Source organism: Microbulbifer sp. ABF4_143 (assembly GCF_056160225.1).
The window spans coordinates 1-113,460 of record NZ_JBSWWT010000016.1; the positions used below are offsets into that span (position 1 = coordinate 1).

The 113,460-nt window shown below is 62.6% G+C and carries 78 protein-coding genes and 2 tRNA genes; 54 read left to right on the forward strand and 26 right to left on the reverse strand.

The genetic code is table 11. The features are described from left to right. Positions 1-315 precede the first annotated feature (315 nt). Together hemE and ACXAF3_RS13125 are read left to right on the forward strand one after the other, a co-directional pair. On the forward strand, positions 316-1,395 hold the full coding sequence (gene hemE / locus ACXAF3_RS13120) for a uroporphyrinogen decarboxylase (RefSeq protein WP_475112763.1): 1,080 nt from the start codon (positions 316-318) through the stop codon (positions 1,393-1,395). Between the two features lie 184 nt (positions 1,396-1,579). Then, entirely contained in the window at positions 1,580-2,953 is a 1,374-nt protein-coding gene (locus ACXAF3_RS13125; RefSeq protein ID WP_475112764.1) for an HD-GYP domain-containing protein, read from the forward strand. Between the two features lie 141 nt (positions 2,954-3,094). Here ACXAF3_RS13125 and asd read toward each other — a convergent pair whose 3' ends face one another. From asd to rsgA, 3 genes are all read right to left on the reverse strand, one after another. Then, a complete protein-coding gene (gene asd / locus ACXAF3_RS13130; RefSeq protein WP_475112765.1) occupies positions 3,095-3,955 on the reverse strand; it encodes an archaetidylserine decarboxylase in 861 nt (286 codons plus the stop codon). A 237-nt stretch (positions 3,956-4,192) separates the two neighbouring features. Next, positions 4,193-4,987, reverse strand: coding sequence for a sulfurtransferase (locus tag ACXAF3_RS13135; protein ID WP_475112766.1), 795 nt, complete (start codon positions 4,985-4,987; stop codon positions 4,193-4,195). After that, positions 4,984-6,018, reverse strand: coding sequence for a small ribosomal subunit biogenesis GTPase RsgA (gene rsgA, locus ACXAF3_RS13140; RefSeq protein ID WP_475112767.1), 1,035 nt, complete (start codon positions 6,016-6,018; stop codon positions 4,984-4,986). Before rsgA ends, ACXAF3_RS13135 begins: the two co-directional genes overlap by 4 nt. A 91-nt stretch (positions 6,019-6,109) precedes the next feature. On the opposite strand from rsgA, the gene orn reads away from it, so the two are divergent. Next, entirely contained in the window at positions 6,110-6,649 is a 540-nt protein-coding gene (gene orn / locus ACXAF3_RS13145; RefSeq protein WP_475112768.1) for an oligoribonuclease, read from the forward strand. Positions 6,650-6,754: 105 nt separating this feature from the next. On the opposite strand, the gene queG is transcribed toward orn, so the two are convergent. Continuing rightward, the gene (gene queG, locus ACXAF3_RS13150; protein WP_475112769.1) at positions 6,755-7,858 is read right to left on the reverse strand and encodes a tRNA epoxyqueuosine(34) reductase QueG; all 1,104 of its coding nucleotides are present in this window, start codon (positions 7,856-7,858) and stop codon (positions 6,755-6,757) included. A gap of 160 nt (positions 7,859-8,018) precedes the next feature. Here queG and ACXAF3_RS13155 point away from each other — a divergent pair, with 160 nt between their 5' ends. The 13 genes from ACXAF3_RS13155 to ACXAF3_RS13215 all read left to right on the forward strand — a co-directional run bounded on the left by ACXAF3_RS13155 (position 8,019) and on the right by ACXAF3_RS13215 (position 23,411). Next, positions 8,019-9,512 (forward strand): NAD(P)H-hydrate dehydratase, encoded by a 1,494-nt coding sequence (locus ACXAF3_RS13155; protein WP_475112770.1) that lies wholly within the window; start codon positions 8,019-8,021, stop codon positions 9,510-9,512. Continuing rightward, positions 9,512-10,012 (forward strand): tRNA (adenosine(37)-N6)-threonylcarbamoyltransferase complex ATPase subunit type 1 TsaE, encoded by a 501-nt coding sequence (gene tsaE / locus ACXAF3_RS13160; RefSeq protein ID WP_475112771.1) that lies wholly within the window; start codon positions 9,512-9,514, stop codon positions 10,010-10,012. Before ACXAF3_RS13155 ends, tsaE begins: the two co-directional genes overlap by 1 nt. Positions 10,013-10,071: 59 nt before the next feature. After that, positions 10,072-11,382: an N-acetylmuramoyl-L-alanine amidase gene (locus ACXAF3_RS13165; RefSeq protein WP_475112772.1), complete on the forward strand. Its 1,311-nt coding sequence runs from the start codon at positions 10,072-10,074 to the stop codon at positions 11,380-11,382. Positions 11,383-11,534: 152 nt separating this feature from the next. Then, entirely contained in the window at positions 11,535-13,415 is a 1,881-nt protein-coding gene (mutL, locus tag ACXAF3_RS13170; RefSeq protein WP_475112773.1) for a DNA mismatch repair endonuclease MutL, read from the forward strand. A 52-nt stretch (positions 13,416-13,467) separates the two neighbouring features. Next, the gene (gene miaA / locus ACXAF3_RS13175) at positions 13,468-14,391 is read left to right on the forward strand and encodes a tRNA (adenosine(37)-N6)-dimethylallyltransferase MiaA (protein ID WP_475112838.1); all 924 of its coding nucleotides are present in this window, start codon (positions 13,468-13,470) and stop codon (positions 14,389-14,391) included. 171 nt (positions 14,392-14,562) lie between these two features. Continuing rightward, positions 14,563-14,847 carry an RNA chaperone Hfq gene (gene hfq / locus ACXAF3_RS13180; RefSeq protein ID WP_475112774.1) on the forward strand — a complete coding sequence of 95 codons (285 nt, stop codon included), beginning with the start codon at positions 14,563-14,565 and terminating at the stop codon, positions 14,845-14,847. Between the two features lie 140 nt (positions 14,848-14,987). After that, a complete protein-coding gene (hflX, locus tag ACXAF3_RS13185; RefSeq protein ID WP_475112775.1) occupies positions 14,988-16,301 on the forward strand; it encodes a ribosome rescue GTPase HflX in 1,314 nt (437 codons plus the stop codon). A gap of 77 nt (positions 16,302-16,378) precedes the next feature. Beyond that, the gene (hflK, locus tag ACXAF3_RS13190; protein WP_475112776.1) at positions 16,379-17,521 is read left to right on the forward strand and encodes an FtsH protease activity modulator HflK; all 1,143 of its coding nucleotides are present in this window, start codon (positions 16,379-16,381) and stop codon (positions 17,519-17,521) included. Between the two features lie 11 nt (positions 17,522-17,532). Further along, complete coding sequence (gene hflC, locus ACXAF3_RS13195) at positions 17,533-18,405, forward strand: protease modulator HflC (RefSeq protein ID WP_475112777.1); 873 nt, start codon at positions 17,533-17,535, stop codon at positions 18,403-18,405. A gap of 159 nt (positions 18,406-18,564) precedes the next feature. Beyond that, positions 18,565-19,758 carry an ATP phosphoribosyltransferase regulatory subunit gene (locus ACXAF3_RS13200; protein WP_475112778.1) on the forward strand — a complete coding sequence of 398 codons (1,194 nt, stop codon included), beginning with the start codon at positions 18,565-18,567 and terminating at the stop codon, positions 19,756-19,758. Positions 19,759-19,960: 202 nt separating this feature from the next. Further along, positions 19,961-21,283, forward strand: a complete 1,323-nt coding sequence (locus tag ACXAF3_RS13205) for an adenylosuccinate synthase (RefSeq protein WP_475112779.1) — start codon at positions 19,961-19,963, stop codon at positions 21,281-21,283. A 154-nt stretch (positions 21,284-21,437) separates the two neighbouring features. Further along, a complete protein-coding gene (trhA, locus tag ACXAF3_RS13210; protein WP_475112780.1) occupies positions 21,438-22,085 on the forward strand; it encodes a PAQR family membrane homeostasis protein TrhA in 648 nt (215 codons plus the stop codon). A gap of 102 nt (positions 22,086-22,187) precedes the next feature. Beyond that, positions 22,188-23,411, forward strand: coding sequence for a lytic murein transglycosylase (locus tag ACXAF3_RS13215; protein ID WP_475112781.1), 1,224 nt, complete (start codon positions 22,188-22,190; stop codon positions 23,409-23,411). Positions 23,412-23,438: 27 nt separating this feature from the next. Here ACXAF3_RS13215 and ACXAF3_RS13220 read toward each other — a convergent pair whose 3' ends face one another. From ACXAF3_RS13220 to ACXAF3_RS13230, 3 genes are all read right to left on the reverse strand, one after another. Continuing rightward, positions 23,439-24,458, reverse strand: a complete 1,020-nt coding sequence (locus ACXAF3_RS13220; protein ID WP_475112782.1) for a succinylglutamate desuccinylase/aspartoacylase family protein — start codon at positions 24,456-24,458, stop codon at positions 23,439-23,441. 63 nt (positions 24,459-24,521) lie between these two features. After that, entirely contained in the window at positions 24,522-27,581 is a 3,060-nt protein-coding gene (locus ACXAF3_RS13225; RefSeq protein WP_475112783.1) for a DUF6531 domain-containing protein, read from the reverse strand. Positions 27,582-27,602: 21 nt separating this feature from the next. Next, complete coding sequence (locus ACXAF3_RS13230) at positions 27,603-28,466, reverse strand: Stp1/IreP family PP2C-type Ser/Thr phosphatase (protein ID WP_475112784.1); 864 nt, start codon at positions 28,464-28,466, stop codon at positions 27,603-27,605. 211 nt (positions 28,467-28,677) lie between these two features. Here ACXAF3_RS13230 and ACXAF3_RS13235 point away from each other — a divergent pair, with 211 nt between their 5' ends. The 18 genes from ACXAF3_RS13235 to tssH all read left to right on the forward strand — a co-directional run bounded on the left by ACXAF3_RS13235 (position 28,678) and on the right by tssH (position 52,924). Further along, on the forward strand, positions 28,678-29,502 hold the full coding sequence (locus ACXAF3_RS13235) for a transposase (RefSeq protein WP_475112785.1): 825 nt from the start codon (positions 28,678-28,680) through the stop codon (positions 29,500-29,502). 110 nt (positions 29,503-29,612) lie between these two features. Further along, entirely contained in the window at positions 29,613-31,025 is a 1,413-nt protein-coding gene (locus ACXAF3_RS13240; protein ID WP_475112786.1) for a type VI secretion system contractile sheath domain-containing protein, read from the forward strand. 67 nt (positions 31,026-31,092) lie between these two features. After that, positions 31,093-32,742, forward strand: a complete 1,650-nt coding sequence (gene tagH / locus ACXAF3_RS13245; protein WP_475112787.1) for a type VI secretion system-associated FHA domain protein TagH — start codon at positions 31,093-31,095, stop codon at positions 32,740-32,742. Between the two features lie 97 nt (positions 32,743-32,839). Next, positions 32,840-33,448 carry a type VI secretion system lipoprotein TssJ gene (gene tssJ, locus ACXAF3_RS13250; RefSeq protein ID WP_475112788.1) on the forward strand — a complete coding sequence of 203 codons (609 nt, stop codon included), beginning with the start codon at positions 32,840-32,842 and terminating at the stop codon, positions 33,446-33,448. A gap of 89 nt (positions 33,449-33,537) precedes the next feature. Beyond that, positions 33,538-34,875 carry a type VI secretion system baseplate subunit TssK gene (gene tssK, locus ACXAF3_RS13255; protein ID WP_475112789.1) on the forward strand — a complete coding sequence of 446 codons (1,338 nt, stop codon included), beginning with the start codon at positions 33,538-33,540 and terminating at the stop codon, positions 34,873-34,875. A 2-nt stretch (positions 34,876-34,877) separates the two neighbouring features. Continuing rightward, entirely contained in the window at positions 34,878-35,744 is an 867-nt protein-coding gene (icmH, locus tag ACXAF3_RS13260; RefSeq protein ID WP_475112790.1) for a type IVB secretion system protein IcmH/DotU, read from the forward strand. 52 nt (positions 35,745-35,796) lie between these two features. Next, entirely contained in the window at positions 35,797-39,339 is a 3,543-nt protein-coding gene (tssM, locus tag ACXAF3_RS13265; protein ID WP_475112791.1) for a type VI secretion system membrane subunit TssM, read from the forward strand. A 12-nt stretch (positions 39,340-39,351) separates the two neighbouring features. Then, the gene (gene tagF, locus ACXAF3_RS13270; protein ID WP_475112792.1) at positions 39,352-40,020 is read left to right on the forward strand and encodes a type VI secretion system-associated protein TagF; all 669 of its coding nucleotides are present in this window, start codon (positions 39,352-39,354) and stop codon (positions 40,018-40,020) included. Positions 40,021-40,042: 22 nt separating this feature from the next. Next, positions 40,043-40,786 carry a SapC family protein gene (locus tag ACXAF3_RS13275; RefSeq protein ID WP_475112793.1) on the forward strand — a complete coding sequence of 248 codons (744 nt, stop codon included), beginning with the start codon at positions 40,043-40,045 and terminating at the stop codon, positions 40,784-40,786. A 168-nt stretch (positions 40,787-40,954) separates the two neighbouring features. After that, positions 40,955-41,749 carry a hypothetical protein gene (locus tag ACXAF3_RS13280; RefSeq protein ID WP_475112794.1) on the forward strand — a complete coding sequence of 265 codons (795 nt, stop codon included), beginning with the start codon at positions 40,955-40,957 and terminating at the stop codon, positions 41,747-41,749. Between the two features lie 144 nt (positions 41,750-41,893). Beyond that, complete coding sequence (gene tssA / locus ACXAF3_RS13285) at positions 41,894-43,183, forward strand: type VI secretion system protein TssA (protein WP_475112795.1); 1,290 nt, start codon at positions 41,894-41,896, stop codon at positions 43,181-43,183. 46 nt (positions 43,184-43,229) lie between these two features. Further along, positions 43,230-43,751 carry a type VI secretion system contractile sheath small subunit gene (tssB, locus tag ACXAF3_RS13290; RefSeq protein ID WP_475112796.1) on the forward strand — a complete coding sequence of 174 codons (522 nt, stop codon included), beginning with the start codon at positions 43,230-43,232 and terminating at the stop codon, positions 43,749-43,751. Then, positions 43,748-45,235, forward strand: coding sequence for a type VI secretion system contractile sheath large subunit (gene tssC, locus ACXAF3_RS13295; protein ID WP_475112797.1), 1,488 nt, complete (start codon positions 43,748-43,750; stop codon positions 45,233-45,235). The genes tssB and tssC (ACXAF3_RS13295) overlap by 4 nt, the downstream gene beginning before the upstream one ends. 151 nt (positions 45,236-45,386) lie before the next feature. Continuing rightward, positions 45,387-46,841, forward strand: coding sequence for a type VI secretion system contractile sheath large subunit (gene tssC, locus ACXAF3_RS13300; protein WP_475112798.1), 1,455 nt, complete (start codon positions 45,387-45,389; stop codon positions 46,839-46,841). A 9-nt stretch (positions 46,842-46,850) separates the two neighbouring features. Beyond that, positions 46,851-47,324, forward strand: coding sequence for a type VI secretion system baseplate subunit TssE (tssE, locus tag ACXAF3_RS13305; RefSeq protein ID WP_475112799.1), 474 nt, complete (start codon positions 46,851-46,853; stop codon positions 47,322-47,324). Beyond that, positions 47,324-49,153, forward strand: a complete 1,830-nt coding sequence (tssF, locus tag ACXAF3_RS13310; RefSeq protein ID WP_475112800.1) for a type VI secretion system baseplate subunit TssF — start codon at positions 47,324-47,326, stop codon at positions 49,151-49,153. Before tssE ends, tssF begins: the two co-directional genes overlap by 1 nt. Beyond that, positions 49,117-50,238: a type VI secretion system baseplate subunit TssG gene (gene tssG, locus ACXAF3_RS13315; RefSeq protein ID WP_475112801.1), complete on the forward strand. Its 1,122-nt coding sequence runs from the start codon at positions 49,117-49,119 to the stop codon at positions 50,236-50,238. Before tssF ends, tssG begins: the two co-directional genes overlap by 37 nt. 28 nt (positions 50,239-50,266) lie before the next feature. Continuing rightward, positions 50,267-52,924, forward strand: a complete 2,658-nt coding sequence (gene tssH / locus ACXAF3_RS13320) for a type VI secretion system ATPase TssH (RefSeq protein ID WP_475112802.1) — start codon at positions 50,267-50,269, stop codon at positions 52,922-52,924. A gap of 71 nt (positions 52,925-52,995) precedes the next feature. Here tssH and ACXAF3_RS13325 read toward each other — a convergent pair whose 3' ends face one another. The 9 genes from ACXAF3_RS13325 to ACXAF3_RS13365 form a co-directional block, all read right to left on the reverse strand. After that, positions 52,996-53,712 carry a hypothetical protein gene (locus ACXAF3_RS13325; RefSeq protein ID WP_475112803.1) on the reverse strand — a complete coding sequence of 239 codons (717 nt, stop codon included), beginning with the start codon at positions 53,710-53,712 and terminating at the stop codon, positions 52,996-52,998. A gap of 59 nt (positions 53,713-53,771) precedes the next feature. Further along, on the reverse strand, positions 53,772-54,938 hold the full coding sequence (locus ACXAF3_RS13330; protein WP_475112804.1) for a lipase family protein: 1,167 nt from the start codon (positions 54,936-54,938) through the stop codon (positions 53,772-53,774). Further along, the gene (locus ACXAF3_RS13335; protein ID WP_475112805.1) at positions 54,935-55,477 is read right to left on the reverse strand and encodes a DUF6795 domain-containing protein; all 543 of its coding nucleotides are present in this window, start codon (positions 55,475-55,477) and stop codon (positions 54,935-54,937) included. The genes ACXAF3_RS13330 and ACXAF3_RS13335 overlap by 4 nt, the downstream gene beginning before the upstream one ends. Before the next feature lie 94 nt (positions 55,478-55,571). Beyond that, entirely contained in the window at positions 55,572-55,865 is a 294-nt protein-coding gene (locus ACXAF3_RS13340; protein ID WP_475112806.1) for a PAAR domain-containing protein, read from the reverse strand. Between the two features lie 2 nt (positions 55,866-55,867). Then, the gene (locus ACXAF3_RS13345; RefSeq protein ID WP_475112807.1) at positions 55,868-56,446 is read right to left on the reverse strand and encodes a DUF6931 family protein; all 579 of its coding nucleotides are present in this window, start codon (positions 56,444-56,446) and stop codon (positions 55,868-55,870) included. 16 nt (positions 56,447-56,462) lie between these two features. Then, complete coding sequence (locus ACXAF3_RS13350; RefSeq protein ID WP_475112808.1) at positions 56,463-58,316, reverse strand: type VI secretion system Vgr family protein; 1,854 nt, start codon at positions 58,314-58,316, stop codon at positions 56,463-56,465. A 709-nt stretch (positions 58,317-59,025) separates the two neighbouring features. Next, on the reverse strand, positions 59,026-59,325 hold the full coding sequence (locus ACXAF3_RS13355; protein WP_475112809.1) for a hypothetical protein: 300 nt from the start codon (positions 59,323-59,325) through the stop codon (positions 59,026-59,028). Between the two features lie 12 nt (positions 59,326-59,337). Continuing rightward, positions 59,338-64,035 (reverse strand): RHS repeat-associated core domain-containing protein, encoded by a 4,698-nt coding sequence (locus tag ACXAF3_RS13360; RefSeq protein ID WP_475112810.1) that lies wholly within the window; start codon positions 64,033-64,035, stop codon positions 59,338-59,340. 290 nt (positions 64,036-64,325) lie between these two features. Further along, positions 64,326-64,814: an Hcp family type VI secretion system effector gene (locus ACXAF3_RS13365; protein WP_475112811.1), complete on the reverse strand. Its 489-nt coding sequence runs from the start codon at positions 64,812-64,814 to the stop codon at positions 64,326-64,328. Between the two features lie 705 nt (positions 64,815-65,519). Between ACXAF3_RS13365 and ACXAF3_RS13370 the strand changes: the two genes are divergently transcribed. The 3 genes from ACXAF3_RS13370 to ACXAF3_RS13380 all read left to right on the forward strand — a co-directional run bounded on the left by ACXAF3_RS13370 (position 65,520) and on the right by ACXAF3_RS13380 (position 83,780). After that, positions 65,520-67,973, forward strand: a complete 2,454-nt coding sequence (locus ACXAF3_RS13370) for a bifunctional serine/threonine-protein kinase/formylglycine-generating enzyme family protein (RefSeq protein WP_475112812.1) — start codon at positions 65,520-65,522, stop codon at positions 67,971-67,973. Between the two features lie 157 nt (positions 67,974-68,130). Further along, positions 68,131-70,077, forward strand: a complete 1,947-nt coding sequence (locus tag ACXAF3_RS13375; protein ID WP_475112813.1) for a ShlB/FhaC/HecB family hemolysin secretion/activation protein — start codon at positions 68,131-68,133, stop codon at positions 70,075-70,077. Between the two features lie 56 nt (positions 70,078-70,133). After that, positions 70,134-83,780, forward strand: coding sequence for a filamentous hemagglutinin N-terminal domain-containing protein (locus ACXAF3_RS13380; protein ID WP_475112814.1), 13,647 nt, complete (start codon positions 70,134-70,136; stop codon positions 83,778-83,780). Between the two features lie 142 nt (positions 83,781-83,922). Here ACXAF3_RS13380 and ACXAF3_RS13385 read toward each other — a convergent pair whose 3' ends face one another. Next, a complete protein-coding gene (locus ACXAF3_RS13385) occupies positions 83,923-86,076 on the reverse strand; it encodes an Ig-like domain-containing protein (protein WP_475112815.1) in 2,154 nt (717 codons plus the stop codon). A 736-nt stretch (positions 86,077-86,812) separates the two neighbouring features. On the opposite strand from ACXAF3_RS13385, the gene ppc reads away from it, so the two are divergent. Then, the gene (ppc, locus tag ACXAF3_RS13390) at positions 86,813-89,476 is read left to right on the forward strand and encodes a phosphoenolpyruvate carboxylase (RefSeq protein WP_475112816.1); all 2,664 of its coding nucleotides are present in this window, start codon (positions 86,813-86,815) and stop codon (positions 89,474-89,476) included. Between the two features lie 51 nt (positions 89,477-89,527). On the opposite strand, the gene ACXAF3_RS13395 is transcribed toward ppc, so the two are convergent. The 4 genes from ACXAF3_RS13395 to ACXAF3_RS13410 all read right to left on the reverse strand — a co-directional run bounded on the left by ACXAF3_RS13395 (position 89,528) and on the right by ACXAF3_RS13410 (position 92,182). Then, on the reverse strand, positions 89,528-90,403 hold the full coding sequence (locus ACXAF3_RS13395; protein WP_475112817.1) for a hypothetical protein: 876 nt from the start codon (positions 90,401-90,403) through the stop codon (positions 89,528-89,530). Further along, complete coding sequence (locus ACXAF3_RS13400) at positions 90,403-91,644, reverse strand: hypothetical protein (RefSeq protein ID WP_475112818.1); 1,242 nt, start codon at positions 91,642-91,644, stop codon at positions 90,403-90,405. Before ACXAF3_RS13400 ends, ACXAF3_RS13395 begins: the two co-directional genes overlap by 1 nt. Before the next feature lie 195 nt (positions 91,645-91,839). Beyond that, positions 91,840-91,926: transfer RNA gene (locus ACXAF3_RS13405), tRNA-Leu, on the reverse strand. 169 nt (positions 91,927-92,095) lie between these two features. Further along, positions 92,096-92,182: transfer RNA gene (locus ACXAF3_RS13410), tRNA-Leu, on the reverse strand. Between the two features lie 268 nt (positions 92,183-92,450). Here ACXAF3_RS13410 and rnr point away from each other — a divergent pair. The 4 genes from rnr to ACXAF3_RS13430 all read left to right on the forward strand — a co-directional run bounded on the left by rnr (position 92,451) and on the right by ACXAF3_RS13430 (position 98,299). Further along, a complete protein-coding gene (rnr, locus tag ACXAF3_RS13415) occupies positions 92,451-95,183 on the forward strand; it encodes a ribonuclease R (RefSeq protein WP_475112819.1) in 2,733 nt (910 codons plus the stop codon). 72 nt (positions 95,184-95,255) lie between these two features. Further along, complete coding sequence (gene rlmB, locus ACXAF3_RS13420) at positions 95,256-96,011, forward strand: 23S rRNA (guanosine(2251)-2'-O)-methyltransferase RlmB (protein ID WP_475112820.1); 756 nt, start codon at positions 95,256-95,258, stop codon at positions 96,009-96,011. A gap of 305 nt (positions 96,012-96,316) precedes the next feature. Further along, complete coding sequence (locus ACXAF3_RS13425) at positions 96,317-96,871, forward strand: hypothetical protein (RefSeq protein WP_475112821.1); 555 nt, start codon at positions 96,317-96,319, stop codon at positions 96,869-96,871. A gap of 117 nt (positions 96,872-96,988) precedes the next feature. Further along, positions 96,989-98,299, forward strand: coding sequence for a tetratricopeptide repeat protein (locus tag ACXAF3_RS13430; RefSeq protein WP_475112822.1), 1,311 nt, complete (start codon positions 96,989-96,991; stop codon positions 98,297-98,299). Here ACXAF3_RS13430 and ACXAF3_RS13435 read toward each other — a convergent pair. Continuing rightward, positions 98,287-98,649 (reverse strand): hypothetical protein, encoded by a 363-nt coding sequence (locus ACXAF3_RS13435; RefSeq protein ID WP_475112823.1) that lies wholly within the window; start codon positions 98,647-98,649, stop codon positions 98,287-98,289. The two genes, ACXAF3_RS13430 and ACXAF3_RS13435, sit on opposite strands and share 13 nt — an antisense overlap. 383 nt (positions 98,650-99,032) lie before the next feature. Here ACXAF3_RS13435 and ACXAF3_RS13440 point away from each other — a divergent pair, with 383 nt between their 5' ends. The 10 genes from ACXAF3_RS13440 (at position 99,033) to ACXAF3_RS13485 (ending at position 107,568) form a co-directional block, all read left to right on the forward strand. Continuing rightward, a complete protein-coding gene (locus ACXAF3_RS13440) occupies positions 99,033-99,590 on the forward strand; it encodes an RNA polymerase sigma factor (RefSeq protein ID WP_475112839.1) in 558 nt (185 codons plus the stop codon). A 20-nt stretch (positions 99,591-99,610) separates the two neighbouring features. Further along, positions 99,611-100,243: a hypothetical protein gene (locus tag ACXAF3_RS13445; protein WP_475112824.1), complete on the forward strand. Its 633-nt coding sequence runs from the start codon at positions 99,611-99,613 to the stop codon at positions 100,241-100,243. 19 nt (positions 100,244-100,262) lie between these two features. Next, positions 100,263-100,829, forward strand: coding sequence for a hypothetical protein (locus ACXAF3_RS13450; RefSeq protein WP_475112825.1), 567 nt, complete (start codon positions 100,263-100,265; stop codon positions 100,827-100,829). A 108-nt stretch (positions 100,830-100,937) separates the two neighbouring features. Continuing rightward, a complete protein-coding gene (locus ACXAF3_RS13455) occupies positions 100,938-102,239 on the forward strand; it encodes a hypothetical protein (RefSeq protein WP_475112826.1) in 1,302 nt (433 codons plus the stop codon). Positions 102,240-102,438: 199 nt separating this feature from the next. Then, on the forward strand, positions 102,439-102,882 hold the full coding sequence (gene rpsF, locus ACXAF3_RS13460) for a 30S ribosomal protein S6 (RefSeq protein ID WP_475112827.1): 444 nt from the start codon (positions 102,439-102,441) through the stop codon (positions 102,880-102,882). A gap of 12 nt (positions 102,883-102,894) precedes the next feature. Continuing rightward, entirely contained in the window at positions 102,895-103,125 is a 231-nt protein-coding gene (gene rpsR, locus ACXAF3_RS13465; RefSeq protein ID WP_020411626.1) for a 30S ribosomal protein S18, read from the forward strand. Between the two features lie 55 nt (positions 103,126-103,180). Next, on the forward strand, positions 103,181-104,011 hold the full coding sequence (locus tag ACXAF3_RS13470) for a hypothetical protein (protein ID WP_475112828.1): 831 nt from the start codon (positions 103,181-103,183) through the stop codon (positions 104,009-104,011). 50 nt (positions 104,012-104,061) lie between these two features. Then, positions 104,062-104,508: a 50S ribosomal protein L9 gene (rplI, locus tag ACXAF3_RS13475; protein WP_475112829.1), complete on the forward strand. Its 447-nt coding sequence runs from the start codon at positions 104,062-104,064 to the stop codon at positions 104,506-104,508. Positions 104,509-104,693: 185 nt separating this feature from the next. Beyond that, a complete protein-coding gene (gene dnaB, locus ACXAF3_RS13480) occupies positions 104,694-106,136 on the forward strand; it encodes a replicative DNA helicase (protein WP_475112830.1) in 1,443 nt (480 codons plus the stop codon). Between the two features lie 340 nt (positions 106,137-106,476). Further along, entirely contained in the window at positions 106,477-107,568 is a 1,092-nt protein-coding gene (locus tag ACXAF3_RS13485; protein ID WP_475112831.1) for a winged helix-turn-helix domain-containing protein, read from the forward strand. Here ACXAF3_RS13485 and ACXAF3_RS13490 read toward each other — a convergent pair. Continuing rightward, positions 107,547-108,191 (reverse strand): DUF6515 family protein, encoded by a 645-nt coding sequence (locus ACXAF3_RS13490; RefSeq protein ID WP_475112832.1) that lies wholly within the window; start codon positions 108,189-108,191, stop codon positions 107,547-107,549. The genes ACXAF3_RS13485 and ACXAF3_RS13490 overlap by 22 nt on opposite strands. A 159-nt stretch (positions 108,192-108,350) precedes the next feature. On the opposite strand from ACXAF3_RS13490, the gene ACXAF3_RS13495 reads away from it, so the two are divergent. Together ACXAF3_RS13495 and ACXAF3_RS13500 are read left to right on the forward strand one after the other, a co-directional pair. After that, the gene (locus ACXAF3_RS13495; RefSeq protein WP_475112833.1) at positions 108,351-109,160 is read left to right on the forward strand and encodes a helix-turn-helix domain-containing protein; all 810 of its coding nucleotides are present in this window, start codon (positions 108,351-108,353) and stop codon (positions 109,158-109,160) included. A 98-nt stretch (positions 109,161-109,258) separates the two neighbouring features. Further along, positions 109,259-109,588: a DUF1330 domain-containing protein gene (locus tag ACXAF3_RS13500; RefSeq protein WP_475112834.1), complete on the forward strand. Its 330-nt coding sequence runs from the start codon at positions 109,259-109,261 to the stop codon at positions 109,586-109,588. Positions 109,589-109,642: 54 nt separating this feature from the next. Here the strand turns inward: ACXAF3_RS13500 and speB are convergent, their stop codons facing one another. From speB to ACXAF3_RS13515, 3 genes are all read right to left on the reverse strand, one after another. After that, on the reverse strand, positions 109,643-110,521 hold the full coding sequence (speB, locus tag ACXAF3_RS13505) for an agmatinase (protein ID WP_475112835.1): 879 nt from the start codon (positions 110,519-110,521) through the stop codon (positions 109,643-109,645). Between the two features lie 114 nt (positions 110,522-110,635). Continuing rightward, the gene (gene nspC / locus ACXAF3_RS13510) at positions 110,636-111,886 is read right to left on the reverse strand and encodes a carboxynorspermidine decarboxylase (RefSeq protein WP_475112836.1); all 1,251 of its coding nucleotides are present in this window, start codon (positions 111,884-111,886) and stop codon (positions 110,636-110,638) included. A 191-nt stretch (positions 111,887-112,077) separates the two neighbouring features. Beyond that, entirely contained in the window at positions 112,078-113,286 is a 1,209-nt protein-coding gene (locus ACXAF3_RS13515) for a saccharopine dehydrogenase family protein (protein ID WP_475112837.1), read from the reverse strand. Between the last annotated feature and the right edge of the window lie 174 nt (positions 113,287-113,460).

Consider the following 113,460-nt stretch of genomic DNA (forward strand, 5'->3'; position numbering starts at 1 on the left):
CTGTAAGACGGCAGGCGCCGCGGGGGGAGGCTCGCACACAAACCACCCCCTGGCCCCTTTCTCCCACACCCCCCCCCCCCCCCTTCTTTCTTCGCGCCACCCCCCTCTTTTTTCCCCCCCGCGCCTACTTTTTCCCCTCTCCCCCCCCCCACCCCCCCCCCCCCCCCCCCCCCCCCCTCCCCCCCCCCCCCCCCCCCCCCCCCCCCCCCCCCCCCCCCCAGAGCCGCCGCGAATCTGGAAGGGGCAGCATGCCTGTCTTCCGGTAGCGCCCGCCTGTACAATAGCCGCCTTTTTAGCCAGCCAGTTGTACAGCCCATGTCCGAATCCAAGCCCTCCGAACTGAAAAACGACCGCTTCCTGCGCGCCCTGTTGCGCCAGCCGGTGGACCGCACGCCGGTGTGGATGATGCGCCAGGCGGGCCGCTACCTGCCCGAGTACCGCGCCAGCCGCGCCCAGGCGGGCAGTTTTATGGATCTGTGCCGCAATACCGAACTGGCCTGCGAGGTGACGCTGCAGCCGCTGGAGCGCTACCCGCTGGACGCGGCCATCCTGTTCTCGGATATCCTCACCATCCCCGACGCGATGGGCCTGGGCCTTTATTTCGAGGAGGGCGAGGGGCCCAAATTCCGCAAGCCGCTGCGCTCCGCTGCCGATATCGAGGCACTCGAGGTGGTGAACAGCGAGCGGGATCTGGATTATGTGATGAACGCGGTGGCCATGATACGCCGCGAACTGAACGGCCGCGTGCCGCTGATCGGGTTCTCCGGCAGCCCCTGGACACTGGCCACCTATATGGTCGAGGGCGGCTCCAGCCGCGATTTCGCCCGCTGCAAGGAGATGCTGTACCGCCAGCCTGGGCTGATGCACCAGCTGCTGACGGTGCTGGCGGATTCGGTGACCGACTACCTGAACGCGCAGATCCGCGCCGGCGCCCAGGCGGTGCAGATCTTCGACACCTGGGGCGGAGCGCTGAGCCACTCGGCCTATCGCGAATTCTCGCTGCAGTATATGGCGCGTATCGTCGGCGGCCTGATCAAGGAGGCGGACGGTCGGCCGGTGCCCGCAATCCTGTTCACCAAGGGCGGCGGCCAGTGGCTGGAGGCGATGGCGGACAGCGGCGCCAGCGCGCTGGGACTGGATTGGACCACCGATATCGGCGCCGCGCGCGCGCGGGTCGGCGATCGGGTGGCGCTGCAGGGCAACCTGGACCCGGCGGTACTCTACGCCGACCCCGAGCGCATTCGCGCCGAGGTGGCGGCGATTCTGGAGTCCTACGGCAGCGGCCCCGGCCATGTGTTCAACCTCGGCCACGGCATCACGCCCAGGGTGGACCCGGAGCACGCGCGGGCGATGATCGAGGCGGTGCAGGAGCTGTCGCCCAAATACCATTGTTGAGGGGCGCTGTGCAGCGCAGTTGCACTGGATTTCCCTCTTTCTGTGATGTCTATCACGGGTCTGGCGGGTGCTAAGTGGCCGGCGGCCGTGCTATAAAGGCGCGCTGGCCCCGCCGCCTTGAGAGGCGGTGCAGACAGTAGCGCGGGGTGGCCCAATAACACAAAAAATCGACGGCAACACATCGGTGGCGATCGAGCAGGCAAAAGTCTTCGTTGAGGATCTGCAGCGCGGCATGTTCGTGTCCAGGCTGGACAGGCCCTGGACGCGCACGCCCTTTGCGCTGCAGGGCTTCTATATCCGCGATCTGGAAGAGATACGCCAGCTGCAGAAATACTGCCGCTATGTCTATGTCGATGTGGTCAAGTCCGTCGGCGATGCCGCCGTCAACCTGCGCCGTATCACCCGCGCTGCGGGCAAGAATTCCCCCTCTCCGGCATCCGGCGGCAGGCGCGGCCAGCGCGTGCCGGTGGCCATCCCCTGCAAGCCGGTCCAGGTTTCCCATACCGCCTACCCGCCCCCCGCTCCCGCGCGCTCGGAGGCGGACAGGGCGCGCCGCCTGCACGGGCGCATCGTCGAGGGCATGCACCAGGTCATGGTGCAGTTGCACTGCGACCGCCCGCTGCCGGTGCAGCAGGTCAATCGGGTGGTCGAGGATCTGGTCGAGAGCGTGCTGCGCAGCCCCGATGCCTCCGCCTGGCTGGCGCGGGTGCGGGACAAGGACGAGCACACCTACAGTCACGCCATTCGCGCCAGTATCTGGGCCGTGTTGTTCGGTCGCCATATCGGTCTGCGCCGCCACGAGCTGGTGCAGCTGGGGGTGGCGACACTGCTGAAGGACGTGGGCAAGCTGAGGATCGCCGACGAAGTGCTGCAGATGGCCGCGCGGGATCCGCGCAGCGAGCTGGAGTACCGCAAGTTCGTCCAGCACAGTGTGGAGATGCTGTCGGCGGACCCGCAGGTGTCACCGCAGATAGTCGATATCGTCCGCTGCCACCGCGAGCAGCACGACGGCGGCGGCTATCCCCAGGGCCTGCGCGGGGACAGAATCCCGGTGTTGGCGCGCATGTGCGGCATAGTGACCTTCTACGATGAGGCCACCAATCCCCGCGGCGCCAGCCAGCCGGTGGCGCCCTCGCGGGCGGTGGCGCAGCTGTACGAGCTGCGCGGTGTGGCCTATCAGGAACAGCTGGTGGTGGAGTTTATCCAGGCCATCGGCCTCTATCCCACCGGCACCCAGGTGGAGCTGTCCACCGGCGAGGTGGGCGTCGTCGTGGAGCAGACCTACGGCCGCCGCCTGAAACCCAAGGTGATGCTGGTGCTGGATGGCGCCAAGCGACCGCTGGCGCAACCGCGTCTTCTGGATCTGGCCGCCGACGACGACCGCAAGCAGAAGCTGATCGAGCGCGGCAAGCTGACGCCGCAGGACAAGATCAGTATCGCCAAGGATGTGGCGCCCGGCAGGTATCCGCAGGTGGATGTGGCGGCGGTGCGCGACAGCTACCTGTTCAGCCGGCAGCGGCTGCCGGCCTTTCTCTCCCGCCTGTTGGGGCGCTATTAGTAACCCGGCGGTTAAATAGATCGGTCCAGCCGCTCCCGCGGCGCCTTCGGCCCTGATCTATCTAACCGTCGCCCGCTAAATACTGGCGCAGATGTGTGAATCTGCTGGTATTTAGCCAGCTCGCGCCAGCCTTCGGGCGGCCTATTCGGCCGCGACCAGATCGCCGAAGTGCTCGCCCATCTTCACCGGGGATTCCGCCCCCAGGGATTCCAGCCAGCGCACCCTGTCCGCGCCGAACAGCATGATCACGGTCGAGCCCAGCTTGAAGCGGCCCATCTCCGCGCCCTTCTCCAGGTGGATCGGCGTATTGTCGCCGTAGTCGGTGGTGCGCACGCGGCGTTTGTGCGGTGTCACCAGTCCGGCCCAGACGGTCTCGATACTGGCGACGATCATCGCGCCCACCAGGATCATCGCCATGGGGCCGGCGGCGGTGTCGAAGATGCAGACCACGCGCTCGTTGCGGGAGAACAGCCGCGGTACCGTCTCGGTGGTGACGTTGTTGACCGAGAACAGCTGTCCCGGCACATAGGTCATGCTCTTCAGGGTGCCGGCGATCGGCATATGCACCCGGTGGTAGTCCTTCGGCGACAGGTAGACGGTGGCGAAGTGGCCGCCGGTAAACTGCGCCGCTATCTTGGGATCGCCGCCGACCAGTTCCAGCAGGCTGAAGTCGTGGCCCTTGGCCTGGAAGATCCTGCCGTTGTGAATCTCCCCCAACTGGCTGACGGCGCCGTCCGCCGGGCAGGCGAGGGTGTGCTCGCCGGCAACTATCGGCCGCGCGCCTTCCTTCAGCGCGCGGGTAAAGAAGTCGTTGAAGCTGGCGAAGGCGGTGCAGTCGCTCTGTTCCGCCTCGCTCATATCCACATCGTATTTGTCCACGAACCAGCGCGTGAACGGATCCTTGATCCACGGGATGCGCGTCTCCGCCAGCCAGCCGGCGGCGCGGGACAGGGCCCGTTGCGGGGTCAGGTATTGCAGTGCGGCAAACAGTTTTGGGTGCATAGAGTTACTTCTGGTCCGTGTACGTTCTTGATTTGCCCGCCCCCTCTCGCCAGCAAGAGAGGTTGGCGGCGGCCCTGCTGCCGGGGGAAGTTTGCGGGACGCGCCGTGAATACATCCCTGTAGGCTTGTCGGCGAGATCCCTCTCGCCGACAGTCCCGCAAACTTCCCCCGGCATCAGGGCCTTCGCATCAGGCCCTGGTATTCTTTACCGAGTCTTGAATCCGGGGGGAGTTGCGTTTATTGCTCCACCGGCGTATCCGGCAGATTGCCCCACTCGCTCCAGGAGCCGGGATAGGCGCGGATATCGAAGCCGAGGGATTTGCCCACCAGCCAGGTAAAGCCGGAGCGGTGGTGGCTCTGGCAGTGGGTGACGATTTTCTTTGTGTCGTCGATACCCAGCTTGGCGAGAAATTCGCGCGCGTCCGCGCGAATGCGCAGGTCCCGCTGCGGATCCATCAGTTGAGTCCACTCGCAGTTGATCGCGCCGGGAATATGACCGGCCTTCATCGCCAGCACCCGCTCGCCGCTGTACTCCTGCGGCGAGCGGGCATCCCAGACGAGGAAATCCCTCTCGCCCAGGCGCCGTTGAATTTCATCCGCTTCCATCGCCGGGGCGGTATCTATGGATATATCTATGGTGCTGGGCTTGGCTTCCACCGGTTCGGTGGACAGCGGCAGTCCCGCCCCGCGCCAGGCGTGCATGCCACCGTTCAGGTAGCTGTAATTCCTGTGGCCGATCACTTCCAGGGTCCACAGGAAGCGCCCGGCCCAGCCGCCGCCCTCGTCATCGCAGGCGACGACCTGGTGTTCCGGGCGCAGGCCGAGGGCGCGGAACACCTGCGTCAGCCGCTCGGCACTCGGCAGCTTGCCCGGCGCCGGGGGCGTGCCCGCCATCAGCGCCTGAAACGGCAGGTGCAGGGCGCCGGGGATATGGCCGCTCTGATAATTTTGCTCGGAACTGAGATCGACGATCAGCAGGTCTTCGCGCTCCAGCTGCGCGGCCAGTTGTTGCGGTTCGATAATCAGGTTCAATGTTCAGACTCCAGGCTGTTGCGCAGGTGCAGAAAGCTGTTCATGCGCCGCGCGCTGATATCGCCGCGCGCCAGGGCTTCCTGTATCGCGCAGCCGGGTTCGCCCTGGTGGCGGCAGTCGCGGAAGCGGCAGTGGCCGATAAACGGGCGGAATTCCACGAAGCCCTCCAGCAGCGATTGCTCGTCCATATGCCAGAGGCCGAACTCGCGAATGCCGGGGGAGTCTATCAGATCGCCGCCGCTGGGCAGGTGAAAGAGTTCCGCCGCCGTGGTGGTGTGGGTGCCTTTGCGGGTCGCCTGCGACAGGGCGCCGGTGCGCGCGCCGGCGCCGGGCAGCAGGGCGTTGACCAGGGAAGACTTGCCGACGCCGGACTGGCCGACGAAGACGCTGGTGCCCCGGGCCAGAGTGTCCAATAGCTCCGGCAGTCCGTCTCCGGTCTTGGTGGACAGGCGCAGCACTTCGTAGCCGAGTTCCGGGTAGGGGGCCAGCAGTTCTTCCAGCGCGTCGCGGTTGCTGTCGTCGATCAGATCTGTCTTGTTCAGCAGCAGAATCGGGTGAATGCCGGTGGTTTCGGCGGCCACCAGGTAGCGGTCTATCGCATTGGCGAAGGGTTCGGGGTAGGGGGCTATGACGATCACGATGCGGTCGATATTGGCGGCCACCGTCTTCAGGTCGCCGTAGCGGTCCGGCCGCTGCAATTCCGAGTGGCGCGGCAGGCGCGCACCGACCACGCCGTAGCCGCCGCTGCTCTCGCCGACGGCGGGGCGCCAGGCGACGCGGTCGCCGGTGACCAGGGTGTCGATATTGGCGCGCAGGTGGCAGCGCTGGCGCAGCTCGGGATCCGCCTCGCTCTCCACCAGCACCTGGGTGCCGTAGTTGGCGATCACCAGGCCCGTCTGCTCCGGACCGAGGCTGCCCTCGTCCAGCGCCTGCTCGGCGCTCTCGGCACGCTTGCGCGCGCGCTCCTCGCGCTCCTTCTGGATCTTGGCGATACGCCACTGCTGGCGCCGGCTCAGTTTGCGTTTGCTCATTCTGAGGCTCTTAGGCAATTCGCGGCGGATTATAGCTTGCAACGCCGGTGCAATGCGGTAACTTGCCCTCCAAAGCCTGAGGAGACCCGCAGTGGATCAGAACAATCTGATCTGGATCGATCTGGAGATGACCGGTCTGGATCCGGAAAAAGAGCGCATTATCGAAATCGCGACCATAGTGACCGACTCGAAGCTGAATATCCTCGCCGAGGGGCCGAGTATGGCGGTGCACCAGAGCGACGCATTGCTCGATGCGATGGATGACTGGAACACCGAGCAGCACGGCGGCTCCGGCCTGGTGCAGCGGGTAAGGGAGTCGACTATCTCCGAGCGGGACGCGGAGCGGGAGACGCTGGAGTTCCTGCGCCACTGGGTGCCGGAGGGCGCCTCACCCATGTGCGGCAACTCGATCGGCCAGGACCGCCGTTTCCTGGTCAAATATATGCCGCAGCTGGAGGCCTACTTCCACTACCGCAACCTGGATGTCAGCTCGATCAAGGAGCTGGCGCGGCGCTGGCGCCCGGATATCCTCGCGGGGGTCAAGAAACAGAGCAACCATCTGGCCCTGGACGATATCCGCGATTCCATCGAGGAGCTGAAGCACTACCGGGAGCACTTCTTCCGGCTGTGAGCTATTGCCACTGTCCCCGTTAGCAGGTGCGGTGGCGGCCCTGCTGCCGGAAACGCATCAGGGCTTTAGCATCGGCTCCACAACTTTTCCGGACAAAACAGCGCCCTAAACGACCCGCTTGATCTTGCGCTTTCTCCGCCGCCCGCTGCGCAGGCGCGCCAGCGCCCACTCGATATGCTCCGCCACCAGCGGCGTCGCTTCCCGCAGTGCATTCTCCAGGGCCGCGATGATTTCCGCCGAGGGCTCCGCATTCCCCAGCGCCACGGCCAGGTTGCGTCGCCAGCGCTCATAGCCGATGCGCCGTATCGCCGAGCCCTCGGTCCGGCGCAGAAACTCGGCCTCGCTCCAGCCGAACAGCGCCAGCAGCGCGCCGTCGTCGAGCCCGTGGCGCGGGTGGAAATCCTTTTCGGCGGTGGGCTTGGCGAACTTGTTCCACGGGCAGATGATCTGGCAGTCGTCGCAGCCGAACACCCGGTTGCCCATCGGCTCGCGGAATTCCTCCGGTATCGGCCCCTTGTTCTCGATGGTCAGGTAGGAGATGCAGCGGCGCGCATCCAACTGGTAGGGGCCGACGAAGGCGTCGGTGGGGCAGACCTTCAGGCAGGCAGTGCAGTCGCCGCAGCGGTTGGTTTCTTCGCTCCGATCCACCGGCAGCGCCAGGTTGGTGTAGATCTCGCCGAGGAAGAACCAGGAGCCGGCATTGGAGTTGATCACCATACAGTTCTTGCCGATCCAGCCGAGCCCGGCCTTTTCCGCCAGCGCGCGCTCCATCACCGGCGCGCTGTCGGTGAAAGCGCGCCCCGAGGACTCGATACCGCGTTCGTCGCACCAGGCGTCTACCCTCTGCGCCAGCTGCGCCAGGCGCTTGCGGATCAATTTGTGGTAGTCGCGCCCGGTCGCGTAGCGGGACACATAGGCCTTGGAGGAATCCTTCAGCACCCGCACCGGCTGGGTGTCCGGCGGCAGGTAGTCGAGGCGCGCGCTGATGGCGCGCAGCGTGCCGGGCTGCAGCAGCTCCGGGCGCCAGCGCTTGTCGCCGTGGGCACCCATCCACGCCATATCGCCGTTGTAGCCGGCGTCCAGCCAGGCGCGCAGCCGCTCGCCGTGCGCTTGCAGCTGGCAGTCGGCGATGCCGATCTGTTGGAAGCCCAGCTCGCGGCCCCAGATCTTGATCTGGGCCGCCAGCTCGGCGAGCAGTGTTTCGGTCATTGGGATTGTCGGGCTGCCGGTCCAGTGCCGGGGCGCAAGCCAATCGTGCGCCCGGGGCGGTATACTTTGCTGTCATCGCGGCGGTGACAGCGACTGAATCGCCTATTTTGCCACAGATTAAATTTTGATCACTAATTCTTGATCTTATCGCGGGAGCCGAATGGACACGCCTCAACCCCTGTACAGCGCCGAGTCGGTGCGCGAACTCGACCGCCGCGCCATTGCCGCGCTGAAGATTCCGTCCCTGACCCTGATGAAGCGCGCTGGCCGCGCCGTCTTTGCCCAGCTGCAAAAGCGCTGGCCGGAGGCCAGGCGTATCCAGGTGTTCTGCGGCGGCGGCAACAACGGCGGCGACGGCTATGTGGTCGCGGCGCTGGCGGCGCAGAAGCAGATACCGGTGACCGTCTACGCCTGTGTGGCGCCGGAAAAACTCCAGGGTGATGCCCGCCAGGCCTGCGACTACGCGCGCCGCGAGGGGGTGCCTATCGTCACCTCACTGACCGAGCTGGACGCCGCCGACGGCGATACCGTGATTGTCGACGCGCTGCTCGGCACCGGCTTTACCGGCGCGCTGCGCGAGCCGCTCGCGCACGCGGTGGAGCGTATCAACAAGAGTGCCGGGCCCGTGCTGGCGGTGGATATTCCGTCCGGACTCAGCGCCGATACCGGCCACGCGCCGGCTTCGGCGCAGGGGGCGGTGCGCGCGGATGTGACCGTGACTTTTATCGGCCGCAAGCTGGGGCTCTACTGCGGCCGCGGTGCGGCCCTCTGCGGCGAGGTGGTGTTCGAGCCCCTCGGTGCGCCGGAGCAGATATACGTCGGGGTGGAACCACTGGCGCAACGATTCGACGGTGCCAGCGTCAAACGCCTGCCCCCGCGCGCGGCGGACAGCTACAAGAGCCAGTTTGGCCACGTGCTGGTGGTCGGCGGCGACAGCGGTTTCGGCGGCGCCGCGCTGATGGCCGCGCAGTCGGCGGCGCGCGCCGGGGCGGGCCTGATTTCTCTGGCGACCCGCCCCGAGCACCTGCCGGCGGCGCTGACCCGCTGCCCGGAGGTGATGGCGCACCCGGTGATCTCCGGGCAGGAGCTGGAACCGCTGCTGGACGGTCCCGACGTGATTGCGGTGGGGCCGGGCCTCGGGCGCGCGCCCTGGGGTGAGCAGTTGCTGGCCCGCGCCGGCCGCGCCGGGATGCCGCTGGTACTGGATGCGGACGCGCTGAACATCCTCGCCGGCAGGCGCGTACTGGCCGGCGTCCGCCGCGACGACTGGGTGCTGACCCCCCACGTGGGTGAGGCGGCGCGGCTGCTGGACTGCGACACCGCCGAGGTGCTCGCCGACCCGCGCGCGGCGGCCATTGAGATTCAGAAGCGGTTCAGCGGCGTGGTGATATTAAAGGGGGCGGGCACATTGATCGCACACGAGCGCGGTGTCGACCTGATCAACGCCGGCAATCCGGGCATGGCCTCCGGCGGCATGGGCGATCTGCTCACCGGCATTATCGCCGCCCTGATCGGCCAGCGGATGTCGCCGCTGGACGCGGCGCGCCTGGCGGTTTGGCTGCACGGCGAGGCGGGCGACCGCGCCGCGCAGGACGGCCAGCGGGGCCTGCTGGCCACGGACCTGCTGCCGCATATCCGGAGACTGGTGGACTGATGGTGGCGGAACTGACACTGCAATTGGCGGGCGAAGCGGACACTGTCGCCGCCGGCGAGGCGCTGGGCCGCGCCTGCCTGGCCGCGGGTATGCACAGCGGGTTGACGCTGTATCTGCACGGCCAGCTGGGCGCCGGCAAGACCACCTTCTGCCGGGGAGTACTGCGCGCATTCGGCCATAGCGGCGCGGTCAAGAGCCCCACCTATACGCTGGTGGAGCCCTACGAGTTTCCCCTGGCGGACGGGGGTGCTCGGCGGGTCTACCACTTCGACCTGTACCGCCTCGGGGATGCCGAGGAGCTGGAATTTATGGGGGTGCGGGATTACTTCGCGCCCGGCAGCCTGAGCCTGGTGGAGTGGCCGGAGCGCGGCGCCGGCGTGCTGCCGCAGCCGGATCTGGAGCTCGAGTTGTCCGTGCCGGAAAGCGGCCGCCAGCTGCGGCTGGTCGCGCATTCGGAGGCGGGGGCGGCGGCGTTGACCGCCATGCGAAAGCTGCTATAGGAATACGAACTGGATCGCCGGGCAGTGCGGCAGGGAATAATCGACAGGGCAAAACAAGAATGAAGTCAGTCTGGTGGCGAATATCCGGCCTGTTGGTCTCGGTGGTGCTGGCTCTGCCGGTGCAGGCGGTTGAGGTGGAGGGGGTGCGCCTGTGGCGCGCGCCGGATCACACCCGTCTGGTGTTCGATCTCAGCGGGCCCGCGGAGCACAAGCTGTTCACGCTGAATGAGCCGCACCGGGTGGTGGTGGATGTGGCCGACACCCGCCTGGCGGCGGAGCTGGACGGCCTGGCACTGGAAGGCACGCCGATACAGCGGCTGCGCCACGGCCGCCACAACAAGAAGGACCTGCGCGTGGTGCTGGATTTGAAACAGCAGGTCAAGCCGCGCAGTTTCGCCCTGCGCCGCCACGAGAAATTGCCCGACCGCCTGGTGATCGACCTCTATGACAAGGTGGAGGCCGAGGAGAAGACGCTGCAGCAGGTCAGCCGCGAGCGGGATATCGTCATCGCGATAGACGCCGGACACGGTGGTGAGGATCCGGGCGCACTGGGTCCCGGCGGCCTGCGCGAGAAGGACGTGGTGCTGGCGATCAGTAAAAAGCTGAAAGCGGTCATCGACAGCAAGCGCGGCTTTTCCGCCAAGCTGGTGCGCAGCGGCGACTACTATATCCCGCTGCGCGAGCGGGTGAAAAAGGGCCGCCAGATGCGCGCCGACCTGTTCGTGTCCATCCATGCGGACGCCTTTACGCGCAAGGACGCCCGCGGTGCCGGTGTCTACGCGGTGTCCTCGCGCGGCGCCACCAGTGAGACGGCGCGCTTTCTGGCCCAGCGCGAAAACGAGTCGGATCTGATCGGCGGTGCCGGCAGCCTGAGTCTCGACGACAAGGACGACACCCTGGCCGGCGTACTGCTGGACCTGTCGATGACCGCGACCATGAACGCGAGTCTGGATATCGGTGCCAGTGTGCTGTCGCAGCTGGGTGCCGTCACCCACCTGCACAAGAAGCGGGTGGAGCAGGCCAACTTCGCCGTACTGCGCTCGCCGGACGTGCCCTCTATCCTGGTCGAGACGGGATTTATCACCAACCCCTACGAGGCCCGGCGCCTGCGCGACCCGGCCTTCCAGCGCAAGCTGGCGCAAAAGCTCGGCGACGGTATAGTGGCGCACTTCACCAGCCGCCCGCCGGCGGGCACCTGGCTGGCCGCCAACCGCGACCGGCTCGAGCGCCGCCACACCATCGCCCGCGGCGACACCCTTTCCGGTATCGCCGCGCGTTACAATGTGTCGCTCAACGAGCTGAAAAGAATCAACGGTATCGACAGCTCGGTGATCCGGGTCGGACAGACATTGACCATCCCTTCGGGCTGATCGGCTTCGGCCTGTCGCGTCCGGTGGTAACATCCGAAAGTAAACGCTTGATGTAGGAGCCTGCTTGCAGGCGAACGGTTGCGGAGCTCCGCACTTTTCGCCTGCAAGCAGGCTCCTACAGCGCGATTTTCGCTAACTTTTTTGTAATTTTTATGCCCGACAGAATCCAGCAGTTGTCCCCGCGCCTCGCCAACCAGATCGCCGCCGGAGAGGTCGTCGAGCGGCCGGCCTCGGTGATCAAGGAGCTGCTGGAGAACAGCCTCGACGCCGGCGCCACGCGCCTGGACGTGGAGATAGACAACGGCGGTATCAAGCGCATCAAGGTGCGCGACAACGGCAAGGGCATCGACAAAGACGACCTGCCGCTGGCGCTGGCCCGCCACGCTACCTCCAAGATCCACGCGCTGGAGGATCTGGAGGCGGTGGCCACTCTCGGTTTTCGCGGCGAGGCCCTGGCCAGTATCTCCTCGGTGGCGCGCCTCACGCTGACCAGCAGCCGCGACGACAGCGGCAAGGGCTGGCAGGTGAGTGCAGAGGGCCGGGATATGCAGGCGCAGATAGCGCCGGCGGCGCACCCGCGCGGCACCACCGTGGATGTGCGCGACCTCTTCTTCAACACCCCGGCGCGGCGCAAGTTTCTGCGCACCGAGAAGACCGAATTCAACCGCGTCGATGAGACCATCAAGCGCCTGGCCCTGTCCCGCTTCGACGTCTCCATCAGCCTGCGCCACAACGGCAAGGGCGTGCACAACCTGCGCGGCGGCAGCGGCCGCGCAGAGATGGAGCGGCGCGTGGCCCAGGTGTGCGGCCCGGCCTTTATGCAGAATGCGCTGCATATCGACGTCGAGCGCAGCGGCCTGCGCCTGTGGGGCTGGGTGGCCGAGCCGGCCTTCTCCCGCTCCCAGGCGGACCTGCAGTTTTTCTATGTCAACGGCCGCGCGATTCGCGACAAGGTAGTCAGCCACGCGGTGCGCCGCGCCTTCGCCGACGTCCTCTACCACGGCCGCCACCCGGCCTTCGTGCTCTACCTGGAGCTGGACCCGGCCTCGGTGGACGTGAATGTGCACCCGACCAAGCACGAGGTGCGCTTCCGCGACAGCCGCCTGGTGCACGACTTCCTGTTCGGCTCCCTGCACCGGGCGTTGGCGGATGTCAGGCCCGGGCAGCGGGAGGAAAACAGACAGCCCGAGCCCGAAACCGCCGGCGGTATCCGCGCCGGGGAATTCGGCGGGCAGCAGAAGATGCCACTCGCCTCCAGGCCGTCGCCGGGGGATCTGCGCCAACAGATGGACGCCTACGGAGCGCTGCACCAGCCGTATCAGGCGGATTCCGGAGTGGCCGAGGCCGCGCCGGAACCGGGCAGCAGTCCCTGGAGCGACGACCGGCCCGGCCATCCGTGGCCGGGCGCAGAAGTCCGCGGCGAGCAGCGCTCGCCAGACGCGGACGTCTGCCCACCGCTTGGGTTTGCCCTGGCACAGCTGCACGGTATCTATATCCTGGCGCAGAACGAGCAGGGGCTGATCGTCGTCGATATGCACGCGGCTCACGAGCGCATCGTCTACGAGCAGATGAAGGCCGCCCACGCCGCCGGCGGTATCCAGGCGCAGCCACTGCTGGTGCCGGTCAGCCTGGCGGTCAGCCAGCGCGAGGCGGACTGCTTCGAGGAGCGCAGCGAGGTGTTCACGTCCCTCGGCTTCGTGCTGCAGCGGGCCGGACCCGAGACGCTGCTGGTGCGCCAGGTGCCGGCGCTGCTGCACGGCGCCGAGGTTGAGCAGCTGGTGCGCGACGTGCTGTCGGACCTGCTGGCCGAGGGCGGCAGCGACCGCATCGGCGAGCGCATCAACGAGATACTCTCCACCATGGCCTGCCACGGCTCGGTGCGCGCCAACCGCAAACTGACGCTGCCGGAGATGAACGCCCTGCTGCGGGATATGGAGCGCACCGAGCGCAGCGGCCAGTGCAACCACGGCCGCCCCACCTGGACCCAGGTGAAGCTCGCCGATATGGACAAGTGGTTTCTCCGTGGCCAGTAACGTGAAAGAGCGGGGTTCGGGCAGCGACTCCAAGCCCCGCGCTATCTTCCTGATGGGCCCCACGGCGTCGGGCAAGACGGATCTGGCCATGGCGCTGGCGGAGCGGCTGCCGGTGGAGCTGATCAGCGTCGACTCGGCGCTGGTCTACCGGGGGCTGGATATCGGTTCCGCCAAGCCGTCGGCCTCCGAGCTGGAGCGCTATCCCCACCGCCTGATCGATATCTGCGAGCCCTCCGAGTCCTATTCCGCCGGTCGCTTTCGCGAGGATGCGCTCGCGGCCATGGGTGAAATCGCCGCGGCGGGCAGGGTGCCGCTGCTGGTCGGCGGAACCATGCTGTATTTTCGCGCTCTACTGGAAGGCATGGCGCGGCTGCCGGAGGCGGACCCCGCCATTCGCGCGGAGATAGAGGCGCGTGCCGCCCGCGAGGGCTGGCCGGCGCTGCACGCTGAACTGGCGGCGGTGGACCCGGAACTGGCCGCCGAACTGCACCCGAACCACTCGGTGCGTATCGAGCGCGGCCTGGAGGTCTACCGCCTGACCGGCGTGCCGCTGTCGCGGCTGCGCCGCGAGCAGGCGCGGGACTCGGTGGCGGAGCACTACGAGCTGCGCCAGCTGGCACTGCTGCCGCGGGACAGGGCGCTGCTGCACCAGCGCATAGCGCTGCGCTTCCGCCGTATGCTGGAGGGGGGCTTTGTCGACGAGGTGCGGCGCCTGCGCGAGCGCGGCGACCTGCACGAGGACCTGCCGGCGATCCGCGCGGTGGGCTACCGCCAGGTGTGGCAGTATCTGGACGGCCGGCTCGGCTACGAGGAGATGGTGGAGGCGGGCATTGCCGCCACCCGCCAACTGGCCAAGCGCCAGCTGACCTGGCTGCGGCGCTGGCCGGACTTGGCGCCTATTTACGCACAGGATGTCGATGGCAGAGAACGCAAAAATGACGAAATCTTGGCGGAAGCCTTGAAATTTCTCGCCTGAGCAGCCATAACGTCGGTGGGCAAGCCCGCTCAGTCAGTTTTTTAACAGAGTCCGGCCACTTCCGGCTCTATTTTGTACGCGTCTTCAACCTCAGTCGTTTCTTAGTCCACGGTTTTCGTGGGCGCGATTGCGGCCTGCATTCGCTTCCAGCTTTTGACAAGGAGAAAAAAGATGTCAAAAGGGCACAGCTTACAAGACCCTTACCTCAACGTATTGCGCAAAGAGCGTATCCCGGTTTCTATCTATCTGGTTAACGGCATCAAGCTTCAGGGGCAAATAGAATCCTTCGATCAGTTTGTGGTACTGCTGAAAAATACCGTCAGTCAGATGGTATACAAGCACGCCATTTCCACCGTGGTCCCGTCCCGCGCGGTGCGCGTACCGCTGCTGAATCCGGCGGCACAGCAGGGTGGAGAGGGTGCCGGTGAGGGTGGTGAGCGCGACACCTTCGGTTAACGTCGACCCCCCTTCGAGCTTTGATCTGCGCCCCGGCCCGCCGGGGCGCGCGCAGTTTGACACCCTGAAAGTTGACGCCGCCACGGCGGCCTCGAATGGGTCCCCGGGCCGCGTCGCGGCCCCGCAACAGAGATTTCCCATTGTTTTTCGAACGACCGGAATCCGGTGAGCTGGCGGTGCTGGTGCACCTGGAACTGTCCGCCATCGACAGCCCCGACGACCCGCGTGAATTTGAAGAGCTGGCCCTGTCCGCCGGCGCAGATCCGGTGACCTTTATCTTCGGCCAGCGCGCCACACCGGATCCTAAGACCTTTGTCGGCCGCGGCAAGCTGGAGGAGATCCGCCAGGCGGTGGTGGACCACGGCGCCGAGCTGGTGATCTTCGACCACAGCCTGTCACCGAGCCAGGAACGCAATCTCGAGCGCGAGCTCAAGTGCCGGGTGCTGGACCGCACCGGCCTGATCCTGGATATCTTCGCCCAGCGCGCGCGCACCCACGAGGGCAAGCTGCAGGTGGAGCTGGCGCAGCTGCGCCATATGGCCACGCGCCTGGTGCGCGGCTGGACCCACCTGGAGCGGCAGAAGGGCGGTATCGGCCTGCGCGGCCCCGGCGAGACGCAGCTGGAGACCGACCGCCGCCTGCTGCGCGCGCGTATCGACTCCATCGAGAAGAGGCTGGAAAAGGTGCGCCGCCAGCGCCAGCAGGGCCGCCGCGCGCGCTCCCGCGCCGAGGTGGCCACGGTGTCGCTGGTGGGTTACACCAACGCCGGCAAGTCCACGCTGTTCAACCGCCTCACCGACGCCGATGTCTATGTGCGCGATCAGCTGTTCGCGACTCTGGACCCGACCATGCGCCGCGTCGACCTGCCCAGTGTCGGCGCCATGGTGCTGGCGGATACCGTGGGCTTTGTCTCCCACCTGCCGCACAAGCTGGTCGAGGCCTTTCGCGCCACGCTGGAAGAGGCGGCCAACGCGACGCTGTTGCTGCACGTGGTCGACGCGGCGGCGGAGGACAGGCTGCACCTGATGGAGGAGGTGCAGGCTGTGCTGGAAGAGATAGACGCCGCCGAGCTGCCGCAGCTGCTCGTGTACAACAAGATCGATCTGCTCGCCGACAGCGAGCCGCGCATCGAGCGCGACGAACAGGGTATACCGCGCGCCGTTTGGCTGTCGGCGGCCACCGGTGCCGGTTGCGATCTGCTGATCGAGGCCATCGCCGAACGCCTCGGTGAGCAGATGGTCAGTGGCCTGCTGGTGACCACGCCGCAGCAGTCGCGCCTGCGCGCGCAGCTCTACGAGATCAACGCGGTGCAGGCGGAGCGCTACCGCGACAACGGCGACTGCGAACTGCAGCTGCTGCTGCCCAGGGGCGACTTTCAGCGCCTGCTGGCGCCCTACAAAGAGGGTGAGGCGGCGCCGGAGTGGCGGCCATCAGGCGAGGCCCGGCAACGATAAGCGGCAATAATTCGCCGGCGAAGAATGCTAGAATCCGCCGGGACAAGAAGTTTAACGATCAGAGTTGGAGTATTTCGATGGCCTGGAACGAACCGGGTGGTAACAACAAGGATCCCTGGGGCGGAGGCGGTGGCAAGCGCAACGACGGCCCACCGGATCTGGACGAAGTGCTGCGCAAGCTGCAGCAGAAGTTGAACGGCCTGTTTGGCGGGGGGGGCTCCCACGGCGCCGGCTCGGGCAGTTTCCCCTGGATGCTGGTGTTTATCGTCGCCGCGGTGCTCTACGGCCTGCTGGGCTTCTACCAGGTCAACGCCAACGAGTCCGCGGTGGTGCTGCGCCTGGGTAAATACCACTCCACCGAGACGGCGGGCCTGCACTGGAATCCGCCGCTGATCGACACAGTCACCAAGGTCAACATGACCGAGGTGCGCACCGAGCGCACCACCGGGCAGATGCTCACCGAAGACGCGAGCATCGTCGACGTGGTGCTGCAGGTACAGTGGCATATCGACAACGCGGAATCCTTCGTGCTGCGCGTGCGCGACCCGCTGAAGAGCCTGCAGCAGGCCACCGACAGCGCCCTGCGCCACGTGGTGGGTTCCACCAGCCTCAACGGCGTCATCTCCCAGAACCGTACCCAGGTCTCCGCGGACACCCAGGAGCGGCTGCAGGAATACCTGGATCTGTACCAGACCGGCATTCGCGTCGACGTGGTCAACCTGACTGACGCCAAGGCGCCGCGGGAAGTGCAGGATGCCTTCGACGACGTGGTGCGCGCGCGCGAGGACGAGGTGCGCCTGCAGAATGAGGCTCAGGCCTACGCCAACCAGGTGATTCCGGTGGCGCGGGGCCAGGCCCAGCGCATTATCGAGGAGGCGGAGGCCTACAAGTCCCGCGTCGTCGAGAGCGCCCGCGGTGAGGCGGTGCGCTTCGAGAAGCTGCTGGCCGAATACGAGCGCGCCCCCGAGGTGACCCGCGAGCGCCTCTACCTGGACGCGGTGGAGGAGGTGATGGCCAACGCCTCCAAGGTGATGGTGGACGTCGAGGGCGGCAACAACATGATGTACCTGCCGCTGGACAAGCTGGCGCAGCAGAGCGGCGCCCAGACGGTACAGCGCCAGGGCGTGTCGCCGGCGGTCGTCGATGAGGTCTACCAGCGCATCGTCGAGCGGCTGCGCACCGAGGCCGCCAACAGCCGCCGCAGCCAGAATGTCCGTTGAGGGGTGACGCAATGAACAACAGAACACTGGTAATCATCGCCGCTCTGCTGCTCGCGGTACTGGCCATCTCCTCCAGCGCCTTCGTGGTCAAGGAGACGGAAAAGGCCGTGCTGCTGCGCTTCGGCGAGCTGATCCGCACCGACTACGAGCCGGGCCTGTATTTCAAGATTCCGCTGGTGCACGAGCTGCGCAAGTTCGACGCGCGCATCCAGACCGTGGACTCCAGCCCGGTGCGCATGCTGAATGCGGAAAACAAATTCATGATGGTGGACTCCTACGCCAAGTACCGCATCTCCGACGTGGGCCGTTTCTACGTCGCCACCCGCGGCGACGAGCGCAACGCGGTGCGCCTGCTGGCGGAGCGCATCAACGACCGCCTGCGCAACCAGTTCGGTGTGCGCGACCTGCACGAAGTGGTCAGCGGTCAGCGCGACGAACTGATGGCGGAGATCACCAAGAACCTCAACGCGGTAGCCCAGGGGGAACTGGGTGTCGAGGTCATCGACGTGCGCGTGAAGCGTATCGATCTGCCGCCCGAGGTGTCCGAGTCGGTCTTCCAGCGCATGCGCGCCGGCCGCGAACTCGAGGCCCGCGACCACCGCGCCAAGGGTCAGGAGGCCAGCGAGCGCATCCGCGCCAACGCCGACCGCCAGAAGGTGGTGATCGAGGCCGAGGCCTACCGCCAGGCGGAGGAGCTGCGCGGTGCCGGCGACGCCGAGGCCGCGGCCATCTACGCCGCCGCCTACAGCAAGAACCCGGAGTTCTACCGCTTCACCCGCAGCCTGCAGGCCTACAAGGAGACCTTCCAGAGCAAGGCCGACATGCTGCTGGTGGATCCGGACAGCGAGTTCTTCCGCTACCTGAAGGATCCGGAGGGCAAGTAACGCGGAGCCGTAGGGGCTGGCTTTTTGCCGAATTGCACCGCCCAATACCCCTACCTTCCCGCCGAGACTTGGTGGTAAAATCACGCAAACCGGGCCGAGCCCGGTTTTTTTGTGAGGGCGCCCCCGCCCCGCTATACCGTTGACGACACCTTTTTCACCATGACCCAAGCCGATCGCTGGATGCTGCCGGATGGCATCGCGGAAATCCTGCCCGCGGACGCCGTGCAGATAGAAACCCTGCGCCGCCGCCTGCTGGACCTTTACCACAGCTGGGGCTACGAGCTGGTGATACCGCCGATGCTGGAATTCACCGAATCCCTGCTGATCGGCATGGGGCGCGATCTGGAGCTCAGCACCTTCAAGGTCACCGACCAGCTCTCCGGGCGCACCCTTGGCATCCGCGCCGATATCACCCCCCAGGCCGCGCGCATCGACGCGCACAGCTTCCCCCGCGCCGGCGCCAACCGCCTCTGCTACGCCGGCCATGTGCTGCACACCCGCCCGCGCACCGCCATGGGCTCGCGCGCGCCGATTCAGATAGGCGCCGAACTGTACGGTGTGGACAGTCTGCAGGCGGATATCGAAGTCATCTCGCTGATGCTAGAGAGCCTGCAGATCGCCGGCGTCGAGCAGATTCACCTGGATCTGGGTCACGTGGCCATCTACCGCGGCCTCGCCGATGCGGCGGGGCTGGACGGCGAGCAGCGCCGCGAACTCTTCGCGCTGCTGCAGAGCAAGGCCAGCGCCGACGTGCAGAGCTGGGTCGAGAGCAATGTCACTGACCCCCGCGCGGCCGCCTGGCTGCGCGCGCTGCCCGGTCTCGCCGGCGGCAGCGACTGCCTCGCGCGCGCCCGCGACCTCTTCGCCAGCGCGCCGGCGGAACTGGGCGCGGCGCTGGCGGATTTACAGGCACTGGCCGACGCCCTCGAGCGGCGCTATCCATCGGTGGAGCTCTTCTTCGACCTGTCCGAGGTGCGCGGCTATGACTATGAGACCGGTCTTGTGTTCGCCGCCTACACGCCGGGCCACGGCCAGGCGCTGGCCAATGGCGGCCGCTACAACGGTATCGGCAGGGTGTTCGGCCGCGACAGGCCCGCCACCGGTTTCAGCAGCGACCTGGTGTCCCTGAACACCCTCGGCCGCGCGCCGGCGCCGCTCGACGGCGCGATACTGGCGCCGCCGGCGGAGGGGGCCGAGGGCGAGAGCCTGTGGCGCGCGGTGGAGAAGCTGCGCCGCCAGGGCGAGGTGGTTATCTACGCGCTGCCGGACGGCGCCGAGGGCGAGGTGCAGTCCCGCTGTGACCGCGAACTGGTGTTGGACGGTGGCGACTGGGTGGTGAAGCCGCGCGGCTGAGCCCGACTAAGATTATTTAGCCCGCTACCCGGGCAGATTCGTAGGATGGGCAAAGCGCAGGCAGAAAAACTGCTCCTGCGTTTTCTTCTGCATCCCCGCCATCCATGGCGGGGTCGTGCCCATCTGGGCCGGTTGATGGGCACGGCCGCTACGCTTCCTTTGCCCATCCTACAGATGAATTGACGACTTGAGATTTACGCAAATGGGCAAGAATGTAGTAGTGCTGGGCACCCAGTGGGGCGATGAGGGCAAGGGCAAGATCGTCGACCTGCTGACGGAAAAGGTATCGCTGGTGGTGCGCTTCCAGGGCGGCCACAACGCCGGCCACACGCTGGTGATCGACGGTGAGAAGACGGTGCTGCACCTGATCCCGTCCGGCATACTGCGCGACGGCGTCACCTGCCTGATCGGCAACGGCGTGGTGCTGTCGCCGGAGGCGCTGCTGACGGAAATGGGCGAGTTGGAGGCGAAAAACGTGCCGGTGCGCGAGCGCCTGCGCCTGTCCCCGGCCTGCCCGCTGATACTGCCGGTGCATGTGGCCCTGGACCAGGCGCGGGAGAAGGCCCGCGGCGACAAGGCCATAGGCACCACCGGCCGCGGCATAGGCCCGGCCTATGAGGACAAGGTGGCGCGCCGCGGCCTGCGTCTCGGCGACCTGTGCAACTGGGACAGCTTCTGCGCGCAATTAAAAGAGCTGCTGGAGTACCACAACTTCGCCCTGACCCAGTACTACAAGGTGGAGCCGGTCAGCTACGAGGCCATGGTCGAGCAGGCCAAAGTCTGGCGCGACCAGCTGGTGCCGATGATCGCGGATGTGGCCGACCAGCTGCACTGCGCCCGCGAGCGCGGCGAGCATATCCTGTTCGAGGGCGCCCAGGGCTCGCTGCTGGATATCGACCACGGCACCTATCCGTTCGTGACCTCGTCCAACACCACCGCCGGTGGCACCGCCACCGGCTCCGGCTTCGGCCCGCTGTACCTGGACTATGTGCTGGGCATCACCAAGGCCTATACCACCCGCGTCGGCGGCGGTCCCTTCCCGACCGAGCTGGGCTGCGATGTCGGTCGCCACCTGGGCGAAAAGGGCCACGAGTTCGGCGCCACCACCGGCCGCCAGCGCCGCACCGGCTGGTTCGACGCTGTGGCCGTGCGCCACGCGATCCGCATCAACAGCATCTCCGGCCTGTGCCTGACCAAGCTGGATGTGCTCGACGGCCTGGAGGAAGTGAAGATCTGCGTCGGCTACCGCAACAGCGCCGGCGAGGCAGTGCCGGTGCCCTTCGACGCCGCCGGCTGGGAGGGTGTCGAGCCCGTCTACGAGACGATGCCCGGCTGGAGCGAGACCACTTTCGGCGTGCGCCGCGAGGCGGAGCTGCCGGACAATGCCCGCGCCTATATCGCCCGCATCGAGGAACTGGTCGGCGCGCCGATCGATATCATCTCCACCGGCCCGGACCGCAACGAGACGATAGTGCGCGAGTCCTCGGCCCTGTGCGAGATGGGTATCCACGGCCCGAGCGTCTGAACCCCGGCCGGACACTGCCCGGCCCCTGTGTGAATCCCCGGTCTCGACTGGGCCTTGCTTTTCGCGGCGGCTCTGTCGATGATTAGACCAAGCTTAAGATTCCAGTCATAAATTTGTGCTTGACTTGAGCTCGACGCATTTGACCGGGGTTTCCATGTCTTCCTCCATTACCAACCGCTACAGCTTCGCCGAAGAGGTCGCCAACAGCATCACCCACGGCGTGGGCGCACTGCTCTCTATCGTCGGTCTCGGTGTGCTCTGCGCTTTCGCCGCGCTGCGCGGCGACGCCTGGCATATCGCCAGCTCCAGCGTCTATGCCGCGACTCTGATCCTGTGTTTCGGCGCCTCGACCCTGTACCACAGCATCAGCCACGCGCGCGCCAAGGAGATACTGCGCACGCTCGATCACTCGGCCATCTTCCTGCTGATAGCGGGCACTTACACACCCTTCACGCTGGTGACCCTGAGGGGGCCCTGGGGCTGGTGGCTGTTCGGTATCATCTGGGGGCTGGCGCTGGCCGGGCTGATCATTCAGTTCACGCCGCTAAAAAAGATCCGCGCCCTGTCGATCACCCTCTCCGCGCTGATGGGCTGGGTCGTGATCGCCGCGGTCGATCCGCTGATGGACAAGCTGGAGACGGGCGGTCTGTGGCTGCTGGTATCGGGCGGTCTCTGCTACACCGGCGGTATCGCCTTCTACCTGTGGCGCAGCCTGCGCTTTCACCACGCCATCTGGCATCTGTTTGTGCTCGCCGGCGGTGTGTTGCATTTTTGCGCCGTGCTCTTCTACGTGATTCCCTGAGCGGATTTGATCGCCGTCACGGGAAGGGATATCCGCCTTTCGAAAGACGTTTTTCCGTTCTACCCTTGAGCGAGCATTATGTTGCGTGCTGAAGGAATCCCTATGTCCATTTTCTCCCGGTATCTGCCCCTGGTCCGATTTTTCACCCTGTGCGCGGCGCTGCTGTGCGCGCTCCCCTCGTTCGCGCGGGAGGCGCCGGATCCCGGCTTCCAGAAATGGGTGAAGGATTTCCGCAAGGTCGCGATCAAGAACGGCATTTCCGGCGAGACCTACGACAGGGCCTTCGCAGGCATAGACGCCCCGGATCCCTGGGTGCTGGAAAAGGCCGCCTATCAGCCCGAGTTCAAGGCGCCGGTGTGGCAGTACTTCGACAACCGGGTGCAGAGGCGTGCGGTGGAGCGCGGCAAAAAGGAGAAGGAAAAGCTGCAGCCGTGGCTGGACAAGATTGAGCGGCGCTTCGGTGTGGATCCGAATATCCTGCTGGCGATCTGGTCGGTGGAGTCCAGCTACGGCGATATACTCGACAACAAAAAGGTGATGCGCAGCGTGATACGCTCGCTGGCGACGCTGGCCTACGCGGACCCGCAGCGCAAGAAATTCGGCCGCCAGCAGTTGCTGGCCGCGCTGAAAATTCTGCAGAGCGGCGATATCGACGAGAGCCACCTGACCGGCTCCTGGGCCGGCGCCATGGGCCACACCCAGTTTATCCCCACCAGCTACCAGGCCTATGCCGTGGATATGGATGGCGACGGCAGGCGCGATATCTGGACCTCGGTGCCGGACGCGCTGGCCACCGCCGCCAGCCTGCTGTCGAACAATGGCTGGCGGCGGGGGGAGACCTGGGGCTACGAGGTCACGATCCCCGAGCGCAAGCTGCCGGCCGGCAAGCTGACCATCGGCGAGTGGGAGAAGCTCGGTGTAAAGCGCGCCAACGGTGAGCCCTTTCCGCGCAGGGACCTCAAGGCCGAACTGAAGCTGCCGGACGGCCGCGGTGGGCCGGCCTTCCTGATGTTGAAAAATTTCTTCGTCATCAAGCGCTACAACAACTCCGACCGCTACGCCACCGCCATCGGCCTGCTCGCCGACCGGATTGGCGGCGCACCCGGACTGGTGCGCGACTGGAAGCGGCCCTTTACCCGTATAGACAGCGCCCAGGTGGAAGAGCTGCAGAAACTGCTGAAGGAAAAAGGCTTCTACCAGGGGGAGATCGACGGCAAGGCCGGCCCCGGCACGCGCAAGGCGATCAAAGCGTTCGAGAAGAGCGTTGGCGTCGAGGTGCAGGGTTACCCGAGCAGGGAAGTGCTGGAACTGCTGCGGTCCCGATAAGCGGGCGGGGCCTGTGTTGGCCCCGCGTCAGAAGTTTTCGCCGGGCAGCAGGCTGTCCTGCAACAGCTCGAGATTTTCCACCACCTCGTGGGGCTCGTGGAAATAGGCGATGTGGTACATGGCCTCGCCCTCCTGCACCAGCGGGATATTCTGCTTGCCGATAATGATTCCGTCCGCATTGCAGATCACCCGGTCCAGCTCGTGGCCGTAGGGATCGGCAATGGTCGCCAGCACTTCACCCTCGAGCACGTGATCGCCGAGGGATTTCTTGTGGTTCACAATGCCGCTGTCGCTGGCGCGCAGCCAGCCGCTGCGCCTGGCCACGAAGGGTTCGATACTGTGCTGCCGGCGACCCTTCGGCAGCATCTGCAGGTGGCGCATCACGTTCAAAATGCCTTTGAGCCCCGCGCGGATACACAGCTCGTCGAAGCGCAGCGCCTCGCCGGCCTCGTACAGCAGGATACGCACGCCCAGGTCCGCCGCCGCCTGGCGCAGGGAGCCGTCGCGCAGGGTCGCGTTCAGCAGCACCGGTACGCCGAAGGCGCTGGCCATGGCCAGGGTCTCCTCGTCGTCCAGATTGGCGCGGATCTGCGGCAGGTTGCTGCGGTGGATGGCGCCGGTGTGCAGGTCTATACCGTAGTCGCACTTGGAGACTATCTCATCGAGAAACACATGCGCCATGCGCGCCGCCAGGGAGCCTTTGGCGGAGCCGGGAAAGGAGCGGTTCAGGTCGCGCCTGTCCGGCAGGTAGCGCGAGTGCTGCAGCACGCCGTAGACATTGACCACCGGCACCGCGATCAGCGTGCCGCGCAGCGACTTGAGCGCGCGGCTGCGGATCAGGCGGCTGATGATTTCGATGCCGTTCAGCTCGTCGCCGTGCAGCGCGGCGCAGACGAAAATGGTCGGGCCGTCTTTTTTGCCGCGCTGCACATAGACCGGGATCGCCATTTCCGTGTCGGTATAGAGGCGCACTACGGGCAGATCGATGCGGCGGGTTTCCCCGCGCGCTATAGGTACGCCGCCAATCGCAAAATCATCCTCGCTCATGGAAACCGGTCTCAGCCAATGGGAGACTGCATTGTAGCCGCAAAGGGTGGCGAAAGATCGCAGTCAGCGGCGGGGGCAGAGCGGGTCCTCCCAGTGCATCCAGCTGTCCAGGTGCGGGTTCCAGTAGCCGCGCCAGCTGTAGTGGAGGCCCGTCTCGCTGTCCTCCTGCTGCCCCCGGCCGCGCCAGCTGACGCCCTGATATTTCGCGTCGCCGGCCGGGTCCGAGTGCCACAGCAGCGCGCCGCCGTGATCGAACAGGGCCAGCGGCGCCGCGTCCGGACCGAGCAGGTAGTGCTCCAGAATCCCCTCGCGCCAGCGACCGAGTAGCGTGTGCCGGTTCGGGTGGTGCAGGTAGTGGACAGCCGGCTGCGCGTCGTCGTTGACAAGGGCGCGCTCGCACCAGAGGCCCACGGCGTACCAGTGGCTGTCGACGCGGCGCCGGCGCGTGGACTTGCGGTGGGTGCTGAGTTTGCTCAGGCGGCGCCCAAAGGGGTCGTAGCGGAAGTAGGTCTTGAAGTCGCCGCACTCGGCGCTGGTCATCAGGCCCCAGCCGTCGTACTGGTACAGGTATTCCCGCCGCCGCGCGCCGGGGCGCGTCTCGCGGACGATATTGCCGCGCTTGTCGCACAGAATCTCGGCGCCCAGCAGGCGTTGGGCCGCGGGGGGCGCGAAGGCGGAAAGGGCGCTTTGCGGTTCGAATTGCCAGCGCAGGTCCCACTGGGTCTCCACCGCGGTGAGCCGCCCGTGGCGCCGGTGCAGCCGGCTCCGGGCGCGCCCCTGTATCCAGGTTTCGCCGTCTGCCTGCGCTTCGCAGCGCAGCGCCGGCTCGCCGTTGGCGTCGAGGCCGTAGAGACCGCCGTCCGGCGCCAGCAGGTAGGTAAGGTCGAGGCTGTCGGAACTGGAGCTTTTCAGCCAGCCGCGGCCGTCGTAACGGTGATTGAGGCTGAGGTTGCCGGTCTCCTTGCAGTCGTGGTGCTCCGCGATCAGCAGGCCGCGCCGGTCGTACTGGAAGCGCACGCTGCTGTACAGGTTGTCGGCCTGTACCAGGCGCCGCTGCCGGTCGTAGTGGAAGTCGCACTGCTGGCCGCTGTTGTTGCGGATCTGCCGCAGCAGACCCGCCTCGCAGTAGTGGAAATACCAGTGGGTGTCGTTGTCGCGGTACTCGCGCACGCGACCGTCGGGGTGGTAGTGCCACTGACGGCTGCGGCCCTGCGGGTCCCCGCTCGACGATATCCGGCCGTAGGCGTCGTAGCGCCAGCAGATGCGCTGCCCGTCGCCGACAAACTCGCTGATCTGGCCGTGGGCGTCGCGGCGGATCTCCCACGCGCGGCCATCGGCGAAGGCGATTTGCGTCACTGCGCCGGCCTCGCCCCGCTGCCACTGTAAAAGCGCTCTGTCGCCCGCGCGCAGCGCACAGGGGTGTCCGTTCGCATCGTAGTCCAGGCGCAGTCGCTCGTCGCCCACGCGGGTCTCGCGCAGTTCGCCGCGCGGGCCGTAGAGCCACTGCCGGTGTGTTTCCCCATCGACGCAACAGGCGGTCGGCTGTTGCCAGTGATTGTATTCGAGCTCGAAGCGGCGGTCGCTCCTCTGCACCGACTGCAGCTGGCACTGGCTGTCCCAGCTGAATTCGACCCTGCCGCCCTCCGGGTCGGTCAGCTGCAGCAGCTGGCCGCGATCGCTGTATTGGCACTGCCACTGTCGGTTTTCCGGATCGGTAATTCGCAGCGGCAGGCCCCGCTCGCAGTAGGAAAACTTCCAGTTCTGGGCGCCCTGTTGCTGGGTGGCGAGCAGCAGGCCGCGTTCATCGTAGAGGTAGCGGTCGCTGATGCCGTTGCGGGTGCGCCGCAGCAGGCGGCCGAACTCGTCGTGGCGGAAAATGGTGCGCCGCCCTTCGGCATCGACCACCTGGCACAGGTTGCCGTACAGATCGTAGAGATAGCGCTGGCTGCGCTCACCCTGCCGTTCGCTCAACAGCTGGCCGAATTCGCTGAATTGCCACTGGATCGGATGGCGCCCTTCGCAGTGCAGCGTGCAATGGCGCTGCGCGCCGCGCCAACTGAGATTGAACAGCAACTGGTTGCGCCGCACCCTGTGACAGCGCCCCTGGCCGTCGTAGGAAAACTCGATGGTGCCGTCGCCGTCGATGCCCGCGAGACCCCGTTCGCAGTAGCGGTAGCTTTCCCGTCCCGGACCGACGGCGGCGCCGGTCAGAAACTGCGCTTCATCGTCGTACAGGTACTCGCACAGTGTCTGGCTGTCGGACGGCGCCTGCCGGTTCAGCAGGCGCAGTAGCCGGTTGCCGCTGTACTCGAATTCCACCACGCGCCCCCAGGAGCTGACGATTTTCTGTGGCCGCCCCTCGCGGTAATCCACGGTCAGCGAGTTGCCGAAACTGTCCCGCAGCTCCGTCAGCGGCAGTGCGCTGCTGGCGCCATCTGCGCGGAATATTTTGTCCGCGCAATCGAAGCCGCTGATCCGGTAGCTGTGCAGGCTCTGCCGGTGCAGCAGCAGCCGCTCAAAGCGGTTGTAACTGCGATGCCCGATGGCGGGCAGGGTGAAGGAGACGATGCGGCCCTCGGCAGTGTGCAGTTCCACTCTGGGGGTGGACTCACCCGCGCCACTGTAGATGTGCAGCGCTTCACTGAGGCTGTGCCGCCAGCCGGGGCCGAGACCGCAGTCGTCCCCGCTGTCGCGCCGATAGAAGCGTTGCCAGCGGAAGGGGAAGGGGCCGGGTATGGCGAAGTCGGTGCGCGCAAAGGCCACTTCGCCATTGCTCGCGATCACATGTCCGGCGACCTTGCGGCAGAGGTCCCCGGCCGGCAGCGGCTGGCCGCTCCGATTGACGCCGGGCTTGTTGCACAGCTGCAATGGGCCTCCGTCGCCGTCGAACAGCTTCTTGTACCCGGGTGCCTGCGCGAGGCTGTAGTGGTTCGCGTGAATTCGCGGCGCCTGCGGCCACAGTGGGCCCAGCGGCGCCGCCGGAGCGGCCGCGCTTTCCGGGCAGGTGTAGCGGTTTATCCAGCGGCACAGCGCGATCGGATCCGCGGGTGAAAAATTTGTCTCCGGCGGAGAGAGTATCCCGATTGCGGAAGGTATCAAGTTGACCAGACGTTCCGGTGTCATGGTGCTTTCCCCGGCGGTGGCTTAGCGCTGCTCTCTGCGCACCGTCACATCGTCCTTGTTCGGGTGCAATGTGATCGCCTCGGTATCGGTGGACACCGGGGCCTCCGGCTGGTTGGAGAACTCAAGAATGCCGGCGCTGATATTGTCTCTGCCGCCGTGCCGGTTGGCCTCGTCGATAAAGCGGTAGACACATTCGAGCGCCGGCCGGTGTGTGGCCAGCACCCGCTCGATACTGTGGTCGTCCAGATATTCGGTGAGTCCATCGCTGCACAGCAGCAGCAGCGCATTTTCGGTCAGCTTCCAGCTGTTGATGGCGGGCTCGACACGCTCGGTCACGCCGAGTGCGCGGGTAATATGGTTGCGGATACTGGACTCCTGCGCCTGCGCCTCCGTGAGCTGGCCGCTGTCTATCATTTCCTGTACCACGCTGTGGTCCCGGGTCAGGCGCTGCAGCCCGTAGTTGTTCCAGAGGTAGGCGCGCGAGTCCCCGAGGTGCGCAACGATCAGGAAGTCGTGCCAGACCGCGGCGACCACCAGCGTGGTTCCCATCTTGGCAAACTGCGGGCGGCTGCTCTTGGTCTGCAGGATTTCCCGGTTGGCACTGTCGATGGCGTCGATCAGGGCGGCGCGCAGTATCAGCTGTTGCTGCTCCGGGGAACAGGACAGGAAGGTGGCGTCGAGCAGTTTGTCCAGCTGTTGCTGGAGCGCATCCGCAGCGATATTGCTCGCCGTCGCCCCGCCGCTGTATCCGCCCATGCCGTCGGCGACAATCACATAGGCGAAGGGGCGCTCGGGATCGCTGTGCCAGCGTATGCTGTCTTCATTCTCCTCGCGGACCTGGCCAATATCAGTCCGCCCGTTGACTGCCAGCCTTATTGGCTCCATGTCAGCCGAAACTCCCTGCTCTCTTAATCGTATTTTTTTAATTAGTGGATTTTTTTTGCAGAGACAGGCGATCGCCTGGCCTCCGAATCCAGTGTAAAGAATTTTTTGTGTGTGTTTATGTTAACTTGGTAACGCGGCGGGTTTGAAATTTTTTTCGCGGGTTTGCGATAATGCCGCTTCATTAAAAAGACGAATGCCAGGTAGTACGCCTGTGCAGGAAAAAGGATTTGTTGGCAAGATGCCTCGTCTTCCCAGACTCAACCTGATAGATATTCCTCAGCACATTGTTCAGGTTGGCCACAATAACCTGCCGTGCTTCTTTGACGAGGAAGATTATCAATTTTATTTGATTAGTCTGCGCAACGCGGCGCGACAGTACCGCGTCGATGTGCACGCCTACGTGCTTTTGCCCAATATGGTGCAGATCGTTGCGACCCCGCGCGTGCCGGACGGCGTTCCGTCGATGATGCAATCGCTGGGGCGCCGCTATGTCCAGTTTGTGAATCACCGCTATAAGCGCTCCGGTACCCTGTGGCGCGGTCGCTACAAATCCAGTTTGATCGACTCCGACGCCTATCTGCTGACCTGCTATCGCTATGTGGAGCTGCGCCCGCTCTACCTCGGTCTGGCGGACTCTCTGGGAGACTATCCGTGGTCCAGCTTCAACCACCACGCCAGCGTTGTAGAGAGCGATGTGATTACCGATCACCGCATCTACCTGGCCCTGGGGGAAACACCCCGGGAGCGGGCGCAGGCGTACCGGAAACTGTTCCGCTACAGCTTCGATCGCCGCCTGCTGGACTATATCGCCGAGACGATAAAGCTGGGGCATGTGCTGGGTGGCGACGCCTTCAAAGACAAGATAGAACAGATCGCGAACCAGCGGGTGCGCCCACTCAAGCGCGGCAGGCCGCGCAAGAAAAAAGAAATCGCCGTTTCCCAACCGGAGCGGCTCTCTTCAAAAAAAATCGATAAAGCAGAGGCGAATAGCGCACGGCGAATCAGCGCCGCCGATATCGCCGCGATGGAGACCTGATTTTGACTCGAGCCACTATCGGCACCGGAGTGCATTTGTCCCCCGACGGGCAGAGTGGGGCTTCGCCCTCGCCGTCCGGTAGCGAGCGCCGCGCAAGCGGGGGTGAGATTTTGAAAGTCGCGATTCTGGGGGACTTCAGCGGTCGCGCCAGCCGCAGAGTGTGCGAGCCGGAAACACTTTCCCGGCGCCCGGCACACCGACTCGGAAAGGACAACTTCAACACCTTGTTCGAGCGCCTGGGCGTGCGCTTGAGTCTGCCGGTGATGGAGGAGCCCCTGTCGCTGCTGGAGTACGACGACCTGCACCCGGACTATCTCTACAGTCGCGTACCGCTGTTCCGCAAATTTATCGTGCTGGAAAAGCGACTGCTCGATCCATCGGAGTTCTCCCGCGCGGCGGAAGAGATACAGCAGTGGCGGCCGGAGCTGCGCTCCGCGGAGCGGTCGGCGGCGGACCTGCAGCAGGGGGAGTCCATGCTGGATGCGATTCTCTCGGGCAGCGCCTACGGCGAGGCCTACCGGTCCGGTACGGCGGGGCAGATCGACAAGCTGATCAAGGACATAGTCGCGCCCTATGTGCAGCAAAAGCCCGATGCCCGCCAGGAGATCTACCTGCAGGCGGTGCGCCAGGCGGCTTCGGAGGCGATGCGCAAAATCATGCATCACAGCGATTTTCGCCAGCTGGAGGCCAGCTGGCGAAGCGTGCACCTGCTGCTGCGCCGCCTGGACGAGCACGCGAACCTGCAGCTGCACCTGATCGATGTCAGCAAAGAGGAGGTGCTGGCGGACTTCGCCCGCGCGGAAAGCGACCTCGAGCAGTCGCAGCTGTTTAAGTGTCTGGTCGAGCGGGAGGCGGTGTGCGGCAGCAGCCCCTACAACCTGATCGTCGGCGACTTTTATATCACCGACGAGGAGCGGGATCTCCATCTGCTGATCGATCTGTCGACCATCGCCGAATCCGCCGGCAGCGCTCTGCTGCTGGGTGCGGACAGCCGGCTGGCCGGTTGCGCGACCCTGGCGGGTTCGCTCGACCCGGACGACTGGCACTATCCGCTCGCCGACTCTTTCGCCGAGGACTGGCGGGCGGTGCGCGAGTACTCCGCCAGTGCGTATGTGGCCCTGGCCGGTCCGAGATTTATGCTGCGTCTGCCTTACGGCGCCGACAGTGCCCGCACCGACTGTTTCGACTTCGAGGAGCTGACGCCGGAGCTCGGCCACCAGTACTACCTGTGGGGCAACGGCGCCTACCTGTTGGCGCTGTCGATCTGCCAGCAGTTCACCGCCAGCGGTCGCCTGGCGCCGGTGGTGTCCGACCGCTACGAGGATCTGCCCCTGCATCTGCGCCAGCTGCCCCAGGGCACCTGGATGACGCCCTGCGCCGAAGCGCTGCTCAGCGACAGGGCCGCGGCCCGCTTCAACGCGGCGGGGATCAGTACGCTGCGCTCGGTACAGGGCAGGGATCAGATATTGCTGCCGCGCCTGCAGTCTCTCGCCGGTGGCGACCTGAGGGGGCCCTGGGGTTGATGCGGCCGCAGTCAAAAGCGCGGCTGCGCCGAGGAGCCGATCATTTTACAGCGCGAGTCAGAGTGCAATGGACTTAGTTCTCTCCGTGTTGGCAGACCCCAAGGGTGCCAACATGCTCAAGCATACAAAGCTGTTTACCACCGCCGGCGGCAGCCTCGGGCGCGCGGACAGTAACGACTGGGTTTTGCCGGACCCGGAGCGGGTGGTGTCCTCGAAACACGCTTTGATCACCTTCAGCGACAACCAGTATTTCCTGGTTGATCAGAGCACCAACGGCACCTACCACAACCAGGGCAGCGAGCCTCTGGGCAAGGGCAACCGCGTGGCGCTGAGCGATGGTGACATTATCGGCGTGGGCGACTACCAGCTGAAGGTGAGTATACGCCGGCCGCAGCAGGACAGCGGTCTGCCGAAGGGGCTCGGAGATGCGGACTTCCTCGATGGCTCCGACCGCACAACCTTCAGCCCCAGCGCCGCCGCCAAGATGCAGAACCGCGCCGAGGCGCAGCAGCTGGACAGCTGGCTGGAGCCGGGCACAAGCGCGGCCGCCGAGACCGGAGAGTGGGGTTATCTGGCTGGCGGTGTTCAGAGCGGCGCCGGCGGGGACAGTCTACTCGGCCAGGAGCAGGCTCCGCTCGATCCGCTGGCCGCGTTCGACGCTCCGGCCGCGAGTGGCGATCCGCTTGCCGCCATCGGCGCCGCGAGCGGTTCCGGCGGCAGCCAGTGGGGGGACGACGAGTGGTGGAAGGAGGGCAGTGAGCAGGATCACGCGCCCGCCGACCGCCACGCGGTACAGTTCGCCGCCGAACCCGCGCCGGCGGCACCGCCACCAGCGCCGCAACCGGTGGCGCCTGCGATGCAGCCGCCCGCTCCGCCGGCGGACAACCCCTTCGCCGACTCCTTCGCCGCCATCCAGGGGCAGCAGGTGCAGGGCGCGCCGGGGTTCGAGAGCGACCCGCTAGCGGGTGCAGCTGCGCCGACCGGCTTTGCCGGCGCGTCGCAGCAGTTTTCTCATTTGCAGCCGCAGCCGCAGCCGCAGCCGCAGCCGCAGCCGCAGCCGAGCGCCGCGCCCGAGGTGGCCGTCCCGCCGCCTCCCGCGCCGCCGCCGTCAGGGCCAGTGCAGCCACCGCTTCAGACACCGCCGGCGGGCGGCGCCCTGGCCGCGGCGCTGGGCCTGAGCCTGGCGCCACAGCAGCAACAGCAATTGGAACAGCAGGCGGCGGCGATAGTGCAGGAAACGGTCGCGCGCCTGATCGATCTGCTGCGCGCGCGCACCAGTATCAAGAACGAGCTGCGCGTGCAGCGCACGATGATCCAGACGGAAGCGAACAACCCGCTGAAGTTCAGTGCCACCGCCAGCGATGCGCTCGCGGCCATGTTTGCCGGCAACGGTGCCTTTATGGCGCCCCAGCAGGCGGTGCGCGACAGCTTCGACGATCTCTCCGATCACCAGGTCGCAGTGCTGGCGGGTATGCGCGCCGGCTACGACGCCATGCTGAAATTTTTCGACCCGGACAACATCGCGCGTCGCGCAGGCGGCCAGGGCGGTGTTTTTGCCAGCAGGAGTGCGAAGAACTGGGAGGGTTTTGTCGAGATGTACCGGGAGCTGGTGCGGGATCCGGAGGCCTGTTACCGCCGCCTGTTTGGCGAGGAGTTTGCCTCCACCTACGAGCACCAGCTGTCGGAACTGAAAAACGCCAGAAGTCTGAAAAATTGAACGGATCCGTCACTGCTCGGGTGATCGCCGGCGGTCACCGGGCAATGTCGGTTGTCGGATTTTTAGCTCTGCCGCAAAGGTATATCGGGAGAATGTCATGTCCATCAGGAACCTAATCAAGCTGCTTTTGATCGGCGCGCTCGCGGTGACTCTCGTCGCCTGCCAGGCCACGCGGCGCACACTGAATTTCGATACCAGTGTCGAGCTGGCGCTCGATGTCGATCGCAATGTGAACCCGGACAACGACGGGCGCCCGTCACCGGTGGTGGTGCGGGTATTTATGCTCGCGGACGACCGCCAGTTTTCCCGCGAGGACTTCCTGAACCTCTACGAAAACGCCGAGTCGCGACTGGGCAAGGATCTGATCGACACTGTGGTGCTGAAGGAGTTCGCCCCCGGCGAGCGGCGCATCGAAGAGCTGCAGCTGACGCCCGAGGTCAAATACATAGGCCTGCTGGCGGAATTCGTGCAGTACCAGCGGGCGGACGCGCTGATGGTTCTGCCGATCACCGAGCACACAGAGAACGAATACGGGATAACGCTGACCGGTATTCAGATGGCCTCGACCGAGGACCTGAACCGGCGCCGCGCGTCCGCGCGCAACCCGCGCCGCAGCAGTGCGAAAAAGGAGGGCACGGTCACCATTTCCAGTGCCGAGTACGAGCGCATGCGCCAGCAGCTGCAGCAGGCTAACGAGAAAAAATAAATCAGTGGCGGACCGGGACGGCCTGTTTAACAGGCTGCTGAAAAAACCATCCATGGTTTTTTCAGCCCGGGTTTCACAAGGAAAAAACTATGTCGGCGAACAGCAAGGTTATCTGGAGCGAGGGCATGTTCCTGCGCCCTCAACACTTCCAGCAGCAGGACCGCTATCTGGAGCAGCTCGTGGAGGCGCGCACCTCGGCGCTCGGCCCCTATACCTGGGGCATTGTGGAGCTGGCCATCGACAGCGAGCCCCTGGCCATGGGCAAGGTGTCGGTATCCCGGGTGAACGCTATCTTCCCCGACGGCACTCCGATGCTGGCACCGGAAAATGAACACCTGCCCGAGGTGTTGGAGGTACCGGTCAACACCCGCGATGAGATCGTCTACCTGTGCATCCCGATGAAACGTCCCGGCAGCCAGGAATCGGTGCGGGATCAGGAGGACTTTCCCCAGGCGCGCTACCAGACCAGCAATTTCGATGCCCGCAACAGCGCCTCCTCCTCGGGTGAATCGGCGCGCATTCAGGTGGGCAAGTTGCGTGCCTGCCTGAAACTGGGCAGCGACGACCTGAGCGGCTACGCGGCCATCGGCATCGCCAGGATCCGCGAGCGCCAGCCGGAGAAGCCGGTGGAGCTGGACCCGGACTACATAGCGCCACTGCTCAATGCCGAGGCGTCGCCGGTGATCAAGGCCTATATCGAGGAGATAAAGGGGCTGCTGGATCACCGCGGCACCGCCCTCGGGCACCGCCTGAGCGACAGCGGGCGCAGCGGTTCCGCAGAAATCGCCGACTACCTGCTGCTGCAGGTCATCAACCGCTTCGAGCCGCTGCTGAAACAACTGACCGCACAGCCGAAGCTGCACCCGCACCAGCTGTTTCTGGAGCTGCTGCAACTGGCCGGGGAGCTGTCCACCTTCACCGCGTCCAGCAAGCGGCCGCCGCAGGTGCCGCACTACGCCCACGAAAATCTACAGCAGAGCTACGCCGGTCTCTTCTCCGCCCTGCGCCAGTGTTTGTCCACCGTGCTGGAGCAGACCGCCATCGCGATGGAGTTGGTGCAGCGCAAGTACGGCATCTATGTGGCGCCCGTGACCGATCCCTCGCTGGTCAAGTCCGCCAGCTTCGTGATGGCCGCCAAGGCGGATATGCCCGGAGACCTGCTGCGCAGCCGTTTCCCGGGGCAGGCCAAGGTGGCTCCGGTGGAGGCGATCCGCGAGCTGATTTCGGCGCAGCTTCCCGGCCTGTCGCTGCGGCCGCTGCCGGTGGCGCCGCGGCAGATTCCCTACCACGCGGGATTCACCTATTTCGAGGTGGAGCGCACCGGCGAACTCTGGCAGGCCATGCAGCGCTCGGGCGGCTTCGCGGTACACCTGGGAGCGGAGTTCCCCGGCCTGGCCATGGAACTCTGGGCCATAAGGAATAATTGATCATGAGCAACGAAAGCTTCGCCCCGCCGCGGGCTCCCACCGCCGGAGACCGCACCGTGCTGGTGCCCACGCCCGGCGCCGCTGCCGGCCGCCCGGCCGCGGATAACCGCGCGGGCGTATTTCCCGGCGCGGATCTGCAGCAGGACATCAGGGTACGCAACAGCCTCAATCCGCTGGTGGCTGCCGCGTCAAAGCTGTTGGGTGTGATTATCAAGCTGCGCACGACGATGAACCACGCCAATGTGCCGGACCTGCACAAGCGCCTGACGAAGGAAATCCAGAATTTCGAGCGCGAGGCCAGGCAGCTGTCGCTGACACCCGAGACGGTGCTGACCGCGCGCTACCTGCTGTGCACGGTGGTCGACGAAGTGGTGCTGACCACCCCCTGGGGCACCGCCAGCGGCTGGAGTCAGCACTCGCTGCTGAGCCTGTTCCACAAGGAGACGTTCGGCGGTGAAAAGTGTTTCCAGATACTGCAGCGCATGCTGGAGACGCCCGGATCCCACCTGGAACTGCTGGAGCTCTTTTACCTGTGCCTGAGTCTCGGCTTTCAGGGCAAATATCGCCGCGTGCAGCGGGGCCACGAGCAGCTGGAGCAGATTCGGGACAATCTATACCGGACCATCGAGAGTCACCGCCCGCCGATGGAGCGGGATCTGTCGCCGCACTGGGCCGGTTGCGTCGAGCGCAAGACACGCCTGATTCACTATATCCCCCTGTGGGTGATCGCCAGTGTCGTATTGGGACTGCTGGCGGTGACCTACAGCGGCTACCGCTGGTGGCTGTACCAGAGCGCCACGCCTGTGGCCGAGCGCATCGCCGCCATGGCCGGCGAGCCGGCAGAAGAAATAAAAACGCCCGAGCGGTAGTTTTCGCAATGTTACTGCCCGGATGGAGAGCGCCGGGCAGATGGAGCAAGTCATGAAACGCCTGCGCAATTTCTTTACCAACAAATGGGTTGTCGGCCTGATCGGTCTGACGGCCCTGTCGCTGCTAATCTGGTTCGGGGCCGACTACATCAAGTTCGGCAGCGAAAACGCCACCCTGTCCCACGGGGTGCGCACCACGATCATCGTTTTTCTGTTCGCGATCTGGCTGGTGTGGAACCTCAGCCAGTGGCTGGTGGAGCGGCGTCAGAATCAGGCGCTGATTCAGGGGATCGAGGAATCCCAGGAGGCGGAAGTCGATCCCGATGAAGAGCGCAGCCGCGAGGAGCTGGGGGCGCTGTCGGCACGCTTCCGCGAAGCCATGGAGGTGCTGCGCAAGGCCCGCTTCAAGTCGGCGCGCGGCAGTGTCTCCCTGTACCAGCTGCCCTGGTACATCATCATCGGCCCGCCCGGTTCCGGCAAAACGACTGCGCTGGTCAACTCCGGGTTGGAATTTCCCCTGGCCCAGACCCATGGCAAGGAGGCGCTCGGCGGTGTCGGCGGTACACGCAATTGCGACTGGTGGTTTACCAACGACGCGGTGCTGATCGACACAGCCGGCCGCTACACGACCCAGGACAGCCACCGCGTCTACGACAACAGTGCCTGGCAGGCGTTTCTCGGCCTGCTGAAACGCTACCGGCGCCGCCGGCCGATCAACGGCGCACTGGTGGCGATCAGCCTGCAGGATCTGATGGTGCAGACCACCGAGCAGCGCCTGCACCAGGCCAAGACCATCCGCCAGCGTATCAGCGAGTTGCAGCAGCAGTTGGGAATCCGCTTCCCGATCTACCTGACGTTCACCAAATGCGACCTGGTGGCGGGTTTCAGCGAATTTTTCGACAACCTGTCCCAGGCCGAGCGCGAGCAGGTATGGGGGATCAGCTTTCCCGCCGAGTCCGGCCCCGCCACTGGCGCGCCGCTGGACAGCTTCGCGCGGGAATTCCAGCTGCTGATAGAGCGCCTCAACCAGCGCGTGCTCTGGCGTGTACACCAGGAACGCGATATCCAGAAGCGCGCGCTGTTGCAGGGCTTCCCCGCGCGCATGGAAAGTCTCGGCGAAATACTGTCGGATTTCGTCAAGCAGACGTTCGGTGCCAACCGCTATGACGTTGTGCCGATGGTGCGCGGTGTCTACTTTACCAGCGGCACCCAGGAGGGCAGCCCGATAGACCGGATGATGGCCTCCGTCAGCGCCGACTTCGGCCTCGAGCGGGATATGGCGCAGAAATTCCAGGGCGTGGGCAAGAGTTACTTCCTCCATCGTCTGCTGAAGGATGTGGTTTTCCCGGAGGCGGAACTGGTCGGGGTAAACCGGAAAATAGAGACGGCCACCCAGTGGCTGCGTCGCGGTGTCTATGCCGCCTCGGCTGCGGTTTTCGTCGGCGCGCTCTTTCTGTGGACCGGCAGCATCGCGCAAAACAAGATCTATATGAACGATGTCAGCGAGCAGGTGGACGAGTTCCGCCACAGGCGCGATGCATTCAAAGACGAAAAATTGACGCCGCTGGACAGCCTGCAGCTGCTGGAGCCACTGCGCGGTGCGGCCTCCGTCTACGACAGGGAACAGCACCCCTGGCTCAACAATCTGGGCCTTTACGACGACCGTGTCGACCGCGCCGCAGACCGCCTGTATCGCGACCAGTTGCTCGATGTTTTCCTGCCCTCGCTGACCCGCGATATCGAGCGGGATCTGAGCCGGATGGGAAGCGAAGATCCGGCGCTGGCGGAGACACTGAGAACCTATCTGATGTTTTTCACTCCGGAGAAGCGGGACGCGGAGGCGCTGCAGAACTATTTCACCGCGCGCTGGGAGCGGCAGTTGCCCGGCGAGGCGCAGCGACAGCAGCAGCTGGTGGGGCATCTGCAGCGGCTGTTCGAGCAGCCGCTGCCGCAAGACCTGCAGGCGAACGATCGCGTGGTCGCGCGGGCGCGGCAACAGCTGCGGCGCATTCCGGTGCCCCAGCGCCTCTACGCGCAGCTGCAGCGCAGCGATCTGGGGATGACGCCGGTGGACCTGTACGGCGAGATCGGCGGAGATACGGAGCAGCTGTTCGGCGTGTCCGCGACCGATGCGCGCTTCTCGATGCCCTATCTCTACACCAAGGCCGGCTACAAGGAGGTGGACTTCGGCGCGGACTCGCCGTTGATGCGCAGGATTTCCGAAGAGCGCTGGATCTACGGCGGAGACATCAGCGGGGAGGACTTCAGCGAGGCGGACAGGGAAAGGCTCGGCGAGGAGGTCAAGCGAATCTACCTGAGCGAGTATCAGCAGCGCTGGCAGAAGTTCCTCGGAGGGTTTTCCATCCGGCGCTTCCGCACCACCAGCCAGGCGCTCGACTCGCTGTCCAAGCTGTCCGATCCGGTGTACTCGCCGCTATTGGCGGTGGCGGAGATCACCGCCGACAACACCCAGCTGACGCCGCGGCCGAAACTGTCTGTCGACGCCTCAGGCGTGGCACTGCCGGTATCTAGCACTGCGCGCAACCTGGGAGGCGCAGCCGCACAGGGCGCCGCGAGCGCGCTGCAGGAGCGCTTCCAGCCTACCATCGTCGACCTGCGCTTCGAGGAGCTGCACCGTGTGACCCAGAGTGAAAAGGGGCGTCCGGCTCGGGTTCAGGAATACCTGTCGGCGATCAACAAACTGCAGGAATATCTGACCGAAATCGACAGTGCACCGGATGCCAATGAAGCCGCGTTCAATAGCGCCAAGGCGCGCTTTAGCGGCAGTGGTGGCGACGCCATCAAACAGCTGCGTATCAAGGCGGCCAATGCGCCGGCGCCGTTCGAGCGCTGGCTGACGGAAATCGCCGACAGCAGCTGGGCACTGGTGATGGCCAAGGCCAAGCTCCACGCCGACCGCGTCTGGCGCGAGCAGGTGTACAGCAGCTACCAGCGCAGCCTGGCGAACCGCTATCCACTGCGCGCCAGCCGGGACCAGGAAGTGCCGGTGATGGCGTTCAACGACTATTTCAAGCCGGGCGGCATAGAGCAGGCGTTTGTCAACGAATACCTCAAGCCGTTCCTGGATACCCGCAGCTGGAAGGAGAAATCCTTCGAGGGCCAGAGTCTCGGGCTGTCCGCCGAAACCCTGGCGCAGCTGCGCCGCGCCCAGCGCATTAGAAACACCTTCTTCAACAGCGGCGAGCAGGCCGGTTATTCGTTCCGCATCGAGCCGACCAAGCTGGATTCCGGCGTGCGCCTGTTCGCGCTGGAAATGGGAGAGCAACGGGTGCCCTATTCGCACGGCCCGCGCACGACGAGCAACCTGACCTGGCGCGGCGGAGAGAGCAACCGCGTGCGGATTATTTTCGAGGACCTGAACGAGACCGTGCACCGCCGACACTTCGAGGGCGACTGGGCCTGGTACCGTCTGCTGGCGAGTTCCGATCTGCAACGGGGCCGCAGCAGCAACGAATACCTGGTGACCTTTGAGGAGGAGGGGCGCCGGGCTCAGTTCAGGCTGCTGACCGCCGGTGTCAACAACCCGTTCGACCGCGGCCTGTTGCGCGGCTACCGGTGTCCGGAAACGCTGTAACAGGAGTCTGACGTGTCTAACCGCAAAGGAATATTTGGCAAGTTGCCCGGTCACGGGGACTTTATCCGCCGCGAACTGCCGGGCAGTTTCGTCGATACCTGGGACGAATGGCTGCAGCGCGCCGTACACGGTTCGCGGGAGCTCGTCGGCGAGCCCTGGCTGGATTACTACCTGACCAGTCCCATCTGGCGCTTCGCGCTGACGCCTGGTGTCGTCGATGAGCAGTCCTGGGCCGGCATACTGGTGCCCAGCGTCGACAGTGTGGGGCGCTACTTTCCGCTGACCATGGCCGTGCCCGTGGACGGCGGAACCAATCCGTTTGCCCTGCAGACCGCGGCGCATGACTGGTACCGGCAGATGTCCGACCTCGCGATAGAGGCGCTGCAAAATGCCCTGCAGGTCGATCATCTGCTGGAGCGTTTTCCGACGTTGAGTCTGCGTGTTCCCGAGGACTCTGTTTCCACCGCGGCGGACACCTGTTTCGTCGCCACAGATGCAGACGGCATCGCCGCCAGCTATCCGGCGCTCCTGAACCGGCTGTACCGGCATCAGCACGCGAGTTGCAGCCTCTGGTGGTGTGCCGGCTCGCAGCAGCTGGCGGCTACCACGATGCTGAGCCCGGGGCTACCGGAGCCGACCCTCTACTGCTCCATGCTGGGCGCGCCGCAACTGAGCTGGTGAGTCAGCGCTTAGGAGGCCAGAGGTGAAGGTGAATAAGAATGGTGCAAGGGTAACCGCGCTGGACAGGCGCAGGCACCGCGACTACCGGGTGATTCGTAACAGCTTTGCGCATACCGCGACGCGGCATAGCTGCCCCGTATTCGTCGGCGAGTTCGCAGAGGTGGCGCGGGAGTGTCCGATCGTGTTCGTACGCCACGAGGAGTCCGGTGCATTGTGCAGTGCGGCGATGCTGGGGGTGGAGCCCGGCAGGAACCTGTTTTGGCAGGACAATCGATGGCGGGGGCACTATGTGCCATCCCTGCTGCGGGCGCAGCCGTTCGCGGTGTCTTCCGCCGAGGATGGCGACCGCATCGCGATCTGCATCGATGAGCATTCACCACTCGTGCTATCCGATGGCAGTGCCGGTGAACGCCTCTTCGATCAAGGCGGTAAAGAAACCCAGTACCTCGCCAGTATGACCCGCTTCTTGCTGTCCATCCAGCGGCAGGCGGTGCAGAGCACTGCCTTCGTCCAGTACCTGGAAAAGCATGCCCTGCTCCAGGAAAAAGTGATTCTGGTGAATCTGGAGGGCGGCGTACATCACCGGTTGACGGGGGTCTACACGGTCGACGAGAGCGCGCTGGGCAGACTGCCCAATCGCGACTTTCTGGCGTTGCGGGACCGCGGCTATCTGCCGGCTATTTACGCACATCTGAATTCATTGCGCCGGGTGGACAATCTCAGCCGGTTGCACGCGAGATCGCTTGCGCAAAAAAAGTGGCACTGATACCCGGAGGAGGCCGCGCGCGGCGGCGCCGGGCAGTGGCGCCGATGTTTATTGCCGGATGAAGCATAGGGGCCGTGTTGCGGGATGCGGCTGCCGCCATGGTGACGAATGAAGAGCGATACCCGGACGTGAAGTCCGGGTAACAACGGATGCAGGCAGGTCAAGGAAATGACATACGAGATAGTCTTTACGGGGGAGCTGCGGCGGGGATTTAGCCGCCGTCAGGGGATTGATACCCTGTGCCAGAAGTTCTCGCTGAATTTTGAGCAGGCAAAATCCCTGCTATCGGGTTCCCGTCGAGTCGTGAAGCGGGTTGCGGATCCGCGGCGGGCAGAGAAGGTGATCAGGGCGCTGTGGCAGGGCGGGTGGCACTCGGAGCTGCGTCTGAACAGCCGCGTTATATTTTCCACGAAAAAGCCGAAGCGGACGCCCGAAAGCCCGGCACAGGACACTGTCCGATACCGCAGTGCCGGTGGAGAGATTTCCGTCCGTTTGCCGAATTCATGGCGGCCCTGTGAAGGCCTGAACCACCAGGCGATTCTGCAGGCCGGCGATGCCGGCAGCCATCACTATATCGCCATCCTGAAACAGCCCCGGCATGAGTTGCCGCCAGAATTGACACTGCTGGAATACGGTGCCGCGCAGCTGCAGCAGTGCCTGGCGAAAGTGGACTCCGGATCTGTGTTGAGCGAGCCCAGAGTCCTGGTGCAGGGGCATAGGACCTGTTGCACTTCCGAGATGTCTGCCGAGCTCGATGGCACTGCCATTCAATACCTGATCGCACAGTTCCATTGTCCTCGCTATTTCTATACGATTTTTCTCTGGTGTGATCGGCGGCAGTACGCAAAGGCAAAGGAAAAGTTCGACCGGATTGTAGCGAGCTTCGCGGTCGAATCAGAGGTGGAAGCCCGGGAAGATGACCGTACGATCGTGCAAAAAAAGATAGCGGAGCCCTGTTGTTAGAATTTATTTGATTAACTCTGTGCGTAATCCACTTTTTCAAAAATAATTCTTTGCGAATGCAGCAATTGTCTTGATTAGATATCCGCAGAGTGTACCCTTCCCAAAAAAATTTCTTACAGGGATTGATGGATAAAGGGATATTTCATGGCCTTCCCGTACTTGATAGACATTGATGCGCTGGCGGCGCCGGTTTCCGAAGACCAGCCTGCCGGCAGCGATATCCGCGAGGACCGCTCTCCCACCTCTGATTACTATACGATCAAGGATGCGCGCAACAGTGCCCGCGCGGCCGAGCGTTCGGCCCTGTTCGGAGACAGCGATGCCGACCTGCTCGCTCCGTGGCGTGATGTCGCCAAGTCTGCGCAGAAGATCCTGGGCGGGCAAAGCAAGGATCTGGAGGTGGCCTGCTGGTATACCGAAGCGCTGATACGGCTTCACGGTATCGCCGGCCTGCGCGACGGTTTCGCGCTTATCGACAGGCTGGTGGCCGACTTCTGGGACGGGCTGTATCCACAGCCGGACGAAGACGGCCTGGAAACTAAAGTTGCGCCCCTGACGGGACTGAACGGAGACGGCGGCGACGGCACGCTGATGATGCCGATTCGCAACGCGGAAATCACTCCGGAGGGGGACAGCGGCGCATTCTCGTTTTTTCAGTATCAGCAGGCCAGGGACGCCGATCGTATCGCCGATGAGGATGCCAAGGCCGCGCGGATAGAGACACTCGGCTACAGCCTCGACGATATACAGCAGTGCATTAATGGGGCCAGCCCGGAGTGGGCGCAGAACCTGGTGGCGACCATCGACGAGGCCATCGCACACTACAAGAGCATCAGCGATGCGCTGCGCTCCAGCTGTGGTCAGGACGCCCCGCCCTCATCGAATATCACCGGCCTGCTGGACGAGGTGCTGCGCACGACGCGCTTTATCTACAAGGCTCAGTTGGATGCTCTGGCGGCTTCCGCTGCCGAGGAATCGCAGGCGCCCGTCGAGGGTGAAGCCTCCGCCTCTCCTGCGGGGCCGGCAGCCGCACCGGCCGCGCCGGGACTGAATATCCCCAGCGGGGGGGTGTCATCGAGGGAGCAGGCGCTCAAGATGCTCGAGGAGGCGGCCAAATACTTCCGCACCTACGAGCCCCACACACCCATAGCGCCGGGTCTGGAGCGGCTGATCGGCTGGGGGCGGATGACCGTCGCCGAGTTGATGGCCGAGCTGCTGCCAGACGAACAGTCGCGCGCGGTCTATTCGCAGCTTACTGGTGTCAAGCTGGACGGCTCGGACAAGCAACGCTATGTCGCGCCGCCGCCAACTGCAAGTGCACCCACAGCGCCGAGCGACTCGGGCGGTGCCGCCTCCGGCGATACCGCGCAGGCGTCCACTGCCGATTCCGGCTGGTCAGAGCAACCCCAGGCGGAAGCCGAAGTCGGCTGGTAGCCCGTCAGATCACTGTAATTCCTAGATTGAGGAAAGGAGACCCGAAATGTCCGAGAGCATTCACAACAAATTGAAGCGCGTGCGCAAGCCCCGCGTGCACATTACTTACGATGTAGAAACCAACGGCGCCGAAGTCAAGAAGGAGCTGCCGTTTGTCGCCGGTGTCATGGGCGACTACTCGGGGGACAACACCGAGAACCGCAAGGCGTTGAAGGAGCGCAAGTTCGTCCAGATAGACCGGGACAACTTCAACGATGTGATGGCAAAGGTCAATCCGAAGCTGAACCTGCAGGTGGAGAACACCCTGGCCGGTGACGGCAGCAAGATGGCGGTAGATCTGGACTTCAACCATATCGACGACTTCTCTCCGGAGCAGATCGTCGAGCAGGTGGAACCGCTGAAGCAGCTGCTCGAGGCGCGCAGCAAGCTGCGCGACCTGTTGAGCAAGGCGGACCGCTCTGAAGAGCTGGAAAAGGTTCTGGAAGATATTCTGAAAAGCACCGAAAACGTCGGCGCTATATCTGAGCAACTGGGTCTCGGTGAAGCCAAGGGAGAGGATGCAGAATGAGCACCGAAGTTGAAAATGTAGCCGAAAAAGAAACAGAGGAGCAGTCGGTCAGCCTGCTGGAGCAGGCCATCTCGGCGACCAAGCAGACTGAGCCTGCGGAGGCGCAGGACCTGATTGCCAACCTGACCGAGCAGGTACTGAAGGGCACAGTGACCTGGGACCGCAACCTGACTCAGACTATCAACAAGGCGGTCCAGGCAATAGACGCGGCCATGTCAAAGCAGCTGGCGGCGATTCTGCACGATGAGAAGTTCCAGAAGCTCGAGGGTTCCTGGCGCGGCCTGCACCACCTGGTGATGAACAGTGAAACCGGCCCCACGCTGAAGATCCGCATGCTGAACCTGAGCAAGCGCGAGCTGTTCAGGGATCTCGACAAGGCGGTGGAGTTCGACCAGAGCCAGATCTTCAAGAAGGTCTATGAGGAGGAGTTCGGCACCGCGGGTGGCGAGCCTTTCGGCTGTATGATCGGCGACTTCGAGTTCACCAGTCACCCGGAAGATATCGAGCTGCTGAGCAAAATGTCCAACGTGGCCGCGGCCGGCTTCTGTCCGTTTATTTCCGCTGCCGGTGCGGGCATGTTCGGTTTCAATGACTTTACCGAGCTGTCCAAGCCCCGCGATCTGAGCGGCATCTTCGAATCCGGTGAGTACATCAAGTGGCGCAGCTTCCGCGAAAGCGAAGACTCCCGCTTCGTCACCCTGGTCATGCCGCGAACGCTGGCCCGCACCCCCTACGGCGCCAATACCAAGCCGATCGAGTCCTTCAACTTCGAAGAGTTCGAAGTCGACGAGTCCGGCGTATCGCGCCCGGCGGAGCACAATCAGTACTGCTGGATGAACGCCGCCTATGTCATGGGCACGACTTTGACCAAGGCGTTCGCCGAGCACTCCTGGTGCACCGCTATCCGCGGCGCCGAGGGCGGCGGTAAAGTGGAGGGGCTGCCGACGCATCTGTTCAAGAGCGACGACGGCGACCTGGACCAGAAGTGCCCCACGGAAATCGGTATCACCGACCGCCGTGAGGCGGAGCTGAGCGCTCAGGGTTTCCTGCCTCTGTGTCACTACAAGAATACCGACTACTCGGTGTTTTTCGGTTCCCAGAGTACGCAGAAACCAAAGGTCTTCGACGATCCGGACGCGACGGCCAACGCCGCTATTTCCGCGCGCCTCCCCTACCTGATGGCGACCTCGCGCATCGCGCACTACCTGAAGGTGATGGCGCGGGACAAGGTGGGCTCCTTTATGGAGGCGGGAGACTGTGAGCGCTGGTTGAACAAGTGGATCACCCAGTACACCAACTCCAACCCGGATGCGAGCCCGGAGATGAAGGCCAAGTATCCGCTGGCGGAAGCGCGCGTTGAAGTGAAGGAAATCCCCGGCCAGCCGGGCTGCTACAGCGCCGTGGCCTATCTGAAACCCTGGCTGCAGATGGAAGAGCTGACCACCTCCATGCGTATGGTGGCCAACATCCCGAGCGCGGGCTGACGCTATGCGGCCCGCCCTGGCGGCGGGCCGCGACTTCCGCTGCTCTTTGCAACCCAATCACCTTCTTCCGGTTTATTCGAATCTGTGGAGTGCGCTCTTGCCCGCCGAGCAGTCTGTCAATGATCTCGATCCGTTGCTGCCAGCGCAGTTGATGAGCGGGTCGCAGTCGGCACTGCAGAAGTTTCTGCGCGAGCCCGACGACCTGTTCGCGTTCGAGTACTGGCTGACGGATATCTGTCCCTGCCCGCGCCGGCAGCAGTTCTCGCTGCGGGAGTGGCTGAGCCGGATCATTGCGGAGCTCGACGAGCTGATCTGTGACCAGCTCAACAGCATATTGCACCACCCCAGATTTCAGCGTCTGGAGGCGAGCTGGCGCGGCCTGTCGATGCTGGTGCACAACGCGCCGCACTCGGACAATATCAAGATCAAACTGCTGGACGTCAGCTGGCGTGATCTGAGCAAGGATATCGAGCGGGCGCCGGATTTCGACCAGTCGGGCCTGTTCCATCTGGTCTACAACGAGGAGTTCGGCACGCCCGGTGGCGAGCCCTTCGGCCTGCTCCTCGGGGACTACTATATCTGCCACCGCCCGTTTGCGGACCACCCTTACGACGACATATTCACTCTGCAGGGCATAGCGCATACCGCCGCCGCAGCCTTTGCCCCGTTTGTCTGCGCGGCCACGCCCCAGTTGTTCGGCGTCGACGACTACGACGACCTGGCCAAACCGATCGATTTCGCGGAGGTCTTCCGGCAGAAGCAATATATCCGCTGGAACGGCCTGCGGGATCTGGAGGACAGCCGCTTCCTCGCCGTGACGCTGCCGCAGGTTTTAATGCGCGAGCCCTACAATACCGATTTCTCGAGCTATTGCGGCCTGCGCTTCGCGGAAGACGTGGGGGCGCCGCACAGCGGCAACTATCTGTGGGGCAACGCCTGCTTTGCGCTGGGCGCGGTGTTGATCCGCGAATTCAGCGAGGTCGGCTGGTTCTCGCACATCCGCGGCGTGGCCCGCGATCACCTGGGTGGCGGACTCGTCACCCAGCTGCCGGCCGTGCCCTACAAGCCCGACACCACGGCGCAGCTGGTGCGCATGTCGACCTCCATCCTGATCACGGATTTCAGTGAACGCGAGCTGAGCGAGTTGGGTTTTACCTGTTTGAGCCACTGTTACGATACCCCGTACAGCGCGTTCAACAGCGTTCCGTCACTGCAGAGGCCCAAGCAGTACACGAGCAAGGCGGCCAGCGCCAACGCGCGCATCAGTTCGATGCTGCAGCAGATTCTCTGCGCTTCGCGCTTTGCGCACTACATCAAAGTCATGATCAGAGACAAGGTCGGTGCCTATATGAACGCCAAGGATTGCGAGCGCCAGCTGCAGCAGTGGCTGGATCGCTACACGACCGGCCGGGATGATCTGTCCTGGGAGATGCTGGCCCGCTACCCGCTGCGGGAGGCGCGGGTACAGGTGGCCGACGAGCCGGGCAAGGTCGGCAGCTACCAGAGCATTATTCACCTGAAGAGCCACTACACGGTGGACCACCTGGTATCCGAACTGAAGCTGACCACCTCGCTGGCGCAGATCGGCGTCGGTACGGTGAGCTAGGGTCCGACGATGACGAGAGAAAAACGCCTGTTGGCCCCGGTGCTGGACCGCCTGCTGGAGTCCTCGCGCAATATGGACCCGCACCAGCCGCACCAGGTTTTGAAACAGTTGCGCGAAGGCGTGCGGCGGGATCTGGAATACCTGTTCAACACCCGCTATCGCTGCCTGTCCGCGCCGGAGACGCACACCCATCTGGAGCGCTCCAACATCAATTTCGGTTTGCCGGACCTGTCCACCGTCAACTTGTCCTCGCTGGACAGCCGCAAGCGCTTCTGCCGTGAAATTGAGCGAACCATATTGAGTTTCGAGCCCCGCATCCGCTCTGTGCGGGTCACGACGCAGGAGAAACTGGATGTCGAGGACCCGAGTATCCGCTTTCGCGTGGAGGCGGTGCTGCACGTCAACCCGGCGTCGGAAATCATCGTATTCGATTCACTGCTGAACCCGGTCACGCAGACGGTCGACGTGGCGGAGATTATGTAATGAGCGAGAAACTGATAGATCTCTACGAGCGGGAGCTGGCCTTCGTTCAGCAGACGGCGGCGGAGTTTGCCAGGATGCACCCGGCGGCGGCGTCCCGTCTGCAACTGGATGCGGATACCGTCGACGATCCGCTGGTGGGGCGCCTGATCTCCGCCTTCGCCTATATGAACGCGCGGGTGCAGCAGAAGCTGAGCGACGATTTCCCGGAGCTCACGGACGCGATGCTGGAGACTCTGTATCCGCACTATCTGCGTCCGATCCCCTCCTGCGCCATAGTCCAGTTCGAGCCGGAGCCGGATCTGGACGCGATTACCCGCGTCGAGGCCGGCACCCTTCTGGAAAGCGAAAGCTTCCAGGGGCAGACCTGCCGCTTCACCAGCCGCTACCCGGTGGATATTTGCCCGTTTCAGGTCGAGAGCGCCAGCCTGATGCCGAGGCCCTTTATCGCCCCGGGCTGCAACGATGTCCAGGGTGCCAACGCCGTGCTCAAGCTGTCCCTGAAAACCCTGAGCCCGGATCTGAATTTTGCCGAGCTGCGGCCGCAACAGCTGCGCTTTTTCCTGCGCGGTCAGCCGAGCCATATCTATGCGCTCTACGATCTGCTGCTCAGCAAATGCGTCAAGCTGATCGTGGCCAGCGGGGAGGGGGATCCCAAGCCCACCTATCTGGACGCAGACGCGATACGGCAGGTTGGGCTGGAGCCGGATCAAGGGCTGCTGCCGTACCCGGATACGGCGTTTGTCGGCTACCGTCTGCTGACCGAGTACTTCGCCTTTCCGGAGAAGTTTCTCTTTATCGATATCGCACGTCTCGATGAGGCGCTCAACGACAGCTATGGCGACACGCTGAATCTCTATTTCTACCTGTCGGAAACCCATGACGAGCTGGAAAAGCAGATAGCGGCGAGCATGTTCGCGCTGGGATGTACTCCGGTGGTCAACCTTTTTCCACAGACCGCCGACCCGATCCCGCTCAGCCACGCCCAGTACCGCTACCATGTGGTGCCGGATGCGCGTCGCAGCGACGGCCTTGAGGTCTACTCCATCGACGAGGTGGGCGCTACCGATGGCAGCGGCAAAACCACGCGCTACCGCCCCTTCTACGGTATCCAGCACAGCCAGCACCAGGCCCAGCAGAGTGCCTTCTGGTTCGCGCGCCGGCGCGACGTGGTGGAGGGAGAGCACCGCAACGAACAGGCGTCCGAGGTGGACATCACCCTCGTGGATCTGGAATTCAATCCACACCGCATCGACGATCAGACGCTGGACCTGAAGCTGACCTGTTGCAACAGGAATCTTCCGAAAAAGCTGCCCACCGGCAATGCCCAACCCTACCTGCAGGTGGTGGATGGGGATACGCCGACGAGCCGGATCAGCTGTGTCGTGGCCCCCACCGCCACCCTGCGCCCGCCGCGGCGCGAGCGCGGTTACTGGAGGCTGATATCGCACCTGAATCTGAACCACCTGTCCCTGTCCGGTAGCGGCGGTTGCGAGGCGCTGAAAGAGATTCTGCGGCTCTACGACTTCCGCGACTCCGCCAGCACCAGAAACATGATCGAATCCCTGCTGAAGCTGCAGGCGCGCCCGATCACCGCGCCGATTCAGATCGACAACAGTGTGGTGCTGTGCAGGGGCACCGAAGTGACCATAGAGCTGGATTCCATGATGCTGACCGGCACCAGCCCGCTGCTGTTCGCCAGTGTGCTGGAGCGCTTCCTCGGGCTCTACTGCTCGCTGAACTCATTTACCCGCTTGATCGCCACACTGAGTGGCAGAGATGGAGAGCTGAAGCGATGGCCACCTCGCGCCGGCGAAAAAGCGTTACTGTAATAGAGCGCCTGCGCCGCGAGCCCTACCGCTTCGAATTCTTCCAGGCGGTGCGGCTGCTTGAGCGCGCGGTACTGATGGGCGACGGTGGCAGCACCGTGAATCCCGTCGCCGGCTCGTCGCCGCCGTCGCGGGAGCTGGTGCGCTTCAGCGCCCAGACCAGCCTGTCCTTCGTCGGCGCCGACGTGCTGCGCCTGGAGCAGCGCGACGCCAGTGACAGCGCCGAGGCGTCGAAACAGTGGTGGATGCAGGTGGGCTTTACCGGCCTGATCGGCAGCCAGGGCGCAATGCCCTATTATCTGACCGAAGTGGTGCTGAAGGAGCTGCGCGAGAAGAACACCGCGCTGCGCGATTTCCTCGATATCTTCAACCACAGGCATATCTCGCTTTTCTACCAGGCCTGGCACAAGTACCAGCTCCCGGTGAATTACGAGCGCCAGCGCCTGCGCAGGGAGCGGGAGCCGGATCTGTTCAGCCAGGCGCTCGCATCCCTGTCCGGCCTGGGCACCAGCGAAATGCGCTACCGCATGCCGATCCCCGATGAGGCGTTACTGGGGCTGGCCGGACACCTGAGCCGCCAGCAGTGCTCCGCCGCGGCGCTGGCGAGCATGATCCGGCAGTACTTCGGCCTCAATGTCACCATCGAGCAGTTTCAGGGGCAGTGGGATCAATTGCCCGAGGACGTGCTCTGCCGCCTGCCCGGGCCCGGCTATCCGCAGGGCGTGAACAACTGTCTCGGCACCAATTCCGTACTGGGCACCCAGTGCTTCCAGGCGCAAAACAAATTTCGCGTCGTGGTTGAGCCGATGGCGTACGAGCAGTTTATGGCCATCGCCCCCGGCACCGCCAAGCTGGAAGCCCTGAAGTCTTTCATTCAGTTCAGTGCCGGCATAGAGATGGACTTTGAAATATCCGTGACGCTGTGCACCGATCATGTGGTGCCGGTGCAGTTGATCGACGAGCCCGACAGCCAGCCCCTGCTCGGCTGGAACACTCATATGAGCAGTGAGCACCAGGGCGGGCAGCGCGTGGAAATAACCCTGAGCGCGGACCGGCTCTCGCCCGACGAGGCCCTGCCCGCCGCCTGAACACCAATATCAAAAAGGAACTTTGCCCATGATCAATATCGACCTGAAACGGCTTGTGGATACTATGACGCCGCTGATGCGCGACGCGCTGGAGGGCGCGGCGGGGCTGTGCCTGGCGCAGAACCAGTACAATGTGGAGCTGGAGCATTGGCTGCTGAAGCTGCTCGACCAGTCGGATACCGATCTCTACCACCTGCTGGAAAAGCACGACGTCAACCCGTCCAATTTTGCCAAACAGCTGGCCGCCACCATCGCCGGATTCAAGTCCGGCAGCAGTCGCCCGGCGGCGCTGTCGCCCACCATCGTCGAGGCGGCAAAGAACGCCTGGATGCTGGCATCCATCGACTATGGGCACCGATCTCTCAGCTCCGGCCACCTGCTTGCGGCACTGCTGCTGGATGAGGGGGCGCGCCGCCAGCTGCTGGAATCCTGCCCGGCGTTGAAGGCCATTGCGCCGGAGTCCATTCGCGAGACCGCACGCGCCATCTACGGGCACAGCGGTGAGTCGAACCACCTGGCCGCCGCGGCTGACGACGGTGGCGCCGCGGCGGTGGCCGCCGCGGCCAGCAAGGCGCCGGCACTGGACAAATACACGATCAACCTGACCGAGCGCGCTCGCAACGGGGAAATAGACCCGGTGCTGGGGCGGGACGACGAGATCCGCCAGTGTATCGATATCCTGACCCGCCGCCGCCAGAACAACCCGATACTGACCGGTGAGGCCGGTGTGGGCAAGACCGCTGTGGTGGAGGGATTTGCGCTGCGCATCGTCAGCGGCGATGTACCCGAGCCGCTCAAGGGCGTTGCCGTGCGCACCCTGGATCTCGGCCTTTTGCAGGCGGGTGCCAGTGTCAAAGGGGAGTTCGAAAACCGCCTCAAGTCGGTGATCGAAGAGGTGCGCGCTTCGGCGACGCCGATCATTCTTTTTATCGACGAGGCCCATACAATGATCGGCGCCGGCGGAAAGGAAGGGCAGGGCGACGCCGCCAACCTGCTCAAACCGGCACTGGCCCGCGGCGAGCTGCGCACCATTGCCGCCACCACCTGGGCCGAATACAAAAAATACTTCGAGCGCGATCCCGCGCTGACACGCCGCTTCCAGGTGGTAAAGGTCGAGGAGCCGAACGAGGAAAAGGCCATCGATATGATGCGCGGTATAGCGACTTCGCTGGAGGCGCACCACCGTGTACGCATACTAGATGAAGCCGTTGTCGCCTCGGTAAAGCTGTCGCACCGCTATATTCCCGGCCGCCAGCTGCCGGACAAGTCCGTCAGCCTGCTGGATACCGCCTGTGCGCGGGTAGCCCTTGGGCAGTCTGCGACACCGGGCGCGATCGAGGACGCGCAACGCATTATCGCCCGCGCGGAAACCACCATCGAAAAACTGGAGCGCGAGAATGCCGCCAGCGGCGCCCACGAAGAGCAGCTGCAAGCGTTGGCCGAGGAAAAACGGGCAGCGCAGGAGCGCCTCGCCGCATTGCAAAGCCAGCGCGAGCAGGAATCTGAACTGATCGATCAGATTCAAGAGATGCACCGGCAGATCGACGACCTGTTCCAGCGCCGCTCCGACGGCGAGAGTCCCGATCAAACCGCTATAGCGGACCTGAAGCAGCAACTGCAGTCGCTGCACAGCCAGCTTCGGGAAGTACAGGGCGATACGCCGCTGATGCAACCCGCGGTGGACGAGCAGGCCATCGCCGAAGTGGTCGCCAACTGGACCGGCATCCCGGTCGGCAAAATGGTCAGCGACGAAATAGTCGCCGTGCAGACACTCGCCGAACGGCTGAACAAGCGGGTAATCGGTCAGCCCCATGCGATAGAAGCGGTGGCTCAGGCGATCCGGACCTCGCGCGCCGGTCTCACCGATCCGCGCAAACCGGTGGGCGTGTTCATGTTCTGCGGAACCAGCGGTGTGGGCAAGACCGAAACGGCGCTGGCCCTGGCCGACGAACTGTTCGGCGGCGAGCAGAATATCACTACCATCAACATGGCCGAATTCAAAGAGGAGCACAAGGTTTCCATGCTGCTCGGTTCACCGCCCGGTTATGTCGGTTACGGTGAAGGCGGCGTACTCACCGAGGCGGCCCGCCGCAAGCCCTACTCGGTGATATTGCTGGACGAGATGGAAAAGGCCCACCCGGGTGTACAGGATATTTTCTACAACCTCTTCGACAAGGGGACGATCAAGGACGGTGAAGGGCGCGATATCGACTTCAAGAACACCGTCATCATCATGACCTCCAATGCCGGCGAAGATGCGATCCGTGCCATATTCAGCCAGGTGGAGGAGAAACCGGACCCGGACGTACTTCTGGACAATATCCGCCCGCACCTGCTGCAGAAGTTCAAACCGGCTTTCCTCGGGCGCGCCAATGTCATCGCCTACTATCCGCTGGACGACGAGGATCTGGTGGAAATCTGCAAGATCAATATGCGCCGTATCGAGAAGCGGGTAAAGGAGCACTACGGTGCCGCCTTTAGCTACGACGAGGACGTACTGATCAACATTGTCGCCCGCTGCCAGGAGTCGGACACCGGCGCGCGCAATATCGAGGTGATATTGAACCGGACCCTGCTACCGTCACTGGCCAGCGAGTGCCTGGACCGTATGGCGAAGGGCGAGGAGGTAACCGCGATTCATATTGGCGCCACCGAGGAGGGTGACTTCAGCTATCGGATCAACTGATTCCGTCAACGATTCGAGGTCGGCCTGGCAGTATTTACTGCCGGGGCGGCCAAACAACCGCTTGATTCCAGTCAGAAAAGGATCGTGTAAACCAATACGCTTCCGAACGCGGCTATCAAGTAGAAATAACCGCTCACAAACGACAATGCCCCTCCGCTGCCGGGTTCCAATACCCTGAATGCCCTGCGCACAGTGACTGCAAGAATACAGAAACCCGCCACCATGGCCCACCAGTAGTGGCCGGTAAAAAACGGCAGAATGGTTACCGCTAGAACCATAACAAGAGTCGATAGACAGATGCCGTCGGTACTCTTTCGGGTGACAGTGAACAGCAAACACGCCAGGTAAGCCGCGTATGGCCAGAAGATCGACCAGTAGGAGGCTGCTTCCGGTGCGCCTTCCGGCATTGCCTCAGGAGATGGACCTGCTCCGGCCAGAGGTCCATCGTGAAAAAACGCGAAATATCCCACAACCGCCAGCAGATAGCTCCCCGGTGCGAGAATATGGAGTTCAGGCGGACTCTCCAGCCAGCCCCTCCGGTAGCAACCCCATTGCGCCACCAGGGAAGAGAAAATGATCGGCAGGGTACAAGCCAGGCTTACCCAGAAGCTCTCCGTATAAAACAGCGCCAGGAAAGGTGTGAACAATGCGAGATCGCTCAGGCGATCTCGGCCGGGATTACTGCTTTCTGAACCTCTACTGCTTTTGCTGGCCAAGTGGCAGTCGACGACTGTTAGGGCCACAACCAAAATACTCAAAAAAGCGCTTAACGGTAGAATTTCAGGCATATTCCTTACTACATTGACTGAACGAAGAGTAGCCCCTTTAGATGGGGCTACCCGTACTATCAGTTGATCATACGACCCGCACGCATTACCAGATCGGATACTGCGCGATGGAGTCTCAGAAACACCATCCTTATAAAGGCAACGGTGATGTTGACGTTGTCGGCTACAGTAAGCCCAATCAGCTGTGCCAAGCGCTTGATCAGGCGCAACACCCAGAAGGATATCTCTTTGCTGATCTGGTAGGCCTTGTGCATAAATATTGCCAGTCTATCCAGAAGTGTGAATGCGGTGCTGCCGGATACGACTATCGAGATGCCTGCGAGGTGGCCAATTTTTTTCAATACCCAAAGCAGTGCTTCACCCGCCATCCAAGCAGTATTCATTGACAAAGAGAGAATTGAGTCGGACTTCAGCCAAGCCTCGACGCTTTGTTCCAGGTCGCCCTTGGGTCGACGCTTTCGCAATACCTCCCAGTCCAAACTTGCGGTACCCTTTCCGCCCTGGGATACCGATTTGCGGTAGGTGTTGGAGCTGTGATGGTCAATGGGGTTCAGTGAATTTGGAGATAGAAGCTGCAAATCACCTTTTCCGCTATCTGGAACATGAATAAACGGCCAGGTTGGGACCATTGGTACCGGGTCGTTGCGGTGGTAGACACGATAGATATTGTCATCTGTTAGGCGGCGTCTGCAGTTGCTGGAAAAATGATTGAGGCCTACCCTAGGGCTTCCAAAGGTATAAAGCTTTACGTTTTTTTCGGTATTGCACGCCAGCCAGTCCGCAGTCAGGGTGGCGAGCGCGCCTCCGAGGCTGTGGCCAACGCAATGAATCGTGTGCGTATCATTGGGGAGCTTTTGCACAAACCTCTCTATCTGCGGCAGAAAAGAGGAAAAGGTATAGTAAAATCCTTGATGGACCTGGCCGCCGGTATAGAAGCGCTTTATTCCAGCGTTGAGATCCGTAATGGCGTCATAAAGGCTGGCTGTTCCTTTCAGAGCGATGAATGATTGGCCTTTAAATTTCCCAATTCCATTGGTCGCAATTCCAATGGTTTGTTCGCTTTTTAGAAAAAATAGCGCGCCCGTCTCGCCCTTCAATTTTTTGTCTTTGTCAACGTCAAAATCAGATTTGTAAACTCTCAGAAAATCATCTCTTCGCAGGTCGTCGTTCAGGTCATATATATCCTGAGCTAGGCGTGCTGCGTATAAGGGTTCTAACTGGCTCATTGTTCACTCCATGTGCATTTGGTAAATAGTGCGGGACCAAAATCCCGGTACATCTTTTCCTCACTGCTCAGTTCGCAAAAAAGATCCAACGGTATACCTTCAAGCTCTGAATCTTTATCCGGGTTCCGTTTAGAGAATGACCATATTCTCTCTTCTTTTCCGTCCATCAGTACGACTATCTGTTGGGCTGCAACGAACTCGGCGGGGAAAAATTGAGTAATCCCCCTTCGCCGAATTTCTGGCAGTTCAACAAGGCCTTCATCATTGGTGAAGGCATAGTCCTCACCTTTGTCGTCATTCCATGACCACCTGCGGATGACTTTTAAGCCCTCGACAGGTTTGTTGTCCATCGTTATGGTTAATCGAACTGGTGAAAAAACGTAAGCTTTACCGGCATCAAATAGAGACATGGCTGTTACCGTGCTTGATAATGAAAATATGATCGCAGAAAAAAGCGCCACTACGGTTTTCTTAAAAACCCTTTCTGTTTCAGGTTTTATGATGAAAAAACTGTCGCTCTGCGCTGGTTTGGTTTGCATATGTATTTAACCTTTCAAAGATAAGAGACAGAGGCGAATCTCTGCATTTCTCCTATCGGTATCTTTGCTGCGGGAGACTGTGAAAGCATCCAATTCAGCCTCCAATAAGAACCGTGGGAAACCCGATCACTATCTTGCCCCCATGCGCAGTGGGATCCCCCATTCGCGCTGCGGACTTTCCCTGAATCATCACGGTCGTGCTGCCCATGGCAACCGAGTCCGGTGGGCCGACGCAGGTGCAGGTGCTGCCCACTGTTGCCGAGGGCAGGCCGCCGATAATCACCGTCGGGCCGCCGGGGCTAACTATCGGGCCGCCGACATGGGGCACTGTGCCGGTGGTCATCGGGCACACATGCATATCAGTAAGACGCGAAGCGGGTTTTCCCATGACTACTCCTCTATTCTGCCGTTGCCGCCGCGGGCCAGATCCAGCCCCTGTTTCATATAGCGGATAAAGCGTTCGCTGGGGTCCACGGGGTCGGACAGTACCGCTGCCAGTGTGACACTACCGGCTACCGCGTGGGCGTACAGGTGTTCGGGTGGCTCTATCGCCGGTTCGCCTTCGGCGGCCAGGCTGCCGTGGCACCAGCTGGCCGCCGTGGCGGCCCAGCTGGCTGGGGTCTTGTGCTTGGTCTTCTCGCCCAGCGCTTTGCACTTCAGTCGCGCCTCTTCGCTCGGCTTCATAGCCCAGCTTTCGGCTGCGAGCAGTGCGTTGATATTGTCTTCGTCGGTTTGCGGGTTCTGTACATCGCGCGCCGCCAGGCAGGCCCACCAGACAGCCTCGCGCTTGGGCAGTCCGTGGGCCAGCAGTTTGATGGCATCGGGGTAGAGGCCCGCGTCCATCAGGCGGTTGATACTCACTTCCGGCGCGGTATCCGGCACCAGGTGCTCTTCGGCCTCCTCGCTGACCTCGAAGTTTTTTAGCAGCTCGGCGGCGGTCAGGGCTTGTACTTTTACCAGGTCTGTCATTGTTCAACCCACTCCGTCAGTTGATCGTGGTTACGCCACCTTTCAGGGTGAGCATGCCGCCACCCTTGACTTCGGCACTGGCGTCGCCCTTCGTCGACACAGTCACGCCCTTGATGGTGATGCCGGAGGGAGTCAGCTTGATGCTGCTGGGCCCCACCTTGAGCTCTATCGAGGTGTTGGATGTAATTTTGATGGCGCCAGTCACCTCGGTGGTCTGCGTCCCCTTGCTGACCTTGAGGCTGTGGTTCCCGGCTTCGACGGTGGTCTTCTGGTCGCCTTTGGCGATGGTAACGATTTCGCTGCCGTCGGTAACCGTGATACTGCGATCCTGTTTGATTTCCAGGGTCTGATTGTTTTCGATTTTGCCGGTCTGGTCGTTGTGGATCACGAAGTTGTGGTCCCTGCCGGCCTCCATATAGATCTCTTCCTTACCGCCCTTGTCGTCGAAACGCAGTTCGTTGAACTTGCTGCCTTCATATTCCGTCTTCCAGCCGCTCTGGGTGGCGGTATAGTTGGGGCCGGGATTGTCGCCGTTATAGACAGCGCCGGTCACCAGCGGGCGGTCTGGATCGCCATTGATGTAAGTCACCACAACTTCCTGCCCCACGCGGGGAACGAAGTTGGCGCCCCAGTTCTTGCCGGCGAAGGACTGCATTACCCGTATCCAGCAGCTGTTCTGCGCGGAGTTCCAAGGGAACTTCACCTTGATCTGGGTATAGGGATCCTGGGAGCTTTCTGAGGCCGTGGCCTTTACTTCCAGCACCTGCGCCACCTGCGGAGAGTGAATCCTGTTAGTGCGCACCAGCGGGTCCGGCCGCGGCATTGCGGAGGCGGGCACACAGCTGAATGAATTCCTGAACCAGGTTTGGCTGCTGTTGCTGTCGACCGCGTGTATCTGCACCGAGGTCAGCAGGTATTTGCCTTTCTCCGTGCTCAGCGTGTGGTCGAAGTCGAAGCGGCCACCGGCGCTGAATGCCGGGCAGTCGCTGCTGCCGTAGGCGATATCGAATCTCGCCTCATGGGACTCCATGGCCCTTTCCGCCAGCGCCTTGTGGTAGCTGTCTTTGAATTTGCGTTTGTGCTCGCCGTCCGGCTCGAAGTGGTTGAGCCCGTACAGGCTGCGCATATAGCTCGATATTTCACTGAGCTTATTAGTGGTTTTGACTTCCTGCCGGTTGTCTTTGGTGGCGGTGAATTCGCTGTAGTCCTTGAGCTCGAAGCCACCGCTGTGATAGTTGAACACGCGGTCCCAGCTGCTGATGGTGTGTTTGGTCGGATGGCTGCCGCCGCCATCGTACTCGATCTTTTCCGATTCGCAGTCGTAGAAATCCTGCGGCTCGTCACAGAGAACCAGCTCGTGCTGTCCGTCGCTGTGCTTGAAGTAGTAGACGATGCCCTCTTCGGACATCAGGCGGCTGATAAAGTCGAAATCGCTTTCATCAAACTGCACGCAGTACTCGCGTGTTATGTACTCCGCCTTGAGTTTCGTGGAAAACTTAATGACTTTGCTGTACTCGCCGAGCACTTCCTCCAGTATCTGCTTGGCGGACTTCTTCTCGAAAACGCGGTTCTTGCCGCCGAGGCTGGTAAACCACAGCCCCGGACGCAGTATCGCGGTGTAGCTGCGCATGCCCTCGGCGTTGACGTCGTGCATGGAGAAGTGGGTCACATAGCCGCTGATGTAGCGCGGCGTCTTGGCGTGGTGAATGCTCGCCGTCATCACCTTGCCGACGATATCGCCCTGGCTGATGGTGTGGTTGTCGGAGAGTAGCTTGAGTTTGTAGCGGAACAGTCCCGATACGTGCTCGTCGCCGTCTATGGAGGTAACGATTAGCGCGTCCTTCCCGAGCGGGCAGTCGACGTTAATCATCCGTTTTTCTTGGCTGAGAATAGACATACTTGGCCCCTGATCCTAGGAGTTTGTCATTTTGGGCATCGTGCCCGGAGTTTGCTTGTCTTCTGTTTTCTTTGACGTTTTAGTGCTAACCTTTATAGGGTTAATATCCTGATTCATAAACTGTTCTAGTGGTCTATAGGCAATCATTCAAGTTCAGTGCCTGCGATTGGTGTGCCCTTTACCAACCCTGTTTGAGCATTTCAAGTTGAGCATTTAAAAATCGAATTGCTTTACTCCGCATTTACTACCTAGTAGTTTCTGAAAGCTTTTTTCGTCAGTGCAGTTGGATATGGATCCATCAGATAGCATATCTAGGAACCATAAGGAGTCTGTGGCAACAAAAAATTCCTTCCAGCTAGATGGGTTAAATTTATCTAGTGAAATTGCTCCACCCGAAAGGCCGTGCCTCTTCCCTTCTTCCAGTAAAACTTTTCGTTCAGAAAAAGAATAGGCAATTAGTTTCGGCCATGCGCTACTGTGAGGTTGTGAAGGCTTTGCGATAAGGTAATAATTGTTTGCCATACTATTCATTCGGAATAATGTCAGCGCTATCGAAATCCATTCTTTCGCCATCTTCGGTTAGTAGTACAACTCGCCTTTGCCATACTCTGGGTATACATCTGCAAAAGTTTCTGGTTTGGTTTTCTTCGTATTCCCTGACCAACTTAGCACTTTGCTTCTATCACGGATATTCCTGCTTGATCATTTTTTCAGTTTTAGCCATTTCATCCAGGAAGTCCTGCATGTAATAAGAAGAGTGTTCCAGATATCCTCTTGTACAATTAAGTAGTGAGAGTAGTTTTTGCTTTTGCATTTCTTTGTCTGAGGTGTTCTTGAGACAATTTAATGCGTCTTCATATTTATTTATGTATTCCTCTACGATATCTTCATGGGAGCCATCTAGTTTTTCCTTAAGCTTACTAATGGTCTCTGTAAGTTGGTCTTCAAGGAGTTTTCTATTTGTGTTGTGTGTATTTGGCATCGCTTATCAACTTTAAGGAGATACTCTTCGTACGCTTACAACCCAGCTTTCGGGCCAGCCTTGTGGCATTAGTATTTGATCCGCTCCACCTTTCAGTAAGGTTCCTGTAGATTCTATCTTTTGGGGTGCTACTTTCCCAATATTTAGACGTGTACCTTTGGGAACAACAATCTCTGCCTCATAGATCCTTGTGTTTTTCCACTCTGGTAGAAGGGCGGCATCTATTTTTGCTTGAATCCTGTTGAGCGCTGGTGATGTCGAAGCAAATGCTCCACCAAGTTTTGCATCACCACCGTAAATCCGGTAAAGAGTCAAATCTTCGTTTGTGATAACAGTTCTATATTCAGAATCTGTAAAACTTTCCGCTACCCTCTCAGGAAGGCTGTCTTTTTCATCAAGAACAGTGACTTTGTCGTCAATTTTTGTGTTGAACCTTCCAAAGTCATTGAGTTCTTTGCACTTTAAACCGAATGGGTCAACCCACCTAATCGGGGCTATGACATACTGATAGTTGTTTGATCCCCCGATAAGTCCTATAGGATCTTGCGTAGTGAATTGCCCAATATTCGGGTCGTAATATCTAAACCGGTTGTAATGCAGCCCGGTCTCTTCATCGAAGTACTGACCCTGAAAGCGAATCGGCTGCTCTATCCGGGTACAGTGCTCGACGGCCACATTGCCGTAGGTTTTGTAGCTGACACTCCAGGCAATCTCCCCCCTGCTATCGGTCAGCGCGTCCGGCGTACCCAGGTGGTCGAGATGGTAGTGATAGACCTCGCCATCTTCGCAAAGGGCGATCGGCTTGAAGGTGCCCGGCTCGAAGTAATAGGTTCTCTCTTTTAAATCCTGCCCGGTCTTGGCGTCTCTGGTGCTTTCCTTGAGTAGCACATCGCCGTCCCAGAGGAATTCCACCTGTTTCTCGCCATCAACTTTGGCAATACGCCGGCCGAGTGGGTCGTAGCGGTAGTGGGTTTCCCGCTGGAGGTGTTCCTTTCCGCTTTCGTCGACTCTTACCCGCTCGACCCTGACCAGCTGCTGCCGGCCGTCGTAGTGATAGCGGGTCTGCAGCTTCCGGCCCTTGCCGCGCAGAGCGGCGATGCGGTTGCCCTGGGCGTCGTAGCGGTAGTGGGTGTCGCCGCGGAAGGCGAGGCGGTTGCCGCTGACCTGAGATGCTCCGGCCTGCTGCCTGGCCTCGTCCGCGCTGCCGGCGGCGGCGAGGATGTTGTGTGCCGGGTCGTGGACGAAGTGCTCCGGGTTGGGGCCGTCCACCTGGCTCAGCCGGTCCAGGGCGTCGTAGTAAAAGTGGCGGCTGCCGCGCAGGCTGTCGTCTATACGGCTGATCTGGCCGGTGCGGTTGTAGTGATAGGCGCGCTCGTGCACTGGTTTTGGTGCGGGGGCATCGACCGGGCCGGCGGCCTTGACGCGGATCTTGTGCAGGCGCCCCTGGGGGTCGTAGTCCCTTTCGCTGGTCAGGCCGTTGCCGTGAGCCCGCTGGCATTCCCGGCCGAGCTGGTCGCGGGTGATCGCGGCGACTAGTTGATCCGCAGCGCTACCCGTGGGGCGGCGGTGCAGGCTTTCGAGCTGGCCCGCCGGGTTGTAGCCGAAGCGGATTTCCTCGCCTTCTGGCAGTATTGTGGCGACACGGTTGCCGGCGGCGTCGTAGCGGTGGCGAATCTGTATCTGATCCTGCCAGTCGGCGGTGACGCGGCCGCAGGGGTCGTATTCCCAGCGCAGTTTGCGCTGGGCGTTTTCCGCCTCGACCAGCTGGCCCAGGCGGTTGTAGCGGAAGCTGGTGACGCCGTCCGGCGTGACTTCCTGCAGCAGGCGGCCGAAGGCGTCGCGCTCGAAGACGGTGTCTATGCCCTTGCCGGTATCCGGGTCGGTGACGGCGCGGCTGGCGATCAGGTGGCCGGCGCAGTTGTACGCGTAGCGGGTGACGCGGCCGTCGAAGCCGATTTCTTCGATCAGGCGCTCGGCCCGGTCGTATTTGAGTTGGTAGCGCTCGCCCTTTTCGTTGGTGAGGCCGACCAGGTTGCGCTCGCCGTCGTAGTGGTATTCGAGGCGGCTGCCGTCGGGGTTGGTGCGCGCGCGGACCTGGCTGAGGCCGTCGTAGTCGTAGCGGGTGCTGCGGCCTTCCGGGTCGATGATCTCCGCCACCAGGCCCTGGGGGTTGTAGCGGTATTGGGTGCGGGCGCCGTCCGGCGTCGTCACCGCGCTGATGCGGTCCTGGCTGTCGTATTCGTAGCGGGTGCTCTGGCTGTAACCCTGCTGCGGCCCGTGTTGTACTTCCACCAGGCGCTGGGCACTGTCGTAGCGGTAGTGCTGGGCGCGGCCCATCGGGTCGTGCACGGCGCTGAGCTTGCCCTGGGGGTTCCACAGGTAGCGGGTGGCGTTGCCGAGCGGATCGGTGATTGAGCCCACCAGGCCGATGGGGTTGTAGCTGTATTTGGTGGCGTTGCCGAGGGGGTCGATACTCTCGGTGATCTGGCCGCTTTTGTTGTAGCGGCGCTGCCAGCTGTGACCGGCCGGATCGGTAATCTTGGCCGGCAGGCCGTCGGCGTTGTATTCGATGCGGTGTTCGCCGCCGGCGGCATCGATCTTTTTGATCAGGCGGCCATGGCGGTCGTACTCGTAGCGCTCCTCGCGCTCCACGCCTTCGTCGCTGGGCAGCTGGACCCGGGTCAGCCGCCCCAGTTGGTTGTAGCTGTACAGGGTTTCGCCGCCCTCCGGGTCGCGGTGGTAGATGGGCAGGGCGCGCTCGTTGAAGCGGTAGCGCTCGGTGCCGCCGCGGGTGTCGGTGACGGTGACGCCCTTGCCGTCGTCGTCCCAGTCGAAGCGGTAGCTGTAGGTGGGCTGGCCGTCGATCGGGTCGCCCCACTGGCGCAGGCAGCGGGCGCCGGGGCCCTCGGCATCCCACTCGAAGTGGAAGCTGTAGCCGCTCTTCAGGGTGCGCTTGGCGATAACGTGTTTGTGGTAGCGGTAGCGCTCGCTGTGGCCGTCGGCGTCGACGGCTTCGATCAGGTCGCCCTCGTCGCTGTACTGGTAGCGGGCGAGGGTGGTGATGCGACCGTCGCGGGTCTCCCTCTTTATTTCCCCGATGCGCCCGCCGTTGGCGTCGCCTTTGGGCGGGCTCAGGTGCAGGGCTTCGCCGATACTGCTCTCGACACAGATCAGGCGCGCTTCGACATAGTGGAAGCGGTGGAAGTTGCCGTAGCCATCGCAAATTTCGGAAAGCGCCAGCTTGTCCGCAGAGTCGCCGCGTTTGAAGTGTTTCTGTACCCCGTTGGGCGCGCCATAGGGGGATATCACCCAGTGTGTGTCGCTGATGCGGGTCAGGCTGAGCTGCTCGACCACATTGTGGCTGCGGCCGCTGGCGCCGGGCACGGGCAGGGCGATGACGCGGCCCTCGGCGTCGTGGAAGTGCAGCGGCCGCCCCTCGCCGCGCCACTCCAGGTATTCGCCGAGGGTATGGGTCCAGCCGTAACCCATGCCGAAATCATTGGGATTGCTGCTGCGGTAGGTGCGCGCCACGGTGAGTGGCAGCGGGCCGTCCAGTACCGCATCCACCAGGGTCAGGCGCTCCTCGCCGGTCTTCAGGTTGATGGGCTCGCCGCCCTCCAGCGCCCTGGCGTTGTTCTGGGAGCTCTCGCCGTTCTGGTTGCGGCCGGTTTCGCTGCTGATCCTGTCCGGCTCGCCGGCGTTTTCCGTGGGTCTGCTGTCGCCGGAGGTGCTGGCCTTGCCGGCGCCGGCGGCGTTCGACCTGCCCGCCGGCTGCGCGGGCGGCGTCTGTGGGGCGGGCGCGTCGACGGATTCGAGGTCGGAGAAACTGGCTCCGCTGGTCTGTGCCGCCCTGTTCCGGGCCAGCTGCTGGCGGCGCTTCTTGAGCCTGGCGAAGCGTATCATCAGTTCGCCGATGCGCTCGAAGCGGGTCAGCAGGCGCGTATTCTTCGCCAGTGCGGCCGCGGCACCGGCGCCTCCGGTCACCGCCGCCAGTACTATGGTGAGCACTATCTCGAAGAGGCCGCCACCGGCGAATTCAGCGACCTCAAGACTGTGCTGGGCCTTGACATAGTCCCGGGCAAATTGAGCGATGGCGCTGCGCAGGGCCGGGTCGTCATAGATCAGTTCGGCGATTTCGAAGGCCTGCCGGAGTTGTTCCGCGGTGATCGCGCTCGGGTCGAAACCCAGCACATCGACAACTTCGGCTTTTACATCGGCCAGATATTCCCGCGCCGAGGCCTCCAGCGGTTTGTCGTGGTAGATATAGTCGGAGGCGGCGCTGGCGGCGGCGAATGTCTGGCGCGCGGGGTGGATCGCCGCCGCCACTTCGGCAACGTCCTTGACCCACACCGCCAGGCTCCAGGCCGCGTTGCCGAGGCCTTCGGCACCGCGCTTGATATAGGCGCCCGTCTTTCCCCAGATGCTGCGCTGCTCATGTTCTCTCTGGATACGGGCCGCCTCGGCCCGCTCTTCGGCGATGATCTGCTGCAGGAGCCTGCGGATCTGCGCGGACAGCGCGGACTGCTCTTCGGCCAGCTGGTCGTCGCTGCGGGGATCTTCCTCGATGATCAGGCGCTGCTCGGCCAGGGCAAGATAGATGGCCTTCTGTCGATCGGTAAGGCTTACCGGCGCATGCGTATCGGGCGAGTGCAGCTGGCGGTTTTCAAATTGGCTGCGGGGATCGGCAAGGTCCGGGAACTGCGGCCCCATGCGGAGAAATTGATTACAGATCTGTTCGATGGCTGCATCGTCAAAACTCAGGAGCAGCTGGAGGTCGACATTGCTTCCGGCAAAAGTCGGCGATGAGAATGGTGGCTGATACCATCCCTCCCTTACGCGATAGCGAACGCCTTGCCTGTTTTCAACATCCAAATACATGGCTAATCCCAGAAAAACCCAGCCGCGCAATTCCCTGAGGTCTCGAAACACAGAGGGGCCGCAGCCCCGCAGCGCCTGGCTGCGGGTCTCGGCCCCTGCGGTGAGAAGCGAAAAGCTGCTTCTTACAGTACGGTCGCAGTGGCGAGGTCGTAGCCCACGCGCATGTTTTTCGGGTTCTTGTTGGTCTTGTCGGCGTGGTTGAGGTCAGCCTCGATCTTGGAGAAGCTCAGAGAGATGGACTCCTGCGGCGGGCCGCCGGCGGAGGCGCTGATGCTGTAAGAGGAGATGATGGCATCTTCCAGCTTGTAGACAGCGTACTTCTCCACGGAGTTGGCACCGGTCTGTACCACGTGAATCTCTGCGGTAACACCTTCGTCGCCGGAAACGGAAGCCTTGAACAGACCGCCGGAGGCAGCGTCGATGCGTTTGGTTACGGTGATCTCGCTAATGCTCGGGCGAGTGGCTTCGCGGTTGGCCATGGCGCCGGCTTCCATGCTGATACCGCGGCCGACACCGAAGTTGAAGCTGTCAACTTCAATCCAGTCCTCGTAGCCTTTTGCGGTTACGTTGCCAGCCGGCGACTTGTTGTTGAAGTTCATGTAGATAGCCATAAGAAATCCCTCTTGGATATGGTCAGTGACTTTGGTGGTGCTTCCTTTACCGCCGCGATATCGCAGTAGTCAAGGTCTTGCCGTAGTGGCAATTGGCTGCATTAAAACAGAGGAAAATTCAAAAAAAAACCTTGTTTGCCAGATATTTAATCGACTCTGGCACGAATTTTCTGAGGAAAAAAATGTAAGGCTGGCGCTTTGCTAAGATCGGGGAAAGTCCACTCTGACACCAATTTTTAAGATTGTGATTTATCGTTGAGGCAGATAGGCGGTTGGCTGCAATCAATTTAAATTTTTTCGATTAAGCGGGTTTGTCTCTGACACGATTTTTTATTGGAAAAAATTTGAAAAGAGGGTTTTTTTAGCTGCGGGCTTGTTTTTTCTTGCCGAGAAACCTGTACAGCGGTGTCAAGTTTGTAGTTGCTGGATGTATTTGTGCTTCTGGTCATTGTTGCTGTATCTGGGCTTGGGTATACTGCGCGCCTGCTTTATTTGCCTATCACCGAAAGTTGGTTTTTCAACTGCTGATGCGGAACCGGGATGTGCCGCAATAAAAACTCCATGGAGGCGGATTTGGACGATAAGACGCGTTTGGTGGGGCCTGGAAGACGCTCTGGAAATCAGGCGGCTGAAAGCGCAACCGAGGATGGCGACACCACAGTCTTCGTTGCCCGGGACAATACCGGAGCCAACGATCACCCACCCGTGAGTGCCAATCCCGGCCTTATTCCCACGGCTGCGGCGGGTTTCACGGCCGATGCCACGGTGCTTAAACCCGGCCCGAGGGCCTCCGCGCCCAGCCGCACAGATGCCGCGCCGGTGCGCGCCGCTGCATTTTTCGAGTCTGAAACCTCGGGCGCCGTCACCAAGACGGTGATCAAGGGCCGCTTCGAGCTGGATAAGCTGCTCGGTGTCGGCGGCATGGGCGCTGTGTACAAGGCGCTCGACCGCCGCAAGCTGGAAGCCAGCGACAGCGAACCCTATGTGGCCATCAAGCTGCTGAACGACGACTTCCGCCAGCACCCGGATGCATTTATTTCCCTGCAGCGGGAGGCGCGCAAGTCGCAGACGCTGGCGCACCCGAATATCGTAACGGTGTACGACTTCGACCGCGAGGGCGACCGCGTCTTCATGACGATGGAGTTCCTCGAGGGGGCGCCGCTCGACCGGCTGTTGCGCGAGCACGCAGAGACGGGCCTGGAGTTCGAGCGGGCCCGCGCCATCCTCTGGGATATCTCCCAGGCCCTGATTTACGCCCACTCCCACAATATCGTTCACTCGGACTTCAAGCCGGGCAATATTTTTGTCACCAAGAAGAAGGGGGCAAAGGTCTTCGACTTCGGCATCGCGCGCGCGGTTTCCGAGGGCGGCATGGCGAGCAGGGCGGGGGAGAAGACCGTCTTTGACGCCAGAACCCTGGGAGCCCTGACCCCTGCCTACGCCAGCCTGGAGATGCTGCGGGGCGGCGAGCCGGCGCCGAGCGACGACGTCTTCGCGCTGGGTTGCGTGGCCTACGAACTCTTCGCCGGGCGCCACCCCTACGGCAAGGTGCCCGCCGACAAAGCCCTGGAGCGGCGCCTCAAGCCGAAGAGAATCCGCTCCCTGAGTCGCCGCCAGTGGCGCGCCCTGGAGGCCGCGCTGGAGCTCAAGCGCGAAGACCGCACCGCAACGGTCGAGAAATTCGTACAGGGATTTTTCGTCAACAACACCTGGAAGTGGGTGTTTGGCAGTGCCTTTGTGGCACTGCTGGTGGGGGCCGTGGTGGGCTATGGCCACCTGCAGCAGCAGAACGCGGCGGAACAGCAGAGAGTAAAAATCGAGCTGGAGCAGAAGCTGCAGCGCGAGCTGCTGGAGCGCAGAATTGCCGATAAGCGCGAAGCCATCGACCGCCTGATTGGTCTGAGTATCCTCACGCCTTCCTGGGAGGAGGATCTGGAGCTGGAGCTGCAGGAGTACGCGGAGCTGAACCCATCGGATGCGGCCTATGTGGATGCCTCGCGCCGGCAGATCTTCGAACTCTTTATCGCCGCAGCCACCGGTCAGTTGAACCTCGGCAACCTGGATCAGGCGGACGCCATGCTGGCGAGCGCGGCGCACTGGTACGGCGACTCCAGCGAGGCGGCCGCCATCAGATCGCAGCTGGCCGAGGAGCGCGAGGCCTTGCGCGCGCGCCTCGAGGCGGAGCGCCTGGCCGCCGAGCGCGAGGCGGAACGGCTGCGACAGCAGGAACTGCGCGAGCAGCGCCGCCAGGAGGCGCTCAAACTGCAGCGGCAGATAGACGCTGTGCTCGATGAGATGGAGCTGGCCCTGCGTTGCGGTTTCAAAATGAATATCGCCGCTGTGTCGACGCACCTGAACCGCCTCGGTGCCCTGGACGGGCTGAAGGCCCAGAAGATACGCCCGGTGCTGGGCTCGGAAATAAACGCCTGTCTCACGCGCCTGGCGGCCCAGGACCCGCTGCGCACCGAGCCCCTGCTGCAGGAGGCCAGAGCGCTGCTGCCGGAGCAGCAGGTACTGCAGGAGTTTGATCTCGATTTCTGCGCCCATCTGCGCCCGGGCAGCGGCGGCCGCGGTCACCGCTACACCTGCGCCGACCGGCTGGCCGACGGCACGGAGGCGCCGCGTATGGTGGTGGTGCCCGGCGATGTGCGCAAAGCCCTGGTGATAAGTAAATACGAGGTGAGCAACGGCGAGCTGCGCCGATTCTGCCGCGCCTCCGGCCAGTGTGATGGCCTGGAGTTGGGCGCCGACGACCTGCCGGCCAACAACATAACCCTCGCCCAGGCCCAGGCCTATATCGACTGGCTGAGCGCACAGACCGGTCGCGCCTACCGGCTGCCGACGGAGCGGGAGTGGTTTGCCGCCGCCAGCGCCAACGGTCAACGCGAGGTCGCGGACCGCAACTGCCACCTGAAGTATGGCGGTATCGAAAAAGGGGCCGAACTGGTTGCAGTGCAGGCGGGCACGGCCAATCAATTCGGTCTCGTCAATGCCGTGGGCAACGTGCAGGAATGGGTTCTCGGCGCGGACGGTCAGCTGATGGCCGCCGGCGGTAGCCGCGAAGACCCGATGAGCCGCTGCCTGGCCACCACAAAGCGCCTGCACAGCGGTGAGGCCGACAGTCTGACCGGCTTCCGGGTCGTGCGGGACTTCAACTAACAGTTTTTTCTAGAGAAAGGCGGCCCGCGGGCCGGCCATAAGTCCGCGAGGACGCATTAAAAAGCAGCCGCGGCGCTCGTCGCCGGGTACCGTTTTGGCCAGAGACTAATACAGGGATTGGTAAGGGGGGTATATGCTTGCGCGCTACAGAGATCAATTGGCGCTCGTCGGGGGCGGTGTGCTGTTGCTATCGGCATCGGTGTGCGCCCAGGAGGATGAGGGCAGTTTCCGCAGCCGCGTGCGTGCGGCCTTCGAGCAGGATGTACCCACCATCAGCGAACCCGATGTCACGCGCGAGTTCCTGCAGCGAACCCACGAGGCCCGGGATCCAAACCTTGATACCGAAATACCGGAAGTGGCGCGACGCACTCACGGGCCGCGCATCACCGTGAAAAAATTCCGTTTCCACCGCCTGGAGGAATACCCGGAATTTGGTATCGACCGCGAGACGGTGGAAGCGCTGGCCGAACAGCTGCGCGTCAAATTTATGAAGGAGGACAAGATCCTCGCCGGTGGTTATACGGTCGAAAATCTGCAGGAACTGGCGCTGGTGCTCGACAGCATGAATGCCCGCTACCGGCCGGAGGAGCTGGGTCCCGCACATCTGCGCAAGCTGGTCAGTGTGATCGAGAAGCAAAATGCCGAGCGCGGCTTGAGCTACGGGGATCTGGAGGAGATAGCTGCCGAGCTGACGCGCTTCTATCGCCGCCAGGGCCTCTTCCTGGCGCAGGTGCAGATACCGGCACAGGAAGTCGAAGACGGTATCGTCACCCTGACGGTGCAGGAGGGTCTGCTTGGCCAGGTCGCGGTAGAAGACAACAGGAAATATTCGCTGGAGCAGCTGGCGAAACCCTTCGAGGACCAGCGCGGCAAGCTGGTCAATCACGAGAGTATCGAAGAGGGGCTCTATCTGCTCAACGACCTGCCGAGCCTGAATATCACCGGCTATTTCAGTGCCGGCGACAATCCCGGCGAAACCAAGCTGAACCTCAAGGTGCGTGACGAGAATCCCTGGCGGATGGTGACGCGCATGGACAACCACGGCTCCACCTTTACCGGCGATCAGCGCGCATTCACCTCGATCGACTGGCTCAATCCGCTGGGTATCGGTGATGCCCTGACCATTGGATACCTCAAGTCCAGTAATGCGGACAACCTGGATTCGGACTTCGGCTCCGACCTGGGCCAGTTCCGCTACAGCCTGCCGCTGTTCGGCCCCCGTACCCGTCTGCAGTTCTCCGCAGACTACAACGAGTTTTCCCTGCAAGACCTGGAAAACCCGAAGAATGTCGTCAACCTGCTGAGCATCGAAGGCGTGAACGAGAGCTACGCCGTAAGCGTCGATCACAAGTTCCGCCGCTCCCGCGACTTTAACCTCACCGGTTCCTTCAGCCTGACGGACAAGCAATCGGACCTGAAGGCCATCATCGAACTCCCGGAACCCGGCGACCATATCTACGGCGGCGAACTGGGGCTCTATATGGACAGCCTCTCCAACGGCGCCGTGCCCATGCTGAACATACTGAATGCAAAGATTCAGTATGGCGAGCACCAGAAAGAAGTCGATGCTGAGCGGGGCGACGACTTCACCAAATTCGCCATGGATACCAGCTCGCTGTTCTTCGTGCCGCTGCCATTTACCGACAAACGGTCGCGGCTGATCCTGAAGAGCCGCTGGCAGTACAGCGACAGCAGTCTGCCGTCCTTCGAGCAGTTCTCCCTGGGTGGTGCCAATGGCGTGCGCGCCTTCGACGTGCGCGATTTCTCTGCCGACCGCGTCGGCCTGCTGTCCGCGGAGTGGTACTTCGACTTCCCCGATGCGATGAACCCGCGCATTTTCGGCAACCGCCTGAACGATATCCTGCAGGTGGCACTGATTGCCGACGGTGGCTACGGCGTCGTCAACAACTACGAACAAGACATCCACGACGACTGGGCCGGTTTCTCCGGTGCGGGCCTGCTGTTCAAGCTGAGCTGGGAGGAGGCCTTCGCCAGCCAGATTTCCGTGGCTTGGCCGACCATGTCCAAGTCCTCCATCGAGGGCACGGGGGAAGACCCGGACGACCCGGCTGTCTACGCAGATTTCTCCTTCTTCTTTGACTGATTTCCAAAATTATCGACTGCTGAATTAGGGCAGGAAGCTCTTCGCAAGGTACCGGCATGAAAGTTAAAAAAATGACGCTCGAACTGAAGAAACTCACTTCGGCCATCAAGGTATCCCACTTGGCCTGGGCGGGATTGATCGCCGGCCAGATCGCCAGCCCCGCCGCACTGGCCGCGCCGAAAGGCGGCACCGTGGTCGGCGGCGACGGCTCCATCAGCACCAGCGACCTGACCACCATTATCGACCAGAAAACGGACCTGCTGGCGATAGACTGGGATTCCTTCAACCTGAGCGAAGAAGAGATCGTCAAGTTCCTGCAGCCCGACTCCTCATCGGTGGTGCTGAACCGGATTCTCGACCAGAGCCCCAGCGACATCCGCGGCAGCATAGAGGCCAACGGCCATGTGATTCTCGCCAACCCCCGCGGCGTGCTCTTTACCGAGACCGCAACGGTCAACGTGGGGGCCATCACCGCCGCCGGCCTGGATGTCAACCCGTCCGAATTTATGAGCGGCAACGTCGCCTTTAAGGGTGAAGACGGCAGCGCCGGCGTGGTGGTCAACCGCGGCGTGATCAACGCGGCCAGCGCGGTACTGGTGGGCAAGCAGGTTACGAACGCGGCCAGCGGCCTGATCAGCGCCGAGATGGTCAGCCTCGCCGCCGCCGACGAGGCGGTGTTGACCTTCGATGCCGACGGCATGATCGGGGTCAAGATCACCAAGGAGGTGATGGAAAACCAGATGGGTCTCGACAGCGCCGTGCTGAACCGCGGCCATATCGAAGGCGCAAAGGTGCTGATGGAAGCCAGTGTCTCCGGTGACCTCTTCACCTCTGCGGTCAACAACGAGGGCACGGTGCGCGCCCGCGGCATAGACACCAGCGACGGCAAGATACGCCTGTTCGGCTCCGGCTCCGGTGCCGTCAACAGTGGCTCGCTGAACGCATCGGGTGCAAAAGGCGGTGAGGTCATTATCGAGGGTGACAGCGCCACCCACAGCGGTCAGATCGCCGTGCGCGGCAGTGCGGGCGAGGGCGGCCTGGCTCAGGTGCTGGGTGACGAGGTCGCAGTCAGCGGCACCATCGATGCCCGCGGCACGGCCGGCGGCGGCGAGGTACTGATCGGCGGTGGCTATCAGGGCAAGAACGGTAGTGTGCGCAATGCAAAGACCACCGTCGTCAGTGCCGAAGCCGATATCAACGCCAGCGGTATCGGCAACGGCGACGGCGGCAAGGTCATCGTCTGGGCCGATGACAGCACTCACTTTGCCGGCAGCATTCGCGCCGAGTCCGGTGCGCTCGGCGGTGACGGCGGTTTCGTCGAGACTTCCGGCAAGGTCAATCTGCGTCTGGGTGAGGACACCATGTTTGTGTCCACATTGAGTCTCTCTGGAGGAGAGACCGGCCAGTGGTTGCTGGATCCAGGCTGGCTGGATATCTCCGATAGCTGCTCAACCAACTGTATCTCTGTTGCCAGCCTAGAGACCGCGCTGGATTCTAACAATGTCACCATCGCGGTGACGGATGCAAATACCGCCGATGGTGGCGGCCTGCCGATTACTGACGACGGTGATCCCGACACCGACTACGCGGATGGTATCCGCATCTCCAGCGATGTAAGCTGGAGTGCCGCGACGACGCTCACGCTGGATTCATTCAGCGATATTCGCATTGAGAATGGTGTAACTATATCCGCTGACAGCGGTGACCTATCGATGATCGCCGGCGGATCCTTTACCAGCGATGGCAGTGTTGACGTCAATAATTTTTCCCTCAGTGTCGGCGGCAGCGGCGCGGACACCACCAATACCCTGGGGACTGTGACAGTCGCGGGTAGTGGCAGTATTACCGGCGGCGCTGGACTGGATAGCTTTACGCTGACCTCTGCGGATGATGTGCTGGCGGTCGACGGCAATAAGTCCTTCACTCTCTCGGGTAATATTTCCTTTGACGCTGTCGATGAAGTGGACACTGGAGGTGGCAACGACACTGCCACTGCCATCGAAGTTGTAACCTTGACTGGTAACAGTGGAGAGGTGGGCACCAGCGGTATTCTCTTCAGCGGCATAGAAGCCGTCAACGGCGGCAGCCTGGAAGGATCTGATAGTGCGGATACTTTTACTGTCACCGGCTCCAATTCAGTTATTGCCAACGATATCGCCTTTAGCGGCGTCACCAGTGTCGATGCCCAACTGGGTAGCGACAGTGTCACCGGTGCCGATGGTGTCGACTGGACTCTAACCGGCACCAGTAATCAGGCGGAGAACAATGGTATTACCTTCGTCAACGTGGAGGCGCTGTCTGCCGACAATGGGGGGCTGATCGGCACCGCTGGCGATGATAACTTCGTGCTACAGGCCGGCGGCAGCGTCGATGCCTATGGCATGAACTTCAGTCATCTGGACTCTGTAGATGGTGCAGGCGGCACCAACACCCTCGATGCCAGTGCCTATGCAGCGGGTGTAGCCCTTACCGGCAGTGACAATCAGCTGAACGCCGCTTCGATCATCTTCAGTAATATCCACAACGCGGTGGCCTCGGCACTGGCCGGCAGTTCTGACGCGGATACTTTCACGGTCACTGCCACCAATAGCCTCGATGCCGCGGGTATCAGCTTCAGTGGGGTAGCCGATGTCAATGCCGGTCTTGGCGATGACACAGTCACTGCTATCGATGTAGTAACCCTGACTGGCAACAACGGTGAGGCGAGCACCAGCGGCATCCTCTTCACCGGTATCGAGGCCGCCATCGGTGGCAGCCTAGTGGCGTCTGACAACGCGGATACCTTCGTCGTCACCGGCTCAAATGCGGTCACTGCCAACGATATTGCCTTCAGCGGCATCAGCGACGTCGATGCCAAGCAGGGCAATGACAGTGTCACCGGTGCAGACGGTGCCGACTGGACATTGAGCGGTGTCGACAACGAAGCGCAAAACAGTGGTATCACCTTCTCCAATGTAGAGACGCTGTCCGCAGTCAATGCCGGCCTGGTTGGCACTGCCAGCGACGACAGCTTTGTCCTGAACGCCGACGGCAGTGTCGATACCTACAATATGACGTTCAGCGATCTGGGCTTCGTAGACGGCCTCGCCGGCGTTAACGCATTGGATGCCAGCGCATTCGCGGCGGGCCTAGCCCTGTCCGGAAGTGACAACCGGCTGAGCGCCGGCTCGATCATCTTCAGCAATATCCACAGCGCGGTGGCCGCGGTGCTGGCCGGCAGCACCGGCGCGGATACTTTCAATGTCACCGGCAGCAACAGCCTCGATGCGGCCGGCATAAGCTTCAGTGGCGTGAACAGTGTGGATGCAGACCTGGGCAGTGACACTGTGTCAGCTATCGACGTTGTAACCCTGACCGGCAACAACGGTGAGGCGAGCACCAGCGGCATCCTCTTCACCGGTATCGAGGCCGCCATCGGCGGCAGCCTGGCGGCGTCTGACAACGCGGATACCTTCGTCGTCACCGGCTCGAATGCGGTCACTGCCAACGATATTGCCTTCAGCAATATCAGTAACGTCGACGCCAAACTGGGCAATGACAGTGTCACCGGTGCAGACAGCGCCGACTGGACATTGAGCGGTGTCGACAACGAAGCGCAAAACAGTGGTATCACCTTCTCCAATGTAGAGGTGCTGTCCGCAGTCAATGCCGGCCTGATCGGCACTGCCAGCGACGACAGCTTTGTCCTGAATGCCGATGGCAGCGTGGGTATCTACGGCATGGCCTTTGACGGCCTGAACGCTGTGGACGGTGCGAGCGGTAGCAACTCATTGGATGCCAGCGCCTACGCAGCCGGTGTAGCCCTTAACGGTACTGACAATCAGCTGAACGCTGCTGCGATCGTGTTCAGCAATATCCAGAGCGCGGTAGCCGCGGCACTGGCCGGCAGTTCCAGCGCGGATACCTTCACGGTCACTGCCACCAATAGCCTTGATGCCGCGGGCATCAGATTCAGTGGGGTAAGCGATGTCAATGCCGGTCTTGGCGATGACACAGTCACTGCTATCGATATAGTAACCCTGACTGGCAACAACGGTGAGGCGAGCACCAGCGGCATCCTCTTCACCGGTGTCGAGGCCGCCAGCGGCGGCAGCCTGGTGGCGTCTGACAACGCGGATACCTTCACGGTCACTGCCACCAATAGCCTCGATGCCGCGGGTATCAGCTTCAGTGGGGTAACCGATGTCAATGCCGGTCTTGGCGATGACACAGTCACTGCTATCGATGTAGTAACTCTGACTGGCAACAACGGTGAGGCGAGCACCAGCGGCATCCTCTTCACCGGTATCGAGGCCGCCATCGGCGGCAGCCTGGCGGCGTCTGACAACGCGGATACCTTCGTCGTCACCGGCTCAAATGCGGTCACTGCCAACGATATTGCCTTCAGCGGTATCAGCGACGTCGATGCCAAACTGGGCAATGACAGTGTCACCGGTGCAGACAGCGCCGACTGGACATTGAGCGGTGTCGACAACGAAGCGCAAAACAGTGGTATCACCTTCTCCAATGTAGAGACGCTGTCCGCAGTCAATGCCGGCCTGGTTGGCACTGCCAGCGACGACAGCTTTGTCCTGAATGCCGATGGCAGCGTGGGTACCCACGGCATGGCCTTTGACGGCCTGAACGCTGTGGACGGTGCGAGCGGTAGCAACTCATTGGATGCCAGCGCCTACGCAGCCGGTGTAGCCCTTAACGGTACTGACAACCAGCTGAACGCCGCTGCGATCGTGTTCAGCAATATCCAGAGCGCGGTAGCCGCGGCACTGGCCGGCAGTTCTGACGCGGATACTTTCACGGTCACTGCCACCAATAGCCTCGATGCCGCGGGCATCAGATTCAGTGGGGTAAGCGATGTCAATGCCGGTCTTGGCGATGACGCAGTCACTGCTATCGATGTAGTAACCCTGACTGGCAACAACGGTGAGGCGAGCACCAGCGGCATCCTCTTCACCGGTATCGAGGCCGCCATCGGCGGCAGCCTGGCGGCGTCTGACAACGCGGATACCTTCGTCGTCACCGGCTCGAATGCGGTCACTGCCAACGATATTGCCTTCAGCAATATCAGTAACGTCGACGCCAAACTGGGCAATGACAGTGTCACCGGTGCAGACAGCGCCGACTGGACATTGAGCGGTGTCGACAACGAAGCGCAAAACAGTGGTATCACCTTCTCCAATGTAGAGGTGCTGTCCGCGGTCAATGCCGGCCTGGTTGGCACTGCCAGCGACGACAGCTTTGTCCTGAATGCCGATGGCAGCGTGGGTATCTACGGCATGGCCTTTGACGGCCTGAACGCTGTGGACGGTGCGAGCGGTAGCAACTCATTGGATGCCAGCGCCTACGCAGCCGGTGTAGCCCTTAACGGTACTGACAACCAGCTGAACGCCGCTGCGATCGTGTTCAGCAATATCCAGAGCGCGGTAGCCGCGGCACTGGCCGGCAGTTCCAGCGCGGATACCTTCACGGTTACTGCCAGCAATAGCCTCGAAGCCGCCGGAATTAGTTTCAGTGGCTTGAGCAGTGTTGATGCGGCTGGTGGAAGCGATACTCTCGCCGCAATTGACACTGTTAGCCTGACCGGCGCGGCCAAAGAGGCCGTGAGTAGCGACATAACATTTGCGGGTATCGACGCAGTGACCGGCGGCAGCTTGCAAGCCTCCAATAACAGTGACACTTTTGTAGTCACCGGAACCAATACAATTACGGCGAATGAAATCGCCTTCGGAGGTATCAGCAGTGTCGATGCGCTGGGTGGCAACGACAGCGTTACCGGAGCCGACGGTGCCGACTGGACCCTGACGGGGCTAGATTTCGAAGCCGAAAACAGCGGTATCATCTTCTCTGGAGTGGAAACACTGTCCGCCGTCAATGCCGGGCTGGTTGGCACTGCTGGCGATGACAGTTTTATTCTGAATGCCGATGGTAGTGTGGGCGCTTACAGCATGGCCTTCAGTGGCCTGAGTGCTGTGGACGGTTCAGGTGGTGCCAACGGGCTTGATGCCAGCGCTTACGCGGAAGGTGTTGCCCTTACCGGTACCGACAACCAGCTGAGCGCCGCTTCGATCACCTTCCACAATATCCAAAGCGCAGTAGCTTCTGCACTGACCGGCAGCTCCGGCGCGGACAGCTTCACTATTACCGGCGCGAACAGCCTGAGTTCGGCGGGTATCAGCTTTAGTGGAGTGAGCAGTGTTAATGCCGATCTCGGTAGCGACACTGTCACTGCTAGCGACGTAATGGCTCTGACCGGAAACAGCGGCGAGGCCAGCACCAGTGGCATTCTCTTCACTGGCATAGAAGCCGTCAGCGGCGGCAGCCTGGAGGCATCGGACAATGCAGATACTTTTGTTGTCACTGGCGCGAATGCGTTAACTGCCAATAATATTGCCTTCAGTGGTATCAACAGCGTCGATGCCAAGCTGGGCAATGACAGCGTCACAGGTGCGGATGGCGTCGACTGGACACTGACCGGTGCAAGTAATCAGGCAGTGAGCAGCGGCATTACCTTCTCCAATGTGGAGGCGCTGACCGCAGTGAATGCTGGCTTGATAGGCACCGCTGGCGATGACAGCTTCGTGCTGCAGGCGAGTGGAGATGTCGATACCTACGGCATGACCTTCAGCGGTCTGACTTTTGTGGACGGTCTGACAGGTGTTAACACCCTCGATGCGATTGCTTATTTGAGTGGGCTGGTGCTGACGGGAGATCTCAATCGTGTCTCTGCAGGTTCTCTTTCATTTAATAATATTGAAGAGGCTTCAACGTTAAATTTATACGGAACAGATGACCCTGATACATTTACAGTGACTGGGGACAACAGCCTTACAGTTGACGAGATTAGTTTTAGCGGGCTGGAATACGTTGATGCTGGATTGGATCGGTTCGGTAAAGACGTAGTATACACATTAGAAGATTTAGGAAACGGAGGTGGTAACAAATCTACTAGTGGAATCCAATTTGTAGATGTTGAGCAATATAATGTAGGCACTGGAGTTGTAACACTACTTGAGGGTGAGACAGAGGTAACCGTAAATGCGGATGGGACAATAAGTACGAATTTTACTTCGTATGGTGATAATACCATCGTTGTATACGGATCATCGGATTCAGAAACAGCAATAGGTCTTGATGGTGAAGACTGGATACTTGTTGACCTGAATCAAGCAAAAAACCATGGGATCACCTTCTATGATCTAGATATTTTGATAACAAGTAATGCTGGAATTATTGGGACCTCGGGTGATGATAGTTTTACATTAAGCAATGATGGAGATGTCTCATTCGGGAGTATGACTATTCAGGGCGCAAGTTCTGTTAATGGCCTTGATGGAATTGACTCTCTGGATGCAAGTGCTCTGTCAGGAGCTCTCCTTCTTACTGGAAGTGACTATCAGGTAGACGCTAGTGGCTTAGTCTTTAGTAATATCGAAAGCGTTATTGCGAATGAGCTAAGCGGGATCAACTCCCCGGAAGTATTTACCATAACGTCCTCCAATAGCCTTGATGTGGCAGGAATCAGCTTCTCCGGCCTGTCCATCCTCAATGGCGCCGGTGGTGGCGATACGGTTAATGTTATTTCCGATATGTACCTGGCTGAATCTGGAGCTGGATTTACCAGCAGCGGCATTGAATTCTCCGGAATCCAGTCCGCTACTGCGTCAGCCCCGGTTTCGCTTTTCGGCTCGCTATCTAATGAGAGCTTCAGCCTGGTATCAGATAATGTACTGGATGCCATCGGTATCCGCTTCTCCAATATATCCAGTGTCGATGGGGGCGACGGCAGCGATTCGATTGCGGCATTGGGACCAGTGACCCTGACTGGCGCCAGTGAGGAGGCCATTAGCAGCGGTATCAGTTTCAGCGAAATTGAATCCGTTACGGGCGGCAGTCTGGTAGCTTCAGACCTGGCCGATTCTTTTGTTGTCACCGGCAGCGACTCGATAACCGCCAATGATATTGCCTTTAGCGGTATCACAGGCACTATCGATGCCAAGTTGGGTAACGACAGTGTTACTGGCTTCGACGGCGCCGACTGGACGCTGACCGGTACCGACTATCAGGCGGTCAACAACGGCATCACCTTCTCCAATGTTGAAACTCTGGCCGCGGTGAATGGTGGGCTGGTCGGCACTGCCGGCGACGACAGCTTTGTGCTGCAGGCCGGTGGTGGTGTCGGTATCCACGGCATGACCTTCAGCGGCCTGGACTCCGTGGACGGCCTGGCCGGCAGCAACTCCGTCGATGCCAGCGCCTACGGGGCTGGCGTGGCTCTCACCGGCACGGACAACCAGTTGAGTGCCGGCTCCATCACCTTCAGCAATATCCAGAGTACTGTGGCTGCGGCTCTGGCCGGCAGCAGTGGTGCAGACCTGTTCACCATCACCGCCGCCAACAGCCTCGATGCGGCCGGAATCAGTTTCAGCGGTCTCAGCAGCGTCAACGCCGATACGGGCAGCGACACAGTCGTTGCGCTGGGTGTGGTTACCCTGACAGGCGGCGTCAAGGAGGCGCAGACCAGCGGCATCGACTTCGCCGGAATTGAGGCCGTGACCGGCGGCAGCCTGGAGGCATCCGACAATGCTGACACCTTTGTCATAACCGGAGCCAACGCGGTAACTGCCAACGAAATTGCCTTCAGCGGTATCAGCAGTGTCGACGCAAAGTTGGGCAACGACAGTGTTACTGGTGCCGACGGCGCCGACTGGACACTGACCGCTATCAATAATGAGGCGACTAATAACGGCATCACCTTCTCCAATGTGGAGTCCTTGACTGCAATCAACGGGGGCCTGATAGGTACCGCCGGCGACGACAGTTTTGTGTTGCAGGCCGGGGGGCAAGTCGGTATTCACGGCATGACCTTCAGTGGCCTCGACTCCGTGGACGGTCTGGCCGGCAGCAACTCCCTCGATGCCAGCGCCTACGGGGCTGGCGTGGCTCTTACCGGCACGGACAACCAGTTGAGCGCTGGATCCATCACCTTCAGCAATATCCAGAGCGCGGTGGCCGCGGCACTGGCCGGCAGCAGTGGTGCAGATCTGTTCACCATCACCGCCGCCAACAGCCTCAATGCCGCGGGTATCAGCTTCAGCGGCCTCAGCAGCGTCAACGCCGGTACGGGCAGCGATACCGTTGCAGCGCTGAGTGTGGTTCAGCTGACTGGCGGCGATGGCGAGGCGGGCACCAGTGGCATCGACTTTACCGGAATTGAGGCAGTCACAGGAGGTAGCCTGGCGGCTTCCGACAATGCCGACACTTTTGTTATTGCCGGTACCAATGCAGTAACAGCCAACGAAATCGCCTTCAGTGGCATCAGCAATGTGGACGCTAGGGGAGGCATCGACAGTGTTACCGGCGCCGACGGCGCCGACTGGACACTGACTGGTGTCGACTATGAGGCGACCAACAACGGTATCACCTTCTCCAATGTGGAAGCGCTGAGCGCGATCAACGGGGGACTGATCGGTACCGCCGGAAATGACAGCTTTGTACTGCAGGCTGGCGGCGGTGTCGATATCTACGGCATGACCTTCAGTGATCTGGATTCCGTGGATGGCCTGGCCGGCAGCAACTCCCTCGATGCCAGCGCCTATGGGCCGGGTGTGGCTCTCACCGGCTCGAACAACCAGTTGAGCGCCGGCTCCATCACCTTCAGCAATATCCAGAGCGCGGTGGCTGCGGCGCTGGCCGGCAGCAGCGGCGCAGATCTGTTCACCATCACCGCGGCCAACAGTCTCGATGCCGCCGGTATCAGCTTCAGCGGCCTGGACAGCGTCAGCGGCGCTACGGGCAACGACACGGTTGCGGCACTGGGTGTCGTTACCCTGACCGGCAATGCTAAGGAAGCGTGGACCGGTGGAATCGACTTCACCGGTATCGATGCCGTAACCGGTGGCAGCCTGGAAGGCTCGGATGCTGCCGATATCTTTGCGGTCACCGGTGCCAATGCGCTGATCGCCAACGAGATTGCCTTTAGCGCTATCAGTAGTGTGGACGCCAGGGGAGGCAACGATACTGTCGCCGGCTTCGCCGGTGCTGATTGGACAGCGCTCGGTAACACCACAGCCAGGAACAGCGGCATCACCTTCAGCAATGTGGAGCTGCTGAGTGCCAGCAGTGCCGGCCTGATCGGTACCAGTGGCAACGACAACTTCACGCTGCAGGCCGACGGATCTGTCGGCCTGCTCGGCATGACCTTCCTGGACCTGAATGCCGTAGATGCACTGGACGGGAACGACTCACTGGATGCCAGCGCCTTTGACGCCGGATTGGCGCTGACCGGTACCGCCAAGCAGTTGGCCGCCGGCGGGCTGCTATTCAATAATTTCGAGGATGTCGTTACGGCTGCCCTGGCCGGCACCAGCGGCGCTGATACCTTCAGCATTACCGGTACCGGCGCATTGAGCGCCGCGGGAATGGACTTCAGCGGCGTCAGCAGCATTGCCGCCGGCGTTGGCAGTGACATTGTCAGCAGCTCTGTTTCCGAAGGTTGGAATCTGACTGAAAACAGCGATGAGGTCGTACACGCGGGCATCACCTTCAGCGCCGCGGAATCCTTTAGCGGCGGCAGCGGCGTCCTGTCCGGGCACGCCAGCGGTGACAATTACACCGTGGTTGCGGCCGGCACTGTGTCTGTCGACAACATGACATTCAGTGACCTGAGCGATGTCAGCGGCGGCTCCGGCACCGATTCGTTGCAGGCGATCGCCGCCGCAACCCTGAGTGGTGCCGACGGCGCCTTCTCGACCAGCGGTATCAGCTTCAGCGGCTTCGATCTCCTCGCCGCCGCGGACTTGTTCGCTACCGGCGGCGATGACAGCTTCCAGATGCTCGCCGACAGCACCCTGGGTATTTATGGCCTGACGATTTCCGGCGTGGATTCCCTGGATGCGGGTGGTGGCAACGACAGCGTCCTGGGGCGCAGCGGCCTGGGCTACCAGTTGAATAGCGATTCCTCCGTCACCCACGACGGTATAGCCTTTACCGGCCTGGAAGATTTCGTCGGCCAGAATGCGACACTGGTGGCAACCAGTGGAGCCGAAGGCTTCACCATGACAGCCGCCGATACGGTGACAATCGACTCCACAGATCTGCGCTTCAGTGGTCTGGTTGCCGTGGATGCCGGAGGCGGAGCCGACGTGCTCGCCGCCCTCGGCTCCGTCGCCCTGAACGGCACCCAGGCGGTAACCGCCGGCTCTATTGCCTTTACCAATATCGATCGGGTGACCGGCACCGGTGCCCTGACCGGCACCGGCGGCGCCGACCAGTTCTCCGTGGTCGCCAGCAACCAGCTGGACAGCTACGGCATACGCTTTGAGGGCGTTAACTCTGTGGCCGCAGCGGGAGGCAGCGACAACCTGGTCGGCCTGGATGCTGAATCCTGGCAGCTGAGCGGAAGCGACAATGCACTGAACCACGCCGGTATCGACTTCACCGGCCTGGAGAGCACCAGTGGTGGCAACGGCGTATTGACCGGTTCCACTTCCGCGGATCAATTTACCATTACCGCCAGTAACCAGGTGACCGCCAACAGCATCACCTTCACTGCCATTACTCAGGTGGATGCCGGCACGGGCGCGGACTCGGTTGACTCCGCCGATGGGGAGACCTGGGTACTGGGAGTTGCAGACGGCAGCGCCGTGGCGGCGGGTATCGATTTCTCGGATATCGAAACCGTCGGTGGGAACAATGTGCTGGTCGACGCGGCCACCAACAACGCCAGTGACAGTTTCGTACTGAGCGATGCCGGGCAGGCACTCAGTGTGCGCGGTATCGACTTCTCCTCGGCTGGCCGCGTCATTGCCGGTGCTGATGCGGGGGACTCGGTAACCAGCAATGCCGGCGAATGGCAGTTGTCCGGCGCCGATGGCGAGCTGTCGGTCAACGGCGTCGAGCTGTCGGGTATCGATCGGGTTATCACCGCCAATGCACTCCTGCGCGGTACGGCCAACAGCGAGACCTTTGCCCTGGCGGGCGAGGGTGCGCTGGATGTGGCTGGTATCGCGTTCGAGGGTATTGCCCGGGTGGCGGCCGGCGGCGGCAGCGACCTGTTGCAGGGTACCGCGGCCGCTGACCAGTTCGAGCTGGCCGATAGCGGCGATATCAGCGTCGCCGCTATCAGCTTCAGTGGTATCGAAACCGTGGCTGCGGGTGAGGGCGCCGATACCGTGAATTCCAGCGGCGCCAGCTGGACCTCGGTGCGCAGCGGCAATGCGCTGGTCGACGGCAGTGCCCGGGCCTCGGTTAACAGCATGACGGTGCTGTTCAAGGATCTGGAGCTGGTGAACAATGCCGGTTCCTACGCGGGCCAGGATATCGACACCGAGTATGCCTTTAGCAACGTGGATACCCTGGCAGTAGCCGGAGTTACCTTTGCCGGCCTGGACAGCTTCGCTGGCGGTAGCGGTTTCGATGTGCTGCGCGGTGCCGATATCGATGCGCAGTGGACCCTGGATACCGCGCAGGGAAGCATCCGCAGTGGCGGTCAATCGCTGGTGTTCAACGGCGTGGAGTCGATTGTGGCCGGTAGCGGCGCAGACCAGTTCACCCTCTCTGGTGGCGAGTTGACCGCCATCGATACCGGGGCCGGCAACGACAGGGTGCTGCTCACCGGCACCAACCTGGAAACCCTGTCCCTCGGTGAGGGCAATGACCTGCTGCAGATCGATGCCGACAGCAGCCGGGGTGTATTGCTCAGCGGCGGCGGTGGCGACGATGAATTCCAGTTCAATGTGGCCGGCAAGACCTGGCAGATAACCGGCGGTAACAGCCAGGTGGGCAACTTCCGGTTCTCCGGCTTCGAGTGGCTGGACAACAATACCGGCAGCCTGTCCCTGGAGACAGATCGGAACTTTGTCTTTGTAAACGGCGGTGACAACTCTGCTGCCTTCAATCGCAACGGCGCCGGTATCCTGTTCGCGGACAGCGGTATGCGCCTGGGCTACGACGGCAGTGGCGATATCAGCATCAACAGTACGGGTACGGGAACCATCGGTGGGGACCTGCAGGCCGATCGCGCGGAGCTGGTCGTCGCCGGCGACGTGGATATAGTGACCGATGTGAATGTGCTCGATATCCACACTTCCGGTGACGACATTGATATTTCAATCCTGGCCGAAAAAGATCTGGTGATTGATGAAATCAATGCCGGCCGCGGCAATATAATCATCGATAGCGCCGGCTTCGGCAGCCTGACTGCAGAGACCTATGGCGATACCCACCTGACGGGCGGCGCGGTGAGGCTGGGCTCCGAGTTGCAACAGTGGACCGCAATCGGCAGCGCAATCAATCCACTGCGCATGGATGTGTCCCAGTCGGTGGATATCGTCTCCATCAGCTATTTCGAGCCGGACTTTATCGGTCAGATACCCGCCTTTACCGCCACCGGTGACGAGCTGCAGTCCGTTGCCGGCGCCCAGGCGGCTCAGGGCCTAAAATCTGCGGTGCAGAATGCGGTGGAGGACTTTGCCCAGGTGGACCCGGGTATCTTCAGTGCGGTCAACCCCTACAGCACCGGGGTGGATGCGGTCAATGCGCCGGAGATGCGCCTGGCCGGCGAGCAGCTGGTTCCGATGGCAAGCTCGGCGACGTCTGACGGCGAGGAAAGGTTTCCGGGCAGGCCCGATGGACCGGAAGAAAGTGAGGATTCCGATGAGGACGAGCGCAAGCGCGCAGCACTGGCCCCTGCCGGCGTGGGAGGCTGATCACTGCAGAATTACAATTTCACGATCTGGAGATCTTTCTGGCTTAGTCCAGTCATAGCAAAATAAAAAGGCCGACTCACTCGAGTCGGCCTTTTTGCAAGAGTTGACTGAATTAGACCATCGTAAGATGGCTTAAAGAAGCTTAATAAACATACACGGCACCGACGCCGTAGCTGCTATCGTCTTCCTGATTTCCTCCGATCCCTGTCGAGATACTCGATTCCCACGGTGCGCCAACAGCCATCGTGCTACCATCCGAGGAGAGTGCTATAGCGCTGCCGAACTGATCGTACTCTCCAGTATTCGACGCTTTGATGAAATTTACTTGGCGCCAAGTGCCTCTTTCTTTTCGAAAGGTATAAACAGCGCCAGAATCTTCCGCGACCCCATCATGGGGCGGATTTATACCGGTGCCAGCAGTGCTGTCGAGCGCCTCTTCGGATCCAATGGCCAAGTTTTTACCGTCCGATGAAAGAGCCAGTATCTCACCAAAATAAAGATGCTCCTCTGGGTGAGAAGGCTTGATAAAAGCAATTTTAACCCACCCTTGTTCAGATTTTTCGAACATATATACAGCGCCAGAATTCTCAAGAGCATTGTCGTGAATGGCATCGACTCCCGACCCTGCGGAATCATCCCCGGGAGCACCTACGGCTAGTGATCGTCCGTCGCTAGAGATTTCAATAGCCATGCCGAAATAATCATCACTGTCAATCTCTGCTTCAGTGATAACTACTTCATCCGAATAATTGTCATCGGCGCTATAAAGGCGTACCTCATTGTTGGCAGGGCTACCCACAGCTACAGTACTTCCGTCTTCAGAAATTGCTACACTAAGTTGATAATTAGATTCCTCGGTGTAAATTGTTTTTCTGCTGGAAATGTGGTGGGATTCGTCCAGTTTCAATACGTCAACTCTACGCATTCCGCTGCTAGAATAATCACCTGATGAGACCACAATAGTCTGCGCATCCCCTGATAATTTAAGCGCAGTTCCATAACGATTTTCGTCCTCTAGCGGGTTGGCGTCATTCCAGAGGAGTTTCCATTTTTCGTTTTCCGTTGCGCTGGTATCGTATGAAAAGAAGTAAATGGCACCGTTGTCTTTACTTGTATAAATACTTCCGTCGAGCATTAACCCAGAGCTTGGCATTCCGACCGCAAGGAATTTTCCGTCTGAGCTTAGGGAAAGAACTTCGCCAAAATTATCATTGCTAATTCTTGCCGTTCCAGTTTGTAGTGGCTCCCCAGAGGTGTTGAGATACGATGTCCATCCAGTTGATGACTTATGGAACATATAGACACCGCCGGAGTGAATTGAACGATAGTAAGGTGCACCAACAGCCATAACGGAGCCATCTGCGGAAAGTGAAACAGAGCTTCCAAAATTCAGAAATTCATCAGGAACAGCATCATCACCTTCAGGTAAGGTTTCCTTGAAGTAGCCGATCATGGACCTCGTATCCACCTTATCCAAGGCGATTTCATTTGAGCGCTCAATAATGCGCTCATCCTGATCCAGCGCAATTAGCTGCAGGCGAGCTTTTTCCCAGAGCGTCAGGTGCAGGGGGACCTCGAACTCTGCCTCTGTTTGGTCACCTGCAATGACATCAAAGCCCGAGTCCGTGAACCCGGAGCTGCCGTCCGGATTGACTTCGACCCGATAGTGGTCGACAGGCACATCGATCGTCCAGCTGAGTTTCAGCATCTTCGGATTGGCGCCGTCACCGCCTGCCGCTGCGCTCGCTGAAAGCTCGGCGATGGGAGTCACCGTAACCGTTACCGTCGCTTCGGAAACGTCTCCATCTGTATCGGAGATTTCATAGGTAAAGCTATCTTCACCATTGAAATCTACACTGGGAATATAGGTGATAGTGTCATCACTTGCGTCGCCCGGTGTGCCGGCGTCGTCGACCGTCGCCTGGCCGTATTGGGGGGGCGTCTTCACAGCCAACGTTCTGATTCCATCTTCGCCTGGATCGTCGTTTTGCAGCACATCAATAACAATGTTGGTGTCTTCGTCACCGGTGGCGGCATCGTCAACTGCCTGCGGTTGTGTATCGACGTCGCCTCCAGAGCCACCGCTGCTTGAACTGCTGCTGCCAGAACTGCTGGAGCTGCCGCCGGAACTACTGCTGCCGGAACTGCTGGAACTGCCGCTCGAACTACCGCCGCCATTGTCACTTCCGCCACCCCCGCCGCCGCAGGCGGCCAACACGGCGCTCAAAAGTAGTATCGGAAGTTTGCGGGTCAAGCCCGCAAGTCCCTGGCTGATACTTTTACTGGTGTTCATCATTGCTATTCCTTTTTAACTGTCTGTAAAGGGTCCGTTCGATAGTGTTGTTATGTCGCCTTTTTGATGGCTCGGTTCGATTTTTGATTTAGGAAGCTATTCGATTTTTATTTGTTAATAGGGGCTTTGTGAAACTGGGGGAAAGTGGCGGCGAGGCCTGCTACCGTAAGCGCGGCTGCAGCCGACGGTGCCGGATTGTGCGCATCCAGAGGGGGGTCGTTTGACCGTTCTCTTGGTCCGAATAGGGGTAAGTACACCTGAGAGCTCCATGGCATTTTCCCTGTCACGCCTGTGACTATTTTCAATTGCGATTTTAACTAAATAGAAAATGCCATATCCACTCGGGCGGGGCTAATGAGTGATCTAAATCGCATTTTTTGCCGAGAAATTTACTGTTTGCTCACGTCGGCGTTATCGTTCAGATGGGCACGGGGTAATACGCAAAAAATGCAGCTGTAATCGGGGGTAATGCGGTGTTGCTGGCGAAGACGATGGCGCTTGTTCGACGCATGTATTACCCGCACGCTCGCTGTGATTATGGCAAGCTCAAGTGGCTATTTCTGCCTCACCAATTTAGCCGCCAGCGCAACAGTGGAAAGCGGTGCCTGTCCCATATGGACACCCGGCTCCCCTGATCCCAATACAGCTTTCGCCGACTACTGATTTCAAATGTAACAGTCGCGACTGGGCCCACTAGCGATTAGGATCGGCAGTCTGTTTTGCTTGGGAGATAACATGCATGAACCAGGACCAAAACGCCCCCTTAAGAGAAGATGTCCGCCTGCTCGGCGAGGAGCTCGGCGCGGTACTGCGGCAGCAGGCCGGCGAGCAACTATTCGATACCGTTGAAACCATTCGCCAGGTGGCGGTGGAGAGTCGCGGCCAGGGCGAGATGCCGGTGCAGCGCCTGCGCCAGCTGCTGGACCCGCTGGACGATGAGACGCTGCTGGAAGTGGCGCGGGCATTCAGCCAGTTCCTGAATCTGGCCAATATCGCCGAGCAGCGCCACCGAGAGCGGCTGCGCCGGCAGCACCAGCGCTACCCCGGCGATCCGGATACCGACCGCGGCCTGCGCCAGGTGCTGGCGGAGTTGAAAAAATCCGGCGTCGGGCCGGAGAAAATCCGCTCGGTACTGGAGACGCTGTCTGTGGAGCTGGTGCTCACCGCCCACCCGACGGAGGTGACCCGCCGCACCCTGATCCGCAAGTACGACCGCATCGCCGACCTGCTTACCGATCTGGACAGGCCCGACCTCACCGAGGAGGAGCAGGAGACGCTGCGCCGCCACCTGCGCGAGCAGATACTCTCCGCCTGGAGCACCGACGAGATCCGCCGCGAGCGGCCCACGCCGGTGGACGAGGCCAAGTGGGGCTTCGCTACGATAGAGCAGTCCCTGTGGCAGGCGGTGCCCCGGGGTATGCGCGAGATAGAGGCGGAGCTGGCCGAGGCCGGCCTGGAGCCGCTGCCGGCGGACTGGGTGCCTATCCGCTTCGCCTCCTGGATGGGCGGCGACCGCGACGGCAACCCCAATGTCACCGCGGCGGTCACCCGCCAGGTACTGCAGCTGGCCCGCTGGATGGCCGCCGACCTCTACCTGCGCGATGTGGAAAACCTGCTCGCGGACCTGTCCATGCACCGCGCCAGTGACGAACTGCTCGAGCATACGGGCCCCAGCCACGAGCCCTACCGGCTGGTGCTGCGCCGGGTGCGCGACCGCCTGCGCCATACCCGCGCGCAGATGGAGGCCAGAGTGGCCGGGCGCCCGGAACCGGACGGGGAGGGCTACAGCAGCGGCCGGCAGCTGTTCGACGAACTGAGCCTGATCGACCGCTCCCTGCGCGCGGTGGGCCTCGCGGCCATTGCCGACGGTCAGCTCAAGGACACCCTGCGCCGCCTCAACTGTTTCGGCATCACACTGCTGCGCCTGGATATCCGCCAGGAGTCCAGCCGCCACAGCGATGCGCTGGATGCGATCACCCGCTACCTGGAGCTGGGCAGCTACGCGGAGTGGGACGAGGACCGCAAGCAGCGCTTCCTGCTCACCGAGCTGGAGAGCCGCCGCCCGCTGGTGGACGAGGCCTTCTACCGCAGCGAGCTGTGCAACGACGAGGTGCGCGAGGTGCTGGACACCTGCCGGGTGATCGCCGAGCAGGGTCCCGAGGGGCTCGGCGCCTATGTGATCTCGATGGCGAAGGCGTCTTCCGATGTGCTGGCGGTGATGCTGTTGCAGAAGATCGCCGGCGTGCGCGAGCCGATGCGCGTGGTACCGCTGTTCGAAACCCTCGACGACCTGAACAACGCCGCCGACACCATGGGTGCGCTGCTGGATATTCCGCTGTACCGGCAGCGGGTGCGCGCGGGCCAGGAGGTGATGATCGGCTATTCCGACTCCGCCAAGGACGCGGGTTTCCTCGGCGCCGCCTGGGCCCAGTTCCGCGCCCAGGAAAGCCTGACCGCGATCTTCAGCGAGCACCGGGTGCCGCTGACGCTCTTCCACGGCCGCGGTGGCTCCATTTCCCGCGGCGGCTCGCCCACCCGCATGGCGCTGCTGTCGCAGCCGCCGGGCTCTGTGGCCGGGCGCATCCGCGTCACCGAGCAGGGGGAGATGATCCGCTTCAAGTACGGCCGCCCGTCGGTGGCGGCCTACAACCTGGAGCAGTATGTGGCCGCGACCCTGGAGGCCACTCTGATGCCGCCGGCGGAGCCGCGCCCGGAGTGGCGCGCGCAGATGGACCGGCTCACCAGTGTCTCGGTGGACGGCTACCGCCAGGTGGTGCGCGACGATCCGGCGCTGGTGGCCTACCTGCGCACCGTGACGCCGGAGACAGAACTCAGCCGCCTGGCCCTGGGCAGCCGCCCGGCGCGGCGCAAGCCCGGCGGCGGCGTGGAGACTCTGCGCGCGATTCCCTGGGTGTTCGCCTGGACCCAGATCCGCCTGATGCTGCCGGCCTGGCTGGGCACCGGCGCCGCACTGGAAAGCGCGCTGCAGAGCCGCGAGGAAACCGAAACGCTGCGGGCGATGAACGAACAGTGGCCCTTCTTCCAGGGCGCGGTGGATATGCTGGAGATGGTGCTCGCCAAGGCCGACACCCGGGTCGCTTCCTGGTACGAGGAGCGGCTGACCGACGATGCGGAACTGACCCGCCTTGGCGCCATGTTGCGCAAACAGCTGGCGCGCACGGTGGATGCGCTGCAGCGCCTGACCGGCCGGGAGAGCCTGCTCGACAACAACCCGGTGATGCGCTGGTCCATCCGCGTGCGCGACCCCTACACAGATCCGCTGCACCTGCTGCAGGCGGAGCTGATGGCGCGCCTGCGCGAGCGGGACTCGGACCCGCTGCTGGAGAGTGCGCTGATGGTCACCATCGCCGGTATCGCAGCCGGGATGCGCAATACGGGCTGATGTCCCGGCGATTCGGGCTGTAAGCGCGCAGGGAGGGGCGCGGCCTCGCCGCTAAGTCTCGGCGTAGAGGCGCTCGTCGTAGTCGATGATGGTTATGCCGTCTTTGTCGACATGCGCGGGCCATTTCAGCGGCGCGCAGCTGGGGGAGACGGATAGGTCAGGACAGGTCTTCTTGACTTCATCGACAGCCTCCTGGGTTTCCGGTGACAGGGTGAGCTGGATGCTGTCGATGATGTTATCGATCAGTTCTTGCATTGGCTCAGGGCTGATTTTTTTATCCAGCTCGGCTTGATACCCGGAGCAGTGCTGTCGGTAAGGAAATGTGAAGCAGATTATCTTGTCGCGCGATACAGGGAAGAATACGTATCTCCTTCTGTAGGTGGCAACCTTGGTAGACTCCATAAGAAAACTTACCGCCGGTACTGGCAGTTGGTTAAGGGGTTTCCAGTCGATAGGGGCCTGATAGTGGGGAATGCCTTTGTCATATAGATCATGCCCCCAGCAGGCAGTTGTATAGCCCAATACGGCTGTTTCGAACGCCTTGGGGTGCAGAAAATTCAGTTGATCATTGGATTGTGACAGGGAAATTCCTTCGATATGGCATATCGCAGTGCTCATATGGCCGGTAAACCAGGGGCCGTAAAAGGCCCAGCTGCGATGGAATATGGCATTTGACTCCCAGCTTTGGCTGGGCATCGAGTCGTGCTGCTCGCTGTACCCGTCGAGGTCATAGACCGACGAGACAATCTTTATTTCCTCGATGCTTTCTGTCGATACCGGTGCATGCCTGGGCGCCCGGAACTGCAGAATATTGCCGAGCAGGTTCGCCTTCACTGTTTTGGCGCTCGCGAAGGAGGGGCCGCGGGGGATGCACAGCCCCTCGTGTTTGCGAAACTTTAGCGATGAGTATTTGATAAAGTTGCGCATCAGAATTTGCTCTTGAGTTTGTCGTGGTGGTTCGGCAGCCAGGCTCTGACCATCGAATTGCCCATCTTGCCTATTCCGATGGCGGAGCCGGCAATGGCGGCGGCTTTGCCCAGGGCTGTCAGGAAGGCCACAGCCGCAGCAGGCGCCGGTGCGCTAACCGCCAAGCCCGCCGCTGCGGCTAGTGTGCCGACAAAGGCGCCGCCGCCCTGCAGGCTCGTGCCGTGTTCTATTGCGTCCGCCGTTGCCTTCGCAAGGCTGTAGCCTCCACGCTTACCCCCTTCGTGCTTGAGGCGGTTGTAGATAAGTTCCAGCTGATCCCGGTTGCCGATAAGGTCCAGTTTGTCTGTCTTGGTGAACTTGCGGTCCAGTTTTAATCCGACCGCATGGGCGGCCTTGATGGCTTCGTTGGGGGAGCTGGTGGGCCGCACGAGAAAGGCAGTATGTTTTTTCAGTTTCACACCCTGGTCCGCAAGAATCCGGAGCGCCTGGGTCAGTACTGCGGAGCCACCAAACTCGGACACCCAGCCAACGCCGTTGAGATCTCTGGCCGCGTACATGGTTTTGGCCAGCAGCAGTGCCGACTCATGCAGATCCTGGTTCTGCAGCGGGCGGATGGCGTTCCTATAGTTCATCAGACCGCCGATCCGCTTCTCCCCCGGTGTATAGTGCAGGTCGAAGCCATCGCTATTGACACGGAAGCCGCCGCCGGAGAAGGGGGCCTCTGCGACTCTCGGTGCTGAACTGTTGGCGGCCATGTCGGGGTCGCTGTGGCCGCTGTCGCAGATGGCCACCAGGCGGTTCTTTTCTTCCTTAATGGTACCTTTTGGGCTGCGCTTTGTTTGCCAAGCCCCTCCGCGCTCTTTAGCCAAATACAGTCCGGGTCTCTGATATCTCTCAACCAGCTCCGAATAGTTGAGATCCGCCTCGAAGTGCAGGATCTTGTAACCATCGCTGGCCAGCTTCTCCGCCGTGACCCGGCATCCCGGCAATATCACCACAAATTCTTCATTGCCGCCCCGGTGGGCGGCCCCGGGCTTGATAAAGATATTGTTCTGGTGCAGGCGGCCTGCGGCAAGTTGGTTGATGCCGTTGACGGTCAGTTGCGCCCAATAGTTGCCGCGGCGGGCGAGCTTGACCAGTTCGTGGTAGACGGGTTCTGCCTGGGGGGTGATGGTGACGGGTTTGCCGGAATTCTGGCCGGCGATGCGCAGTTCCCGCTTTACGGGGGCATTGGAAAACATAGGCTTCACTTCCTGTGAGTCATTCTGTGCCTGAGGCTTGAGGGCGGGAATCCTAACGGATTCCCGATAGGGCATCTACTCACGCAGCGCTGTGGCGTGATCTGTGCACATTTCCGGCGGGAGGAGGCTGCGCTTCCGTTGCGTATACAAACGAAAAAGGCCGACTCTCGCGAGTCGGCCTTTTTTTGTTAAAGATGGTGCCCAGGAGAAGACTTGAACTTCCACGGCCGTAAGGCCACTAGCACCTGAAGCTAGCGCGTCTACCAATTCCGCCACCTGGGCAATCGGCGGTGCTCGCCGCCGAGGAGGCGCACTATAGCCATTTTCCGGGATGTGTCAATTGTCCGTCGTGACCGCCCGACCGGGCATTGTCCTGGCTGCGGATAGCTGCAGCGGGAGGCGGGTCCATAACGAAAAAAGGCCGACTCTCGCGAGTCGGCCTTTTGCGAAATGGTGCCCAGGAGAAGACTTGAACTTCCACGACCGTAAGGCCACTAGCACCTGAAGCTAGCGCGTCTACCAATTCCGCCACCTGGGCAAATCAACGGTGTGCTCCGTTGAGGTCGCGCACTATAGAGATTTCGCCGAGGGGTGTCAACGGCCCGGTTGCGTTTTTTTCGACTTTTTCCGTGCCGGTCGGGAATCGCCGCGAAATCGCTTATACTGCGTGCAGTAGCGACTTTCCCTGAACCGGTAGTCACCGGTCTGCGTCGCAAGTCCACAATGCCGGAGACCCTCTGCCAATTGCCGAAGGCGCTCCGAAAGCCGCCCGAGAAAGGCGGCTACCTCGAACAACGGATACTGTTTTGACTCAAAAGAAGACTTCACTGAACGACCTCGCCGACCCCCACGCCGAGCGCGAGGCGGAAAAATACGAAAAGCCCGTTCCCAGCCGCGAGTTTCTGCTGCAACTGCTGGAGCAGCAGCCGGGCCCGGTTTCCTGGGAGACGGTGGCCAATATTCTCGAAATCGACGACGAGGACCGCCGCGAGGGGGTGCGCCGGCGCCTGATCGCGATGTCCCGCGACGGCCAGATCGCCAGCAACCGGGCCGGCGACTTCGGCGTGTTGGACAAGATGAGCCTGGTGCGCGGCCGCGTGATCGGCCACCGCGACGGCTTCGGTTTCGTGGTGCCCCGCGACGGCGGCGACGATCTGTTCCTGTCCCACCGCCAGATGCGCAAGGTGTTCGACGGCGACGAGGTGCTGGTGCGCGAGACCCCCGGCGGCTTCCGCGGCAAGCGCGAGGCGGCGGTGGTGCGGGTCATCAAGCACAATACCCAGCAGCTGGCCGGGCGCCTCTACCGGGAGAACGGCATCTGCTTCGTGCGCCCGGACAACCCGCGTATCAACCTGGACATCATGGTGGCGGCGGAGCACGCCGCCGACGCCGGCCACGGCCAGTATGTGGTGGTGAAGATCGTCACCCAGCCCAGCCGCGATACTCTGCCCCAGGGCGAGGTCATCGAGGTGCTCGGCGACCACCTGGCGCCGGGTATGGAGATAGACGTTGCGATCCGCAACTACGGCATACCCCACACCTGGCCCGCGGCGCTGCAGGCGGAGGTGGACGCGATTCCCGACGAGGTCGCCGAGGAGGACAAGAAGGCGCGGGTGGACCTGCGCCAGCTGCCGCTGGTCACTATCGACGGCGAGGACGCGCGAGACTTCGACGACGCCGTCTACTGCGAACTGCTGCCGGACGACAGCTGGAAGCTGCTGGTGGCCATCGCCGACGTCTCCCACTATGTGCGCCCGGGCAGCGCCCTGGACGAGGAGGCCCACAGCCGCGGCAACTCGGTCTACTTTCCGGACTTCGTTGTGCCGATGCTGCCGGAGAAGCTGTCCAACGGCCTCTGTTCCCTGAACCCGGAAGTGGACCGGCTGTGTATGGTATGCGAGATGCGTATCGACCGTGACGGCCAGATCCGCGACTACCGTTTCTTCGAGGGGGTGATGCGCAGCCACGCGCGCCTGACCTATACCCAGGTCGGGCAGATGATCGACGAGCGCGGCCGGCGCGACTCCGGCCTGCGCAAGCAGTTCGCCGCCCTGGTCCCGCACCTGGACAACCTGCACGATCTCTACAAGGCGCTGCGCGCCGCCCGCGACCGCCGCGGCGCCATCGACTTCGAGACCACCGAGACGCGCATCATCTTCGACGCCAAGCGCAAGATAGAGCGCATAGTGCCGGTGCAGCGCAACGACGCCCACAAGCTGATCGAGGAGTGTATGCTCGCCGCCAACGTCTGCGCGGCGCAGCTGATGGAGCTGGCGGAGGTGCCCGCCCTCTACCGGGTGCACGATACGCCGAAGGAGGAGAAGCTCAGCAACCTGCGCGAATACCTGGGCGAACTGGGGCTGCGCCTGCCCGGCGGCGCCGAGCCGCAGCCGAAGGATTTCCAGCTGCTGCTGGAACAGGTGGCGGGGCGCCCGGACGCGCACATCATCCAGATGATGCTGCTGCGCTCGATGAACCAGGCGGTCTACCAGCCGGAGAACCGCGGCCACTTCGGCCTCGACTACCCGGCCTACGCCCATTTCACCTCGCCGATCCGCCGCTACCCGGACCTGCTGCTGCACCGCGCGCTGCGCTGGCTGATCCGCAACGGCAGTGCCAACGAGCGCGCGGTGGCGAAGAAGGTGCACATGGTGCCCGGCGCCGAGGCCATTCCGCGGGAAAAAATCCTGCCCTACGACATGCCGGCGATGGTACAGCTGGGCGAGCACTGCTCGATGACCGAGCGCCGCGCCGACGATGCCACCCGCGACGTGGTCAGCTGGCTCAAGTGCGAATACCTGCAGGACCATGTGGGCGAGGTCTACCCGGGCGTGATCAGCGCGGTCACCGGTTTCGGCCTGTTTGTGGAGCTGGACGATCTCTATGTCGAGGGTCTGGTGCATGTGACCGCACTGCCGAAGGACTACTACCGCTTCGAGCAGGCCCACCAGCGCCTGATCGGCGAGCGCAGCGGCGCGCGCTACCACCTGGGAGATTCCGTCCGGGTCCAGGTGGCGCGGGTGGATCTGGACGAGCGCAAGGTGGACTTTATTCTCGAGGAGCTGCTGCCGCGGGAGCAGGTCAAGGTCAGCGCGCGCGCGATGGAGATGGCGGTGGAGCACCAGCAGGAGCGCGAGCGGCGCGGCAAGTCCCCGTCGGGCAAGAAGACATCCGGCGAAAAGCGCAGCGCCAGCCCCTGGGCCAGGCACGCGGAAACGCCGCCCGCAAGTACGCCCTTCCGCAAGCGCAAGGTCGGTTCCAGCGAGGCGGTGCCGGTGGCGCCTCAGCCCGAGAGTGAGCCTCGGCCCGAAAGCAAGCCGCAGCCGGAAAAGCCGGCCGCCGAGAAGGAGGGCGCGCCCGCTGCCGGCGAGGAGGCGCCGAAGAAACGCCGCGGCCCCAGGCGCACTCCGCCGCGCAAGGGCGGCAAGCGCCCGGCGGTGGCCGCGCGCAAGGCGGCGCAGAAAGCCGCCAAGGCCAATGCGAAAAGCCCCAAGGGAAAAAAGAAGAAGCCCTCCGCCAAGCGCAAAAAGAAGAAGTAAACCCCTAAAAGCCTGCTCTCTCCCGGGAGAGGGCAGCCTCGGCCCCGACACAGCAACCGACAAGCAACACCCATGTCCACAGAAATCGTCTACGGCCTCCACGCGGTACAGGCACTGTTGAAAAGCGCACCCCAGCAGGTGCAGGAGCTGCTGCTGCTGCGCGGACGCAAGGACCAGCGCCTGCAGAAGATCATCGGCCAGGCGGAGAAGAACAATATCGCGCTGCGCTTTGTCGATCGTCGCGCCCTGGACGACAGGGTCGGCGACGACGGCAACCACCAGGGCGTGGTCGCCGTCTGCGCCGGGCAGACCAGGGTTTACGACGAGCGCTTCCTGAAAGAGCTGCTGCAACAGCTGGAGGAAAAGGGCGAGGCGCCCTTCCTGCTGGTGCTGGACGGCGTCACCGATCCCCACAACCTCGGCGCCTGCCTGCGCTCGGCGGAGGCCGCCGGCGTGCACGCGGTCATAGCGCCGAAGGACAAGTCCGCCGGCCTGACGCCGACGGCGAGAAAAGTCGCCTGCGGTGCCGCGGAGGTACTGCCGTTTGTGACCGTCACCAACCTGGCGCGCACCCTGCAGATGCTGCAGCAGGCCGGCGTGTGGATATTCGGCGCCGCCGGCGAGGCGGAGCAGGAACTCTACCAGAGCCAGCTCACCGGCCCGCTGGCCCTGGTGATGGGCGCCGAGGGCTCCGGCCTGCGCCGCCTGACCCGCGAGCACTGCGACCACCTGATCAAGATCCCCATGGCGGGCGAGGTCAGCAGCCTGAACGTGTCCGTCGCCACCGGCGTGTGTCTCTTCGAGGCGGTGCGCCAGCGCGCCGGTTAGCCTCCCGTAAAAAACGGTCGCAATAAGTCTCCCCCATTGCGCCATACCGCACAGCGCGCCTGACACCGCTGCTAAATTTGAGCGGCCGGCAGGCGTTTCCCGCACAAGCCTTTCCCGCGCGGCCCGATTGCACGCCAAAAGTTCGCCCCCTCTCCGCCCCGCGGGAACCATTGCGATATCCCCCGCGTGTATAGGAGTGGTCAGGAACGGAAAGCGGGTGCGCCGGGACCAGTCGCGCAGATTTCCACTCCGGCCCCAACTGCGATCCGATCGCGAAATCAGTCAGATGAGAGAGGTAACGGAAGATGTTGACGAAGAAGCTGCTGCTCGTGGGGGTGTCTGTCGCCGCCTGCTGTGCCCTGCCGGCGCTGTCGCAGGAGGTGGAGGCGCCGAGTGATCTGGATGTCACCTTGACGGTCGTCGAGGCGAACGAAAATGTCGAGGATGTGCTTAACAGTATCGAGTTGCCCGAGGATGTGCGCGCGGCGGCCGAGGAAAGCATGGCCGCGGTCATGTCCGCGGTAAGTGCGATTCAGAGCGGCGACGTGAAAACCCGGGAGGAGGCCGAGGCGATGGTGCGCGAGGCCATGGCGCGCAGCAGCGAGCTGGCCGTCAACGCCCGCTCGTCGGCGGATGCCGCGAGCGAGGACGCGCAGCGCGCGGCCGAGGTGGCGCGGGAGGCGGTCGAAGAGGCAGTGAAAAATGCGCTGTCGGGCGCCGAGATCCAGGGGGTGATCGAGCAGATGATGCAGGACATTCTGAACAGCCTGCCCGAGGATATCAGGAATGAGATGACCATCGACCTGGATGCGCTCTTCGATCAAGCGCGGGACAGCCAGCCCGAGGATCCCGACGGCTGAGACTGCCGGCGGTGCGGTCCCGGACCGCGGGCACAACCCGGTACCGCAGTGCCGGGTTGTGCGTATGGAGAGATAGAGCGCAGATAGCAGATATAGGGATATACAGAGGTGACAGAGGTGCGGAAACAACTGATTGGGGTTGCACTGGCCGGTGCAATGGCGGCCGCGCCCTCGGTGCTGTTGGCGCAGGGCCAGCTGGCCGAGGGGATAGAGGCATTCAAGGGCGGCGATTACCGCCGCGCGCTGAAATTGTTCGAGGCGGAGGAGCGGGCCGGCAACGACAGCGCCAAACTCAAATACAACACCGGCGTGACGCTGATGAAGCTGCGGCGCTACCGCGAGGCCAGCGCCTACTTTCAGCGCCTGCTGAGCGAGCCGGAATGGAAGGACCTGGCCCGCTTCAATCTCGCCCTGGCCGCCGAGCGCAGCCGCAAAACCCTGATTGCGGCAAAGCACTACCGGCGTGTCAGCGAAACCGCGGACTCGGCGAAGCTGCGCGGCCTGGCGGCGAGCCGTCTCAACGCGCTCGCGAAGGCGAACCGCGGCCCCGCCGCCCGCCGCTGGCTGGCCACCGCGAGTCTGTCCGGCGGCTACGACGACAATGCCTATGCGCTGCGCAACGAGCTGCTGGAGGATACATCGGCGGGCGCGGACAACTTCGCCGAGCTGTTCGCCTGGGGCCAGTACCAGCTCAGCGGAACATCGGCGGATGGCTGGCGGCTGCAGGGCTACGGTTTCGGGCGGCGCTACAGCGAACTGGACAGCCTCGACCTGACCAGCGCCAGCGCGGCCCTGACCCGGGACCGCCAGTGGCTGGGCTGGAACGCCGAACTCGGTGTCGCCGGGGAGATCGTCTATCTGGGTGGGGAGACGGTCACGCGACAGGCGCAGCTGGTCGGCAAGCTGAGGCGGGATTTCGGCCAGTCCAGCGTGAGCCTGTCCTATATCCCCAGCTACTACCTGGGGGGGGACCGGTACGCCTACCTGGACGGCTGGCGCCAGCGCTTCGAGGTCAAGTGGCAGCGCCCGATTCTGGCCTTCGAGGTGCGCGCCTACTACCGCTATGACGCCAATGGCCGCGCCGACCTCGAGCGGGATCAGGTGGACTACTACAGCTATTCGCCGGTGCGCCACTCCGTCGGCGGCGCGCTGGACTGGTCCCTGTCCACCAGCTGGAACCTGTCGACCGGCGTCGAATTCCGCAGCAGCGTCTACGACGAGCTCAACCGCATCACCGACGGTGAAGGCAATCAGATCAGCTACCGGCGTGAGTCCGACCGTATCAAGTCCTGGATATCGGCGCGCTTCAAACTGACACCGCGGCTGAGCCTGGACGGCAAGTTTGTCGTTATCGACAACGAGGAAAATCGCGACGTCTACACCTACGACAAGGCAGAGGCCAGCCTGGGCGTCAGCTATATCTTCTGACGCTTGCGGGCGACCGCCCTGGCGCGGCTCATATCCGCGGCGGTGAGATTGCGCACCCCGTTGCTGGCCTGGTCGAAGATGGTCGGGGAGAGGGCGCCGGTCAGCAGATGCGGATAGCGGCGGCAGTACTCCATCAGGCCGCGCAGGACTATTTGGTTGACAGTCGCACACTCCTCCCGCCAGGAGTCCAGCGCGGAAATAAACAGGTCCGAGCTGCTTTTCTTGCGCGGGTCCACGCCGGAGCCGGTCCTGCCCGGCTGCTTCTCCGGCGCCTCGCGGAAGCGCCGGATCAGATGGTCGCAGATTTCTGTGGATACGGCGTTCTCGAACAGCAGGACCAGTGAATCCATATTCCCCCCGACAAAAAGCCGGGTACGAGATCCGGCCCAGCATGGTAAAACACCCAGCAACAAAGAAGAACCGCAAGGGTCATATGTGGATGATCGGATCGGGATCGCGCCCGGGCCGCCGTTGACGGCGCCGCCGCCCCGGGGGGGCAGCGAAGGGGTTCTGCAATTGCAATCTGTCCGCGCGGCCTTGTTGAGTATTTATTCGTTATTTTATCGCTGATTGCCGGAATATTTTTGCGCGAGGAGCCTTTTGGCGGCTGCGGTCGTGTAACTAACTTGTGCGCCGCAAATTTATTTTGTCTTTTGTGGGAACCTTTTTGCACTTCGCCTCGTGTTAGCAGTTCGATTGGAGCAATCGGCAAAGGAGTAGTGGGTTGAGCTTGATGCAGATTTTCCGCGGCCGCACTGCGCCGGGAGACCGCTTTACCGCCCTGGTGCGCCCGCATCTCCGGCTGATGTACCGCATGGCCTACCGCTGGACGCAGAACCGGGCTGAGGCCGAGGACCTGGTACAGGACGTGCTGACCCGCCTGTTTCCCCGCTTCGAGGAACTGGCCGCGGTGGACAAGCCGGGTCCCTGGTTGGTGAAGGTGCTCTACCACCGCTATGTGGATCTCTATCGCCGCCGCGTGAGTTCCCCCATCGATGAGGGCGCAACCTGGGAGAGTGACGACGCCTTTTTTCAGGAGGCCCAATCCGGCGAGTACAACCCCTACCAGCGCCTGGAGCTGCAGCGGGCTCTGAATCGGGCATTGGCGGAGCTGGATGATGGCTGGCGCGACGTGGTGCTACTGCACGATGTGGAGGGTTACACGGCGCTGGAAGTGGCGGAAATACTGGAAATCAATGTGGGCACTGTAAAGTCCCGGCTGCATCGCGCGCGCAAGAAACTGAAAATGGCGCTGCAGCCGGGAACCATTGACAGCTGTCGCGCGTGTTAATCGGTGTCGAGGAGGTGAGTATGGAATGCAGTCAGGCGAGGCGGGAACTGGAGCTGATGCGGGAGCAGAACAGCGCTGTACTGCTGGCACATCTCCGCCAGTGCGGCGGCTGTCGCGATCACGCCGAGGAGCTCAGGCTGGTGCGTCTGCTGCGCACCATGCCGGCGCCGGAGCCCGCACAGGGCTTTGAAGAGCGGGCGCTGGGCGCGGCGGTGCGGGAGAGGCGGGAGGCGCCCCCCTCGCGGGCGTGGGGGTGGCAGCTGGCAACCGCCGCCAGCCTGTTGCTGGCGGTATGGATGGCGCTGCCCCGCTGGCAGCAGCCGGTGCCTCCCGCGCCGCAGCCGCTTGCCGCTGCGCTGCCGGTCAGTGTGTCCCTGGATACGCCCCGCGCCCTGCAGGGCGCCACCATCCGGGTGTCGCTGCCGGAGAATCTGGCGCTCGACGGCTACGGCGATACCCGCGAGCTCCAGTGGCAGGCGGACCTGAGTGCCGGCTCCAACCGGCTCACCCTGCCGCTGCGCCCGCGGCAGGTTGTGGGCGAAACAGAGATCCTGATCCAGATAGAGCACCGCGGTGCGCGCAAGGAGTTCAGGGTGCCGGTAAAGCTGCGGGATTCCGAAGCGGCTGCGGCCGACTCGACACCACTGATTTAAACTTCCCCAGAATAAAGATGTGAGGCTAAAAGTGAAGGCGTTCAAGAAACTGCCCCCGGTGGCACTGTTCTTCTCCGCGCTGATAAGCGCCCCGGTGTTTGCCGATGACGAGAGCGGTGACGACCTGGATGTGACGATAACGGTGGTGGAAGCCGACGGCGATGTAGCGGATGTGATCAACGTGATCGAGCTGCCGCGAGAGGCCGGTGACGCAGCGAAAGAGGCCGTGGCCTTCGGTCTGGCGACGGCCAACGCGGCGCGTCAGCGCAGCGAGAGCAAGGTGCAAGAGGAACTCGAGAAGGCCGGGGAGATGGAGGCCGCGGCCGAAGGTGCGGCAGCTCAGGCCGCGGACCAGGCAAAAGAGGCGGTGAAAAGTGCCCGGGAGGCCGTGCAGGAGGCGGCCAACAATGCCAGCGAGGCCGCGGAGGAGGCTCTGAAGAATGCCCTGTCCGGCGGCGCGGCGGACAATATCCCCGAAGACGTGCTGGACAATATTCCAGATGACATCAAAGACCGGTTGCCGATCGACCTGGATTCTGTGATCGACGAAGCGACCGACAATATTCCGGATACCCCCGGAAGCTGAGTCGGCCATTAACAACACTATTGCGACGCGTTGAAGGTCGGGCAGCAATGCCCGGCCGTTTTTTGCGTTAAGAATGACGGATATATCACGATGCGGATAAGAGCAATAATGGCAGCGGCCATCGCGGGGCTGGTGACCGCTGCATCGATCGCGCAGGCGCAGGATTACTTTGCCCAGGGCACTGCGGCGTTCAAGCGCGGGGAATACCAGAGCGCCCTGGCGCTGTTCGAGCGGCAGCAGCAGCGGGGAGGCGGCGGCTCGAAGCTGACTTACAATATCGGCGTTACCCATTTCAAACTGGGCAATTACCGCGAGGCCGGCCGCCATTTCCGGCAGCTGCTGGACGCCCCAGAGTGGCGGGACCTGGCGCGCTTCCAACTGGGCCTGGTTGCGGAAAAACAGGGGGACAGGTCCCGCGCCGTCCGCCATTACACCCGGGTGGAGGCGAGTGCCAAGTCGGAAAAACTGCGCGCCCTCTCCAGCAGGCGCCTGGCCGCGCTGGCGCCGGCAGAGCCGCGTGCCCCGGCGCCCGCCGCCCGGCGGTGGCTGGCCATCGCCAGCGCCTCCGCCGGCTATGACGACAATGTCTTCGCCCTGCAGGATGAGCTGGTGCAGGATTCAACGCTCGCCGAAGACAGCTACACAGAGCTGTTCGCCTGGGGGCAGTACCGCTTGCAGGGCACCGCCGCCGACGGCTGGAGACTGCAGGCCTCCGCCTTCAGCCGCGGCCACTCCGAGTACCACTCGCTGGATGTGAGCAGCTACAGCCTCGGCCTGTCCCGCGATTTGAACTGGAAGGGATGGCGGGCGGAGCTGGGTATTGCCGCCGACTCCACATTCCTCGACGGCGAGCAGCTCACCCGCGGCACCCGGCTGATCGGGCGCGTACAGCGGACCTTTTCCGGGTCCAGACTGAGCCTCGCCTATCTGCCCGCCCACTACAGCGGTGGCAGCGACTACGCCCACCTGGATGGCTGGCGCCACCGTTTCGAGGCAAAACTGCAGCGCCCGCTGGGCCCGGTGACGGCCAATGCGCTCTACCGGCTGGAGCTGAACGACCGGGCAGATCTCGAGGGGGAGGGCGGTGCCTTCTACAGCTATTCGCCGACCCGGCACAGCACGGCCCTGGAGCTGGAATGGCCGCTGCGTGACAACTGGGTGCTTTCCGCCGGTGTGGAGTACCGCAGCAGCGAGTACGACGGCGTCAACAGCCTGACGGACAGCGACGGCACCGTGAAGCGGGCGGTCCGCGAGGCCGACAGACTCAGATCCTGGTTGCAGTCGCAATACAATCTCTCGCCGAGGCTGCAACTGGCCGGAAAAGTCGCACTGACCGATAACGAAGAGAGCTTCGATCTCTATACCCACGACAAGACCGAGGCGAGCCTGGGCCTTCGCTACACCTTCTAAGCCCGAGCCCAGCCGGCCACAAGCCCCCGCGCCGCGCCTCGGCCGAAGCCGGCGCGCGCGCCGGGGATTGATCAACTTGCAACCAGTACGCCAACCCCCTAGAATACGCCGCCCGCAATGGGCCCAGTGTATCCGGGCCCGTTGTACTCCTTGCCTCACCGGATTGCCCGGGAGGCTGTTTAACCCGTAAGGAGCGAAAATGCGTCATTACGAAATTGTATTCCTGGTCCACCCGGATCAGAGCGAGCAGGTGCCCGGCATGGTGGAGCGCTACACCGCTTCCATCAAGGAGAGCGGTGGTCAGGTTCACCGCCTGGAAGACTGGGGCCGCCGCCGCCTGGCTTACCCGATCAACAAGATCCACAAAGCCCACTATGTGCTGATGAACGTCGAGTGCACGGAAGAGGCTCTGGAAGAGCTGACCACCAACTTCCGCTACAACGACGCCGTACTGCGCAACCTGGTGATCCGCGAAGACGAGGCCATCACCGAAGAGAGCCCGATCATGAAGGCGGAGAAAGAGAGCCGCGAGCGCAAGGCCGCCCGCGCAGAGCGTTCCGAGCGTCGCGAGCGCGCCGAGGAAGGCAAGTCTTCCTCCGAAGCGGAAGAGCAATCTTCCGATAACGCCGAAAGCGAAGAGTAAGGGGATTATCAGATGGCACGTTTTTTCCGTCGTCGCAAGTTCTGCCGTTTCACCGCTGAAGGCGTCAAGCGTATCGACTACAAGGATCTCGATACCCTGAAGGCCTACATCTCCGAGACCGGCAAGATCGTTCCGAGCCGCATTACCGGCACCAAAGCCAAGTATCAGCGCCAACTGGCCACCGCGGTCAAGCGCGCCCGTTACCTGGCCCTGCTGCCGTACACGGACAGCCACGAAGCCTAAGCCCGGAAACCTGGGTTTTAGTGCTTAGACGTTTTACAAGAGAAGCTATCTAGAAGTGCGCGCCCTGGCCGAATTCATCATGCGCGGGCGCGTGCGCGCGGTGCTCATCACCATGGTGGGCATACCGCTGATCAGCCCGGCGGCGCTGGCTCTGGTGAGCCTGCGCCGCGGTGGCAGCGACGGCCTGATGGTTCTGGCCTGGGCGCTGCTGCCGGTGATTGCCGCGGGTGTGAGCGGCTATATGTCGCCGCTGATGACCGGTCTCGCGGCCAGTCACTTCGCCGCGGTTTTTTGCGGCGCGCTGACGCTGCGCAGCAGCCGCTCCTGGGCCGCGGCCCTGGTTGCGCTGACCGCGGTGGCGGCGCTGGGCATACTGCTCACCGCCCATTTCAGCGGCGGCCTGTTGCAGAGTCTGCTGCAGGCGGCGCGGGAATCCGGCGGCGACCAGGCGGAACAGCTGCAGCAGATATTCGGCAGTGAGTCTCTCGCCACCGGATACCTGAGCTGGGTTTCGGCCATCACCGCGACCCTGGCCCTGGTGCTGGGGCGCCACTGGCAGGCGCTGCTGTACAACCCCGGCGGTTTCCGCCAGGAGTTCCACCGGCTGCGTATGCCGCTGCCGCTGGCGGCGGCCGGCATGCTGGTGTGGGTGTACAGTCTGCTGACCCAGGACTATGTGTTCTGGGGGGCTGTGGCGGCCTTCCCGATGGTGGTCGCCGGTATCGCCCTGATTCACTGGCAGGTGGCTGACAGGGGGTGGGGGCGCGGGCCGCTGGTGGCGCTGTATGTGATGCTGGTGATCGCGGCCCTGCCGCTGGCCGGCTTCCTGTGCGGCCTGGCGCTGATAGATAGCTGGATAGATATTCGCGGGCGCTCTGCTAAATAGCCGACACCGGCAGGCGGGTCCGCACAAAAACTGAAATTGAGGAAACCGAGATGGAAGTTATTCTGCTCGATAAAGTAGGCAAACTGGGCAACGTGGGCGACCGCGTTGAAGTCAAAGCCGGTTTTGGCCGCAACTTCCTGCTGCCGACAGGCAAGGCGGTTCCGGCGACTGAAGCCAATATCGCCGAGTTCGAAGCCAAGCGCGCCGAACTGGAAGCCGCCGCAGCCGCCAAGCTGAGCGAAGCCGAAGGCCGCGCCGCCAAGCTGGCCGACCTGTCCGTGACCATCGCCGCGAATGCCGGCGACGAAGGCAAGCTGTTCGGCTCCATCGGCACCCGCGACATCGCCGAGGCAATCACCGCCGCCGGTGTCGAAGTGGCCAAGGCCGAGGTGAAGCTGCCCCAGGGTGCGCTGCGCGAAGTGGGCGAGTACGACGTCGACGTACAGCTGCACTCCGACGTGATCGCCACCGTCAAGGTAGTGATCGAGGCGGAATAAGCGCGCCGCTGCGCTTTCCCCTCCTTGTAGGAGCGGCCCATGGCCGAGACCGGGTTCCTGAGTATCTGGAAGGTGTGATCGCGGCCATGGGCCGCTCCTACAGCGGCGCAAGTCGCGCTACAATCGGGCGCTGAATCCCCTGTCGGGTTCAGCGCCCGATTCGTTTCCGTATCCAGTAAATCCCTATGATCGACGACTACGCCGTTCCCGAACAAGAAGTGTCCACCGAAGAGACTTCGCCGCTGCCGCACTCGGTGGAGGCGGAGCAGTCGGTACTGGGCGGCCTGATGCTGGACCCGGGCCGCATCGACGCCGTCGCCGAGCAGCTGGGCGAGGCGGATTTCTTCGTCGCCAGCCACCGCAAGATCTTCGCGGTGATGCGCGAGCTGACCGATGGCGAGCAGCCGCTGGATATCGTCACCCTGGCCGAAGCCCTGGCCAGCCGCGACCTGCTCGCGGAAGTGGGCGGCGCCGCCTACCTGGCCGAACTGGCCGAGAACACCCCGTCCGCGGCCAATATCGTCGCCTACGCCAAGATAGTGCGTGAGCGCTCCATGCTGCGCCAGCTGATCGCCGCCGCCGGCGAGATCAGCCGCACCAGCTTCAACCCCGGCGGCCTGGCCTCCGCCGACCTGCTGCAGATGGCCGAGCGCCGCGTGGCGGAGATCGCCGAGGGGCGCGCGAAGGAGGGCGGCTTCGTCGGCGTCGACGCGCTGCTGAAGCAGACGGTCGAGCGTATCGACGAGCTGTTCAAGAGCGAAGGGGATATCACCGGCCTCAGCACCGGCCTGACCGAGCTGGATCAGCGCACCTCCGGCTGGCAGCCGGGGGAACTGATCATCCTCGCCGCGCGCCCGTCCATGGGCAAGACGGCGCTGGCGCTGAACTTTATCGAGAGCGCCATGTTGAGCCAGGACAGGCCGACCCTGATCTTCAGCATGGAGATGCCCGCCGACAGCCTGGTCATGCGGATGCTGTCCTCCATCGGCCGCATCGACCAGGGCCGTATCCGCAACGGCAAGCTGCAGGAGGAGGACTGGCCGAAGCTGTCCAGCGCGGTGCAGAAGATGAAGGGCAAGGCGCTGTATATCGACGACACCCCGGCGCTCAGCCCGAGCGAGGTGCGGGCGCGGGTCAAGCGCACGGTGCGCGATCACACCAACAAACTGATGCGCGAGAACCCAAAGCTGACCCGCGAGGAGGCCGAGGCGAAGAGCATGCCGGCCATGATCATGGTGGACTACCTGCAGCTGATGCAGGTCAAGGGCAGCACCGAGGGCCGCACCCAGGAGATCTCCGAGATCTCCCGCTCCCTGAAGGCCCTGGCGAAGGAGTACAACTGCCCGGTGATCGCCCTGTCGCAGCTGAACCGCGGCGTGGAGCAGCGCCCGAACAAGCGGCCGATGAACTCGGACCTGCGGGAATCCGGCGCCATCGAGCAGGACGCCGACGTGATCCTGTTTATCTACCGCGACGAGTACTACAACGAGGACAGCCCGGACAAGGGCATGGCCGAACTGATTATCGGCAAGCAGCGCAACGGCGAAATCGGCACCTGCCGCGCCGCCTTCGTCGGCAAGTACACCCGCTTCGACAACCTGGCGCCGGAGTATTACCAGGGCGACTAATCGCCTCGACCTCCGATCCGTAGGGGCCGAAGGCGCCGCGAATACCTGCAGTGGCCGGAAGGAACCGCGTGTTCGCCCTTAGCTTGAGAGCCCTCGCGGCTGGAGCCCTGTAGGTGATTATGTGGCGGCTCTTGCGGGGCGCGCCGTGAATACATCCCTGTAGGCTTGTCCGCGAGGTCCCTCTCGCAGACAGTCCCGCAAACAGCCACCGGCATCAGGGCCTTCGCATCGGAGCTGGTACCAATGGCCACCAAGGGCGAACGCAAGACAGATTTCTGTTCCTGTAAAATCCGCGTTGCCGCCACCCGTGGCGGTCGTTCGCCCCCCCCAGGAGGCTGTATTGCTGTCGAATAAATCCATCCGCGCACTGGTTATCGAGCGCCAGTATATCCACAACCCCTGGCCCGGCGACCTGGTGTCCCTGATCCGCCACCTGGGCGCGCTGCAGCTGGATGCCATCCAGCGCATCGCCCGCGCCCACCACCACCAGCTCTACAACCGCCTGCCGCGCTACCGCGAACAGCAACTGGCGCAGGCGGAGCAGCGCCGCGAGATCTTCGAGTACTGGTCCCACGCCGCCGCCTATCTGCCGATGGCGCACTACCGCTTCGCCCGCGTGCGCATGGACCGCATCCGCGAGGGCCAGCGGCACTGGTTTGAGAAGAACGCCAAATTGTGCCGCTATGTACTGGATCGGGTGCGCGCCGAGGGCCCGCTCAAGGCCAGCGATTTCGTCAGAGCCAGGGGCGGCTGGTGGGCCTGGGCCGACGAGAAGAAGGCGCTGGAGCAGCTGTTCCACGAGGGCGAGCTGATGGTCAGCCACCGCGACGGCTTCCAGAAAGTCTTCGATCTGCCGGAGCGGCTGCTGCCCGCCCATGTGCAGACGGCCAGGGCCAGTGACCTGGACTACGGCCGCCACCTGGTGCGCACTTTCCTGCGCTGCCAGGGTATCGGCCGCACCGAGGAGATCGCCTATCTGCGCAGGCACGACAGGCCGCTGATCGAAAACGCGGTGGAAAAGATGCTGAAAAGCGGCGAATTGCTGGTGCAGGGCAGGGAACTGTTATTGGCCGAGGGCGGGCAGGTCGGTCCGGTCAGGCCGCCGCGCCGGGTGCGGCTGCTTTCCCCCTTCGACCCGCTGGTATTGCAGCGCAAACGGCTAAAGCGCCTGTTCGATTTCGACTATCAGCTGGAGTGCTACCTGCCGGCGCCGAAGCGCCGCTTCGGTTATTTCTGCCTGCCGATTCTGTACGGCGACAGCTTCGCCGGTGTCGTGGACCTGAAAGCGGACCGGGCGGCGGGTCTGTTGCGCATCGAGGCGCTGCACTGGCAGGGAAAACCCGGCTCCGCGCTGGAGGCGAGTTTCAACCGCGCCCTGAGTCAGTTTGCCCGTTTTCACGGGCTGACCGGTTACAGCCTGACGACCACGTAGACCTCGCGCCCGTCCCGCTGGGTCGGCATAAAGTAGTCGCTGCCGTAACGGTAGTACTGCACCCCGTTGATCACTTCCGCCGTATAGCCCGGCGGCAGCGTCTCCACCACCTGGCCCGGCGCATAGCCGGAGGGACCGGCGGGGGAGGGCGACGGCGCCGCGACGCCTGCCGGCGGCGGCACCACGACATAGGCGCGGCTGGCGGGATGCCACTGATAGTAGGCGTTCGCGTACTGGTAGTAGACGGCGCCACCTATCTCGATCCGCACCGCGCTGGCCGGCAGCGACACTACCGACGCGCCCAGCGGCGCGGTGACCACCACATAGCCCGACGGCGCCGGGCGGTAGAAGTAGCCGCCGTGGTAATAGTAGGGGTGGCCGCCGACGGCCAGGCTTATATAGCCGGCGGGCAGTATCGGCGCCACAAAACCGACGGAAATACGCGGCCCCCAGCGGCGGGGCCCGTGGTGATGGTGCCAGTGTCTGTAGGGTTTGTAGGGGCGGTGGTAGCCGTGCCCGCCGCGCTCGTAGCCGCGCGGCGCCGCGTCGGCCGGCGGGCTGAAGGCGAATGCCGCCAGGGCCAGCAGGGCGATGGCTCCGATCAGCGTTTTTAGCGTCTTCACAGTCTCTCCGGCGAAGTGATTGCTTACATAGGTTAAATTTTAACCCCTGTGCTCTGCCCTCCGCCACGCCTGGACGTTAAGAAGTGTGAAATTCGCGGCGGGAACAGCCCGCGGCCCCCACTGATGGACGGCTGCCGACAGCGGCGCTATCTTGCGTCAATGGAAAAGGAAAACCCATCGGTCGGGAACCTGGTGCGCCACTGGCGCCAGCGCCGACGCCTGAGCCAGCTGGCATTGGCCTGTGAGGCCGATATCTCGGCCAAACACCTGTGTTTTGTCGAAACTGGGCGCGCCAGGCCGAGCCGCGACATGTTGCTGCACCTGTGTGAGCACCTGGGGGTGCCACTGCGGGAGCGCAACCGCTTCCTGCTCGCCGCCGGCTATGCGCCGGCCTATCCGGAGCGGCCCCTGGACGACACGGCGCTGGCCGCCGCGCGCCGCGCGGTGGGACAGGTGCTGGCCGGTCACGAACCCTACCCGGCCCTGGCCGTGGACCGGCACTGGAACCTGGTAAGCGCCAACCGCGCGCTGGGGGCACTGCTGGCCGGCGTGGCGCCGGAGCTGTTGCGGCCCCCGGTCAATGTGCTGCGCCTCAGCCTGCACCCGCGGGGCCTGGCGCCCAGGATCGAGAACCTGTCCCAGTGGCGCGCGCACCTGCTGTCGCGCCTGCGTCAGCAGCGGGATAGCAGTGCCGACCCGCTGCTGGCGGCACTGTTGCGGGAGCTGGAGGAGCTGCCGCAGCCCGGGGTTGCGGAATTGCCCGATTCCGAGCCCGATATTGTCGTGCCCCTGCGGCTGGCCACCGACAGCGGCACCCTGTCCCTGATCAGCACCACCACGGTGTTCGGCACGCCGGTGGATGTGACCCTGTCCGAACTGGCGATAGAGGCGTTTTTCCCGGCCGATGCCGCCACCGCAGACCTGCTGCGCTCCCTACTTGGGGTGGATTCCGCCGCCGTTCCGACGTAAAAGGGCCGGCACTTACCGCAGCGGTAATCGACGCGGGGATTTCACGCGCGTAACTTGCCCCTGTTCATCCGGTAAACAGGCTGAAACAGGGAGGCACCATGCCCGCTTACGCCATAGGACATCTGCACAATGTGGATGTGGGAGAGGATATCGTCGAGTACCTGCGCAAGATCGATGCCACACTGGCGCCCTATCGCGGGCGCTTCCTGGTGCACGGGGGGCCGTTTGAATCCCTGGAGGGCAACTGGGGCGGCGACCTGATCATCATCGAGTTCCCCGACCTGGACGGCGCCCGGGACTGGTATCAGTCGGCGGCCTACCGGGAGATACTGCCGCTGCGCAGGCGCAACAGCGACGGCGATGTGATACTGATCGACGGGGTATCGGCGACCCACAGGGCCACCGATGTACTGGAGCGGGTTGTCTAGCGGCGGCCGGCGCCGCCTCGGCGGCGCGGCACTAACCCCTTCTGGTGCGTTGCACTAAACCCTTCTGGTGCGTTGCACTATGCCCATCAGCTTGTACAGCAGCTGCGCGGCGGCGAAGTCGTAGGCGTGGAAGCCCTCGATGGGCGCGAATTCGAGCAGGTCGAAGCCGATAATCTCGCGCTGCTTCGCCACCGACTCGAACAGGTTCAGCGTCTGGTACCAGCCGAGGCCGCCGGGCACCGGGGTGCCGGTGGAGGGGAAGACCGACGGGTCCAGACCGTCGATATCCAGCGTGAAGAACACCTTCTTCGGGAAGTCCTGCGGCAGTTCGAATTCCTGCACGTTGGTGGGCACCAGCTGGTGCGCGTCCAGGTAGCGGACGCCGTATTTCTCCCGCGCGCCCATCTCCTCCTCACAGTAGGCGCGGATACCCAGCTGGAACAGCGGTATACCCGCCTCCACCACCAAGCGCATCACGCTGGCGTGGCTGTGCTTCTGGCCCTCGTAGCGGTCGCGCAGGTCCGCGTGGGCGTCTATCTGCACCACGCCGAAGTCCTCGATACCCGCGTCCAGATAGCCCTTGATCACGCCCCAGGTCACCGAGTGCTCGCCGCCGATTCCCACCGGCATCTTGCCCAGTTCCAGCACCTCGCGGGTGGCCGCGGCGATATTGTCCATGACCTGCTCGGGCGCGCCGGACACGTTGACCGGGCTGCGGGTGTAGATGCCCAGCTCGCACGGGTAGGAGAAGTTGTCGTAGGTCTCCAGCTGCCAGGAGGCCTCCAGTATCGCCGCCGGCCCCTTGCCGGTGCCGCCGCCGTAGGAGACGGTCTCCTCGTACGGGATCGGGATTATATGGAAGAGGGCGTCTTCCGGTTTCGGCTTCTGGATTTCGGAGCCGAGGAAGATCGGGTAGTCGTTTTCTGAGAGCATGGTTCTCGTCCTTTGCTTGTAGGAGCGGCCCATGGCCGCGATCGATGTCCGGGGAGCCCGCGAGCCCGATCGCGGCCATGGGCCGCTCCTACCGCAATCCAAAGTCATCAGGGGTTAGGCGCAGCCGCCGTCTTCGTCGCCGGAAGTGCGCTCGAGCGTTTTCCAGTCCCGGCCGGAGAGGCGGTTCTTGAAGTCCTCGTAGCCGAACTCTTTCACGATTTTCAGCTCGTCGGTCTTGGAGTTCCACAGCGCAATCGCCGGCAGCGGTATGCCGTTGAAGGTGTTGGTCTTGACCATGGTGTAGTAGGCCATCTCCTCGAACACCAGCCGGTCGCCGACCTTGAGCGGGTCGTTAAAGCTGTACTCGCCGATGCTGTCCCCGGCCAGGCAGCTCTGGCCGCCGAGGCGGTAGTCGTGGGGCAGCTCGCCGGGGCGGGCGGCGCCGGTGATTTCCGGGCGGTAGGGCATCTCCAGCACGTCCGGCATATGGCAGGTGGCCGACGCATCGAGTATCGCCTGCTTCTGGCCGTTCCAGGTGATGTCCACCACCTCGGCCACCAGAATGCCGGCGAACAGCGAGATCGCCTCGCCGGGCTCCAGGTAGATCTGCACCTTGTGCCTGTCGGAGAAGGCGCGCACCGCGTCCACCAGCTCGTCTATCTGGTAATCACAGCGGGTGATATGGTGGCCGCCGCCGAAATTGATCCACTCCATCTGCGGCAGCAGATGGCCGAACTTTTCCTCCACCGCGGCGATGGTGCGCTCGAGCGGTTTGAAATCCTGCTCGCACAGCGTGTGGAAGTGCAGGCCGCTGATGCCGTCCAGGTCCTCGCCGTCGAACAGCGAGCGCACTATGCCGAGGCGCGAGCAGGGGGCGCAGGGATCGTAGAGTTCCGTATGGCCCTCGGAGTGCTCGGGATTGATGCGCAGGCCGAAGCGCAGCTCCGGTCTCTGCTTCTGCGCCTCGAGGCACAGGTCCTTGTAGCGCTTCCACTGGGAGAAGGAGTTGAAGATCACATGGTGGGCGAACCCGAGTATCTCCCGCAGCTCCTCCTCCTTGTAGCCGGCGCTGAACACATGCACCTCTTTGCCGAGCTCCTTTCCGCCATACTCCTCGAAGCCGAGTCTGGCTTCATAGAGGCCGGAGGCACAGGTGCCGGATAGATACTCGGCGACTATCGGGCCGGTGCTCCACATAGAGAATGCCTTCAGCGCGGCCAGAATCTTGGCGCCGCTGCGCTTCTGCACGTCGGCCAGCACCTCGAGGTTGTCGCGTAGCGCCCGCTCGTCGACGACGAAGCAGGGGGAGGGTACGCGGGTCGGATCGAAGTTGCCGAAATAGTCGATTCGCGGAGTCAGGTCCATAGAAAGCTGCCAGTATCGTAAACGTCAGATGCGAAGGGCCTGATGCCGGGATTCGTTTGCGGGACTGTCTGCGAGAGGGACCTCGCAGACAAGCCTACATGGACGCATTCACGGCGTGTCCCGCAAACGAATCCCGGCAGCAGGCCCGCCCAGGCGCCGATCGAGGCGCACAACAGGGCCAAGCCCAAAAATTATTGGAACGGCTTATCCAGCCAGGTTTCCTGCCACGGCAGGCCGTACTGGTTCAGGTCGTGCATAAACGGATCCGGATCCAGCTGCTCCAGGTTCCAGACGCCCGGCTTCATCCACTTGCCTTCCAGCATCATCTTGGCGCCGATCATCGCCGGCACGCCGGTAGTGTAGGAGATGGCCTGGGACTGCACCTCCTTGTAGGCCTCCTGGTGGTCGCAGATGTTGTAGATGTAGTAGATCTTTTCCTGGCCGTCTCCGGTTTTCTCTTTGGGGATACCGCGGATGATATTGCCGATACAGGTCTTGCCCTTGGTCAGCGGGCCGAGGCTGGCCGGATCCGGCAGCAGCGCCTTCAGGAACTGGATCGGCACTATCTGCTGGCCCTGGAATTCGATCGGCTCGATGCTGGTCATGCCGACGTTCTGCAGCACCTCCAGGTGTTTCAGGTAGCTGGCACCGAAGGTCATCCAGAAGCGCGCGCGCTCGATTTCCGGGAAGTGCTTCGACAGGGATTCCAGCTCCTCGTGGTAGAGCAGGTAGATGTCCTTCTCGCCGATACCCTCGGGGAAGCTGAACACGCGCTTCTCCTCCATCGGCTTGGTGGTGACCCACTCGCCGTTTTCCCAGTAGCGGCCGTTGGCGGTGATCTCGCGGATATTGATCTCCGGGTTGAAGTTGGTCGCGAACGGCAGGCCGTGGTCACCGGCGTTGCAGTCGATGATGTCCAGCGTCTTGATGCGGTCGAAGTGATGCTTCTTCGCATAGGCGGTGAAGACGCTGGTCACACCCGGATCGAAACCGCTGCCGAGCAGTGCCATCAGGCCGGCCTTCTCGAACTTGTCCTGGTAGGCCCACTGCCACTTGTACTCGAACTTGGCCTCTTCCGGCGGCTCGTAGTTGGCAGTGTCCAGGTAGTGCACGCCGGTTTCCAGGCAGGCGTCCATAATGTGCAGGTCCTGGTACGGCAGGGCCACGTTGATGACCATGTCCGGCTTGACCTTCTCGATCAGCTTCACCAACTGCGGCACATTGTCCGCGTCCACCTCGGCGGTGTCGATCTTGCGCGGCAGCATCTCGGCGATCTTGTCGCACTTGCTCTTGGTGCGGCTGGCGAGGGTGATATTCTCGAACACCTCTTCCACCTGGGCGCACTTGTGCGCCACCACCTGGCCGACGCCGCCGGCGCCGATAATCAGTACATTGGCCATGAATAATCTCCTTATGTGAGAAGCCCCTTCCTCTTTTCAGTAATCAAGGGGAGGTGGCGGCCCTGCTACCGGTGGCGCTTTGCGGGACACGCCGCGCATCCATCCCTGGAGGCTTGGGGGGGGGGGGCCCCCCGCCCAAAAGCCCCCAAACGTTCCCTCTCCCCCCCCCCCCGC

Excerpts from the sequence above, each read along its gene's own strand:
- ACXAF3_RS13400 (WP_475112818.1), bottom strand. The coding sequence starts at position 91,644 with ATGTTTTCCAATGCCCCCGTAAAGCGGGAACTGCGCATCGCCGGCCAG.
- ACXAF3_RS13225 (WP_475112783.1), bottom strand. The coding sequence starts at position 27,581 with ATGACACCGGAACGTCTGGTCAACTTGATACCTTCCGCAATCGGGATA.
- ACXAF3_RS13500 (WP_475112834.1), top strand. The coding sequence starts at position 109,259 with ATGCCCGCTTACGCCATAGGACATCTGCACAATGTGGATGTGGGAGAG.
- ACXAF3_RS13155 (WP_475112770.1), top strand. The coding sequence starts at position 8,019 with ATGGACACGCCTCAACCCCTGTACAGCGCCGAGTCGGTGCGCGAACTC.
- rsgA (WP_475112767.1), bottom strand. The coding sequence starts at position 6,018 with ATGAGCAAACGCAAACTGAGCCGGCGCCAGCAGTGGCGTATCGCCAAG.
- rplI (WP_475112829.1), top strand. The coding sequence starts at position 104,062 with ATGGAAGTTATTCTGCTCGATAAAGTAGGCAAACTGGGCAACGTGGGC.
- ACXAF3_RS13205 (WP_475112779.1), top strand. The coding sequence starts at position 19,961 with ATGGGCAAGAATGTAGTAGTGCTGGGCACCCAGTGGGGCGATGAGGGC.
- tssA (WP_475112795.1), top strand. The coding sequence starts at position 41,894 with ATGGCCTTCCCGTACTTGATAGACATTGATGCGCTGGCGGCGCCGGTT.
- ACXAF3_RS13380 (WP_475112814.1), top strand. The coding sequence starts at position 70,134 with ATGAAAGTTAAAAAAATGACGCTCGAACTGAAGAAACTCACTTCGGCC.
- tssB (WP_475112796.1), top strand. The coding sequence starts at position 43,230 with ATGTCCGAGAGCATTCACAACAAATTGAAGCGCGTGCGCAAGCCCCGC.
- ACXAF3_RS13165 (WP_475112772.1), top strand. The coding sequence starts at position 10,072 with ATGAAGTCAGTCTGGTGGCGAATATCCGGCCTGTTGGTCTCGGTGGTG.
- ACXAF3_RS13325 (WP_475112803.1), bottom strand. The coding sequence starts at position 53,712 with ATGCCTGAAATTCTACCGTTAAGCGCTTTTTTGAGTATTTTGGTTGTG.
- tssF (WP_475112800.1), top strand. The coding sequence starts at position 47,324 with ATGAGCGAGAAACTGATAGATCTCTACGAGCGGGAGCTGGCCTTCGTT.
- tagH (WP_475112787.1), top strand. The coding sequence starts at position 31,093 with ATGGACTTAGTTCTCTCCGTGTTGGCAGACCCCAAGGGTGCCAACATG.
- tssC (WP_475112798.1), top strand. The coding sequence starts at position 45,387 with ATGAGCGGGTCGCAGTCGGCACTGCAGAAGTTTCTGCGCGAGCCCGAC.
- icmH (WP_475112790.1), top strand. The coding sequence starts at position 34,878 with ATGAGCAACGAAAGCTTCGCCCCGCCGCGGGCTCCCACCGCCGGAGAC.
- ACXAF3_RS13230 (WP_475112784.1), bottom strand. The coding sequence starts at position 28,466 with ATGGAGCCAATAAGGCTGGCAGTCAACGGGCGGACTGATATTGGCCAG.
- nspC (WP_475112836.1), bottom strand. The coding sequence starts at position 111,886 with ATGGACCTGACTCCGCGAATCGACTATTTCGGCAACTTCGATCCGACC.
- hemE (WP_475112763.1), top strand. The coding sequence starts at position 316 with ATGTCCGAATCCAAGCCCTCCGAACTGAAAAACGACCGCTTCCTGCGC.
- hflK (WP_475112776.1), top strand. The coding sequence starts at position 16,379 with ATGGCCTGGAACGAACCGGGTGGTAACAACAAGGATCCCTGGGGCGGA.
- ACXAF3_RS13335 (WP_475112805.1), bottom strand. The coding sequence starts at position 55,477 with ATGCAAACCAAACCAGCGCAGAGCGACAGTTTTTTCATCATAAAACCT.
- ACXAF3_RS13435 (WP_475112823.1), bottom strand. The coding sequence starts at position 98,649 with ATGGATTCACTGGTCCTGCTGTTCGAGAACGCCGTATCCACAGAAATC.
- rpsR (WP_020411626.1), top strand. The coding sequence starts at position 102,895 with ATGGCACGTTTTTTCCGTCGTCGCAAGTTCTGCCGTTTCACCGCTGAA.
- ACXAF3_RS13215 (WP_475112781.1), top strand. The coding sequence starts at position 22,188 with ATGTCCATTTTCTCCCGGTATCTGCCCCTGGTCCGATTTTTCACCCTG.
- ACXAF3_RS13200 (WP_475112778.1), top strand. The coding sequence starts at position 18,565 with ATGACCCAAGCCGATCGCTGGATGCTGCCGGATGGCATCGCGGAAATC.
- ACXAF3_RS13445 (WP_475112824.1), top strand. The coding sequence starts at position 99,611 with ATGGAATGCAGTCAGGCGAGGCGGGAACTGGAGCTGATGCGGGAGCAG.
- ACXAF3_RS13355 (WP_475112809.1), bottom strand. The coding sequence starts at position 59,325 with ATGCCAAATACACACAACACAAATAGAAAACTCCTTGAAGACCAACTT.
- tssH (WP_475112802.1), top strand. The coding sequence starts at position 50,267 with ATGATCAATATCGACCTGAAACGGCTTGTGGATACTATGACGCCGCTG.
- dnaB (WP_475112830.1), top strand. The coding sequence starts at position 104,694 with ATGATCGACGACTACGCCGTTCCCGAACAAGAAGTGTCCACCGAAGAG.
- tssG (WP_475112801.1), top strand. The coding sequence starts at position 49,117 with ATGGCCACCTCGCGCCGGCGAAAAAGCGTTACTGTAATAGAGCGCCTG.
- ACXAF3_RS13220 (WP_475112782.1), bottom strand. The coding sequence starts at position 24,458 with ATGAGCGAGGATGATTTTGCGATTGGCGGCGTACCTATAGCGCGCGGG.
- ACXAF3_RS13365 (WP_475112811.1), bottom strand. The coding sequence starts at position 64,814 with ATGGCTATCTACATGAACTTCAACAACAAGTCGCCGGCTGGCAACGTA.
- ACXAF3_RS13330 (WP_475112804.1), bottom strand. The coding sequence starts at position 54,938 with ATGAGCCAGTTAGAACCCTTATACGCAGCACGCCTAGCTCAGGATATA.
- ppc (WP_475112816.1), top strand. The coding sequence starts at position 86,813 with ATGAACCAGGACCAAAACGCCCCCTTAAGAGAAGATGTCCGCCTGCTC.
- miaA (WP_475112838.1), top strand. The coding sequence starts at position 13,468 with ATGGGCCCCACGGCGTCGGGCAAGACGGATCTGGCCATGGCGCTGGCG.
- ACXAF3_RS13280 (WP_475112794.1), top strand. The coding sequence starts at position 40,955 with ATGACATACGAGATAGTCTTTACGGGGGAGCTGCGGCGGGGATTTAGC.
- queG (WP_475112769.1), bottom strand. The coding sequence starts at position 7,858 with ATGACCGAAACACTGCTCGCCGAGCTGGCGGCCCAGATCAAGATCTGG.
- tssE (WP_475112799.1), top strand. The coding sequence starts at position 46,851 with ATGACGAGAGAAAAACGCCTGTTGGCCCCGGTGCTGGACCGCCTGCTG.
- ACXAF3_RS13395 (WP_475112817.1), bottom strand. The coding sequence starts at position 90,403 with ATGCGCAACTTTATCAAATACTCATCGCTAAAGTTTCGCAAACACGAG.
- speB (WP_475112835.1), bottom strand. The coding sequence starts at position 110,521 with ATGCTCTCAGAAAACGACTACCCGATCTTCCTCGGCTCCGAAATCCAG.
- ACXAF3_RS13385 (WP_475112815.1), bottom strand. The coding sequence starts at position 86,076 with ATGATGAACACCAGTAAAAGTATCAGCCAGGGACTTGCGGGCTTGACC.
- tssJ (WP_475112788.1), top strand. The coding sequence starts at position 32,840 with ATGTCCATCAGGAACCTAATCAAGCTGCTTTTGATCGGCGCGCTCGCG.
- ACXAF3_RS13350 (WP_475112808.1), bottom strand. The coding sequence starts at position 58,316 with ATGATTAACGTCGACTGCCCGCTCGGGAAGGACGCGCTAATCGTTACC.
- trhA (WP_475112780.1), top strand. The coding sequence starts at position 21,438 with ATGTCTTCCTCCATTACCAACCGCTACAGCTTCGCCGAAGAGGTCGCC.
- ACXAF3_RS13495 (WP_475112833.1), top strand. The coding sequence starts at position 108,351 with ATGGAAAAGGAAAACCCATCGGTCGGGAACCTGGTGCGCCACTGGCGC.
- rlmB (WP_475112820.1), top strand. The coding sequence starts at position 95,256 with ATGTCCACAGAAATCGTCTACGGCCTCCACGCGGTACAGGCACTGTTG.
- tssK (WP_475112789.1), top strand. The coding sequence starts at position 33,538 with ATGTCGGCGAACAGCAAGGTTATCTGGAGCGAGGGCATGTTCCTGCGC.
- ACXAF3_RS13345 (WP_475112807.1), bottom strand. The coding sequence starts at position 56,446 with ATGACAGACCTGGTAAAAGTACAAGCCCTGACCGCCGCCGAGCTGCTA.
- tssC (WP_475112797.1), top strand. The coding sequence starts at position 43,748 with ATGAGCACCGAAGTTGAAAATGTAGCCGAAAAAGAAACAGAGGAGCAG.
- tsaE (WP_475112771.1), top strand. The coding sequence starts at position 9,512 with ATGGTGGCGGAACTGACACTGCAATTGGCGGGCGAAGCGGACACTGTC.
- ACXAF3_RS13340 (WP_475112806.1), bottom strand. The coding sequence starts at position 55,865 with ATGGGAAAACCCGCTTCGCGTCTTACTGATATGCATGTGTGCCCGATG.
- ACXAF3_RS13515 (WP_475112837.1), bottom strand. The coding sequence starts at position 113,286 with ATGGCCAATGTACTGATTATCGGCGCCGGCGGCGTCGGCCAGGTGGTG.
- tssM (WP_475112791.1), top strand. The coding sequence starts at position 35,797 with ATGAAACGCCTGCGCAATTTCTTTACCAACAAATGGGTTGTCGGCCTG.
- ACXAF3_RS13440 (WP_475112839.1), top strand. The coding sequence starts at position 99,033 with ATGCAGATTTTCCGCGGCCGCACTGCGCCGGGAGACCGCTTTACCGCC.
- mutL (WP_475112773.1), top strand. The coding sequence starts at position 11,535 with ATGCCCGACAGAATCCAGCAGTTGTCCCCGCGCCTCGCCAACCAGATC.
- rpsF (WP_475112827.1), top strand. The coding sequence starts at position 102,439 with ATGCGTCATTACGAAATTGTATTCCTGGTCCACCCGGATCAGAGCGAG.
- hflC (WP_475112777.1), top strand. The coding sequence starts at position 17,533 with ATGAACAACAGAACACTGGTAATCATCGCCGCTCTGCTGCTCGCGGTA.
- ACXAF3_RS13425 (WP_475112821.1), top strand. The coding sequence starts at position 96,317 with ATGTTGACGAAGAAGCTGCTGCTCGTGGGGGTGTCTGTCGCCGCCTGC.
- asd (WP_475112765.1), bottom strand. The coding sequence starts at position 3,955 with ATGCACCCAAAACTGTTTGCCGCACTGCAATACCTGACCCCGCAACGG.
- hfq (WP_475112774.1), top strand. The coding sequence starts at position 14,563 with ATGTCAAAAGGGCACAGCTTACAAGACCCTTACCTCAACGTATTGCGC.
- ACXAF3_RS13455 (WP_475112826.1), top strand. The coding sequence starts at position 100,938 with ATGGCAGCGGCCATCGCGGGGCTGGTGACCGCTGCATCGATCGCGCAG.
- ACXAF3_RS13360 (WP_475112810.1), bottom strand. The coding sequence starts at position 64,035 with ATGGGGCCGCAGTTCCCGGACCTTGCCGATCCCCGCAGCCAATTTGAA.